Source organism: Ammoniphilus sp. YIM 78166 (assembly GCF_004522215.1).
GTDB lineage: Bacteria > Bacillota > Bacilli > Aneurinibacillales > RAOX-1 > YIM-78166.
In genome coordinates, this window is sequence record NZ_SDLR01000001.1 from 229,100 (window position 1) to 344,442 (window position 115,343).

Consider the following 115,343-nt stretch of genomic DNA (forward strand, 5'->3'; position numbering starts at 1 on the left):
TTGCCACCGTGAAAATCAATGATTTGAATCTGTATGCCTCCTCCTTAGGGATTACAAATACGATTGATTCAATATTCAACCGTAAGGTCAACCGCGGTCTGATTACTTTGATTATTGGGATTATTGGTACAGTACTTTCCGTATTAGGCATTCTGGATAAGTTCGTTGGATTTTTGGTATTTTTGGGCATTTTTGTTCCTCCTGTCGGCGGGATTATGATCGTGGATTATTTTATCCTGAAACGTGACCGCAAGATATTGGATGAGAGCCGCGCAAAGGGTGAATTGCCGAAGTCCTGCGAAGCTATCAATCCTGTCACTCTGGTAGCATGGGCCGTTGGAAGCTTTTCAGGTTATTTTATTGCAATTGGAATTCCTTCATTAAATTCCCTGTTGATCGCAGGACTAGTCTATTATCTTGGCATGAAAATCTTTGGAACGGCCATTGGCCGCAAGAATGCGGAAGTAGATCAAACAGCTTAATTCTATTTGAACACATGACATCGAAGGGAGAGAGTTGACGTGAGACTTTTAGGAAAACAAGAGATTGAAGATATTGCGGTTGGAGCGGCTTTGCTTGGAACTGGGGGCGGAGGGGACCCTTATATCGGAAAGCTGATGGCTCTTCAGGCAATCGAGGAATTCGGGCCGATCCAATTGTTATCGGTAGATGAAATTCCAGATGACGCGTTTTTCGTTTCGTCGGGGATGATGGGAGCCCCAACGGTACTATTTGAAAAGGCGCCGAGCGGGACAGAAGCGAAGCTTGCATTTGAAGCACTGGAAAAATATATGGAAAAAAAGATTTTCGCCACGTTTCCGATCGAAGCGGGAGGCGTAAATTCCTTGCTGCCGCTTGCCCTTGCTGCACAGCTGGGATTGCCGGTTGTCGATGTGGATGGAATGGGCCGAGCCTTCCCTGAATTGCAGATGGTTACCTTTTACCTGGATGGCATATCGGCTACACCGATGGTTCTTGCTGATGAAAAAGGCAATGTAACCCTGTTCAATACGATCGATAGCCTTTGGGCCGAACGGATTGGCCGCAGTGTGGTGATTCAAAAGGGCGGTTCCACCATGTTCGCCATCTATCCGATGACGGGAAGGAATCTTAAGGAAAGTGGAATTCATAATATTTTGACACTGGAAGAAGAAATCGGCCGATCGATTCGCTTGGCGAAGGAAAACAATGTAGATCCCATTCAAGAGGTGCTTAAACTGACCAAAGGGTTTGAATTATTCCGCGGAAAAATTGTCGATGTCAACCGGAAAACGGAAACCGGATTTGCCCGGGGTACGGCAAAAATGGAGGGATTGGCGGATTATTATGGAGAAACCCTCGAGCTTCGTTTCCAAAATGAACATTTGCTTGCGAGGACAGAAGAACGGCTTTTGTGCGTCACGCCCGATTTGATAGCCGTTCTGGATGCGGAAACCGGTCAGCCGATTACCACGGAGGGCATGCGTTATGGCTCACGCACCGTGGTAATCGGGATCCCTTGCCATTCTAAGTGGCGTACAGCAAAGGGCATTGAAACATGCGGACCCGGATACTTCGGCTATGATGTGGACTACATTCCTGTAGAAGAGCTTGCGAAAAAAGGAGTGGTGAGCAAATGAGTTACAGAATTGGAATTGATGTAGGTGGAACGCATACCGATGCCGTTCTTCTCGATAAAGATTACAACGTGGTATCCAAAACCAAGTCCGCGACAACAGAAGACGTAAGTTCAGGCATTTATAAGGCCATGCGCGAGGTCATCGCGAATTCCGGTGTGCCGCGTGAGCAAATCCATTATGCCATGCTGGGTACCACCCATTGCACAAATGCCATCGTAGAGCGCAAGCGTCTCAACGAGATTGCGGTCATTCGCATCGGCGCACCGGCCACGCTTGCCGTGAAGCCATTGATCGGAGTACCGCAGGACCTGCGTGAACGGCTGGGGAAACATGTTTATTTGGTGCGAGGCGGACATGAGTTTGACGGAAGAGAGATTGCAAAATTAGACGAAGAAGAATTGGTTCGAATTGCGAAGGAAATAAAAGAAAAAGTCAATTCCATTGCGGTTACCTCTGTGTTTTCTCCAGTATCCAAAGAGCACGAACTTCGCGCCGCAGAGGTACTCCAAGAGGCATTGGGAGAGGATCTGCCAATCTCTCTCTCCCATGAGATCGGCAGCGTCGGTTTGCTGGAACGCGAAAATGCGACGATCTTAAATGCTGCGGTCGTCAATGTAGCCAAAGCAACCGCAGAAGGCTTCGTCAACGCCCTGCAAGAAGAAGGAATTAACGCAAAAGTCTTCTTCGGACAAAATGACGGGACCTTGATGAATGTCGAATATGCGATGAAATACCCTATTTTAACGATAGCTTGCGGACCGACCAACAGTATCCGAGGCGCCTCATACCTAACCGGCTTATCGGATGCTCTGGTCGTGGATGTGGGGGGGACAACGACGGATATTGGAGTTCTTATCAACTCTTTCCCGCGCGAATCTTCTTTGGCCGTTGAGATTGGTGGGGCACGCACCAATTTCCGCATGCCTGATCTGGTATCGATTGGATTAGGCGGAGGTACTATCGTCCGAATTAAAGAAGACGGCAGCTTCACTGTAGGCCCGGACAGTGTAGGCTACCGGTTGCCGGAAAAGGGGCTTGTCTTTGGCGGGGACACCTTAACAACAACCGATGTAGCTGTAGCGCTTGGCAAGGCGAATATCGGGGATCCGGAGAAAGTAGCCCATCTGGATAAAGTTTTACTGGAAAAAGTGTATGGCAGAATCGTCGGCATAGTAGAGGAAGCAATTGACAAGATGAAAACCAGTGCGGATCCGGTTCCGGTGATCCTCGTGGGAGGCGGAAGCATTCTCCTGCCTGATCGACTGAAAGGGGCTTCCGAGGTGATTTGTCCCGGGGATTTTGGGGTGGCCAATGCCATCGGAGCAGCGATTGCCCAGGTCAGCGGCCAGATTGAACGGGTTTTTGCCTTAGACGAATTGGGACGTGAACAAACGTTGGAATTGGCAAAGTCGATCGCGGTCAGCGAAGCCATCGCTGCGGGTGCGGATCCAGATACCGTTGAGATTGTCGATGTCGAGGATGTTCCCTTGGCCTATCTCCCAGGTAATGCTACGCGTGTCCGCGTGAAAGCTGCCGGTGTCCTTGCGGTGAATATGGAAGAAGTCCATTAAGAGGAGAGATTGAAATGAAAATTAGAGTCATTATGCCCATTATATCAGATATTTTTAATGAGGAAATCCAACAGGAAATTTCGCACTATGCCGCTGAATCGACGACGGTCGGGGTATGCAGCCTGGATTATGGACCTGCCTCCGTGGAAAGCGAATACGATGAGGCGCTGTGCATCCCTAACTTTCTGGAAAAGGCCATTGAAGCAGAAAAGGACGGATATGACGGGGTCATCAGTTTTTGTTTCGGAGATCCAGGAGTGAAACCTGCACGCGAAGTGCTCAATATCCCAGTGGTCGGTGCAGCCGAAGCTTCGATGCTATTTGCCAGCCTGTTAGCCAAATCCTTTTCAGTCGTGACGGTGCTGCCCAATGTGGTTCCCATGATCGAAAACATTAGCAGATTGTTAGGCGTTGAGGATAACTTGGCATCCGTCCGGTATGTGAATATTCCCGTTTTGGAAGTTCATGAAAAAGAAAGACTAAAGAGCGCCTTGCTGGAAGAAATGATCAAAGCAATAGAAAACGATAAGGCTCATGCCCTCGTATTGGGATGTACTGGCATGATGGGAGTCGCCGCAGATCTTCAGCAAAATCTTAGAGAGCGCGGGTATGATGTACCGGTGATCGACCCGGGCTTTGCGGCCACGAAAATGCTGGAAAGCGTGATTTCTATGGGGATAAAGCAAAGCCGGTTAACCTATATGTCTCCGCCTTCCAAACTCCGTAAATAGCATTTAAAGGTTGCAGGCTATACAAATTTGGGACCTAGCTGACCATGATGGTGCAGCTAGGTCTCTCATTCAGAAGGGGAGGTAAGCATGACACACATAATCGATGGTCATTTTGATCTGCTGATGGACGTAACCATTCAAAGAGAACGCGGAAAGAGAAAGGTGATCGAAAGGGAGTATCTCCCTGCTTTTCAAGAGGGAGGCGTACATTCCATCGTCTCGGCCATCTTTGTAGACGACGCCTTTTTGCCGGAGATGGGTCTTCGGAAGGCTTTGCAGCAGATCAGTTCCTTGCATGCGGAAGCGGATGAATCACCGGACACGATCATGGTATGTAAAAATGCCTATGACTTGAACAAGGCGAGAGTAGAAGGGAAAATGGGTTTTGTTCTTTCCCTGGAAGGAGCTGAGCCGCTGTATAACGACATCAGCCTTCTTCGTGTTTTTTACGAGCTTGGCGTGCGTTTGATCGGGCTGGTGTGGAGCAGGCGCAATTGGGTGGGAGACGGGAGCCATTTTTCTGCGGTCAGGGAGGGAAGAAAGGGCGGAATCACGGATTTCGGCGTCCAATTAATTGAGGAGGCAGAAAAGCTGGGCATCATCATCGATGTCAGCCATTTGAATGATGAGGGTTTTTGGGATGTCATGGAGTTCGCGAAGAAGCCGGTCATCGCCTCCCATTCGAACTGCCGAACCCTCGCTCCTTCCATGCGCAATCTCACGGATGATCAGATTAAGGCCATCGCTTCCACCGGAGGGGTGATTGGCATGAATGCCGTGAATTATTTTGTTTCAGAAAAGGATGAAGAATCAAATATCGAGGGCTTGATCAACCATGTGGATCACATCGCCAAGTTGGTTGGAGTGGAGCATATCGGGTTGGGCTTTGATTTTATGGAACCCTTCATGAAATACGTTTCTCCGCATTCCAGTTTGACTACCATGCCGCGGAAGATTTTTGATGTAGTGAAAGGGCATTCCAGCGTCCCTGATTTTACCCGCTGCCTCAGGAAACGAGGGTATAAGGAAGAAGCCATTGAGCAGATTTTGGGCAAAAACTTCATGCGAGTGTACAAGGAAGTATGGAAATAACCCCTATCGATAAGGAGGAAGACAATGGCCTACTTGGATTGGAGAACAGGAGATCGAGGATTTGGCCGTTGGGGCCGCTTTACTGGGTACGGGAGGCGGAGGGGATCCTTACTTAGGAAAATTGATGGTGCAAAAATGCATCCGCAAAAATGGGCCCATTCAGCTGCTAGATCCAACGGAAAGTGCGGGATGATCAGCTGGTCATTCCCACTGCGATGATGGGAGCGCTGACGATTATGGTGGAAAAAATCCCGAATGGGGATGAAGCCTTAAAGTCCCTGTTAGTGAAATGCAAGATTTGAAATACGCGGTTTAAAACAAAAATAGCTGTCGAGGAGCTCGACAGCCTGACCGAAAAAAAAAAAAAGAGTTTTTGATTAAAAGTCTTTGATTAAATAATTAGTGATCAACATGTGACCCGGTGCATGGGTAATCATAATTTCCGGTTTACCATTCAGGCATACAACTTGTGGGGTGACCCCGCATGCCCAAAATACGGGAATCTCACTAGGTTCAATAGTAATGTTATCGCCAAAGTCAGGTCGGTATATATCCTCAATTCCGATAAGTTTCGGATGGCCAATATGGATCGGGGCCCCGTGCGTATGGGGGTATTTAGCCGTAATTTCTACAGCTAATTCAACCTGGGATTGATGTATGGGACGCATGCTGACCACAGTCTTTCCTGAAAACATTCCCGCTTGAGAACATTCGATATTAGATACATACATAGCTACATTTTTTCCTTGTTGAATGTGCTTCATCGGGATGCCTCCTGTGATCAACGCATGCTCGAATGTGAAGCTACATCCAATTAGGAAGCCAACAAAATCATTTTGCCAGTAATCTTTAATATCCAAGGGCTCGTCTGTAAATGTTCCATGCTGAAAAACACGATATCTCGGAATGTCCATTCTCAAATCGATGTCTCCACCAGAACAATAAGGGGAACCGACATCCGTTACTTCGATTAATGGACAGGATTTTTGATTTCTTACGCAAAACAATAAAAAATCATACGCATAGTCTTTCGGTAGGATAACCACATTGGCCTGTACACGATCACTACCATAACCGGATGTTGGACCTGTAAATTGATGAGACAGCGCAACTCTTCCAATTTCATTTTCTCTACTATCCTTTTATTCTTTTGGTGTGATCCTTGGTGTTAGGTGTTTAGCGAACCCAGAAAACCAATCTTTCAAACAATAGAAAGCGAGTATAAGATTACAAACAACAAACCAGATAATCAAAAAGTAAGTAATTGCAACGAACCCAGTTTCACTCAGTACCATTTAGATTCCTCCCTCACTAAATGCTTTTTGATATTGGAAGTTCTCTTCCGGTGATACAAGAGTTCCGATAATTGGTATGGATGCGGCGATGATATGGGAAATGAGATAGCCGACCCACAAAGGAACGACAGGTTCAACAAATCCTGCCCCTGGAAGCACTGCAAAATAGAGTGCTGAAATAGTACCAATGATCAACCCCCAAAAGGCAGCTGTTTTATTTAGCTTCTTTACGAACACTGATAATACAAACGGCCATGTAATCGCCAGTGTCAAGGCGCCTACTGCGTAATTAAGATAAAGAATTGAAAACTGTGCTAAACTAAATAAAGCGATGCACAATCCACTAATGATGACCACCCAACGAGCCATTTTCATTTCCTGATTCGATTCCATTGGCTCATTTTTTCTGATATAAGGAATGTATATATCTTTGACAATCAACGTAGACAAGGCATTGAGGCAAGAATCCGTTGTAGAGAAAATGCTGGCAATCATGATGATGGCAATGGCATAAACTCCCCAAGTACCGAGAAGCTGCCCTATAACTGCAGGAAATACCTCTGAAGGGTTTACAGAAATCCCTTGAGCTAAACCGATCATACCAATAAGTCCGGCCATTGCTGGAATTGGCAGCCATAAGAAGGTGGTCCCGAGAATCAGATTTGATTCCGATCCTCTCTTGCTGGCATAAACCCGTTGCCATACACTTTGGTCAATGATTGCGTAGTTAATGAAAGAAAGGATACTCACAAGTAGCCAGCCGGTAATACTTTCTTTTGTATAGAGAAGCGTTGCGGTATTAACGGAAGAGCTGGCTAACCCCTGATAGATTTCACTAGGTCCGCCCGCAACCCATAAAGTAGCAGGAATCACTATAGCTAACAGGGCCAAGAGCATAACGAAATTCACAACATCTGTTCCAATGGATGCTCTTAACCCGCCAATGGCGAGATAGATGATAACTATGATTGAGCTGATAATTACGGCCGAAGCGTGAGAGATTCCAAATAATACATTCATGACCAATCCAATAGCCGTAATCTGCAGCACGGCCCAAAAGAAGGATTGCAAGATCCCGACAATAGCAAAAATTAAGTGAGTTCGCTTTCCTAATCTGATTTTCATAAATTCGGGCATTGTACTAATCGAAGGTGCGAGCTTTCGTACTCTCTTAAAAATTGGCCATCCAAGTAATAACGATGAGATCAGAACAGAAACGCCATACATATAAAATCCGGCTACCCCAAATTTATAGGCCCCTTCAGCAGCCCCCATCAGGGAACTGCTCCAAACCCATACCACGACTAATGAACTCATTGTCATGGGTAAGCTCATACTTTCCCGTGCGGATAAAAAGTCATCCAGGTTATTCTCGCCTTTTCGCTTCATAATGATTGAAACGACGACCATGATAATCCCAAATAGAATCAAAATGGCATATCCAATGGTTCCACTTAACATTGACTTATCTCCTTTTATAAAATTTTTCCTTCAACCGTTGTCTTTACTCCTTCGGTCCAGTTATAAAGCTTGAACGGAATATATTTTCCCCATCCATTCAGATCCTTCGCTTCTCCACACGGAGGACCGAAGCAGTAAAGGATCTCCTGATTTAATGGATCTAGCAATTCTGAACTTACTGTACCTACCTCTTCACCGTGGTTACAGGTAGACCCTCCCCATTGGGCTCCTTGCTCCTTTAAATGATGATTGCAAAGGAGGAATTTCAGAAATTCAGAACCCTGTTTGGATGTTTCTTGATTGAGGACATTCATCCCAGATTGATAGCGTAGAATCGAACAAGTTATCGTAATTTCCTCGGCATTGAAAAAGGGTAGATTCATAAAGTGATTTGTTCGGATTATAGGTGTATTTGGATTCCATTCAAAGTGTTTTTTTGCGGGATGGATTTCACTTATCAATAGATTGCCAAGAGAATCTGCGAAAAGGAAATTTCCATGAACGCGCACCGGCTCATGCCGTAGATAGCTTTCAATATCCTTCAATGAATGAAAGTTACCCAAGATATGATAGCCAAAATCTTTAAACTCAATGCCTCCTTGATAAAATTTGGGACTACAGTCTACATAAGAGAATGTAAATGCTATCCCTTTTTCATTGATTCCCCTTGTTACCATATTGGACCAAGGCAAGCTTTCATCAGGACATACTAGTTCGGTCCCCATGAATCTCCAACGGTTACCTTCAACAAACCGGACCCTTGTCCTTGTATTCCATGGATTATCACTGTTTGAACCCAACATATAGCGTCCGTTTTCCCAAATCGCTGCAATCGTACACCCTGGTACTATCATTTTTTTCACCTCCTCATCTTTCTATATGAGAATATAATGCAATTATCATGCCGACATAAATAAGTGTTAGAATTATAGCAATCTTTAAATGGATATAGTATGATTTAAGTCTAAATTGATTTATTTAAGTCTAATTCGACTTGTGATTTCGACTTGAAGGAGGGACTTCTTTGATTAACTACCTGATTCCCAACTATCCATACTTTGATATGGAGAAAAAACAATATATTGGAAGCTTAAATGTTAACCACACAACTCTTCCTCATGTAAGCGAGGGAGAATATATAGGCATAGAAATCAGAAGAGAGGATGGGTCCCTGTTCATTGAAATGCCCCCTCTTGTCCTCGCTGAGGGGATGAAACCAATTCAAATTGTGGACCATGTTTACCATTACCCCGTAGTTGAAATGCGAGATAGACGTCCTTATTATCTAGGAGTGATTTCTCTTGCCACAATCTATCAATTTCTATTAAATGAATTTAATGAGTTAGATGCCATTATCGAAAATTCTTATGATGGTCTCTATATCTCCACTCCGGAGGGCATCAATCTGCGAGCCAATCCTGCAATTGAACGGTTAACCGGAATTAAACAAGAATTTTTCGTAGGAAAAAGCCTTAGTGATTTAATATCGATGGGCGTATTTAGTGATGTCGTGACTCCAAAGGTAGTGGCTACTAAAAAAATCCACAGTACCATTCAACGCGTGAACACCGGTAAGGAAACTTTGGTTACAGGAAGTCCTGTATTCGATAAAAACGGCGAGTTGTATAGAGTGATTACCAACGTAAGAGATGTTTCAGAGCTATATCAATTGAAGAAAGATCTCGAAGATGTCGAAAAGGAAAGAGTCCGTTTGGAAAATGAACTCAAACAAGTTAATGCTTCCATCCTGCATGATAACTTGATTTTTCAAAGTATTGAGATGGGGAAAATCGCCAAAGTGATAACCGAGATCAGCCATTTGGACGTTTCGGTCCTTATTACTGGGGAGTCTGGCGTAGGGAAAGAGGTTATAGCGGAACAAATTCATAGAATGAGTGGCCGTAAATCTACAGGTGGTTACCTGAAGATTAATTGTGCGGCAATACCAAGGGATCTCATCGAATCGGAGCTTTTCGGTTATGAGGAAGGTGCGTTTTCAGGAGCGAAAAAAGGAGGAAAAATCGGATTGTTTGAAGCAGCAGATAAAGGTACTCTTTTTCTTGATGAAATCGGGGAACTTCCCCTCGAAATGCAGGCTAAACTGTTACGCGTGCTTCAAGATCAAGAATTTCGCCGACTTGGAGGTACTAGGAATATCAAAACGGATTGTCGAATCATCGCAGCTACTAATCAAGATTTGACACTACTCGTTAAAGAAAGAAAATTTCGTCAAGATTTGTATTTTAGGCTAAATATCTTTCCGATATCAATTCCGCCCCTACGTGAACGAAAAGAAGACATCGAAATATTGGTAGTCTATTTTCTAGAGAAATTCAATAAAAAATACAATAAAAATATTACCATGCCCTATGACATGGTGACTCTTTTAAAACGCTTTAATTGGCCAGGAAACGTCCGTGAACTCTCTAACCTTATTGAGCGGTATGTTGTTTTATCCGGGGAAAAAGAAATTATCAGAAGTTATGTCCAATCAGTAGAATACGCAACTATTCAGACTTCGGAAATCAGAGATCTAAAAAAAACGGTGGAAGATTTTGAACAGAAAATCATACTGGATACACTAGAAGAAGAAAAAAGCTCCTATCAAGCTGCGTTGAAATTAGGAGTTTCCCAATCTTATATAGCACGAAGGCTGAAAAAATACAAACTGGATGATTAACCTAAGAAATAGCCGTTCCCCCATGGGAACGGCCTTATTCCTATAGTAGCAGAGAATTAAATAAAAAATATTACAACTGTTTAGATGACTATAGTGTAAGGTATTAATTTGTGTGCAATTGACCTTTTATATTTAGAGTTAGATTCGTTCGAATTCCTCGATGTCGGACGGGAGAGACGACCAAATTAAGATTCCTAGGAATCATGTACTCAACTCCATGTATTCGTCGGAGCAAACGACAAAGTAATTTGCGGTAACCTGAGAACGCAGGCGAATCCCTCAAGCAGTGAATGATCTCTTATCACGAGTTGGCTGGAGATAAACACATCCATTTTTTTACATGTATATTGACGAATTGATAAGTGCATAAATGGTAGGTATAAAAGGAGGGAATGCGAATGTCCTTTCTAAAACGCAATAAGAAAAAAAACAGTAGCCAAGAACTAACAACTGTGGAAAAACGACTCCTCGATCGTGATTTGCAAGTTAACTTAGACCAGCTTAAGGAGGAGTTGGGAAACAGTCAGGATATCATTATCCGTGAATTCAACATGGCGCATTCAATGGTGAGATTGGCTGTCATTTATATGGATGGATTGACTGATAAGCAGATGGTCAATGATTTCGTTATGCGTTCCTTAATGATCGATACTGCCGAGCAGACATTCATTAATTTGGCATCCAATAAAAGTGCCTTTGACTTTATTAAGGAAAATGCTTTAACCATTGGGGATGTAAAAGTGATCCAATGCTGGAATGAGTTCACTTTAGCGACTCTATCTGGAGATACTGTGATCTTGATTGATGGTTCGATGGAAGCAATCAGCGGCAGCACTAGAGGATATGAATCGAGAGGGGTTTCAGAGCCAACCAGCCAAGTGGTCATTAGAGGGCCGAAGGAGGGATTCAGCGAGTCGATTGGGACGAATGTGGCACTCGTTCGCCGGCGAATTAAAAGTCCAAGCCTGCGCCTGGAGACAATGAAAATCGGAAGCGTGACTCAAACGGATGTTGCTGTCATGTACATCAAAGGGATCGCCAATGACAAGCTTGTGCAGGAGGTTAAGCAAAGGCTGGATGACATTAAAATTGATGGGATTTTGGATTCGGCTTATATTGAAGAATTAATTCAGGATGAGACATTCAGCCCATTTCCTACCTTATTCAATACGGAAAGACCTGATACCGTATCAGCGCAATTACTGGAAGGACGGATAGCCATTTTAGTGGATGGTACGCCATTTGCGCTCATTGCACCTACCACATTTTTCATGTACTTTCAGTCCTCCGAAGATTATTATGAACGCTTTGATATTAGCACGGCCGTACGCTTACTGCGTTATTTAGCTTTTCTTCTATCTTTATTGGGGCCTTCCATTTATATCGCAGCGATTACGTTCCATCAGGAGATGATTCCGACTCCTCTTCTCATCAGTATAGCCGGGCAACGGGAAGGTATTCCTTTCCCTGCCTTCATTGAAGTCTTAATGATGGAAATTACATTTGAGATCTTGCGTGAAGCTGGCGTTCGAATGCCTCGGGCGGTCGGCCAAGCCGTCTCGATTGTTGGTGCCCTGGTACTGGGACAGGCTGCCGTGGAAGCGGGCATTGTATCCTCTTCCATGGTAATCGTAGTTGCTCTTACAGGGATAGCCAGTTTTGCCACACCCGCTTTCAATATGGCCATATCCGTACGGTTGCTGCGATTTATGATCATGATTTTCGCTGCCACCTTCGGTTTTTATGGCATCGTCATCAGCAATATGCTAATCATCGCACATTTATGCAGTTTGCGTTCTTTTGGTGTACCTTATATGGCTCCGCTTGCCCCATACATCCCTGAGGATCAGAAAGATACTTTGATTCGCTTGCCTTTATGGACACTTTTGGGGCGGCCTAGATTGGTAAGCCAAAATAAAAGGGTCCGAATGCAGCGGGATATCCAGCCTTCACCTCCCCAAGAAGAAGATGGGCGGTTGAATCGATGAATTGTAGAAAGATACTGGCGTATCTCTTGATTTTGGGAATCATGTTGTTGTTGACAGGGTGCTGGAACAGCAGGGAGGTTAACGATCTGGCCATTGTTATGGCCATGGGTGTAGATAAAGATCCAAAGAAAGGGGAGTATATCGTATCTTTTCAGGTGGTTAATCCAGGCATCATTGCGACGGGAAAAGGCGGTGGCGGAGGAGATATGAGTGTTACATTCTATAAGGGCACTGGGAAAACCTTATTCGAAGCGATCCGGAAAACATCAAAAAAAGTTCCTAGACAGCTTTTTTTTGCTCATATCTCCCTGATTGCCATTGGGGAAAGCCTTGCTAAGGAAGGAATACATGAACTGTTTGACTTTTTTGACCGATCACTTGAGACTCGCTTGACTACCCTGGTACTTGTAGCAAGAAAAGATAAGGCAGAGAACATTGTTAAGGCCATGATTCCATTGGAGTCTATCCCCGCTAATGGAATTGTAGGGAAGTTGGAGACATCATCAAATAATTGGTCCGAAAATATCAGATTGGAGATTGGGGATGTGATCAGGACATTGGTAAGTCCAGGAAAAGAACTGCTCATAAGCGGGGTAAGTCTGGTTGGAGACCCTGAAGAGGGAAAGAAAAAATCCAATGTTGATCAAACAGAAGTTATTGCCTCAGTTGAAATTGACCAGATGGCTCTGTTCAAGGAAGGAAAATTAAAGCGTTGGCTTCGTGAGGATGAATCGAAAGGAACATTGTGGATTTTAGACAAATTGAAAGGGACCATTGTAAATATTGATTGTGGCAAGAAGTTGGAGCAGATCGGTATTGAAATTCTGCGTTCAAACACGAATGTGGAGGTTAAGTCAGACAAGGGAAAGCCTACTTTCCATCTTATTATCCGTGAAGAGGCGAACATTAGCGAGGTCAAATGCCCTATAGATTTGAGTAAGCCTGAGGAATTTACTAAACTGGAAAAGAAATTACGGGAAAAGACCAAACAAATGATCATGGCGGCTGTGTCGGTCGCTCAGGACGAAAAAAGCGATATCTTCGGGTTTGGGGAAGAGTTGAAGCGTTCCGACCCAAAAGCATGGGAGAAGATGGAGGGGGAGTGGGACGAGATATTTGCCAATAGCAAGGTTGAGGTCAAGGTGGATGCATTTATCAGGCGACCAGGTATGCGCGTAAAGCCGTATTTATCTGAATTGAAGAGATAAGAATCTACAGGGAAGGATGGGTAGGATAGAAATGGATAAAGAAAGAATAAGCCCGGGACAATTTTTTTCTCTTATCTTTTTATTTGAAATTGGAACCGCAGTGGTTCTTCCTATCGGATTTGCTGCACGACAAACCGTCTGGCTATCCATCCTTCTAGCTTTGATCGGAGGAATCCTTCTATTCCTCGTTTATGATTACCTTTATCGCCAATATCCGGAACTACCTTTGAGTGAGTATGCGCAAAGAATTCTTGGCAAATATATGGGATGGACACTGAGTTTGACCTACATTCCTGTTTTTATTTACATCGCAGCAAGAGACCTGAGAGAAGCCGGGGATTTGCTAGTGACCGCTTCCTATGACCAGACACCCATCCTTGCAATCATGGCATTAATGATCCTGACAGTCGTTTATGTCCTACATAAAGGGGTAGAAGTATTAGCAAGAATGGCAGAGATTTACCTGATTATGTTGATTGGAATAGGAGTACTGGGAAATATATTTATATTACTCTCTGGCATCTTCGAAGTGAAAAATCTACTGCCTGTGCTAGGAGATGGTTGGAAACCCATTTTAGAGGCAGCCTATCCTGAAATCTACATATTCCCATTCGGTGAAATGATCTGTTTCACGATGATTCTTCCCTTTTTGAACCAACCGCATAGGGGCAGAAAAACAGGAATAAAAGCATTAATGGCTAGCGGGATCATCTTGAGCTTCACCCATGCGATGGAAATTGCTGTGCTTGGGGAGGATATGTACAACCGGTCTGCTTTTCCTTTGTTTGTTGCCATCAGCGAAGTCAATATTATGGATTTTTTGCAGCGTTTGGATGCCATTGTGATAATAACCTTGATTATCGGCGTATTTTTTAAGCTGTCCATTTATTGCTATGCGGCACTGATTGTAGCATCTTCCTTATTTAACGTGGATAAGCAGAAACTTCTTTGGCCAATAGCCATTTGCGTCCTCATTTCCTCCCTGATGATATCCAGCAATTTGGCTGAGCACTTTGCGGAAGGAAAACCCATCCTTCATATAATTCTTCCTATATTTTCTACAGGAATCCCTTTATTGCTTTTGATGGTACATCTGATTCGTAAACGGTTTGGCTTATAGGTTTTTTCATTTTTAGGTTGCTTTTCTTTTTTGGATATAGGATACAAAGGAGGGAATGAATGCTATCATAAGAATCACGACCAATATGGAATATTCCGGCATGTCCATTACCCAAAAAGGGTTATGAAGATTCCTTAAGGATAAAGAAAGAGGAATACCGGATAGCAGATCCATCATGATGATAAAAGCCACAGTTAAGCATAGGAAAAAGAAAAAGAGCATCATAATTTTCATGTTGAAAAACACCTCTTAAGTAGGTTATCCATTCCATCCGATATTTATCAGTGTATAGAAGATGGGGTTATCTACCATGAATAAAATGAAAAGGGGAAAGCGTATGGAGGAAAAAAATCTGGGAGTAGAAATTTCCGATGACCCAAATTTATATAAAAAAATTCTCGGAACCATGTCGGAAGGGGTATTTATTCTTAAAAAGCTAGGCAAAATCATTCCCCTAAATGATAATGTGGAAAAAATATTGGGCGTAAAATCAGGATTTTTTACCGAAGCTTCCTTGAAGGATTTAGAAAGAGTCTATGTAACAGAAGATGGGTCACCGTTGCTCTACTCGGAGCTGCCGGGGGTCATCACCCAAGAGCGGGGTATTTCTTTCGACAATTTCATATTGGGGGTTAAAGAAAATGATGAGATAAGCAAATGGGTTTCGGTAAATTCTACCCCGCTTCATTTGGCCGATGATGAACCGGCTGCCCTCCTCACCTTCTCTGATATCACCTTACAAAAAAAACAAGAATTGATGCTAAGAGGTTCCTATGTATTTCAAAAAGAATTGATCAATAAATTGGAAAGAGGAATTGTTGTTACCGACAAGAATAAACGGATTAAATTAATGAACCAAAGCTTTTACGACATGATGGGTTTAGAAGGAGAAATGGATTTGTATATCGGGCGATATGCCCCGGATATCGATGATCTCTTTGATAAGCAAATTAATAAGGTAGAAGAAAAGCTGAATGGGGCAAAGTATACGGAAGAATTTGAAAAGAATAATGAAAGGGTTATTAAATGTAATTTTTTCCCTTTTTATAGCGATCGAAAGTGTATTGGGTATATTTGGGAATTTGAAGATATTACAGAATGGAAAAAAATGAAACGAGCCATTGTTCAATCAAAAGAACAAGCTGAAAAAGCGAACATGGCCAAATCAGACTTTCTGTCTAAGATGAGCCATGAACTTCGCACGCCGTTGAATGGCATCCTTGGTTTTGCACAGCTATTGGAAGCGGATGACTCTTTAAATGAACTGCAGAGCGATTTTGTCCAAGAGATATTAAATGGAGGTAGGCATTTATTAAGTTTAATCAATGAAATTCTAGATCTATCAAAAATTGAGACAGGGCTTCTGCAAGTTACGATAGAGGAGTTGAATCTTCTTGCTGTTGTCCAAGAATGCATCAAAATTCTTCAGCCGCTGGCCCAGAAGAAAAAGATCAGCATGCATATACAGCAACTGGATCAATGGAAAGACGTATCGGTCCTAGCTGATCCCATTCGCTTAAGACAGATTTTTCTCAATCTCCTGGATAATGCCATTAAGTATAACCGGGAGGGGGGAGAAGTGAATATAATTTTCCATTTAACAGGAAATGAGCTGGTTACCCATATCGTGGATACCGGTGAAGGATTCTCAGCAGAAGAATCGAATAAAGTGTTTGTTCCATTTTATCGAATTGAAGGCTCGAGGGAAGAAGGGACAGGGATCGGACTGTCTCTCGTGAGACAACTGATTAACTTGATGGGTGGGAAAATCGCCGTAACGAGCCAAAAAGGAATCGGCAGCGATTTTTACTTCAGCCTGCTTCTTCCGAATGATCAAAAGGCTGTCATGCGATGGGAAGAACAAGTCGCTTCTCCAGAGACCAAGGTCGACAGCACCGATCACTATCGTATCCTGTATATTGAAGACAATGAATCCAACCTGCATCTAGTCCATAATATCCTAAAAGCACAACCTTCCTATACGCTCTTATCCGCCCGCAGCGGAAAAGAAGGGCTGGAAAAGGCGGCGCAGGAAAGGGTGGACTTGATCTTACTAGATATTAATCTCCCTGATATCCATGGATATGAAGTATTTGACATCCTGAAAACGAGGGATGAACTAAAAGATATTCCCGTTCTCGCCGTGAGCGCCAATGCGATGCCACAGGATATTCAATATGCATTAGACAAGGGATTTGCAAACTATTTGATCAAGCCGCTAAATGTGAAGGAATTTCTATCAACGCTGAATGAGACGCTTAATAGTGCGATTAATCAAAATATCCCAGATCATCAGATCTTAAGTAAAGGTCCGCATGGCGAAAAAGCGGTTTCTGCAAAAACACTTCAGTTATCCTTCGAAGACCTAAAAAGGCTGAAGGAAAAGAAATATAGAGCCGCCATAGCGATGCACTATACAGGAAATGATTGGTCGAGGGCTCAAGTGGAAGGACTGCAGTCCACGTTTAATAAAATGGGCATTGAAGTGGCAGCTGTTACAGATGCAGAATTCAAATCAGACAAACAGGCGGCTGACATAGAGACCATTTTAGATCTAAAGCCGGATATCCTCGTCAGTATTCCGGTCGATCCGGTACTTACCGCACATGCCTACCAAAAAGCGGGGAAAGCAGGTCTCAAACTGGTATTTATGGATAATACGCCAAAGGGTTTGCAGCCCGGCAAGGATTATGTAAGCATGGTTTCCGCTGATAACTATGGAAATGGCATTGAGGCAGCCCATATCATGGCCAAGAAATTAGACGGCAAGGGAAAGATTGGGGTGGTCTACCATGACGCGGATTTCTTTGCAACCCAACAGAGAACAGAAGCCTTTGAAAGAACTTTAAAGGAAGAATACCCTGACATGCATATCGTGGATCGCGTCGGGATTACCGACCCAAGGGATGGGGAAAAAGCGGCAACTGCAATGATGGAGAAGCAACGGGATCTGAATGGAATCTTTGTTGTATGGGATGTGCCGGCTATGGGAGTCCTCCATGCGGCCCGAAAGGCGGGTAGGAATGATTTGGTCATTACGACAATAGACCTTGGGAGCCAAGTGGCGTTAGAAATTGCCCAGGATGGCCTGATCAAGGGAATAGGAGCACAATTGCCATATCAGCAGGGAGTCGCTGAAGCGATTCTCGCCGGTTATGCACTGCTTGGGAAACCAGCGCCATCCTATGTTGCAGTTCCAGCTCTGAAAGTAACGAGAGAAAATATTATTGGAGCTTGGAAACTGGTTTATAACCAGGAGGCACCGGATGCGATTAAAAATGCCACAAAGCAAGGAGGGACTGACGGATGAAAGTGCTGATTGCCGAGGACGATGCGTCCTCAAGGAAATTGCTAAAGCATTTTATCAATAGCTTGCCTCATTACGTGATCGTTGGAGAGGCCGCGAATGGGGAGGAATTAATAAAGTATACGATGAAAGAAAAACCGGACATCGCTCTAGTGGATATTGGGATGCCTTTATTGAACGGGATGGAGGCGGTCAAGTCCTGCAAAGAGTTTTTTCCCTCTTTACAGGTTATCTTTATTACGGGGCATGATAACTATGCATTAGAAGCGTTTGATGTAAGAGCAGTAGATTATCTCTTAAAACCCATCGAAAGAAATCGCTTATACGCTGCGTTGGAGAGAGCTGTGCAAGCTGCCCACCCTTCAGGGGAAAAAGAAAAAAGCGCCAAAAAAGATCTGATGGTCAAACAGCAGAAAAACATCATATTCATTCCATTAGATGAGATTCTGTTTATTGAAAGAGCCGATCGGAAATCGGTTATTCATACCCGAAATCAAAAAATCGAAACCAACGAGCCGCTCACTAGTCTAGAAAACAGCCTGGATTCGAGGTTCATGCTATCGCATCGATCTTATATCATCAATCTGGATCATTTGACAAGAATTGAATCCGTGGATCAAAACTATATCGCTTCTTTCGGTGATTATCCTTCAACAGCCAAAATTTCCAAACATAAGATTGGGGAATTGCAAAGCTATAAAACGTAAGCTCAGCAAGGTTGCTGAGTTTTTTTTTTGTGTGTGTGACGGATTTGTTTCTATGGATGAATTCGGTGTCTGATTGATGAAAACGGTTAATCGAATGGTCAAAAACCTTGTCTGAAGGCTGTTAGACAAGTGATTGGCGCCTATTTATAATGCGAGTATAGAGAAGAAACAAACAAGAGGGAGACTTAAATGGCAGGCATTAAGGATGTAGCGAGAAAGGCTAATGTTTCGATAGCTACCGTATCCAGGGTGATAAGCAAGCCTGAGACGGTGGCGGCCGAAACGATCAAAAAAGTGACGGAGGTCATTGAAGAATTAAATTATCAGCCTAACGCGGCCGCCCGTCAGCTAAGGATGTCCGAAACCAAGACGATCTTAGTCGTTGTCCCCGATATTACGAATACATTCTTCTCTAGAGTGCTCAGTGGAATAGAGTCTGTAGCAATGAAAAACGAGTATCAGGTATTACTTGGAAATGCAGCTAGTCATGTTGTTGACTTTGAAAACGGATACTTAAATGCTCTTCGCCAGAGAAAAGCAGATGGAATGATTTTGTTGACAGCAGGAATTGAATCATCAGCTGTGGACGAAATCGCACGGGAATATCCCTTAGTTCTTGCCTGTGAATATATAGAAGGACTAAGCGTGCCCACGGTGTCCATAGATAATGTCAGCGGCGCTCGAAAAGCAACAGAGTATTTGATTGAACTGGGCCATGAGAGGATTGGCATGATATCGGGTCCGATGAACAGTGTGCTGGGACGGGACCGGATCAAAGGGTTTTACCAAGCCATGGCACGGAACCAACTTGAAGTAAACCCGGTATTGGTGCAAGAGGGGGACTTTTCTTACGAAAGCGGCTATAACCTGATGGAGAAGCTTTTAGCCCTTAAGCATGGGCCGACAGCCATCTTTGCAGCCAATGATGAGATGGCCTTTGGGATTATCAATGCTATTGAGTCCAAGGGATTGCGGGTGCCGGACGATATTTCCGTTATCGGATTTGATGATATTAAATTTTCATCCATTTTCAAACCGGGATTATCCACGATATCACAGCCAGCCTTTCAGATTGGGACGAAAGCGATGGAGCTCCTCATTCGGTTGTTGAAGCGGAAAGAAATAAGGAAAACGCAGTATTTATTAGAAAGTCAATTGGTTTTAAGAGACTCCTGTTGTCCGCTTTTTTTATCCGTACGATGTAAACCTTTACAGTCACAAAGTAATGTGCGAACAAAAAATCTATAGGAAATCAAGGCATTGACGAGATGATCAATGAGGTTTTTTATGGTTTTCATGTAAACCTTTACAGTCCATTCTCGGATAAACATATGGAAAAGGCGAGAAATACATTGAATATTGGATATCAAAGTAAAGGTTGGGGGCAAAAAAATGAAAAAAAACAAAGAAAAAAGTGTGGTTACTCTTCTTCTCGGTTCTGTGCTGTTTGTAGGGATACTCGTCGGCTGCAATGGCAATAGCAGCCAAACGACTGAACAAGCTTCCGGTACCGGACAGAAGCAAGAAGCGGTCGCAACGGGTTCTGATGTGGCAGACGGACCGATCACTCTAGATCCTTCGCTTCCGGACACCCCCATTTTGAGCAAAGGCCCGCATGGTGAGGATGCCGTTTCCGCCAAGACCTTGGAGTTATCCGTGGAGGACTTGAAAAAAATTCAGGAAAAGAAATATAAGGCAGCTATCGCGATGCATTACGCCGGAAATGACTGGTCAACGGCCCAAGTGGAAGGGTTGAAAGCAGCCTTTGGGAAAATGGGCATCGAAGTGGTAGCGGTTACGGATGCCCAATTCAAATCCGAGAAGCAAGTCGCCGATATTGAAACTCTCTTGGCCAAAAAGCCGGATGTCATCGTAAGTATTCCTGTTGACCCAGTATCCACGGCATCTGCTTACGAAAAGGCAGCAAAAGCAGGCGTAAAGCTAGTCTTCATGGATAATACGCCGAAAGACTTACAGCATGGCAAGGATTATGTAAGTATAGTATCCGCTGACAATTATGGAAACGGCGTAGAAGCGGCTCATATTATGGCTGATCGATTAGGCGGCAAAGGCAAAATCGGAATCATCTACCATGATGCGGACTTCTTTGTTACCAAACAAAGGACGGATGCATTCGAAAAAACGATCAAAGATGAATACCCAGGGATTGAAATCGTGGATCGCGGTGGCATCCTCGGGCCGAATGATGGAGAGAAGGTGGCCGCGGCCATGCTGACCAAAAACTCAAATTTAAACGGCATTTTTGTCGTATGGGATGTACCGGCTGAGGGGGCGATGGCTGCCGCAAGATCCGCCGGAAGAACGGATTTGGTCATTACCACGGTAGACCTGGGTACCAATGTCGCGCTCGAGATTGCACAAGATGGCCTCATTAAGGGCTTGGGAGCCCAGCTTCCATACCAGCAGGGAGTAGCCGAAGCGATTTTGGCAGCGTACGGACTGCTTGGTAAAGAAGCACCGGCTTACGTCGCCGTACCGGCCTTGAGGGTAACGCCTGATAATGTCTTGGAAGCTTGGAAATCGGTCTATAACCAGGAAGCTCCGGAGATCATCCGCAACGCAATCAAGTAAATCATATTGATAATAATAGAGGAGGAACGAACATGAAAAAAATGAATATTGGAATGATTGGTGCAGGATTTATGGGGAAAGCTCACGCTCTATCTTATGCAGCGATGCCGATGTTTTTTTGGCCGGCTCCTGCCATTCCCGTTCGCAAAATGGTCGCAGACGTAAATGAAAAGGCTGCCAAGGACGCTGCAGAACGATTAGGATTCGAATCCTATACTTCCGATTGGAGAAAGATGATTGAAAATCCGGATATCGATCTCATAGATATTGTCACGCCGAACGACTCGCATGCGGAAATCGCAATTGCAGCAGCTAGAGCAGGAAAGCATATCATTTGCGAAAAACCGCTGGCCCGTGACGCAGCCGAAGCCAAAACGATGCTGGATGCCGTGAAGGCCTCGGGCGTGAAGCATATGGTGGCATTCAATTACCGCCGTACCCCGGCAGTTGCCCTAGCCAAGAAATATATCGAAGAAGGCTCACTCGGAAAGATCCTGAATTTCCGTGGAACCTATCTGCAGGATTGGTCAGCGGATCCCAACTCTCCTTTATCCTGGCGCTTCCAAAAGAAGATTGCCGGTTCAGGCGCCCTTGGAGATATCGGAACGCATGTCATTGATTTTGCCCGCTACCTTGTGGGGGAGATCTCCGAAGTCATGGCTTCAACCAAAACATGGATCCCCGAGCGCCCGACTCAATCCGGCGGAGTAGACAAGCTGGGAACAGTGAAGGCGGCTGAGAACGTGGAAAAGAAAGCGGTCGATGTGGACGATGAATTCATTTCCCTGATCAAGTTTGAGAATGGGGCGATCGGAAGCATTGAAGCCACCCGAAACGGTTGGGGCCGCAACAATTTCTTGACATTCGAGATCCACGGTGAAAAAGGTTCCCTCTATTTTAACTATGAACGAAGAGATGAATTGCAGGTATGCTTCGCGGATGACCCGGAAGACCGCCGCGGTTTCCGGACGATCTATACCGGACCGGCACATCCGTATGGGGAAGGGCTATGGCCGATCCCGGCTTTAGGGATTGGCTATGGCGAGACCAAAATCATTGAAATTTATGATTTCGTCAAGTCCATTGTGAATGATACGGAAGTATCCCCAGATTTCAATGACGGTTATCAGATTGCCCTGATTTCCGACGCGATTTTGGCTTCGGCAGAACAGAAGCAATGGGTAAAGGTGGAAGAGAAAAGCTTGATCAAGACGGTTTAAGCTCCTAAACCATCAAGATGGGACCACGATGTTCCTTCGTGGCCCCATCGATTACAAAGGAGGGGAAATATGGAGAAGCCAATGTTAAAGATGACGGGAATTTCAAAATCATTTAACGGGATCAAAGTGCTAGATCGAGTCGACTTTGAGCTAAGAAAAGGTGAAGTGCATGCTTTGATGGGCGGCAACGGGGCAGGGAAATCGACCTTGATGAAAATTCTGACGGGCGTTTACCAATGCGATGTCGGAAACATCGAGCTGGAAGAAAAGCTACTTTCCATTTCCGAACCGAATGATGCCAAAAAAAATGGGATATCCATGATTTTTCAGGAATTCAGCTTGGTTCCCACGCTGACCGTCGCACAGAATATCTTCTTAAACCGGGAGCCAAGGACGAAACGCGGCTTCATCGATGATCAGGAATGCGTGAGAAGGACGAAAAAGCTGTTAGAAGAATTAAACGTCCCGATTGATCCGAACAGCCCAGTTGAACAGTTGGGCGTAGGATATTGGCAGATGACGGAGATTGCCAAGGCGCTTTCCCAGGATACCAAGATCTTGATTATGGATGAACCTACTTCATCCTTGACCAAAAACGAAACGGAAATTCTGTTTGAATTTATTCAGAAGCTGAAGGATAAAGGAATTTCCATCATATATATCTCCCACCGGATGGATGAGATCTTTCGGATCTGTGACCGGATGACGATCATGCGCGATGGGAAGCGTGTCCTGACGGAAGAGTGCACTCAGCTCACCATGGATGTTGTCATCCAGCATATCATCGGCGGAAGCCTGGGCAAGTCTTTCGATTGGAAAGAGAGGGTGTATGATCGGAATCGAGAACCGCTCCTTCGGGTGAAAAACCTAACCTCCGGTTCGCGCGTGAATGGGGTGAGCTTCGAGGTTCACCGCGGGGAAATTCTGGGGATTGCGGGACTGATGGGAAGCGGACGATCCGAAGCGGTGCGTGCCCTATTCGGGATTGACCCGATCGATGAAGGCGAGATATGGGTAGATGGCAAGAAAACCAAAATTTCCAATTCGCAGGATGCGATCAAGGCAGGATTGGCCTTGGTTCCGGAAGATCGCCGGGTGCAAGGGCTCGTATTGGATCATAGTGTGAAAAATAATACCCTCCTCCCTATTTTGTCCAAGGTGAAGAAGGGATGGTTCATCGATGATAAGAAAGGCGATGAAATTGTAGAAGGTTTCGTTAGGAAACTAAACATCAAAACCGACGATATTTTCAAGCAATCGGGCCTTTTGTCAGGCGGAAACCAGCAAAAAATTGTGTTGGCCAAATGGTTGGCCAATTCTCCCGATATCTTAATTCTAGACGAACCGACCATTGGGGTCGATATTGGGGCAAAGACGGAGATCATGGAAATTATTCGCGAGTTTGCCGACCAAGGAAAAGCGGTCATCCTGATTTCCTCCGAGCTTCCTGAGCTTCTTGCCTTGAGCGATCGGATTATCGTTTTCCATGGGGGCAAGGTCACAAGTGAAATGAACCGAAAAGAGATCAGATCAGAGGAGGCGTTACAGCATGCAATCCAAGGCTAATGAAACCCCTATGCTCATGAATCATGCCGTGAAAAGCTTTGAGTGGAGAAAATATATTGTCTATATCGCGTTTGCCTGCGTCTTTATCTATTTTTCTATTACGCTTTACGATGAGGGATTTTTAACGGCGAATAACTTATTGAACATTGCTCGCCAGACCGCAATGATTTCCATCATGGCTGTAGCCATGACCTTTGTTATCGGTGCGGCGCAAATTGACTTATCCGTCGGTTCGGTTGCGGCTCTTTCTGCCTTATTGTCCGCGTTAGCCATGCAGTCCGGATTCGGTTTAGTGGGAGGCATTGCGGCAGGACTGGGTACAGGCGTACTAATCGGGCTTATCAATGGATTGCTTGTGACCAGAGCGGCGATCCCGTCCTTTCTAGTTACGTTAGGGATGATGATTATCGTCAAAGGATTGGCCATGTGGGTGACCAATACGGCACCTGTCCCGATCATCAATCAGACGTTTACCTTTATTTTCGGTTCAGGGGATATTGGACCGATTCCGATCCTGCTGGTTTGGATGATCATCATTGCCGTGATCGGACACATCGTTCTGCGCAAGACTGCATTTGGGCGACAAACCCTTGCCACAGGAGGAAATGAAAATGCTGCCAAATTCTCCGGAGTAAATATTCAGAAAACCAAGCTTTACGTCATGATGGGTTCCGGTCTGTTAGCGGGTCTTGCCGGAATGCTGTATGCGGGGCGAATGAATTCCGCTCGCTTCACTTTTGGAGAGGGAGATGAGCTGTCGGTTATAGCTGCGGTTATTTTAGGCGGGACCAGCTTATTTGGGGGAACAGCCACGGTCATCGGAACGGTATTCGGGGCCTTGATGATCGGGATGATCAATAATGGCTTGATCATCATGGGGTTGGATGTAAGCCAGCAGATGGTTATCAAAGGATTAATTATCATTTTGGCCGTTGCGTTCGGAAAGAAAGCGCTCAAAAAATAAGATTGAGATAAGGAGGAAGATGAACAATGGAAAAAATCAAGGTGGGAATCATCGGTACAGGCTTTATAGGGCCTACTCATATTGAAGCGATTCGAAGGCTGGGATTTGTTGAAGTGGTAGGGTTAGCGGAAAATGGTCTGGAAACGGCGCAGAAGAAAGCAGCTGAACTGGGGATACCTAAAGCTTACGGCGATTATCGGGACATGCTGCAGGATCGCGACATTCAGGTGGTGCATAATTGTACGCCGAATCATTTGCACTTCCAAATCAACAAAGAGATTATCCTGTCAGGCAAGCACGTTCTTTCCGAGAAGCCCTTGGCGATGTCAAGCGAGGAGTCCGCTCAGCTATTGGAACTGGCGAAAAAACACAAAGTCGTGCATGGCGTGAACTTTAACTATAGGCAGTTCCCGACAGTCACACAGTTGGCATCCATGGTCAAGAAGGAAGAATTGGGCAGGGTCAACTTGGTGCACGGAAGCTACCTTCAGGATTGGCTGTTGTTCGAAACCGATTATAATTGGCGATTGGCCCCTGAAGTCGGCGGGAATTCGCGTGCGGTTGCGGACATCGGCTCCCATTGGTGCGATACGGTCCAATACGTTACCGGCAAAAAAATTGTGGAAGTTTTCGCCGATTTAGCGACCGTCATTCCAGTAAGAAAGAAAGCGAAATCAAACCTATCCACGTTCGGAACCGCAAAGGTCGACGAAGAGTCTTACGAAGAGGTTCCGATCAAAACCGAGGATTATGCCTCCGTTCTTGTGCGCTTCGAAGATGGAACCCGTGGAGTCTTTACGGTTTCCCAAGTGAGTGCGGGTCGCAAAAACAGGCTGAGCTTTGAAATCAATGGCAGCCAGAAATCGGCCTTCTGGAATCAGGAAGAACCCGAAAAACTATGGATTGGGCATCGAAACAGACCGAACGAAGTGCTTTTGGCAGATCCTGCCCTGTTTTCGCAGGAAGCTGCCTCGTTCATCCATCATCCAGGTGGACATAATGAGGGTTGGCCGGATGCTTTAAAAAATATGATGCTCAAGTTTTACACCTTCATCCGGGAAGGAAAAGATCCGCTCCAGGATCCGGTGAATTTTGCGACATTTGAGGATGGGCACTTATCGATGTGCATTACCGATGCCATTTTAGAAAGCCATGCAGAGCAGAAATGGGTGAAGGTTCAAGTGGATCAGGAGGTGCACGTATGAAACTAGGCGTATTTACCGTCCTTTACCAGAATCTTCCGTTTGAAGCCATGCTGGATAAGCTTTGCGAAATGGGGGTAGAAGCCGTTGAATTGGGGACGGGAAATTACCCGGGGAACAGCCATTGCCATCCGGATGAATTATTGGACAGCCCAGAAAAGATCCAATCGTTTCTGCGAGCTATAGCGCAAAGAGGGCTAACCATCAGCGGCTTAAGCTTCCACGGGAACCCGCTGCATCCGAACAAAGCCTTTGCGGCGCAATCGCATGAAGTGTGGAGAAAAACCGTGCAGTTGGCGGAACGTTTGGAAGTGCCAGTTGTTAATGGGTTCTCCGGCTGCCCGGGAGACCATCCCGGGGCCAAGTTCCCCAATTGGGTCACCTGCTCCTGGCCTCCGGAATACTTGGAGGTTTTGGATTGGCAATGGAAGGAAATTGTCATTCCCTATTGGAAAGAGGAATCCCGTTTTGCCCAGTCGCATGGCATTCATAAAATTGCTTTTGAAATGCACCCCGGTTTTGTGGTTTACAACCCGGAAACCTTATTGAAATTGAGAGAACAGGTGGGTCCTGTGATTGGGGCGAACTTTGATCCAAGCCACTTGATCTGGCAAGGGATCAATCCTGTTGAAGCCATTAAGAAATTAGGTAAGGAAGAGGCCCTCTATCATTTCCATGCTAAGGACACGTATCTGGATCAAGCCAATATTCAGGTGAATGGCGTACTGGATACGAAGCACTACAGCGACATATTGAATCGCTCCTGGACCTTCCGATCCGTAGGATATGGACAGGATGAAAAGGCATGGAAGGATATGATCAGCGCTCTTCGCGCGGTTGGCTATGATTATGTTCTTTCCATTGAGCATGAAGATATGCTTGCTTCGATGGATGAAGGATTAGGAAAGGCCATTGCTCTATTGAAAGGGTGCCTGTTCAAGGAGCCATTGACGGAAATGTGGTGGGCTTAGATTATACTTTTACTTTTTAAGGAGGTTTTATTATGACCATGCAAGCTGTTATTTTTCCAGGAGATAAAAAGGTAGAGATACGAGAGTTTGAGATTCCCACTCCTGGCCGGGGGGAAGTGTTGATTAAGCTGAAGGCGTCAGCGATCTGTCGCAGCGACATGAGTTTGTACTACGGCAACTCCGTTTTTGGGGACGGGAAAACAAAATCCGGGTGCAATGTTCCGGGACATGAACCGGCCGGAGAAATTACAGAAGTGGGAGAGGGCGTAGCCCATTATAAACCGGGGGACCGGGTGGCTGTGTATTTAGCCGTAGGCTGCGGGGAATGTCCTCATTGCAAGAGCGGTTACAAAATGTTTTGCAAGGAGTTTAAATGTATAGGCTTTGACTCCCACGGCGGCGATGCGGATTTTATGGTGGTTCCAGCAGAGAATTGCATGCGGATCCCGGATGACATGAGCTTCGTCACGGCAGCCGTCTCTACGGACGCAGTCGGTACCCTCTACCATGCCCAAAAGAGATTGGCGATTTCCGGACGAGACACGCTGGTTATTTTTGGATTGGGGCCTATGGGCGGGGCAGGCGTGATGATTGCCAAAGCATTAGGTGCAACGGTGATTGCTGTTGATATGCTTGATGACCGCTTAGAGGTGGCGAAGGAGCTCGGTGCTGATTACACCATCAATGGAAAGAATGTCAATGCTCTAGAAGAAATTTCACGCATTACCAATGGACTTGGAGCCGATGCTGCTATCGATTGTTCAGGGAGCCCCCACGCCGAAAACAATGCCTTGGATTGCGTAAAGCCACATGGGCGAGTGGCCTTTATCGGCGAGAGCAGAGAAACAACGATCAGGCCGAGCGAGCAATTAATACGAAAGCAAATAATGGTGATAGGCTCCTGGTATTTCCCGATCTTCGAGTATGAGGAAATTGCCGACTTCATCGTGAAAAAAGGGTTGCCTGTGGAAGGATTGGTGACGCATAAATTTAAGCTGCAAGAAGCAGAGACCGCATTCCGGTTATTCGATGAAAGAAAGACGGAGAAAGCTGTTTTTGTTTGGGATTAATAAAATACTGACATATGAAATGGAAAGGGGATAGCAAAGATGAAAGGTATTTCTTTTAATACGTGGGTTTATGGGAGTTTTCCAGTTTGGCTTCCTTCTTATTCGTTAGACGAGGTGATTACTAGACTTTCCTCCTTCGGCTATGATGCCATTGAGATTGGATGCGCAAGTCCACACGCCTGGCCGGACTATTTATCCAAGGAAAGAAGACAAGAAATATACAAGCTGCTTCAGCAAAAGAATCTAAAGGTATCGGCTATGCTGCCTGCTCCTGGGGGCGGGCCTGGGATGAACCCCAGCTCCCCATTGGCGGAGGAAAGAGAATTTACCATCCGTCACTACAAGGATGTTGTGAGATTGGCCCATGAATGGGAATGCCCGACCGTCATTTGGGTGGCAGGTTGGGTGGTTCATGGACTTTCTCAAAGGGATGCCTGGAATTATAGCGCAGAGGGGCTAGCGGATGTCGCAAGATATGCCAAAGAGCTTGGGGTGACCATGGTCGTGGAACCGACCCCGGCGGACAGCAATTTGATTGAAACGGCGGATGATGCCTTGCTGTTGAGCGAGCAGACGGGGGAATCCAATGTGAAAGTGATGTTTGATACGTTCCATGCTTTGTACCGAAATGAAGTTGCTAGCGACTATGTTTATCGAATGGCGGATAAGCTTCACCATGTCCATATTTCTGACAATGACCGCCTTCCTCCAGGACAAGGGAGATGCGATTTTACGGCGGTGCTCAAAGCCTTAAAAGAGATAAACTATGATGGCTATTTGTCCATGGAAGTCGGTTTCCATACGAGACAAGCGGAGCCGGATTGGTACGCCAAAACCTCTATCGATTATCTGAGAGCCAAATTAGCCGAAATTGAAAAGGGATAGTTGAATGGCTGATCAGTGGCTTGTGGGCGTTGACGTTGGAGGCACTACGATTAAGATCGCGTTTATCAGCGATAGCGGGGAAATCCATCATAAGTGGGAAATCCCAACGGACAAGAGAGACCAAGGAAACCATATCCCCTCTCAAATCGCCCTAGCGATTAATGAAAAGCTGAGAGAGATAGGGGAGACAAAAAATAAGCTGTCAGCGATTGGTATTGGCGCCCCTGGACCGGTTAATGATGCGGATGGATCGGTGGAGATTGCTGTTAACTTAGGGTGGAGCAATTTCCCTTTGAAAGAGCGGCTTGTGCTTGAAACGTCATTGCCGGTCACGGTAGACAATGATGCCAATGTGGCAGCGATTGGCGAGATGTGGAAGGGTGCCGGCGAGGGAGCGAAGGACTTGTTGTTGGTGACGCTTGGCACCGGCGTTGGCGGGGGAGTGATTGCCAACGGAGAGATCGTTCATGGAGTCAATGGTGCCGGAGGAGAACTCGGTCACATTACAACTGTACCGGAAGGTGGATTCCCCTGCAATTGCGGGAAGACAGGATGTCTTGAGACCATGGCCTCGGCAACAGGTGTCGTTCGCCTGGCGATGAAAGCTCTTGAATCTAGGGATGAACCGAGTCTGCTCAGAGATATTTATGGGGAAGAGAAAAAGCTTACGTCCAAACAAATTTTCGAGGCCGCGCAAGAGAATGATCGTCTTGCCCTTGAAGTTGTCCAAGAATTAGCCTTTCATTTGGGGTTAGCGCTGGCCAACTCGGCTAATGTATTAAATCCCCAAAAAATTGTCATTGGCGGGGGAGTTTCGAAGGCTGGAGATACTTTGTTAAATCCCGTGAGAGACGAGTTTCAGAGGTTTGCCTTTCCACGCGTTTCGGCGGGAGCGGAAGTGATGATGGCGAGGATGGGCAATGACGCTGGTATCTTGGGCGCTGCCTGGTTGGCCAAAACACAAATGAAAACGATAATCCAATACATCTAGAAAAATGAGGGGGATCAGCATGAAGAAAAAGAAATCATTGTACCTAACTTTGCTTTTAAGCGGTTGTCTAGCCCTTGCCGGCTGTGCCAATCAAAGTCCTGCGACTTCAGCCGATCAGAGCGGAACACAAACTCCTGCGGAGGAGAAAGTGCAGGCCCCTGCTTCCGGCCCAATCACCATCAATATGGACATTCCGGACAAAGAGGTTTTGGATAAAGGACCCAATGGCGAGCAGGCGATTTCGGCCAAAACATTGCAATTGACCGAAGCAGAAGTCCAGAACATCAAAGAGGGGAACTTTACTGCAGCCCTTGTTATGCATTACACCGGTACGGATTATATGACAGCTCAAATCGATGCGATGAAGGCCACTTTTGAAAGAATGGGAATTAAAGTCATTGCGGTGACGGACGCCCAATTTAAATCGGAGAAGCAAATATCTGACATTGAAACCGTATTGGCGAAATCTCCTGATATTATCGTTGCTGTGCCGGTGGATCCCGTTTCGTCAGCAGCTGGTTTCCAAAAAGCGGCCAAAGCTGGAGTGAAGATCGTCTTTATGGATGGAGTAGCACATGGACTGGAGGCTGGAAAAGATTATGTCAGCATTGTATCGGGCGACAATGCCGGTAACGGTGCGACGGCTGCAGAAATTATGGCTGAAAAGCTTGGCGGAAAAGGAAAAGTGGGCGTCATCTTTTATGATGCGGATTTCTTTGTGACGAGCAACCGTTCGAATGCTTTTGAGCAGACGATGAAGGACAAGTATCCCGATATTGAAATTGTTGCCCGCGGTGGGATTACCGGTCCCAATGATGGGGAAAAAGTCGCTTCCGCGATGCTGACTAGATACCCTGATTTAGATGGCTTATTCGTCATTTGGGATGTGCCTGCTGAAGGCGCAATCGCAGCGGCTCGCACAGCAGGAAAGAATGATCTCGTCATTACAACGACGGATTTAGGGACAAATGTTGGAATCGAAGTGATTTCAGGAGGCATAGCGAAGGGAATTGGAGCCCAATTGCCGTACGACCAAGGAGTGGCACAAGCCATTCTAGCCGGCTATGGGATTCTTGGAAAAGAAGCCCCTGCTTATGTTTCGACCCCTTCCTTGCCTGTTACTCAAGAAAATCTTTTAGATGCATGGAAGTTAGTTTATGGCGTGGATGCGCCGGATATTATCAAGAATGCGGCGAAGTAGAGAGGTTAGAAGGCTATAGTAAGATGAATCATTTGGGGCTCACAGGTTTTCTGTGGGCCTTGATTTGCATTGCCCCAGCATATACAGGCACCTAACAATAGTACATGCGGCAAGATCACTTTTTTCATTCGGGTCTGTCCTCCTTTTACTTGTAGCTGAAGCAATACTAATGCCAACTGAAAGAGAACATAGAGTAGAGAAGGGGTGTTAAGAATGGGAATCGTACACTTAGTAGAAACCTCGGTCCCAACGATCCAGAGCCAATCCCTGGTGAGGCATGCGATTGAAATCATCAAAAATTACGATGTGGATGGGCTTCCTGTTTTAGAGGGCGAGAAATACATGGGGATGGTGTATGCAAGGAAGCTCTTGGGGGCAGGGCTTGACGAGCCGGTTATCGCGCACATCATCGCAGACCGTGTGACGGTAACAGGAGAAATAACACTGCAAGGCTTCCCTGCTTTATCCGAACGGTATGTACCTATTGTGGAGGACGGGATGTACAAGGGGTGCATGGATGGCAAGCATCTTTTTGCCCTGTTCCGCGACCAGTTCCAGCAGCAGTCCGTCATCGATCAGTCTTACGACGGAATCCTCATTGCTGATGCGCAAGGGCACATCTTATACATTAACAAGGCCTTCGAGCAAATGACCCTGCTTAAGAAATCGGAGCTAGAAGGCATCCATATGACGGATCTGGTTAACAAGGGACTGTTTCGCAATGAGTCCGTGGTAATGAAAACCTTGCAAACGGGAAAGCCCTATACCAATGTGCAATCCTATAAAAACAGCGGGCTGCACACCCTCGTCACTGCGGCCCCCGTCCATGATGAGCGCGGTGAACTAAAGTTTATCTTGGCTAATGTCCGGGATATTTCGGATCTTACCCGCTTGCAGAAGCAGCTGGAAACGTCTCAGGAGAAGCTCAAGCAGCTGCAGTTCGAAAACATGAAATCCACGGGCAAGCTGATCGCCTATAGTGAAGAGATGGAGGCTGTTCTTGATTTGGTGTATCACGTGGCTTCGTCCGATTCAACCGTGCTTCTGCTAGGAGAATCCGGGGTAGGAAAAGAAGTCATGGCCAAGATTCTACATGAAAACAGTTCCCGGGTGGAGACGGGGACCTTCATGAAGGTCAACTGCGGAGCCATTCCTCCGAATCTGTTGGAGTCGGAGCTTTTTGGCTATGATCAGGGAGCGTTTACGGGAGCGAAAAAGGGAGGAAAGCCCGGCATTTTTGAGCTGGCGCACAATGGGACCCTATTTCTCGACGAAATCGGAGAGCTTCCGCTGGACATGCAGGTGAAATTACTTAGAGTCCTTCAGGAGCAAGAAATCATGCGCGTAGGGGGCGTAACGCCCGTTAAGATCCATGTTCGCATCATCGCTGCGACCAATCGCAATTTGGAAGACATGACAAAGCAGGGAACGTTCCGGCAGGATTTATATTACCGCCTAAATGTCGTACCCATTAATATCCCGCCGCTTCGAGAAAGGAAGGCGGATATTGTTCCTCTACTCGGGCATTTCCTCAAGTTTTTTAATGAAAAATATCATTATTCGAAGAAATTATCCAGTGAAGCCGTAGATCAGCTCATAATGTACAGCTTTCCGGGGAATGTCAGAGAGTTGTCCAACCTCGTGGAGCGGCTGGTTTTGACTTGCCGGGAGGATATTATGGATGTCCGCCATTTGCCAAGCAATGTCGTTCAGGATATCAGCCAAACGGCAACCCGCTTAAAAGCTCCTGAGCATCGAGAGGAGGAAGAGGATATCTTGATGCTGGGATGGGATGATCCACTGCAGGAGGAAAACCGATTTGAACAGCTGGAAAAGGAAACGCTGGTCAAGGCGTTAAAAAGATACGGATCGGTTCGCAAAACCGGGAAAGCGATGGGGGTATCCCATACCACGGTACTCAAAAAAATGAAGAAATTTGGCCTAACGGCAGATCAGATTCGATAGGCTGAAGTGAGTGAGCGTGGATTCGTATAGAACCACGCTTTTCTTTTTGTTCATGGGGTTGTTAAAAGATATTCCAAATCGGAGATGTAAACACGGCCTTTTGTATTTCCCTTAAATGGAAGGTTCATCGCCTTTAACAATCGCCTGTTCTTGATTTGGTGTATCACGTTGCTTCGTCCGATTCTACCGTGCTTCTGCTAGGAGAATCCGGGGTAGGAAAAGAAGTCATGGCCAAGATTCTACATGAAAACAGTTACCGGGTGGAGACGGGGACCTTCATGAAGTCAATCTTCTCTCTCCATAGAGTCAATGGGATGAGGATCAGGAGTGTCGTTAGCCATCGAAGAGTGGATACGGCCACGGGATGCAAGGATTCATTCAGTACCTTTCCAACGACGGGTTCAAATGGTTACCCCTATAATCTTAGACATTGAAAAGGCTACACGAGCATGTGTGGTAGTTTTGTATTGACAATTCTGAATAGGTATGAGATTATAATGATAACGTTATCAAGTATTTACTTCCAAATCAGGAGATTAAATCACAAAGTGAGAACGTTATCAGCGTTGGACGTCGTTATAGAAATACATAAATAAAGATCTTATTTCTTTCAGATGGAGAACACGTTATCATTTAATTTTTGCTAGGAATCCTAGTAATTGTGCCAGCATCCAGATAAACGCGGAAAAAATAGTAGGTGAAAATGAATTCAATAGTTGTTACCTGAAAAAGAGAACGTTATCATTATACGGGTATACGAGGTGCTTAAATACGAGAACGATATTTAGAAGGTTGTTTTCTCAATCGAAATCACAGATAATTGAAGGGTAATAGGTGTGCAAGTAAAGTTATGATTTTGACTGAGAACGTTCTCTAAAATAGCTTCTTGGAGGATTAACATGAAGAAAAAGCATGACTCTGAAAAAATAGAAAAGAAGGAATACACCATACGAGATGTAGCTCTTTTGGCCGGTGTATCACCCGCCACGGTCGGGAGGGTTATTGGTGGATATGGAAGCGCATCCAAAAAAGCAACTCAAGCGGTGCTGGAGGCGACAGAAAAATTAAATTATTTCCCGAATGCCATCGCGCAAAGCATGAAGAAAAAGAATACCTACACGATCGGATTAATTATAGCGAACATTTGCAATCCCTATTTCAGTTCCATCGCAAGGGCTATGGAGGAATCATTAGTCAAACACGGTTATCACGTTATTATTTGCAATACGGATGAGGATTTGGAAAGAGAAATTTCATACATGAAAACTTTATATGAAAAAAGAATTGACGGCATTATGATTGCAAGTGCACTAAAAGACAGTGAAAAGTCCAAAGCCGAAATTGACCGGATATACAAAGGGCCGATCCCCACGATTATTATCGATCGTGAAATACCAGGTTTGGATCTGCCAACGGTTACTTCAGATAACTTCGGAGGGGCTTATGAGGCAACCAGTCATTTCATTCGTCTGGGACATCAAAGAATTGGTGTAATTGGGACAACGATCAGCACTTTATCCCATCGGGTAGAGGGGTATAAAAAAGCGCTACAAGATAACCATATCCCTTTCGATGAGTTCCTGATTGCCAATAAAGGGGTAGAAAATATCAAAGCAGGTGATGTGAGGGAGGGATATGATACTACAAAAAAAATGCTAGAGGATCCCCAGTTAAGACCTACCGCTATCCTTACCTTAAATAGCTTGCTGACCAATGGAGCTTTATTGGCCATCGATGAACTAGGGTTAAAAATTCCCGACGATATTGCTGTCATCGGCTGGGATGACTTCGATCTAGCGCCTGTACTTAAACCACCTTTGACCGTAGTCAAACAATCTACCTATAATATCGCTTCCATAGCAACGAATAGGCTGCTGAGTTTAATCAATGGATTGGAGAATGGAAGTTCTGAAGAAAAGAAGGTGGTGTTGGCAACCCAATTAGTCATCCGGGAGTCATGTGGGATTAAGAAGGTATGAAGCTAAAAGAAAACAGGAAAGGGGGTGATGCCCATGTGAGGAAGCGAAATACAACGATGGATTAAGCCATTTCTCTGCAAATTAAAAGTTATTATCTTTTTTTATTCCAAAATGAGAACGTTCTCAAAAATACAGGAGATCTCGAAAGGAGTGCATTAGCATGAGAGTAATTCAAATTGGTGGCGGATTTTGGGGAGGAGGATGGACGAGTGTCATCAAAAATTCTCCCTATACGGAACTAGTCGCGCTTGTTGATTTAAACGAAGAAACCTTGCACAGAGTTGGCGAGGAGGTGGGGCTCCCTAAGGAACGAAGATTCACCTCATTGGCAGAGGCGCTGAAACATGTAGAGGCCGATGCAGCCTTAGTCGTTACGCCTCCTCCCGCTCACGAACCTGTAGCGCTTGAGGCACTTGATGCCGGCCTTCACTGCATGGTCGAGAAGCCAATTGCAGAGACGCTGGATGCTGCGAATCGAATCGTTGAGAAAGCGAAGGAAGTTAACCGTTATGTCATGATTACCCAGAGCCATCGGTTCAAGCGAGGGCCCCGTACCGTCAAGCGTTTAATCGAAGAAGGGGCAGTCGGGAAAATCGAAACCCTGTATGGCCGTTACAGAAAGGCCCCTCTTTTCACAGGATTCCGCGCAGAAATGGATGAGCCGCTGATTGTTGACCAATCTATTCATCATTTTGATTATATTCGCGGCATTTTCGGGATCGAACCGGACTATGTGAGAGCGCGAAGCTTTAATCCAAGCTGGTCCTATTTTAAGGGGAATGCTTCTGCCTTCGTCGAGTTTGAAACGAATGACGGCGCGATGATTTCGTATACGGGTTCTTGGGTTGCCCGCCGCCCGCATACAGGTTGGGATGGGTCATGGGAGGTACATGGTACATATGCCTCACTCTACTGGGATGACAATCGCGTGTTAATTTACCCGCATGAAAATGTGATCGGAGATACGGTGTTCTATAAAGGGGCAATCGAAAGAGCGAACGATATTCTGGAGGTTCCGCTCGACAATGTGGAAGCCGAAGAAAGATATGGGACACTAAAGGAATTCGTGACCTCCGTGAAGGAAAATAGACAGCCTGAAACCTATGGAGAGGATAACCTTCGCAGCTTGGCGTTAGTATTGGCAGCTGTTGAGTCTACCAAGCGGGGCGGGGAACGAATCAATTTAAATGAGTTTTTGATCACCAATATTAAAAAAGGTTCATTAACGGGCCTCTAATCGAGCAGAAAGAGGAGGAAAAAGCATGAAAATTTCCTTTAATACATGGGTTTATAGCAGTTTTCCCGTTTGGTTGCCTTCCTATCCTTTGGAAGTCGTGATCCAGCGCTTGGCGTCCATGGGTTACGATGGCATCGAGATCGGGTGTGCCAGCCCGCATGCCTGGCCAGATTACCTCTCCCAAGAAAGGCGAAAAGAAGTACTAGGGCACTTGAAGCAGCACAACCTGGAGGTTTCCGCCATGCTTCCTGCACCGGGCGGAGGACCTGGCGTGAACCCGAGCTCTGCTCTTAAGGAAGAGCGGGCATTCACGGTAAAGCACTATAAGGATGTTATCCGCTTAGCGCATGAGTGGGAATGTCCAACGGTGATTTGGGTGGCTGGTTGGGCAGCATTCGGAACCTCTCAAAAGGAGGCATGGAATTATAGTTTAGAAGGCTTGCAGGATTGCGCCCGATATGCCAAAGATTTGGGGATCACCCTGGTTGTCGAGCCGACCCCAGCAGACAGCAACTTGATTGAAACGGCGGATGATGCGTTGATGCTTGCCGAGGAAACGAGAGAATCCAACGTCAAAGTGATGTTCGATACGTTCCATGCTTTATACCGTAACGAAGTCCCTAGCGATTATGTCTATAGAATGAAAGATAAATTACACCATGTCCATATCTCGGATAATGACCGATTGCCTCCAGGGCAAGGAGTCGGAAATTTTGATGCGGTATTGAAAGCATTGAAGGAAATCGACTACAAAGGCTATCTATCCATGGAAGTCGGTTTCCATACGAGACAGGCTGACCCGGATTGGTATGCGCAAACGTCCATAGACTTTTTGAGGTCCAAGCTGTAATCGATTACAAAAGAAACCATATTATTATTGGGGGGAAAGTTATGATTAAGAAAATGATGGCATTGTGCAGTACGGTTGTATTGGCTTCCGCGTTAGCGGCTTGCGGCTCTTCTTCTCAGGAAAAGCCTGCCGCATCTTCTGCTCCTCCACAGGCAACGGATAGTGCCCCCACTGCATCTGTAAGCGCACCGGTGGAGAAAATTGACCTGAATCCGACAACGGTTGAGGGGGTAGGGCCACATGGGGAACCGGCAGCCCTTCCTTCCGCTCTTACCTTGACCGATGAAGAAGTAAAGAAACTCAAAGAAGGAAATTTTACAGCGGCTTTCGTCTATCACATGCAAAGCAATGATCATAACCAAATCAAATTGGCAACGGCCAAAGCGAAGCTCGAGGAACTTGGCGTCAAAGTGGTGGCTGTCACGGATGCGAATTTCAATGCCCAAACGATGATTGGAAATATCGAAAGCACCATGGCGCTCAAGCCCACTGTCATGATTGCCATGCCAGTTGACCCGGATGCGACGGCTAGCGCCTTCCGAGAGGTTCAAAAAAGCGGAACCAAACTGGTATTCATGGAAAATATCCCGACAGGATTTAAGCCTGGGACAGATTATGCCTCTCTCGTGAATTCAGACAGCTATGGCCATGGAAAAGCCGCCGCTGAAATGCTGGCGCAGCAAATCGGCTATCAAGGTGAGGTCGCTTCCGTTTTCTATAATGCCGTATTCTTTGTGACCAATGAAAGGGACAGAGGATTTAAGGAGACGATCCAGAAATATCCGAACATCAAGCTGGTTGCTGAATCAGGATTCGCTGATCCCAACCGCGTCGGCGAGGTCGCTGATGGTCTGTTAGCCAATTATCCAAACCTAAAAGGGGTCTATACGAGCTGGGATGGACCCGCTGAAAGCGTCATTGCCTCAGCGAAGTCCGTAGGCAAAAACGACGTCATCATTACGACGGTAGACCTAGGCATCAATACCGCCAGGATGATTGCAGAAGACGGCATGATTAGAGGAACAGCCACGGCCCGTTCGGTTGACCAGGGCATTGCGGAAGCGATGGCCGCTGCCTATGCGCTTCTTGGAAAAGATGTTCCTGGATATATTTGCCCTCCGACGCTGCCTGTAATGAAAGAGAATGTACTGGAATCGTTCCAGCTTGCTTACCACAAGGACGCCCCGGTTGAAGTCGTGGATTCTCTGAAAAAATCCCAGAGCAAGTAAGGCTCTGCCTAGCTGTTCCCTATGTGGGGGACAGCCGGGTACCCGTAAAACAATCAAATGAGATGAGGTGTTTGCAACATGCTGCCTACCAACAGAACTCTTCTTGGGATCCCGCTGGGAAGTAAGGTGCGGATCAACTTCAGCAATTATATGGTATATATTATTTTCATTATCGTGCTTCTGATCTTCGGCCTTTGGCATGGGGAGAAATTTTTCTCGGCGAGCAACATCATGAACATCACCAGGCAGACTGCAATGATTTCCATTATGGCCGTTGCGTGCACCTTTGTCATTGCAGCCGGACAGATTGATCTTTCCATCGGTTCGATTGTGGCACTATCCTCGATTGTCTCCGCTCTGGTGCTGCAGAGCACAGATAATTTGTTTCTTGCCGTAGGAGCCGGCCTATTGGTGGGTGCAGGCATCGGCTTGTTTAATGGTTTTTTTGTTGCTAAAGTGCGAATTCCTGCTTTTCTCGTCACACTAGGTACCCTCAGCCTCGTGAAAGGTGCGGCGATGTGGACGACGAACACCTCAGCCGTACCCATTACGAATGATGCTTTTACCTACCTCTTTGGTCTTGGCACGATCGGTCCCATCCCCATTCTATTTATTTGGACCATCCTGATTATGGGAATCGGCCATTTTGCCTTGAGAAATTTGCCTTTCGGGAAAAGGGTTCTGGCTACCGGAGGCAATATCACCTCGGCAAAATATACCGGAATCAATGTGGACAGGACCACCATATCCGTATTCGTGCTCTCTGGCATGGCTGCCAGTTTTGCAGGGATGCTGTATGCCGGTCGTGTCCAGACTGCGAGATATACCTTCGGGGAGGGAGATGAGCTTTCCGTCATTGCTGCCGTCATTCTCGGCGGAACGAGCATGGCTGGAGGCGTGGGCACAGTCATCGGAACCGTTATCGGATCGCTGCTTATGGGCGTGATCAACAATGGCTTAATCATCGGCGGATTGAGCGTCAGCCAGCAAATGATGGTACGGGGAGCCATTATCATCTTGTTTGTTACTTTGAATATGCTAGCTCACCGAGGAAAGTCATAATATGCGAAAGGTGTCTGAAGGAGGTGTGCCCTAAATGAGTGAGTATATCCTTGAAATGAAAGATATCAACAAGTCCTTTAATGGAAATAAAGTGCTGGACCATGTGAACCTAAAAATTAGAAAAGGCGAGGTTCATGCCCTGGTAGGCGGCAATGGGGCAGGCAAATCCACCATGATGAAAATCCTGACAGGTGTCTACCGCTGCGATTCCGGTGCCATCCGGATTAACGGCCAGCCGGTCAAGATCGAAGCCGCGCAGGACGCCAATGCGCAGGGGATCCGAATGATCTTTCAGGAATTGAGCCTGATCCCTACCATGACCGTCGCCGAAAACATCTATCTCAACCACAAGGTTAAAGAAAAGGGACTGCAGATCATCAATAATAAGCAATTGGAGAGAAAAGCGGCAGACTTGCTAAGCGAATTCAATATTGATTTGGATCCTGGCCAAGTGGTCAATGAGCTGGGGGTCGGCTATTGCCAGCTGATTGAAATTGCCAAAGCCTTGTCGCTGGAAGCGAAGATCTTGATTATGGATGAACCGACGGCATCCCTCACGGAAGCGGAAACCCAAATCCTTTTTGGGATCGTACAGAAGCTCAAGGATAAAGGGGTAACCATCATCTATATTTCCCATCGAATGCATGAAATCTTCCAGATCACCGATTCCATTTCCATAATGAGAGATGGAAGGCATGTCATCACCGCCGAAACCAAAAGCTTGGATATAGAATCTATCATTCAGCATATGCTGGGCAGCACATCGGCTGAAAACACATTTAAGAGGATAAAACGGGAGACCAAGCCGGATGGAAGCATCATTCTCGAGGTCAAGCATCTGCAGATCAATAACAAACTAAGGGATGTCAGCTTTCAGCTGAAAAAAGGGGAAGTGCTCGGCTTTGCCGGATTGATGGGATCCGGAAGGACGGAAATCGCAGAGGCCATTTTTGGGATCCATCCTGCAAAGGGCGGAGAAATCCGGCTGGATAACCACCCGATTCAAGTCCGTTGCGTACAGGATGCGGTCGATGCGGGAATTGCGCTCATTCCGGAGGATCGGAGAAGGCAAGGGCTCGTTCTCATCCACTCGGTGAAAGATAACATGGTTTTGCCTGTTCTGGATAAGTTGAAAAGACATTTGCATCTGGATCGAAAACGCATGGAGCAAACAGTGGCCTCGAGGATCGATGAGCTGGCGATAAAGACGGATGGCATCGATAAAATCATATCGCTGCTTTCTGGAGGTAACCAGCAAAAGGTGGTTATCGCCAAATGGCTGGAAACCAACCCCAAGGTACTGATCATGGATGAACCGACAGCAGGCGTCGATATCGGGGCCAAGGGCGAAATCATTGATATGATTAGGCGTTTGGCCGACAGCGGCAGCAGCGTGATCTTAATCTCCTCTGAGCTGGCGGAGCTGATGGCGATCTGCGACCGAGTCATTGTTCTTAAGGATGGCCGTATTACCGGCGAGTTGGACGGGGATGAAATCTATTCTGAGGAGGTGCTGCAGCATGCCATCCAACATTAATAAGCAGATTGTGTTTACCGTCAAATTGCAAGCCAAGCAGGGGAAAGAACAAGAGCTGGAAGATGCGCTGGCGGATATGGTTGCAAAGGTGCAAGATGAAGAAGGCGCACTCGTATATACCCTTCATCGCATCCAAGGGTCTGCTGGAGGCTTTATGTTTTATGAAAAATATAAAGACCAGGCTGCGTTGGATTTCCACGATTCAACGCCTTATGTAAAAGAATTGCTCATAAGGCTTGAGGACCTGGTAGATGAAGAGCTTCAATTCAGCCAATTGGAAGAGATCGCAGCGATATCCCGATAAATTAGATTCGAGCAGGGGAGGAAAGGATAGATGAAGAAGCTTCGATGGGGCATTCTAGGATGCGCCCAAATTGCCATAAATGATGTGATTCCAGCCATCCAGCAATCCGAATGGGGAGAGGTTGCCGCCATAGCCAGCCGCGATGAAGCCAAAGCGAAGAAGGCCGCTGAAGCCTTAAGCATCCCTAAAGCCTATAGCAGCTACGAAGCCCTGCTAGGCGATAGCAGCATTGATGCCGTCTATATTCCGTTGCCCAACCATTTGCACAGGGAGTGGACCATTCGGGCGGCACAAGCGAACAAGCATATCCTGTGCGAAAAGCCGATGAGTTTAAATGAGCGCGAAGCAGCACAAATGGTGGAAGCTTCGGAATTGAACGGGGTAAAGCTAGCTGAGGCTTTCATGTATCGCTATCATCCGCGTTATGAAAGAATCAAGGAGATCATCCGCTCTGGCGAAATCGGAGACCTTCGCGGGTTGCAAGGGCGGTTTACGTTCAACGGCGCCTCTTCTGCCGGCAATATTCGTTTTCATGCCGACATGGGAGGGGGCTCATTGTATGATGTCGGATGCTATTTAGTCAGTGCAGCACGGCTTTTGCTAGAAAGGGAGCCTGAAGCGGCTACCGTTCAGGCCTTATTCTCCCCAGATCACGGCAACGTCGATATGATGGCGTCCGGCCTGCTGGAGTTCGGGCAAGGGCTCAATCTGACCTTCCAATGCGGGATGTGGGCTGATTTCCGCAATTCACTTGAAATTTTCGGAACGGATGGATACATTGAGATTCCTAATGCCTTTTTGCCTTGGTCTGGATTGGACCCTAGCTTCATCGTCAGCGTGAAGGGAGAGCGCAGAGAAGAAATCGCAGCTTCATTGAATACTTACCAGTTACAGGCCGATCAATTTGCCCGAAGCATTCTCCTAGATGAACCTCTTCCCTTTAGCCCATGGGATGCGGTTGCTAATATGAAAGTATTGGACGGATTACTTCAATCAGCTAGGGAGAAAATTCGAGTGGAATTAAAGTAGCTTCAATCGAAAAACGCCGGACTGGAACCATCACTAGCCGTATAGCTAAACCCTCTCAAGAAGAGTTACTTCTTGAGAGGGTTTTTGTTTCTTCGCCGCATGGCGCGGGAAGACTTGTCTTGCGCACCAACATGAAGCAGGTCTTGATCGTACAGGGTTGATACCAAGAAAGTCATGTTTGTTACAGAAGGAAAAGGAGCAGAAGTTCTTCTTGCTTTCCAACGATTTCTAGAGGGAAGAGGGATTAATTCAACCCAGATCCAAGAAGTCTGTTGTGACATGTCTCCGTCTTTTATTGCCGGGATTGAGAAATACTTTCCTAAAGCCCATATTACCTTTGACAAAATTCCATGTCAAGAAAATGGTCAATGAAGCGGTAGATCAAGTTCGGAAAGACGAACAAAAAGAAGTTAAAGGACTACCAAAAAGAAAATCTTGTTAAATTAAAGGTGGCTACAGATCATTTAGATACCTTCATCAGCATGGTATACCCCACGGCGAATAAGCTCGATATAGTTGTAAAGACACATTAGGCTATAGATGTTCTTTACAGCCTATAGACTCCAACTCTAACCTGAGGGAAGCTGTCAAGTGCTCTCCTTGAGGGCTTCCCTCAGGTTAGAGAATCTATGAAAGGTTGTAAGGAACCATCTATCTATGAAGCTAGTTCTTTTTCTATAAACCCACATAAATTAGCGAAGAGCTGAGATTACTTGTTCGTTTATTCCGCTCCGCTGGTTCAGATAGTAGATTATGAGTTTGTCTAGAAGAAATAAGCATAGTCAAGCAGGACTACGCTTATTTCATTTTGAATGCTATAGAGTTTTAGTAAATCGGATGGATGGTCATCTATTCGCTAACTGCTTCAAAAGGTTTGGGTCTGCTTCTGACGAGGATTGCTCATCCAGAAAAACGGTTAGATCAGGATGTGTTTTTAGAATGGTTGCAGGTATCAGGTTAGTTGCATCATTTTCAATAAATGCTTTTATTGCCTTTGCCTTTGCTTGATAAGGAACGCAGGATACGATGGCTTTACTCTGCATAATTTGATGAACAGTCATCGTTATAGCCTGAGTGGGAACATCATTGATTGCAGCAAACCATCCCTCATTAACTTGTTGCTTTTTACAGTCTTCATCCAGTTTTACAATAATGAATGATTCTTGAGTGTCAAAATCTGCAGGTGGATCGTTAAAAGCAATATGTGCATTTTCGCCAATGCCGATCAAAGCAAGATCAATAGGTTCTTTTCTGATTTCCTCCGTTAATTCTGCTATATTCTTTTCAATATCACCTTCTCCACTGACAAGATGGGCCTTATGTAAAGAAGGAATTAAATCTATAAATCTCTCTTTTAGGTATTTTCTAAAGCTAGCAGGATGGTGTTCAGGAAGGTTGACATATTCGTCCAAATGAAACATTTCAACCTTGCCCCAATCAACCTTCTGCTGTACTAACGCTTCCAGCGTATCGAATTGGGAAGCACCTGTTGATAGAACAATCCTTGCCTTGCCTTTTAAAGCAATGCTTTCATTCATAATTTTCGCTGACAATTCAGCAGCTTCCCTACCAATTTCCTTCGAGTTCCTCAGTAAGTTAATTTTCATCTTTTTACCCACCATTCTGTTAATATTTAATAGCATCATTTATGTTTTTACATGATTGCTGTAAAAATAATTTTGCTTGAATCGACAAGTGCTGGGCTTTGAATTTGTAATTATTGGGATCCTCTTTTTTTTGTTTGATACTTGATAGTAAAAGTGAAATGATAGCCTCTACAAATTCGGAGGTTGAAGGAGAAGCGTAAGTCATAGGCACAGAATAATAATATTCTTCCGGTAATAGATCATAGCCGATTAAGGATATATCATCAGGAATTCTCAAACCAGCACCATCAATGGCTTTATTGACGCCTATAGTAAGATTTTGGGACATGGCAAGCACAGCTGTGGGCGGATTATTTATCTGAAGCAGTTTTTTACAGGATTGATAACCGCCTTTCATATCCATGGAACAATTAACAATAAGCTCAGGATCATATTCAAGTCCATATTTTAAAATACCGTCCAGATATCCCTGGTATTTTTCCTTTTGCGTTTTTTCTTCCGTATCTCCAACGAAGGCGACCCTCCGATGCCCTAATTGGTGAAGATATTCGACCGCATTAGTGATTACTGTTCTGCGGTCAATATTTAAAGAGTTAATATAAGGTGAAATCTCGCCTCCGAAACTAACAATAGGGATATCGATTATATTTAATTGCTTATAAAATTCTTCTTCATACTCCGTATCATCACCACCCCATATCAGAATACCGTCCACCCGGTTTTGTGAGAAAATTTTCAAGCCTTTATGCGGTTCCACCAATGACAACAAGCTGTTATACCCCTGATTTGCCAATTCATCACTTAAAAGCACCGATAAATTAGCAAAAACCGAAAACTCTTTTATATTTCTCGTGATTAACCCAATCGTACGGGTTTCATTGGAAACCAAGCTTCTGGCATTATTATTGGGAGTATAATTCAATTCTTCAGCCAATTTTTTGATTCTCAGTTTTGTTTGTTCGTTCAAATCTGGACTATCGTTTAAGGCCTTTGAAACAGTGGAATGGTTTACTCCAGCTAGTCGTGCTATGTCTTTAATCGTGATTCTTTTCATAATATAACCATCCTTATTTGTTTTCCATGATTTCAATATATCACATCACGAATTAGTTTAGAATACGTTTTCGAAATTTATTTTTAAAATCTGAAAATTTGAAATTACCGTTTGAGAAATCTTAGATAATTGCGTGGGATTAGGGTTTTGAATGAAATTTATTTAATTTTCTAAAATATATTGACAACTTTTTACATGAGATGCTATCATGAATTCAGCAACTTCGAATACGTTTTCGATCATAGATTGCCTACAAATCATGATAGTGAGAGAAGAAAGTCAGTCTTGATTGGAATCGTATTCTTTTTATGAAACCGCTTAATTTTGAGAAATCTACTTTTAAATTATTGGAGGAGAAAAAAATGGTAGAAGTTCTTTCATCCGAATTCCATGAACGAGTAAAACGTACAAGAGCAAAAATGAAACAAGCAGGTCTGGATGCCCTTTTCATTTATTGCGATGAATACCATCCTGGTTATGCGATGTACTATACGAATTTTAGAACCATCAATTGCATCGAGGAATCGGCCCATGCTCTGTTTTTGCCGCTGGAAGGCGAAATTCAAGCTTTCACCGGCAATCTGAACCGTTTCGCTGCCCGCCGTTTCTCCTGGGTGAAAAACGTACATAACATCTATGAAATGAGAACGGTTTTACCTGAACTTGTGAATAATGCAGGGTATTCCATCAATAAGATCGGTGTCGTGGGCGAGGAGTTATTCCCCATCTCTTTATATCGCGAGTTTGAAAGAGGCGTTGAGGGCATCACGCTTGTAGAGGCATCGGAAATAGTGCTGAACCAAAGATTGATCAAGAGTAAAAATGAACTCGACCTTCTTCGGGCTGCGGGCAAATTGAACGATGACAGTATTCTGGCTTCTGTTGAGCAACTGGGACTCGGAAAAAGTGAAGTCGAACTGAGCGCCATGGGGGAATATACGACCCGAAAATTAGGCGGAGAGCTTTCTTGCGCTTATCTGGTGGTGGCAGGTGAGCATACGGATCTTCCGACATGGCGGCCTGGTGATTATAAAGTTAAACCCGGCGATTATGTTTGGTTCGATTATGGAGCTTCCTATCTTGGCTATGCTTCCGATACCGCGATAACGGTAGCGATGAATGGCGCAAGTGAAGAACAAATAAAAATTATGAATTTTGCCTACGATACCAACCAACGGATGGTCGAATTCATGCGCCCCGGCATTAAGGGCAGCGACCTGTTTAGAGAGACGGTCCGCCTAACCGATGAAGCGAATTTATCCAAGCATTTGCTACCTTATACCACAGGGATGAGAGCAATAGGACACGGCGTCGGTTTGGAATGTGTTGAGTATCCTGACCTTGGTCCGAAGAGCGAATACCCCTTAGAACCCGGTATGGTTTTTGGCATTAAGTTCGATCTGCACGGATTTCCTTTTGGCGGAGTGCGTGTTGAACAAACAGTGATCATCACGGAAACCGGTTCCGAATCTGTAAACGATTTGAGCCGCCTTCGCAATAAAGCGGCTGAATTCGGTAAGCGCGGCGGCTTTGTAGTCGGTTGATGACAGCTATATAAATCCTGGAGTTGATGAAGCAATGCATCCTTTCATGGGTATTGAGGATTGGGATAGAGTGGGAATTTCGGTTGAACAATCTGCGAAAAGGCTGCAAAGGATCGCTTTTATCGATCGTGAGGTCATGCGCATTGAAGCCGCGCATATGATCGCTAGACCTGAGTACGAGCTGAAAGGGGCACTCGGTAGAATGAACTGGCAGGATGCTTTGCATCATGACCAACTTCGTTTAAGGTGCAAGCAGCTTCGTATGAGTACCTTCAGTTTTGATAAATGTCCGGATGATGCCCTTCTTGAATTGACCAATCGCACTCTTGAGTCGGCTACGTCGCTTGCGTTGCTGGCTTCCCTATTTGAGATCATCAAACCGGCGCAAATCGAAGCGATTAACCAATATCTGCAGGTTGCCCAGCCGATCGTCGATGAACCAACAATGACCATATTGCGGCATCAATTGATTGAAAGGGAAGAACAGATTCGTTGGGGATTATCGGCTCTAAAAGAACTGCAGGCAACTGAAAGCCCGGAAGTCCGTGAGAAAACAAAACAATGGAAAAGGTATATACGTTCGCTTCTGGATGCTGCAGGGGGTGTGCATGGAACAGCCGAACGGAAACAAGTCGATCCCGCCCTTGTTGTCGCTTCTGAACCGTTTGTTCTGCCCAAGTTTAGCGTGAGGGAAGATCGGGTTAAGACCGAAATGATCAAATTAAAGGGAATCACGTTTGGGGATACCGATGACGACCGATTTAAAATGATGATGTTTACCCGCTTTTTTGAAATGTCTCCTGCGGAAGCCGTTGCTCATATTCAATTTTCTACCAAGGGAAAACCCTGGAATTTCTATCTGGACACAGCCAGACATTTATGGGACGAGGTCCGTCATTCCTGGTTCGGCCAAGCGGCTCTGCGCACTCACGGATATGAGATCTATTCATATCCCCATTGGACTGGTTGGTATGATATGACAAGCAACGCCTTTGAGCAAGATGAAGCTTACACACACTTGACCATTACGATTGAAAAAGGGGCGATGAAATATCCTCCTGGTAAACGGGAAGAGTGGGAGTTTTGTCGAGATGTTGCGAAAGATCCCCTGATGACTACCTTTCAAGATTTTGATTGGGCGGATGAAGTGGTTCACGCAGGGTTCGGACAACGTTGGGTTGTTGATGAACTATACGGTGGCGATAACCGCAAGGCTCAGGAGGCAGCTGATGCTACACTGATCAAAAGAAAACGCTTCTTTTCACGATACGATGAAAAAAATGGGGATCACACCGATTGGCATCAATTCTTCAGGGGCGAGTACTGATGTTGGACACGATTTTGCTAGCCGTACAAAAATAATATGGGGGGATAAGAGATGAAAAAAACACGGTTAACCCTTGGCTTAGTTATAGTTCTCATATTAAGTATGATGGTGTCAGGATGCGGCAGCAACAATGCGGCAACAAGCAACAACAAACCAGACGCACCTGCCGACACCGCTAAACCAGCAGAAACAGCCGTCCCGGATAAAGTGGTAGAGATGGATATTGGCTTTTCTGAAGCCCCGGGTAGAGGCCATCACCAGATGGCTATGAAGTTTGCGGAACTTGTCGCCCAAAAGTCGAACGGATCGATCAAAATTAACATATTCCCAGGATCCCAACTAGGTGGGGACGTGAAGATGATTCAGTCAGTCCGTAGCGGCACCCAGTCATTCACAATAACGAATACGGGCAATATCGCCAGCTTCCTTAAGGAATTTCAAATCTTCGATGCGCCTTACCTATTTGATGATCTCGATCAAGCCAATAAGATCCTCAGCGGTCCGGTAGGCCGGAAGTTTTTGGATATGCTGGAAAATAACGGAATTGTCGGTTTGGGGTGGTTGAGTGCAACGGAACGAAACGTTTTCTCCAATAAACCCATTAATACAGCAGACGATTTGAAGGGGTTAAAATTAAGGGTTTTACAGGCACCAGGTCATATAAAATCATACGAGGCGCTTAGCACACAACCGACTCCAATGGCTTATGCAGAGATCTATCTTTCTTTGCAGCAAGGTGTTATTGATGGAGCAGATACGGCACCAGACCAATTTTTATCGGAAAAGTTTTACGAAGTGACGAAGTACTATAACATGACCAAAGTTCATTATTTACCGATTTTCCTGACCGTTTCCAAGATTCAGTTTGATAAACTAAACCCAAATCAGCAAACAGCCATAAAAGATGCTGCTAAGGAAGCGTTAGCGTCTAATGTAGTGGAATACAAAAACTTTTACAATGCAGCTCTTGAAGAAATAAAGAAAAAAGGCGTCACCATCGTTAACACGGATATGGAAAGTATGAAGAAAAAGAGCGCCGCGGCTGTTGATGCCATTGTGAAAGGTACGCCAAACGGACAACAACTTCTAGACGATATTATGGCTGCTAAGAAGTAGTACCTGACAATGCCGGATCACGCCACACACAAGCACGTGTCACGGTGATTGTGTGTGGTAATTCTTTTTTTGACAAATCGAAAGCTCCATAGCCATGGGTAGAATCGGGGGCGAGCCATGTTATTTATTAAGATAGCAGACAAATTGAATAAAGTATTAGAAGCTTTGGTTGGTATTGCTTTGATGGCTATGACATTATCGGTCGCTATACAAATACTCGTACGTTTTGTTTTCACCAAATTCGATATTAATTTATCTGTGCCATGGACGGAGGAGTTGGCGCGATATCTAATGGTTTGGGCACTGTTTATCGGTGCAGCCATTATTGCCCGCAGAGCAGATTCGCTGGCTGTGGAAGCATTGGTTAATCTCGTCCCGTCCCGGATTGGCAGAATAATAAAAGCAGCTGCTCTTCTTATCACGCTTGTTTTCTATGGCTACATTATTGTCGTGGGCTTGGAAGTGGCAGAGTTCGGACTTACTGAAACGTCTATGGCCATGGGAGTTCCGATGGTTTTCGTGTACTCATCCATGTCTATTGGAGCGGTCTTAACGATAATAAATTTGATTGCATTTATGCTTGATATCTATATCAACAAAAAAGATATTCTTCATGTCATAGATGAAGAAATAACAGATGATCAACTGAATTAAATGAAAATGGGGTGGTCTTATAATTACATTATTATTAGTCACCGTAACAATCCTTTTATTTTTTAGCGTTCCGATAGCCGTCAGTTTGGGATTCGCCTCCTTGATCGTTTTGCAAATCGAAGGTATACCTCTGATTACTTTGGCTCAATCTGTGTTTGAAAGTTTAGATTCCTTTGTTCTGATGGCTGTCCCCTTCTTTATCTTGGCAGGTAACTTGATGCAAACCGGTGGTATCTCCAAACGTCTGATTAATCTATCCAACGCACTGGTGGGGTGGTTCAGGGGTGGTCTGGGTTCCGCTTCTGTGTTAGCAGCGATGTTTTTTTCCACGATGTCAGGATCATCCTCTGCAACAACAGCGGCGATTGGCACAACCTTGATACCGGCGATGGAAAAAAAGGGGTATCCAAAGCCCTTCGCGACAGCTACAGTTGCCGCAGCCGGTGAAATAGGTGTTATTATTCCACCGTCCATTGGAATGGTAGTTTATGGTTTAATTGCGAATGTTTCCATTGGAAGTTTGTTCATGGCCGGCTTTATCCCTGGTTTGTTGATCGGGCTTTCACTCATCATCACGATTATCATTGTGGCAAGAGTAAAAGGTTTTGATATTGTTCAGAACCAAAGCAAACGAGAGTGGTTAAAAGAGTTATGGCGATCATTTTCAGACGCCTTTCTAGCCTTGCTCATGCCATTAATTATCCTTGGGGGGATCTATAGAGGCTGGTTTACACCAACAGAAGCTTCTGTTGTCGCAGTTCTGTATGGATTGGTCATCGGTTTGTTTGTTTATCGTGAGATCACATGGACAGATTTATTGCCCATTTTCTCCAAATCCATGGTGACAACTTCTGTCATTATGATGATTGTAGCGTATACTTCGATTTTTAGTTTTATCGTAACGAAAGAACAAGTACCGCAAAAACTGGGAGAAGCCATTGCGGGATTTTCAGATAACCCCATCGTTTTCTTGCTGTTAGTCAATATCTTTCTATTTATTACGGGAACGTTATTGGAAGGCTTGGTTACGATCATACTTGTTACCCCCATATTAGCTCCTGTTGCCGCGCATTTTGGGATAGATCTTGTACATTTTGGGATCATCATGATCGTAAACGCAGCGATCGGAATGTTAACTCCACCTGTAGCCGTAAATCTCGTAGTAGCCAGTAAAATTGCTAATATACCGGCGAGTAAATTGACCCGTCCTGTATTGTTGTACTTATTTATTCTTACTGTTGATGTATTAATTATCACATATGTCCCAGTACTATCCACATGGCTTCCATCATTAATGAAGTAGGAATGGGAAAAAACAAACTATAAAAAATCACAAGGCCTACCAGGAGGTTATTTAAATGGATGTACATTCATACGAACGATGGGAACGAGTATGGTTATGGTGGAGAGAGACGGCCCAGTTCAAGCTGGAACCTAATTGGTTCACTAGCTTAGACGATGCGCCTAATCATGCATCGGATGGTACGCTGATTAGCGTAATGGGCGAAGTGCGAATAGACTATGTGAGGTGTAATGGGAAGTGGAATAAGCTGCAGGAGATCACGGAAGAAGATTGCAAGATGATATATAGATAGAAATAGGACTACTATTGAGAGAACACTTCAAAAGCTTAATATCTAGCGATGAAAATGAAGGGTGCAGGATCTAATTCGATTACCACAAAGTGAAGCTACTAGTCTATTAGGAGGAGACCCTATGAGTAACGCTATAGAGACTGCTGTTGATAAAGTGAAAGCTTTGGCTGAAACATTGGAAGAGGAAGTCGTTGAACTGACACGTTCCTTAATCCAGCATCCCAGCGAAATAACGCAAAATTCCGGAGATGAGGGACCAGCCCAGCGTTTTTTAGCCGCCTATTTAGAAAAAGGCGGTTATGATTATGTTGATGTTTTTCTTCCAACGGAGGTTCCAGATATTGAAAAACACCCCGGATGGAAGTGTGATCAAAATTATGAGAATCGTCCGAATGTTGTCGCTGTTCGTCGGGGGACTGGAAACGGCAGATCCATTATTTTGAACGGTCATATGGATGTTGTTCCAAGAGGAGACGAAACCAAATGGCAATACCCTCCATTTTCCGGGACGGTTAAAGACGGGTATTTATATGGACGCGGCGCTTGTGACATGAAAGGGGGAATTGCCGTGATGGTGATGGCTGTCGAAGTCATTCATCGTGCGGGTATTAAACTTGCCGGAGACGTCATCGTGGAAAGTGTAGTAGCCGAGGAAAATGGGATTCATAACGGCACACTTGCTTGTTGTTTGCGGGGTTATAAAGCGGATGGAGCCGTTGTCCTTGAACCTACTAAATTGGACGTATGTGCTGGCCATAAAGGAAATCAAATTTATCAAGTACAGATTCCAGGAAAAGCGACTCATAGTTGTTTGTGGTGGAGTGGCGCAAGTGCCATTGATCATGCCATCTATTTTAAAGAGGGATTAAAAAAATTTGAAGAAATACGAACAAAAGAAACCCGTTCCCACCCTCTATATTCGGATAGTGAAATTTTCCCTACACCGGCATTGGTTGATAATATATGGTTTGTTGAAGCAGGTAAGCCTCACTTTTTAGCTGTGCCTGACCAAGCCCGAATAATGTTTATGGTTGAAGTCCTTCCCGGAGAAGAACGGAACGTGATTAAAGAACGATTTGAGAACTTTATGGCTGAATGGTGTTCTCATCATCCATTTTTGAAAGATGATATGCCAAGCGTTGTGTCTTCACCTTTCAGTGATACTTTTCCTGTTTCTGTTCCATTAGAGGATCCCCTCGTAACAACTTTGGTTGAATCTATCGAAAAAATGCGAGGTAAACACCCCGTCATTCGCGGGTTTGAAAGTGCTTGTGATGCCATGACTCTCATGATGTGGGGAAACACTCCATCCATTATGTATGGACCCGGAAATCTCAAAAATGCACATGAAATTGACGAAAAGGTTAGCATTGCAGAATTGAAGCAGGCGGTTATAGAGTTGGCGGCATTTATCGTTACATATTGCGGTGTGAACGAGTAAAGAGTTTTGATATAGGTAACTATGAAATTCATGTCAAAATAGTATTGGAATTTCATAGATTTTTTTTACGGATTTACGAAAACGTGTTCGAAAAAATGTGAAAGTTGTTTTGAAAGGAGGTGAAGGAACATGAGACTTTCAGGTTAAGTCGCTTTAGTCATCTAAAAGGGATAGGTTGCGGGATCGCCGACCATCTTGCCGATGATTATGGGTGCGCTTATAAGAGGTGCATAAAAGGAGGAATTCTCATGAAGTTAGGAAGGAAGTTGAATGTTTTACTTAGTTCCGCACTCTCAATACTGGTGCTTCTGGCAGGTTGCGGTGGGAACCCGGCTTCAACATCAAAGAATGCTTCTGCGCCAGCCAATACTCCTGCATCGGTAAATACAACGAGTCAACCTTCGGGAAGCGGAGAAAAAGTTGTAATGAAACTAGGGCATGTAAATGCTCCAGATCACCATTATCAATTAACGGCTCTTGAGTTTGCGAAATTGGTAAAGGAGAAATCCAAAGGAAAGATCGAGGTTGAACTCTTTCCGCAATCACAGCTTGGCGGCGAAGTCAAAATGATACAGGCCCTAAAAACGGGTACGCAAGACTTATTGATTACATCACAAGCACCAATGACAAACTCTGTTCCGGAATGGGGCATTTTTGATTTGCCTTATCTTTTTGATAGTGATGATCAAGCAAATAAAATATTGCAAGGTCCTACAGGAGAGAAGTTTCTTGACATGCTGCAAAATCAAAATATCGTCGGTTTAGCCTGGTTCGCTTCACTGGAACGCAACGTTTTTACATCCAAAAAGCCGGTTAAAACATTAGAGGATATAAAAACGCTTAAATTGCGTGTCATTCAAAGTTCCGGATATGTTGATGCATTTAAGGCAGTTGGAGCAAATCCGACACCGCTGGCATATAGCGAACTTTATTTGGCTTTGCAGCAAGGTGTTGTCGATGGTGCGGATACGTCACCCGATCAATTTATTTTGGATAAATTTTACGAAACGTCAAAATATTTCTCATTAACGCGCATGCACTATATGCCTATTGCTTTCATGGCAAGCAAAGTGACTTGGGATAAACTTTCTCCAGACTTGCAGCAAGTGATGCAGGAAGCGGCTAAAGAAGCAGCCCAATTCAATATTAAGACCTTTAAGAAGTCGTATACTGAATCGCTTGAGGAAATGAAGAAAAAGGGAACTGAAGTGATAGAAGTCGATACAAAGCCTTGGATTCAAGCAACTGAAGCCGCACGGTCAGACTTGTTAAAAAAGATTCCAAACGGCGACGCTCTGTACAAAGAAATTATGGATGCGAAAAAGTAGAACAACAAGTCATTTTTTTATCTCCCCCTGACACGATAGATCAGGGGGAGATATGCGCATGATGGAGTGACGGTTCCGATTATGCGGAGTTGAAAACGTAACAGATAGGAGTTGAAAAATATCTTGTTGTTCGTAAAATTCGTAGACAAATTGAACAGAGTGTTGGAATTTCTTATTGGATTAGGTTTGGCTGCCATGACTGTAGTAGTTTTTTTGCAAGTATTCGTACGTTTTGTTCTCGGCGCATTGCACATTGATGCATCTATGCCATGGACGGAGGAATTGGCGCGGTATCTCATGATTTGGTCCGTTTTTATCGGTGGAGCCGTTGTTTCGCGTAAAGGTGATTCGCTTGCTGTTGAAGCATTGGTTAAGGCCGTTCCGCTTTGGGTTGGCAAAAAAATAAAAACAGCTTCTTATATTGTTGTTATTATTTTCTACGCTTACATTTTCGTTATTGGTTTAGAAATGGCGCAATTAGGACTTCTGGAAACGGCTCCGGTCTTGAAACTACCGATGGTTTATGTATACTCCGCCATGTCCATTGGGGCAGCCTTGACAATTTTGAATGTGATTACATTGCTGATCGATATTTACATAAACAAAAAAGAAATTCTTGATATGATAGATTTTGAAGTAGAAGATGCTATAACCAATTATAAGAAGGATGGCGAGGGGGCGTCCGTATGATTTCTATATTATTCATCGCTTTTACAGTCTTTTTATTTATAAACGTTCCCATTGCGGTTTGTCTGGGATTCGCATCCCTGGTGGCATTACAAGTGAAAGGTGTTCCTCTCATTACTTTGGCTCAAAACATCTTTGAAGGGTTGGACTCCTTTGTTCTGATGGCCGTTCCCTTTTTCATCTTGGCTGGCCAGTTGATGCAGACTGGCGGTATGTCCAGGCGTCTCATTAATCTGGCGAATGCTTTGGTGGGATGGTTCAGGGGTGGTCTTGGTTCGGTGGCTGTATTAACATCCATGTTCTTTGCAACGATATCAGGTTCGAATTCCGCCACAATCGCCGCGATTGGTACAACGCTGATACCGGCGATGGAGAAAAAGGGGTATCCGAAGAATTTTGCCACCGCTACATGTGCCGCGGCCGGTGAATTAGGGGTTATCATTCCCCCGTCTATTCCTATGGTGATTTATGGTTTGGTTGCGAATGTTTCCATTGGAGGCCTATTCTTGGCCGGTTTTATTCCAGGTATTTTAATTGGTCTTTCCCTCATATTGACGATTATCATTGTTGCGAGAGTGAAAGGTTTTGAAATTGTCAGCCGTCAAAGCAAACGTGAGTGGTTGAGAGAGCTGTGGAAAGCATTTGCAGACGCGTTTCTTGCGCTGTTCATGCCATTCATTATCCTCGGCGGCATCTATAAAGGTTGGTTTACGCCAACTGAGGCGTCTGTCATTGCGGTAGTTTACGCGTTTATCATTGGCAAGTTTGTTTATCGCGAGATCAAATGGAGAGATGTAATGCCCATTTTTTCAAAATCCATACTTTCCACTTCTATTCTCATGTTGATTGTAGCCTATGCTTCGATTTTTGCTTACATCTTAACTATAGAACAAGTTCCACAAAAACTCGGAAAAGCCATTGCAGAATTCTCAGACAGTCCCATTGTATTCTTACTGTTAGTCAATATCTTTTTATTTATTGTGGGAACAATAATGGAAGCGTATGTTACCATCATTCTTGTTGCCCCCATATTAGCGCCTGTTGCTCTTCAATTTGGGATTGACCCCATTCATTTCGGGATCATCATGGTGGTTAACGTAGCGATTGGAATGTTAACTCCACCGGTAGCAACGAATCTGGTTGTGGCTTGTCATATTGCCAATATAAAAATGAGTCAATTGACTCGTCCTGTATTGTTCTACTTAGGTATTTTAACTCTAGATGTTTTAATTATCAGCTATATACCTGCCTTATCCACATGGCTTCCATCATTTATGAAGTAATATGAACGGAATATGAGAGGCGTGAAGGTAAATGGGATAAGGTGAAGGGAATCACTGAGGAAGATGGTAGGAGGATATATGGAAAGGACTGGGACTGCTCGTTGAGTGGTCTTTTTTTATGCAAATCCAATTTTATTCCCAAAGTAATTCGTTTAAGGGGCATCGATCAGATTTACCGATTTTCGATACTCACGAGGCGACATACCCTGATAATCTTTAAAATGTTTATTGAAATAATGGATGGATGAATATCCACATTCATAGCCGATCTCAGTAATCGACTTATTTGTATTGCCGAGCAAATATAGGGCTACTTGCATGCGAAGGCGGTGAATGAACAAATTTGGCGTTATTCCAGTGACAGCTTTAAATTTTCGATAAAAGAACGTTCGCTGACGCCCGGTCATTCGAACAAGTTGTTCCACATCGATTTCTTCTGTGAAATGGCTCAAAATATATTCGATCGTTTGGATAATACCTTGGTCGATTGCATGATCACCGAGATTACGTGATCCCCCGTTATCTAGAGGCTTACACTCTATCGTATGGCGGAGCGTATGAAGCAAAATGTCGATGAAGAGGATAAACTGCTTCGCTTCCCAGCCGATAGGTTTCATTTTTTGTTCTTCGACAGCCTGACTGGCCAACTGATGAATCGCCTTTGCGCACGGTGAAGATGCGGGAATCAAAGGGGATACAGCCTCCACTGCGTAAAACGGAGTAAGCAGTCGGTATCCATTGGGAATAAACCGTACGATCGAAGGAGAGAACAGAAGGCTGATCCACCGAATGGGTCTGTTGGGATGCTTAACAAAATTCCAATGCGGTTCGAACGGGCGAAATAAGAAAACGTCGCCAGGCTTGCCATCATATTGTTTATGGGCCAGTTGAAACTTCGCTTCATTCTCCAGTAAAATGTGAAATTCCAACACATCATGAATATGAAGTTCATGTTTCTCCAAATCTCCCCGTTTTTCTTGAAAAATCACTTCCTTTTCCAGTTTAACATCCTCGAAAAACATCCCATCTCTCCTTTCCGGGTTAGTTTGTTTACTCTATTATAACTGAAAACGCTCGCGTACAAAATTGCAACTTTTTTGCCGCAGCAGGATAAGACGTGGTTCTCGGCTGGTGTTATGATGAATGTGAAAATACACCTTTAAGAAATTGCCTTTTCCACTTGAGAAAGGGATTGTTCAACTTATGACAAATGGAGGGAATTCTAATGAGAGATGAAAAAGATTTTGAAGGATTGCAACAAAAAACGGCAGCTGATAAAAGCGTGCTGAAGAAGCGTTACTTAAGGCCAGTAGATACGAGCAATGAACTGAAGCATTTGCTTTGGCAGGAGTTAGCTCTGTCGAAATTGATTGCCGGCTGGATACCGGCGATTCCCGTATATGATCAGAAAGTGAGGCTTGGCAGCTTAAGCTACTTGCACAATCGCAATGTAAAATGTCTGTACGAACGCATTAAGGAACTGCCCGGCGGGATTCATGACAGCGATTGGATGTCCGACATGACCCGCGAGACGTTTGAACGAGTTTTCGGCGCGGCAAATGAATATGGTTTTTTTGTCAGCTATCTTTTTATATTGAAGCAATTGTACGCTCAGTATGATGAGTTGATGATGAGATTGGATCCCATTTTAAATGCTCCTACTATTGATCAGCTCAACATTGTTCTTATGGAGAGGCATTCGACATTTAATTGGGTCTTGGAACAAACGCGGTTCGGGCAAGGCAACAGTGAAGAAGGAACACGGCAGTTGCTCGAATGGGAAGAGTATATTGCTTCCGTATGGGCGATTTTCCAGGCAAACTCGGGTTCGGATGCACAGGCAGCGGCCGCTGTATGGCCAACACATCTGGTGAAGGATCCTGCTGGCCCGCTTCCGGAGAAGGCGAAGCTAGAACCGAAGTTTCCTAAATATTCAGAAGAAAGGCCACAAAAATCATATACGGATACTAGCATGTCGGTGCTGCACGACAGTGTGAAACAAATGATTTACATCTATGCCACAGAGCTTTTTGCGGGTGAGACGTTATCTTCCATTTATTATTATATCGACCGGATGCCTCTGCCGTTTTACTTTGATCTCGCACGCCACATGTGGGATGAGTTCCGGCACAGCCAGATGGGGATGCGCCGCTTGCAGCAATGGGGATACTCGGTCGACCAATTCAAGTGGGTAGGGGGACCGGGTAAACAGGATGTCAAGGAACATTTCACAGAGCTGTATTCCAACCTGACGATGCTGGGAGAAGCTTGCGGATTTAAGAAAAAGCGCAAATCGGCTGAAGCCTTTTGGAAATTCGGCGATGTTCTCTCTGCTATCACCTGTGAATTCGATTTGATTGATGAAAGAAGGCATATTGATTTTGCAACGACTTGGGGCCCTGAATTGTACAAAAAAGCGGATATGATCATCACGTTTCAAGAGATGGCTGAAATGGCAAGGATGCGGCGCTTGACTGAACTGCAAACCGTCCCTCCCGAAGAAATGGCTAAGCTGGCCAAAAACTTTCCTGTATTTTGCGGCTTCCATACGTCTGAGCTAGCTTATGACAAATATTGAAATTAGGGAGGAAAGTGATGAGTTACAGTGAATTTGTGAAATCGGGTCGGCAAGTATTTCGGATTGGCTTCGGTGCGATGGGGTTAGGGGGCGTGTTCGGCTATTATGACGACGATTATTTCATTCGATCCGTGCACAGTTGTTTGGAGCAGGGTGTGAATTTTATCGATACGGCCAGAGCGTACGGGAAATCGGAGGAACTGATCGGGAAAGCGTTGCAAACCTGGCCGGGGGAGAAACCTTTTATCGCCACAAAAGCGCTGGCAACTCCTTCACCCGTCGATGCACCGTGGCTTGGCTGGCAGGAGCCTGTTTCCGCTAAATACGCCTATCCGAAAGGCTCGATCCGCGCCAGCGCGGAGCAGTCGCTCAAGCTGCTCGGTGTTGAAGAGATCGACCTGCTTCAGCTGCATCAATACTGGGCCTGGGAGTCGAATGATGACTGGATGGAAGAAATGCTGCGCCTTAAAGAAGAGGGGAAAGTACGCCATATCGGCATTTCGCTGCCGGACCATCGACACGATCTGGCGCTGCAGCTCGTCCGTTCTGGACTCATCGACTCCGTTCAGACGATCATTAACATTTTTGATCCGCTGGCTTTGGACTGTCTTGTGCCGATTTGTCAGGAGAATGGTGTTGCCGTTATTGCCCGAGCGATTCTGGACGAGGCCGGGTTGACGGGTGCTATCGGCATGGAAACAGAAATTGAGAAAACGGACTACAGGTATCAGTACTTTGATTGTGTACCGAGAGAGGTATATATCGAGCGTGTGAATCGGTTAAAGCCGTTTATTCCTGAACATGCTGATAGTTTGGCTGAGCTTGCGATCAAGTTTGTCCTGCACCACCCCGGGATTAGCGTTGCCCTTACCTCCATGCACGTTCACGAATATGCGGTGCAAAACATCGCGGCGGCAGGCTCTACTCCGCTCCCGGCAGAGGTATTTGAGCAACTGAGGCACAAGCATCGTTTTATTAAGAACTTTTACCAAGCGAGACGACATGTATGAATAAAATGAAAGTATTATGGGCGGAATTGTTCCCGTTCGAATTCAAGGCCAGGTTAAGGGCAAACCCAACAGTGTACATGCCGCTTGGGCTGTGTGAGCCACACGGACAAATCAGCGCGTTTGGTCTGGATATTTTCAAAGCGGAGCATATTTGCGTGGAAACTGCAAAACGGATGGGGGGCATCGTGGCCCCTGTCAGCGGTTATCACATCCATGAAACGGGGCCGTCGGCGCGATGGCTGGAAGAACAGGTCGGAGAGACAAATCCGCATATGACCTCCGTTGCTCCGTCCGTTTTTTTTCGGATGCTGTTGTACCAACTGCGCGCTTTTTACAATGCCGGGTTCCGTTCGGCGATGCTTGTATCTGGTCACGGAGGGGCACATACGGATGATCTGCGCAAAGTTGCCGGAATCTTTTCAAGGCATACTGGCATGTATGTATGGTACGGTACGGATTTCGACTTGGTTTCCGGGCGCTATGCAGGGGATCATGCGGGAAAATATGAAATTTCCACTCTCATGTATCTTCGTCCGGATTTGATCGATTTTACATTAAGGGATTTGGAGAAATTCGCCGGGACTGGCTGCAGACTTGCACTTGCAGCAACTGCCTCTGAAGCTTCGCAGGACTACGGTGCGGAAATTATGGTTGCCTGCGTTGATGCTCTGTCCGCTCTTGTAGGGAGTATTTCTGTCGAGCCGATGCTGGAAGAAGAAGCTTTCGTTCCGCTTAGGTATGAGCAAATTGAAAATATATGGCAGGACATTGTCAACTCGCCGGAAGATTGGACTTGTTTGCACCCGCGTAGAAATCAGCCGCCCGTAACGGCTAGTTCACGTTGGAAAGTGCACGAATACGGCAAGTTGGAATAAAAATTCAATTTTATCCACAATAGGACTTCCCTGAGATTAGGGGATGTCTTATGACTTTGCGGTGACAGGAGCTTCTCCAGATCAAGTCGTAGAAATCAAGGTGAAAGGGAAAGTCCTAAAAGTACGGGTTCTTCGATTCCTATTAGATTCCGGCAATGAGGAAGTTCTTGTCACGAATTTATTTGATGAGAGTCTAGGTATTCAAGAATTCAAAAGGATTTATCTTAGACGGTGGGGAATCGGCGTGTCCAGGTAAGGACACATTATCTAGTTGGTGAAAGTCCGACCGGGAGAAAAGACTAGACTCCCGTAGCCTGAGAGGCACCGTTGAGCGAAAGTGAGGCGGTGAAGCCCTCTGACATCATGTTCAAAGTAACCGAACTTAACAGAAAAAAGAAAAAATCAAAGGGAAGACAAAAGGTTCCTCTTCCATTAGAGAAGGAAATACCATGGTTTGGAACTGTTGCTTTGGTAAAAGAAAAGACCTACAAAACAAAAAGAAGAAATGAGAATAAACTAGGGAATTACTAAAAAACATTAAAAAATGTAAAAAAAAGGGAACAAGGTCATTCAATACCTTACTCTCCTTTTTTCAATATAGCACAAAGTGCAAATGTAAAATTTTTTAACTAATACCACTTTGTGACATCGATGTAAGACCACTGGGGCTGACCCCATATCCATCAAGTTTAAGGAATAAGTAATCTCAAAGTCTAAAAAATGGGCTATTCTTTTTATAGGGAAACTATTTTTCTATGAAAGGAATGGTCTACTATGAAACCTATTCCAATTTCTATTAATGAAGAATTGAGACTGTTGGCTACAGAGTTGTATCGTCAATTTTCCCCTGCTCAATTAGAGCATTTGGCAAGGAATCTTGGAGTAATCAAACGAAAGCGAAAGATAAAAGCACAAGATCTCATTTCATTATGTGTTTACCTAGGTGATGAGGCGTCTTCTAAATCATTGACAAATTTATGTAGTGTACTCGATGCTCACTTCGATGTCTCCCTAAGTACAGAAGGACTTAATCAACGATTTACCAATGCATTGGTCAACTTTATTCGAACCCTGTTTGCAACATTATGCAACAATAAACTTTCGTCAGCTATTTCTCTGAGTAAGCCCTACCATTATTTTTCTCGCATTCGAATCTTAGACGCCACTGCTTTTGGGCTTCCAGCTTATTATGCTTCCTCTTATCCTGCAACAAATTGTACCCCGGACAAAGCAGGAATGAAGATTCAGTTGGAGTATGATCTGATCAGTGGTGAGTATTTACTCGTTGATGTTGAAAGTGGAAAAACTTCGGACTGTGAGTTAGGTACCTTACAAGCAAAAACAGTTGAGAAGAATGACCTTTGTTTACGTGATCTTGGTTATTTTAAAATTGACGATTTCATCCAAATGGATCAACTTGGAGCTTACTTTATTAGCCGAATCAAGCCTAAGACTTACGTCTTCACCCGAAACTCGGGAGAAGTTCAATATTTATTAGATGGCCGTGTCAAAAAATCTTCCTTGTATAATCCCATTAATTTGAAACAAATGATGGATTCCATGAAATCGGGAGAAGTAAAAGAAATTCCGGAAGTCTTAATTGGCCGTGAAAAGAAGTTGAAGACCAGGCTCATTCTCTATAAATTAACGGATGAACAGCTAAAGAAGCGCCAGCTCATACGATCCAAAAAAGAGCGTACGAAAACAAAATCTTATTCCGATGAGACCAAACAGTTAGACGCTCTGCATGCTTTTATCACGAATATTCCTCAAGATGTAGTACCTAAGGAAGATATCTATGATCTATACTCCTTACGTTGGCAAATTGAGATCGTGTTTAATACATGGAAATCCATCTTTCATATTCATAAAGCAAAACCGATGAAAGAGGAACGATTTCTATGTCACCTCTATGGAACCCTTCTAGCGATTCTACTCAGTTCTTCTCTCATATTTAAAATGAGGGAAATCCTCCTTCGCAGAAAGAAACTAGAGATCAGTGAATTAAAGTCGATGGACATCATGAAGCAGTACTTTAGCTTAATAGATAGTACTCTAAGAAGTGAGGGAACCGAAAAAATAAAGGAAGTATTACTTAAGGTCTCCTCCATGATTGAAAAGAATGCTCGAAAATCCCATCGTTATACGAAGAAAACGGTTTTTGACATATTGGGTGTAGTATATGAGCATAGACATAAAGAGTCCAAAATCGCTGCGTAGTAACAGAAAAAAACAAGCCTACCTAAGGCTTGTTTGGGTATGCTCAAAATTATACACCGAACCTAAAAATATGAGAAGAAGATGATATCCTGAAAGAAATGAAAAATTGTTTAATGCTAACTTGATGGATATGGGGACTGTCCCTAAGTTGAGTAAAGCACATTAGTGCTTTACTCAACTTAGGGACAGTAGCTCTTGAGCTTCGGAAAGAGTAAATACTTTTTCGTCAAGAAAAATACACCTCCGTTCAAAACAGGAATAGATATAAAGGTATTTAATGGTATGAAAGCCGAAAAGATTTATTAGGACAGTCGCAATAAGGAGCATACCAAAAACTCCATTATATTACAGTATAGAAAATCTTTAATCCACTTTGCAGTTAACATTTGACATCACTTGAGATTCTCTTTGTAATATTTTTCCCTAGATTAAAGGAAAAAGATACTATAAAATGTATAAGAGTAGGAATTTTTAAAAATGTGTAGAGTAGTTCGCTATGCGCTCGATCCTATAGTGAACTTTCAAAGGGAGCTTGGAGGGATCAAATTGAAACTTCAATCCAGTTGGGAACGATTTGTTCTTTATGGGGAAAAAGATAATAGCGTAAGGAAAGAAGTTTTTGAGTCGTGGAATAGATGTAAACAGTTAGGAGTACCGTATGAATTAGAGAGTGTTTCCTTTCCTATCGATCAACATGAATTCAGTAAAAGAAAACAAAGTAATAGAATATTACTCAATGCAGCCTTACCGGTAATTAAAGATTTATCTAATAAGTTATCTGGTAGTCGTTATGGTTATATTCTAGTACTTGCAGATTCCGAGGGATATTTACTAGAAACGATGGCAAATAAAAAAGCACAAAAATTTGCCGATCGTCAAGGTATTTACCCAGGAGTTAAGTGGACGGAGGATCATGTGGGCACGACTGCACTGTCCATGGCCTTGAGAAATCACTCCGCCATAGCAGTCTCTACCTATGAGAATTATTGTAAAGGCTTTCAAATTTGGGGTGGGGCTGCTTGTCCTATCATTGTAGACCGTGAAATTTTTGGTGTTTTCGATATTTGTCGAACAGAATCGAAAAGTGATATGCGAGAAATTAATTCGATTTCAGTTGCAAGTGCTCAGGCCATCACGGAAAGGATACGTTATTATAAATCCAAAATCAGACAAGAGATTATTGATCAAACCTTTGAGTATTCCAGCAATACTAATCTAGAATCAACGGGAGTGATCCTTTTTGATACAAACAGTCAAGTTATTCATAAAAATAAAGTGGCTTTAAATTTTGTCAATCTTCTTAAGGAAGATAACGAAAGAGATAATCCTAATCTAAAATCCTTTTCTATATTGAATCATGTTCAAAAATGCCATGGGGAAACAGGGGAAATCATACTTCAAGATAAGCCATATTTCATAGAATCAAAAGAACTAACCCTTAGTGGTAGTAATATAGGCACCCTAGTATTTATAAAAGAACAACAAGAAAGTGAAAAAAAATATTTCCATCTAAATGAGTCACCGATAGAGAACCAATCACAGATAGATATTAAATTTCAGACTCAGAATACACACTTTCTAAAGACTATAAATATAGCAAAAAGGGTAGCAAAGAGTAGTGCTTGTATTCTGTTACAAGGGGAAACTGGCAGTGGTAAGGATTTTCTTGCTAGAGCTATTCATGAAGAGAGTGCGAGGAGAAACAAACCCTTTTTTGCAATCAATTGTGCTGCATTTCCTCGTGAGCTCATTTCTGCAGAACTTTTTGGATATGATGCAGGAGCATTCACTGGAGCTAAGCAGCAGGGGAACCGTGGAATCATCGAGTCCGCCAATGGAGGAACCGTATTTTTAGATGAAATTGCTGATATGCCTCTCGATTTACAGGTTGTTCTGCTTCGAACTCTTGAGGAAAAACAGATTATTAGAGTGGGAAGTTCAAAACCGATTCCCGTCGATGTGCGTTTTATAGCGGCAACGCATAAAGATTTAAAGTCATTAGTTAAAGAAAAGGCATTTCGGGATGATTTATATTACCGTCTTAGTACCTTTACCATCAATATTCCATCTTTGAGAGAACGACTGGAAGATTTACACGGTCTAATTAAAATGATGGTTACGTCATCGTGTAAACCTATTGAACGAAAACCTATTACTTTCACTCCTGCAGCCATCGAAGGATTCAAAAAATATTTGTGGCCAGGTAATTTAAGAGAGCTTAGAAGTATTATAGAGCGCATTACCTATCTACATGATGAAGATATTTTTGATGCCGAACATGTCGAACAGTTCTTGGAAATGGATAGAGCTAGACTAGGTATACAAGGAGAAGAAACCGAAGAAAAACAAATTCGCTTGGTGCTGAATCAAGTGAAGGGGAATCGCGCAGAAGCTGCTAGAAAGCTAAATATTTCACGAAGTGCACTTTATCGAAAACTAGAAAAGTACAAAATAGATTCATAATATTTGGTAAATGTAGGATACTTTCTTGGAGTCTCACCATTCAGAAAGTAGCCTATTTTTTTTTGCCTTCAAGAGCCTTTGATATCAAGTGTCCGGTCACCGAACATTCAGTGACATACTTTTAAGTATTTATATATTTTTAATAATACCGAAAAACCCTACTATTGTTAATCTTTATTGCATACGACTATCTCCGATAATAATTGGCACGATTTTTGCTTATTAGAAATGCAAAATGACATATTTAACTAATCGGTTCATTCACGAGAAGGCAGGTGGATCATCGGTGAAGTGGAGCATAATAAGACCAAAATTGAATAGGTTAAAGCCATACTATTTGGAGGTTAGCAGAATGAGATGGATTTCTAGTCTTTCATCCATGTGTATTGTACTCGCTATATTATTATGTACTTCTGGTTGCAGTGCGTGGAAGACCCAAAATTCCGCTAGCCAATACGATCATTCCGTTGAATTATTTGTTTTAGCAGCCGCAAGTCTAGCTGACGCTATGAAAGAATTAACGCCAATGTATGAATCTGCTCATCCCGGACAGAAGCTAGTGGTCAGTTATGGTTCATCAGGGACACTGCAAAAACAAATTGAACAAGGTGCACCTGCCGATTTGTTTATGTCTGCTGCTGCAAAACAGATGGACGATTTAGTCTGGAAAGGAGTAATCGATTCGAACCATACAGCTGATTTCTTACGCAATAAACTGGTTTTAGTCATTCCAAAAAATACGAGAGATGAAATAAAAAGTTTCGAGGATCTGCAAAATCCTACTGTTGAAAAAATTGCCATAGGACATCCCGAATCCGTACCAGCAGGCATCTATGCGAAACAATCTTTCATGCATTTCGGAATTTGGGAGATATTGCAACCGAAATTTGTTTTTGCCAAAGATGTTCGGCAGGTGCTTTCTTACGTAGATACGGCAAATGTTGACGCAGGAATCGCATATATGACGGATATAGCCGCATTTCAAAACGTTAAGATTGCAGCGATAGCTGATGAGAAGAGCCATTCGCCTATTGTTTATCAGTTTGGAGTGACCAAGAATTCTCCACGCTCAGAAGAAGCTCAAAACCTGTTGGATTGGTTTCGGGGAGAGGAGGCTGCAGCTGTTTTTGCTAAGCGTGGGTTTGATTTGGTGGTGAAAAAGTAATGGAATTTTGGTCACCTATTCGAATTTCTGTGCAAGTTACTCTCGTTGCTAGTGTTGCGGCTTTTATCATGGCTTTAATCTTCGCGTGGTGGATGGCGCGTTTTCGGTTTAAAGGAAAAGCGGTCATGGAAACGCTGCTTATGCTTCCTCTTGTTCTTCCGCCTACTGTGGTTGGGTTTGGACTTTTGATATTGATGGGTAAACAAAGCTGGATTGGAAAAACGGTTGAATGGCTTTTTCATCAATCCATCGTTTTTACTTGGTGGGCAGCAGTTATTGCGGCATGTGTTGTAGCCTTTCCGCTTATGTATCAGACACTAAAAACGGGGTTTCAATCCATCGATAAAGAATTGGAAGATTCGGCAAGAGTAATGGGCGCCAACGAATGGCAGGTTTTCCGATATATCACCTTCCCCATTGGGTGGAGATTTACTCTGTCTGCGTACATATTGGGCTTTGCACGGGGGATCGGTGAGTTTGGCGCAACCTTAATGTTTGCAGGGGCAATTCCAGGAAAAACCGAGACTATTCCAACGGCAATCTTTATGGCTGCGGAATCGGGGAATATGACTCTTGCGACTTATTGGGTTTTATGCATCGTTGCTTTATCTTTTGCATTGTTGAGTCTTACTCAAAGATTTCAGTAAATGGGCAATGGACCATAGGAAAGCTCTAAAAAGGAGGGATCTTCCTACGTGGATTTATTCTGTTTATTTATTTAATTCTTTATTTTTCATATTATGAAAATAATTTCATTGAATTAGATTTTAATAATTAATATAATTCAATTAACTCGATTGATATAAGCTCCGCACGCTAAATTGAAAGGGGGGATATTAAGACTATTTATTAATAAAAGGAAGGGGGAAACAGGGGAATCGATGAAATGAGAGTTGCATGAGCTAGAGAATTGTGAGGACAACTTTTTAATAAAGAGGTGGAAAATTAATGTATCCTGCACCTATATCAGAATATTTTGCTCCAACCAGCTTAGATGAATGCTTAGATTTATTAAAAGAATACGGGAGCCAGGCGAAAATCATCGCTGGCGGACAAAGCATGCTGCCCTTATTGAAAATTAGAATGGTGGAAACGCCGGTCGTGATTGATATCAATCGAGTTCTGGAATTGCAAGAGTTCGGTGAAAAATACCGGGACCCTGAAAAGCGCATTCTACGAATCGGAGCACTGACCAGGCATAAAACGCTGGCCTCCCATCCATTAGTGGTCTCGAAATACCCTATAATATCAGATGCTGCTAAATATATTGGGGATGTTCAAATCAGGAATAGAGGAACCATCGGCGGAAGTTTAGTTCATGCCGATCCGGCAGCGGATCTTCCAGTGCCTATTTTAGTTTTAGATGGAATTTTGCGAGTTTCATCCAAGGCCGGGGAAGAGACTTATTCCGCAGAGGATTTTTTCCTTGGATTAATGATGACCGTTGTTGAAGAAGATCAACTTCTCACTCATATCGATATTCCCGCCCCTAAAAAAGGTACAGGGACTGCATATAGCAAGCATTCGGTGGTCTTTGGCGATTTTGCCGTCATTAGTGTAGGAGCAAAAGTAACGCTTAAAGAAGATAAGTGTCTATCCCCCCGAATCTATGTAGGCGGAGTGAATCCTCGCCCTCAGCGAGCCGTTAATACGGAAGTGTTTCTAGAAGGGAAAATCATAACCCCTGAAGTCTTGAAACAAGCTGCAGACGTCCTGGCGGAGGAAATAGAAGTGGAATCTGACATGCGTGCTACTGCTGAATACCGAAAAATTCTTCTAAAAGAATATGGATTCAATGTATTAACGAAAGCCATCCAGCGAGCTAAGGAGGATCTTATATAATGAATCAGCTAAACGATGTGCAACGAATCAGTATGGGTGGTAAAAAAACGATCCATGTTCGCGTCAACGGAAAAATAATAGAAAAAGAAGTTCCGATCAGAATGCTACTAGTGGACTTTTTGCGGGAAGAGTTAGGCTTAACCGGAACGCATGTGGGTTGTTCTGTAGAAGGTAGATGTGGAGCTTGTACCATCGCGCTAAACGGCGAAAACGTCAAATCGTGTTTGCAATTGGCTGTTCAAGCGGATGGAACAAACATTATGACAGTAGAAGGATTGGGAACAGTGGAAAGCCTCCACCCCATTCAAGAAGGATTCTGGGAGAAACATGGCTTGCAATGCGGATTTTGCACTCCTGGGATGATGATTTCAGCTTACAATCTATTAAAGGTCAATCCGCACCCTTCTACTGACGAAATTAGAGAAGCATTAGTCGGAAACTTGTGCAGGTGCACTGGCTATGAACATATTATTGAAGCAGTCAAGTATGCAGCTGATACCTTGGCATCCATGTCAAAAGAGGAACGCGATAAGCTATTAACTTATTAGGCTCAAAAGGAGAGGATGGGTTGTATGACGACTGTAACTGAGACAAAATGGGTTGGACGGTCGATCCGTCGCCGTGAAGACCCTAGATTATTAGTAGGGCAAGGAACTTATATTGCAGATTTAACTCTTCCTGGAACAACATATGTTCAACTGGTACGAAGTCCTCATGCCCATGCGCGAATTCGCCATATTGACATATCAAAGGCACAAAATCACCCAGGAGTGGTAGCTGTTCTAACTGGTCAAGAGATTGCCGCAGCAATGCAGCCGATTCTCGTTCCTGCTATGAGACCTAATTTAGGAGGAGACCTCCAGGTTCCAACCGTTTATCCGTTAGCGATTGATAAGGTGAATTGGGTGGGAGAACCCATAGTGGCCATTGTAGCAGAAAGTAAATACGTAGCAGAGGATGCTTCACAATTAGTAGAAATCGAATATGAAGCATTGACTGCCCTTGTCAATCCAGAAGAAGCTATGAAACCGGATGCTCCGAAAATCTATGAAGATTGGAAAAGCAATGTGCTATGGCATGGGCAACTTGCTAACGGAGATGTTGAAAAGGCTTTCCGCGAAGCGGATTATATACTATCTGAAAGATTCTATGGGCATCGTACAGGAGCGGCTCCGATGGAGACGCGCGGGATGGTCGCATCCTATGATAATTTTACGGGTTTAACCCTTCATATTAACTCGCAACGGCCACATATTTTAAGAATGGCTATCTCAAAGATTATGAGAATATCTCACGATAAGGTTCGTGTCATCGCTCCCAAGGATGTGGGAGGAGCCTTTGGAACCAAAGCGCCTGTGTATCGGGAAGAGTTTATCGTCAGCTATTTGGCAATGAAGCTAAAAAGGCCCGTGAAATGGATTGAAAATAGAATGGAAAGCCTGATGACCATTGGACAGGAACGGGATCAAATTCATAATCTGGAAATTGCTGTCCGCAAGGATGGCAAAATTCTAGGTGTCAAAGACCGCATGATTGCCGACTCGGGGGATGGAAGCAACGGTGTTTATATGGGATTTGTCATGCCTTGGCTGGGAGCTGCCTATCTGACCAATGCATACGATATTCCGAATGTTCACATCGACCTCTCGTGTGTAGTAACGAATAAACCTTGTTTATCCCCAGGTCGGGCGTTTGGAGAATTCCCTGCTCGATTCGCTATGGACTATGCTATGCATTTGGTAGCGAGAGAATTGAATTTGGATCCTCGTGACGTGTTCCAAAAGAATATCATTAAGAAATTCCCATATGTTACAGCTACTGGTGTCACTCATGACAGTGGTGATTATGAAGGCGCTTTCCGGGCTTTAATAGAAGCCATAGATTATGACCGAGTGAAAGAGGAACAAAAAGAAGCACGAAAGAACGGAAGATTGATTGGGATCGGCTTCGCTATGGGGGCTGAAATGTCCGGTATAGGCTCCCAATTCTTTGTTCCGATGGAAAATCAACCGGGATATGGGTCTGCGACGGTTAAGGTGGATACGTATGGCATGATTCAGGTGTTCGAAGGGGATTCTCCCCAAGGACAGGGACATGAGACGACGATTGGCCAAGCGGTGGCGGACGAACTAGGAGTTAGCATTGAAGATATATATATTAGTTACGGCGACACCTTCACTACTCCATTCGCATCTGGAACACTGGGCAATCGGGGAGCCTCCTATACGGTTAGCGCAGCAGTGCTTGCTTGTCGCAAGCTTAGAAGGAAAATGCAAAAGATCGCTGCACATATTCTGGGTCTTCCTTTAGAAACAGAAGACTTTGTCTTTACCAATAGAGAAGTGATTTGGGAACAAGATGAAACGAAGAGAGTAAGCCTGCTAGAAATTGCGGATGTCGCCATCTTAGCTCCAACAAAACTTCCGCCAGGAATGGAGGCGGGTTTGGAAGCTACCTCTTATTTTGAGGCTGATATTGCGAGCATGTTAAGTATTGGTGCACATGCTGCCGTTGTCGAAGTGAATCCGGAAACGGGAGCTTTTAAGATTTTGCGTTATGTGATTGTGGATGATTGCGGAGTTCCGATCAATCCGATGTTGGTTCGCGGACAAGTTCACGGTGGCGCCGTCATGGGGTTAGGGAATGCGCTTTTTGAAAAGTATGCCTTTGACGAAGCGGGTCAGCCTCTGTCGACCACCCTAATGGAATACCATATGCCGTCAGCAGCGGATGTGCCGCCAATCGAAATGATAGAGTTCAATGTCCCTACACCTTATACACCGCTTGGAACAAAAGGAAAGGGTGAGGGAATACCAGCACCAGTACCTGCTACGTTAGCCAGTGCGATAACAGATGCTCTAGATTGTCCAGGATTTAAGATCTTAAACCTGCCCATCACACCAGAATCGATTTGGCGAATTCTTAAAGAACTTAAGCAATGATTACTGGGAGGAAACTCCCTGTAATCATTTTTATACCCATTCAATCGCAAAGAACTTCGAAGTGATTCTAAACAAGGGAGAGTTGTAAAATGAAAATTTCTGCTATCCATGAGATTCCCGCAAATCCAGTGAAGACGTTTGAAATGCTTACGGATCCCGATGTTTTGGTGCGAACCGTACCAGGATTAAATTCATTGCAATCCGTAGGAGAAAATGTTTACAGTGCAGAACTAGAGGTTGGAATCAAGGCGGTCAAAGGACGATATAAAGGAACCGTAAAACTCGTGGATGCCATTAGCGGTGAACAATTCAGATTGGTAATGGACGGGGAAGGTCCATTAGGATTTGTACACCAAGATGTGATAATCAAACTAGAGCCCATCTCTGAAAATGAAACTAAAGTCAACTGCGAAGGAGAGGCTACTGTCGGTGGCGTCGTGGCAGGTATCGGACAGCGCATGCTGTCTGGTGTGGCAAGTTTGCTTATGGGTCAATTTTTTAAAGCCCTTAAGAAAGAAGCCATTAAGGTGTCAATGTAAGTGGGTAATATTTTATTTAATAACTCTATTTTTAAAGCTTTTAATATTCTAGAAAATGCTAAGTTCTGAGTTCCTCAGGTTCCTCGCGTGGGCACGGAAACGCCCACGCGGAAATACCTGAGTTTGAGATGAAGACTAGAGGGGGGGAAAGGAAAGCTATGCAAAACACATTATGTCATGACTTACTAGATCCTGCAAAAGACCTCTCGAAAGTGATGCAAGACCACGTAGATCAGGAGTCAGATAAAGAACGAATTTTCTTGAAAATCTGGCCGCATTTCGTCAAAGGCGGATTCCACCGTTTGTTGATTGATTCCCGTTTGGGAGGGTGGGGACTGGAACTTAAGCAATACCTAAACGTATTGCGAATTTTGGCTAATGGAGATGGAGCGCTGGCCTTGGGTGTGCATGTTCATAACATTGCGGTCAAAATGATAAGTGAATTAGGGGATGAAACTTTCCGAGATCGTTTGGCAACATGGATTGAAGAGGGAAAAATTTTTGCGCTTGCCCGGTCCGAGCATGGAAGAGACTACCGATATGATTTTTCCACTAGAGTATCCCAAGAAAAAGTTTCAATGATATTAAGCGGCCAAAAAGATTTTTGCACCCTTGCAGGTTTGGCAGATTATTATGTCGTTTTCGCACAAACGGAAGCGATCCATCCATCTATGAATTCTTTGCAAGTTTGCATTGCCAGCAGCAAGGCTCCTGCGGTTGAGGTAATCAAATCAAACAGCTTTGATGCGATGGTTGCCTCCTCTACTCATAGTTTGCGCTTTAATCACTATGTATTAACTCCAACCGAGTTGGTCGGCAAACCTGGAGCCATTACTGCTTTATTAAATCCTGACATCCTTTCACTCGGGATATGTGCCATCAACCTTGGCATGGCAGATTCGGGAATGAAACTGTTTTTGGAAAAACAAAAAAACCTTGATCACAATGTCGAGGTCATAAGATGGTTAGGTCTAATTGACGTACTGCGGCGCAGTACAGAATTATTGCTTAATGAATCCATTCACTCACGTCCTCACTCGGTTGCCGATTCCGGTGTTTGTCTAAGACGCGCAAAAGCATCTTCCGATATGTTGATTCGGGAGGTAACAGAAGGCACGATAAACCATTTAGGAATGGAAGGGATAATCTCCAAAAATAAGTTCATTTATCTGAGAAATAATTCTTATGCTACCCAGCTATTGCCTCCTAATACTCAAAAATGCCTGTTGATGCTAGGGACTGAACGACGTAAGCATGGTAAGGAGGATCGCAATTAAACGACGCAGATCTATGAAAAAATTAGTCAAAACAGAGGAGCAGTGGCCATGAATGATTTTTATAGACATATGAAGAAAATGAAAGAAAAGAATCGTGATAGATTTGCAATGGCAACCGTCATCGCTGTGGATGGTTCCGCTTACAGACACCCGGGAGCCAAAATGCTGATATGCGAAGACGGAAGTCAATATGGGACGATCAGTGCAGGGTGTTTAGAGGAAGATTTAGCTTATCGCGCTCAAGAAGTCATTATCAATAACCAGCCGCAAACGTTGACTTACGACCTCAGATCAGAGGATGATTTATCCTGGGGCCAGGGTGCAGGATGCAATGGAAGCATCAAGGTCTATGTTGAACCCTACGAATGGGAGTATAAGCCGCCTTTTCACAGCAAGCCGATATGGCCTGAAGTGGAAACGGTATTAGAATCTGGCAATAAGGTTGCGGTGGCCAAAAGAATTTCTGACGATTCTCGGGAAAGATCTCATCTGTTTTATTCCGAAAAGGGGGATATTCTGTGCGATGTACAAGAAAACATAAAGCAAATGCTTCTTCCTGAGTTAATGAAATTTATGAATAGCGGGCAAAAGATTGACGTCATGAAGGCAGCCGATCTCGGTGGGGAGTTTTTGTTCGAATTATATGAACCGAGAGAGCTGTTATACATTTTTGGGGCGGGTCCGGATGTTGAACCTTTGGCCCGATTGGCTTCTGAACTCGACTTCCATGTAACCATCATCGATCCTAGAAGTGATCGTTGCAATGAAAGGTTTTTTCCGACGGTCGATCAATTAATACCAGAGCATCCAGAATCCTATTTGGAAAGAAATAATATATCCAGCAAAAGCTTTGTATTGATTATGACGCATAGCTTTCAGAGAGACAGTCATATATTGCGCAAACTTATTCCGATTTCCCCCCGCTATTTAGGAGTATTAGGTCCTAGGCGAAGAACAGAACGTTTAATCGTTCCTGAACCTTTACCTGATTCTATCAAATCCCCAATCGGGTTGGGTATCGGCGCTGAGGGTCCCGAAGAAGTTAGCATAAGTATTCTGGCAGAGTTACTGGCAGTGAGGAATAACAAGCAAAAATGAAAGGGAGAGTGAAAAATGGATTCCATTCCACAAACAACAGACACCCTGCAGCGCCCTCTCCGTGACCTGCGCATTTCAGTCACAGATCGTTGTAATTTTCGCTGCCGCTATTGTATGCCGGAAGAAGTGTTCGGTCCCGATTTTCAGTTTCTCCCGAAGGATCAGTTGCTCACTTTTGAAGAAATTGCGAGGCTAGCTCGGATTTTTGCATCACTTGGCGTCGGGAAGATTCGCCTATCCGGGGGCGAGCCGTTGTTACGCAAAGATCTGCCGAAGCTAATCCGGATGTTAGGAAAGATCGAGGGCATCTCTGACATTGCCTTAACGACGAACGGTTCGCTCCTTGCCAAACATGTCAACGAACTCAAGTATGCCGGACTTTGCCGGATCAACGTAAGTCTGGATAGTATAAACGATGAAGTTTTTCGCCGAATGAATGGCGGGCGCTGCGATGTCAAAACCGTTCTGGAAGGAATTGAAGCTGCGGTGAACATCGGAATAAAAGTGAAAGTGAATATGGTTGTGCAAAAAGGGGTGAACGACAAGGAGATTTTGCCCATGGCCCGATACTTCCGGGGAACCGGACATATTTTGCGATTTATTGAGTTCATGGATGTTGGAAATAGCAACGGATGGAATCTAAAGCAGGTGTTGTCCAAACGAGAAATTGTGGAGCGCATTAATGCGGAGATGCCTTTAGAACCTATCCCCTCCAATTACTTAGGTGAAGTGGCCAGCCGTTATCGCTATCGCGGCACGAAGGAAGAGATCGGGTTCATTTCCTCGGTCACAGAGTCCTTTTGTTCAACCTGTACGCGGGCTCGTCTCTCAGCGAATGGAAGTCTCTATACTTGCTTGTTTGCTAATCAAGGAACTGACCTTCGTTCCCTCATTCATGCTGGAGCTTGTGATGAAGAAATCCGTTTGCAAATCCAGGGGGTTTGGAACGGCAGAATCGATCGTTATTCTGACGAGAGACTTGACCATACAAACATTCCAAACCATAAGAAGATAGAAATGCACTACATTGGAGGATAGAACAGATGAGGATGACAGAAGCGATCAAATCGATGAACAATAATTTCGAAATAATAACAAGTCCCATAAGTGTGCAAGATCTTGTCTCCAAAGTGGAACATGAGGGAGCGGGAGCGATCCTTCTTTTCGCAGGAACCGTCAGGGAATGGACATATGGAAAGAGAACGGCGGCTCTTTCCTACGAAGGTTATGAACCTATGGCTCTCAAAGAGCTTCAGCGTATAGGTGACGGAGTTTCTGCACAATGGCCAGATGCTCGCCTAGCCATCACTCACCGATTGGGAGATATGGGTATCGGGGATATTAGTGTAGCCATTGCGGTTTCCTCGCCCCATCGTCCCCAAGCCTATGCAGCTTCGCGTTATGCGATTGAAGAATTGAAGCGAACCGTGCCGATTTGGAAGAAGGAAATTTTCGAGGATGGCGTGGAGTGGGTGGAGGGCTGCCACATCCACGAAACGGCTTGGATGGAAACGGAATGCCGAGAAGGGCACCCGCACACCCATTGGTCCGATCGCGATCGGTATGCCCGCCAGATGCGCTTCCCTCCTATTGGTGAACCAGGGCAAGATTTACTAGCGCAATCTCGGGTTGCCATTGTGGGTGTGGGTGCTCTTGGGGGAGCTATGGCTAACCATTTAGCACGTGCTGGTGTCGGGTTTTTGCGGATCATTGATCGCGATGTTGTCGATGTTTCCAACTTGCAGCGCCAAACATTGTTCCATGAAAGAGATGCGGCACTTAGTTTGCCGAAGGCTGTTGCTGCGAAAACGAATCTCCAACAGATTAATTCCTCCATTGAGATTGAGGCAATCGCTCAAGATCTGAATGCGCAGAATGCGGAAGCATTGCTGAGCGACGTGCATTTGATTTTAGACGGAAATGATAATTTTGCAACACGCTACTTGATTAATGAAGTAAGCCTCAAGCATCGCATACCTTGGATTTACGGTGGCATCGTCGGGGATGTCGGGGAAACGTGCACGTTCTTGCCTGGCCAGGGACCGTGTTTTGCCTGCCTTCATCCTACGTCACCGCAGATCGGACTATTGCCTAACTGTGAAACGGCAGGGGTAATCGGGCCCATTGTTCAAGTGATTGCGTCTTATCAAGTGGCGGAAGCCTTGAAGATTCTCGTCAAGGATCAAGAAAAAGTGAGGAAAAGCTTGTTGCATGTTGAGATGTGGAATTTCGCCCAGCGTGAAATGAAACTTCCGGCAGACACTTCTTGCCGGGTCTGTAAAGAGAAGCATTTTCCCTATTTGCAGGGAGAAGAGGGAGAATCGGTAAGTTTGCTATGTGGCCGGGATACCATACAAGTACGCCCCAAGGAAACAAAACATTTGGATTTAGTCCTTTTGGCGAAGGAACTTTCGCCCTTGGGAGCGGTTCGATTAAGTCCTTATTTTCTTCGTTTTGATACAGGCGCATACCATCTCTCTGTTTTTCCGGATGGCCGTGTCCTCGTTCACGGAACTTCTGAACATTCAATCGCTCGCGGCTTATATGCACAATATCTCGGCGGCTAAGACAATGTTCAATTAGATAGTAGAATTAGTAGATTTTTTATATTACCTATGGGAAGAGGAGTGTTGGCTTTGCAAGTAAATGTATTGTTCTTTGCTTCATTGGTCGATAAAACCGGAACGAGCAGCTGGGCACCTTTTTTACATTCACGTTCAACAGTAGAAGATATGAAAAGAATATTAATAAAACAATTTCCCGCGTGCGCAGACCTGCTGCCTGTCTGTCATGTGGCGCTGAATCAAGAATACGTAAAGGGCAATCCTGTATTGCAAGAATCGGACGAGATTGCAATTTTTCCGCCCGTAAGTGGAGGTTGAAGTAAATGAACGTAGTGAATAAACATGTCCCCAATTTGTCCCCTATCCCATTGGAGGAAGCACAACAGCTTGTTTTTTCAACAATACGGGCTCTTCCGATTATTCATATTCCCTTGTCTCAAGCCTATGGGTATTGCCTCGCAGAAACCGTTAAGGCAGACCACGACGTCCCGATGTTTGAGCGATCGATGGTGGATGGGTATGCGCTTAGGGCAGAAGATGTGGGATCGGCAAGTGGGTCCGACCCAGTTAAGCTGCAGGTGATCGAAGAGATTCCAGCCGGACATATGCCTAGGCAAAAAATAACCCAAGGCACTTCAAGCCGTATCATGACGGGAGCACCCATTCCGACAGGAGCGGATGCCGTGATCAAAGTAGAGGAAACGGAGGCTGAGGATGGCGGGACAACGGTTTTGATTTACGAGTCCATTCCGGTTGGCGGGGCCATTTCCCCAAAGGGGCAAGACATGGAAGAGGGAAATGTAGTATTGAAACCAGGTACTCTTCTAGGGCCTATTGAAGTGGCACTTCTAGCTACTTTTGGAGTCGCGATAGTGCCGGTATATGCTAAGCCTACGGTCGGCATTCTTTCGACTGGAAGTGAATTGCTGAATGTAGATGAGCCCATGCTTCCTGGTAAACTCCGTGACAGTAACGGCGTGATGCTTGCCGGTCTGATCAGCCAGGCTGGCGGGACCCCGGTCCATTTCGGTCTTGTGCCGGACGTGCCGGAAGTGCTGGAAAAAAGGATGATTGAGATCCTGCAACAGGTGGATATTCTGGTTACAAGCGGTGGAGTTTCCATGGGTGAATATGACTATTTGGGAAGGGCTTTTGAGAAAATCGGGGCAAACGTGGTATTCTGGAAGACTTTGACACGTCCGGGAATGCCTGTGTTGTATGGAACATGGAAAGAAAAGCCGATTTTTTCCCTCGCTGGAAATCCAGCATCATCTTACGTCAATGCATGGTTATATTTGTTGCCTGCCATACGCTTCATGTCAGGATCGGAAGATCCTTTCCCGCCGCGGATAAAGGCTTTATGCGATGAAAAGATTGAAAAGATGGATATGCCTCATACTAGGTATTTGCGAGGGTTATCCTACGTGTCTTCTTCCGGTGAACTGAGACTCAAGATTTCGAAGAAACAGTCATCTAATGTCCTGTCCAGCTTCCTGGAAAGCAACTGTCTTGTCAGGGTTCCCGGGAATGAAGGCTTTAATGAAGGCGAGCTCATTGAAGTGGAATTATTAGGGGCTATCAAACAAGAAGAATAGCAAGGAGCAATCATATGGGGAATATAGGTGCACTCATTTTAGCAGCTGGAATGGCAACTCGTATGGGACAGCCTAAACAGCTGATTCCGTTGGATGAGAAACCACTGTTTCGCTATTCGGTTGATGCAGCTGTTTCCGCTGGCCTAAAGCCCATCATTTTAGTTGGCGGAAAACACGTAAAGGAGTTGCGTCAACATGTCACTGATATAGAAGATATAGAGGTCATCGAGAATGAGAAATTTCAAACGGGGATGGCTTCATCATTAAAAGTCGGAATCAAAGCTTTAACAGGACAGGCTGATGCAGTTGTTGTTTTTTTAGCCGATCAGCCTTTTGTACATCCTGTAGTCGTTCAAAAAATTCTGGAAATTTATGAGTTTGATCAGAAAGAAGGTGTTCGTATCATACGACCTGTTTATGCTGGCGTCGCGGGTCACCCTGTTTTATTTGATGCGGATTTATTTGGGGAATTTGAAAACATTCAGGGGGATGAAGGCGGAAAATCAATCATAAAAAAACATCAGTCCCATTTAAAGGCCATTCCATTTGAGTCCTTTGAATGGGGGATGGATGCCGACACCCCTGAGGATTTAGCGAAGATTAAGGAGATAGCTCCAAGATATGCAAAAATGATGAATTCTCTCCCAGATATGGGAGAGAGGTGACCTAGGAATCAGACAGACTAAATTACATCTTACCATGTGACGTTTTTCTGTGAGTGAATGACTGTTGGAAAGTACTTTTCTAAAATACGATAGATCAATCAAAGAGAGACAGTTTAGTCTCTCTTTTTCACTAACAACATAGCTACTGTTGAGATATCTTATGTCCAACTACTAAATTTGAAAAGGACTATGGATTGGCTGTTTCAGAGTAAATAAAGATTAAGGGATGGGAAAGTTTCGAAAAAAGTAGGTCCTCTCCTCATTTATTATAAATATAACCACCCGAACTACAGAGCTATGGATTTCTTGCACTTGAATTAAAAGCTTGCAATTCCTTGTATTTATGTAAGCGTTTTAACGTTAAAAACAAATAAGAAAAGGAGAGGAAGATGTTAGGTTTATTGCTAGGCCAATTGATCTGTCCCCCCTGAATATTTTTGCTAATAGATGCTGCGAGATATAAAAGCTAGCCCGATTACCATCATGATGAAACCAAAAATCCGTCTCCAGTCCATTGGTATTTTAGGTACATCAAGAAAACCGAAATGATCAATAATCATGCTTATAAAAATTTGCCCGCTGATGATCGACAAGAAAACCAGAGTGACGCCAAGATGAGGTATGGTCAACACGATGGTTGAAATGACAATTACACCTAAAAATCCCCCGAGTAGCTGCCATTTTGGGGCATCAACTATGTGCAACATGTTTCCTTTTCCGAAAAATATTGAAATGAAAAAAATAAAAAGAGTTCCTATGAAAAAATTTACAAATATTGCTTCCAATGAGCCAACTCTTTTCCCTAAAGCGCTATTAATGGACCCTTGAATACTTAAGCACGCACCACCAAAAAAGACTTAGAATAAATATAACAATTTAATCATGACTATTCTCCATAGCTTTCCAGCTTTGAATTGAGTATCCGGAACTAGAAAGAAGTAGACTCTCCTTGAACTTAAGCAGTCCAGGAGAGTCTATTATTATACGTAATACTTTAAATAAACGGATTCATAATTCGTATTTGCAGGGTCAGGGGTGACAATTTCAATCATATAGCCATCGGGATCCTTAAAGAAAAGTTGGCGAAGACCGCTAGGGGCATTTTCTAGCTCGTACCAGACGATATTTTCTTTCTCTAATTCTTCAATAATACCATCCAGTTCTTGGGGAGAATCGACAAAGAAAGCTAGATGGGCCTCCTGAACGGATAATTTGCTACAGTCCGCGCGTTTAGAATCTTCTTTATGAATGACATGAATCATAACTTCTCCGAGTTTATACCACACCCCATCAAATTTAAAATTGGGACGGGGAATTTCCTCCAAGCCAAGTATGCGACCATAAAAATCCTTTGATTTCTCAACGTCTTGCACGGAAACGCTGATATGATCAATTCTTTTCAGCTTCATAATATACCTCCTCGTATTCTTGTTTATTACGTAGGGTCTTATAGATAGCAGTATCTAGTTTCTTTGATAAATCAACGGAATAGGTTTTTTCATACTGGGGCTCGGATACAAGTCGGCCGCCGTAAAACATAATATCTTCGGACCCATTGATAATGACTTCAATGCAAGTCATGGGAAAAGAAACCTCAGGAATCGTTTCTAATAGAACTCTTGCTTTTCCTTTAATGGCTCGAACATTGTCCGGAAGGGTCACTAATAATTGAATGTTAGGATCCTGTTTAATATTTTCAATTACCGGTGATTTAGGAGAAATGGCAAAGCGTATATGATTCCGATCTACAGCGGCTAACCAGGATATGGCTGTGCAATAGATTTCTCTTGATGGGCATACGGTTACAATGTATACTAATTTTTCGCCTTGAAGCTTCTTAACCAATTCAGGAGTAAGTTCTTTTATTTGACTTGACATGATTAATCTTCCTTTGTTTTTGATTTTTCAAGCCACCCGCCGGAAACCTCGAATCCTAAACTAGCCTTACCGATAATCTCAAGGCACTTATCGTTATTAGGCGGCATCACCATGCCAGCCCGTGCGTCACGAAGCATTCTTTCCAATGGATATTTCCTCATATAGGCCCTTCCTCCGCAAACACGGATAGCCATGTCTGTCACTTTGATCGATACTTCCGTGCCTGCATATTTAGCGAGAGTGACAGGCAAAACCCGCTCCTCCGGTGTTCCTGTTTCACGTGACAGAGCAGCTTGTTTCAATAGCTGCTTAGCAGATTCAATTTCTACGGTCATTTCCGCAATTCTTTGCTGAATGGTAGGATAATGACTGATCGGATGAGGATCGGGCTTGAAAGTAGTATTCTTAGCATACTGCACGGTAAAATCCAATGCCCCTTCGGCAAGCCCAATCCCTATGGCTCCAAAACCAAAGGCATACCCATCGCTGACATGCTTGCGTATAGCATCTCCGGGCTCGCCAATTAGGTTCTTATCTTCTACGAAGCAACCTTCGAAGTGGATGGTATTACTAGCTGTCCCTCGCATACCCATGGCATCCCATGTTTCCTCAATCCTTACACCCGGTATTTCGCGTGGAATAACCAGCAAAATCAAGCCATTTTCCAAAGACTCTTCGCCCTCTAATAGACATAAAGTGTTGAAATAATCAGCGGCTGAGCTTAAAGAGGCAAAATGTTTGGTTCCTGTAACGATATATCCGCCTTCCACTTTTTTTGCTATTGTGCTTGGACGGAAATTTCCACGTAAGCTGCTGGTAGGTTCGCTCGTAACAGAGGCAAAAAGCTTCCCATCTTTAACCACTTCTGTAAATAATCGTTGCTTTTGCTCAACATTGGCCATTTCTTTTAATATATTGATCACTGTGCAGTGCATATTAAAAGTATTCGCCGTTGATCCATCTACCTTCGCAATCTCTCTTAGGACATCTCCCATTAAAAAGGAATCAGCACCTAATCCACCATATTCTTCCGGAACTACGAGTCCGATAATACCCTGCTCATGTAAATCCCGATAATTTTCATATGGAAATTTCCCTTCTTTATCGTACATGCTTGCTCTTGGAGCAAAATTTTCCGTGGCGAGATATTTAACTGCAGACAATACTTTTTCCGCAATGGCATGTTTTGATTGTGTTTTCACCATGATCCCTCCTTTAGTCATCAGTCTGATAACTCCTTTCTCTAAGACAAAATGTAATTGTTCTTGATTATGGGTATATGCATTTTTCGTGCCAAAAGAATAAATAGAAATGGTAAGCACGATAACGATTGGAGAGGAGAGGGGGAGAATTGAGTTGGTGCGATAATCAACCATTTTACGGTTGGTTCCATGAAATAAGGGGATAAACGGTTTGGTATTGCACCGTTATTGGTCGTCAATTGAACCAAACAGAAAAAGAACCCTCAATTTGAGGGTTCCTTTCATTTTAGAGTTCCTTTTCCCAAGAAGGACAGATAATCGATTTTAAAAGATTGAAGCTTTCTTATTAAGGTAGAATGGCTAATCTGCAAAGATCCGGCAGCTTGGCGAATGGATTTGGATTGGCGAAGAATATCTAAAATGATCTTTTTTTCAAAGTCCATCACCAAATCGTTCAGTCCTCCTTCTTGTTGTTCTGAAAACGAAGATAAAGAAGAAGAGGAAGGAGGATTTGTGGTTTGATCTATATATTCCGATAGAATGTCTATGTTTACCAGATTATCTTTGGACATCACAACCATTCTTTCAATCATATTTTTTAGTTCACGAACATTTCCGGGCCAATGGTACTGCATCAAGCGTTTCATAATGACCGGCCCGAATTCAGCTTTACGTTGATACATCTGGTTAAATTGGCTAAGGAAATGGGTAGCCAGAATGGGTATTTCTTCTCTTCTCTCGCGCAAGGGGGGGAGTATAAACGGAACGACATTGAGGCGATAATACAAGTCCTCGCGAAATGTTCCTTCTGCAATCATTTTTTCTAAAGATCGGTTAGTGGCTGCAACCACCCGAATGTTAATGGGAATAGGCTTGCCGCCGCCTATTCTCTGCACCTCTTTCTCCTGCAAGACACGAAGTAACTTGGCTTGCATGTTTAAGGGAAGCTCTCCGATCTCGTCTAAAAAGATTGTACCCTCATTTGAAAGCTCAAATACTCCCAGCTTTCGTTTGGTCGCGCCTGTAAAGGCACCTGCCTCATAGCCAAACAGTTCTGACTCAATCAGATTCTCCGGAATAGCTGAACAGTTCACTTTCATAAAGGGCTTCTTGCTTCGAGGGCTGTGATTGTGGATCCAATTGGCCAATACCTCTTTGCCTACTCCCGATTCTCCCAAAATTATAATTGTTGATTGTGTGGAAGATACATGATGAGCCACTTCGAACAGCTTCACCATTTTTTCATTTCGGATGACAGGACCTTCTTCCATCTTACCTAATGTCCCTTTGAACTTACTAATTTCCATTTCATAATGGTTAATGAGTTCGTTTTTTTGCTCAATTTCTTTCTGCAAATCTGTTAATTGGGTAATATCTCGAACATTGCAGACAACTCGATGTAATTTACCGTCGAAAAAAACAGGCACACCTGTAACTAGCAATTGCTTATTATTAAGTTTATTAATAATGGTGACTGGTTTTAGAGTGCTGATAACGCCAGGGATAGCAGATTGAGAAAGAACGCCAGCCTTGACTAGGTTATGAGCATATTTCCCCAGAACATCCTCTTTCTTAATATTCGTTAATTTTTCGTAAGATTCATTGACCATAATGGTTCGTCCCTCGCCATCAGCTACCCATACACCGTCATAAAAAGAGTTGAAGATATCCTCCCAGTCCTGTCCATTCTGTTGGTTATCACAATTATTCTCTGTTTGAGTCATAATTCACCCTACCTTATTGAAAAATCAATATATTTTTAAAGTTGATAATAGTTTAAATGGTTTATAATTAAACCACAAGAAACTTTTCAAAAGAAGTAAGCACTAAATAAAGCGCTCTCATAACTGCTATTTAGAACTGATTGGTCTATTTTTAGACAACGGTTCATTTATAGACCAAAAAGTGGATGATTTCCCTCTGGAGTTTAGCATCTTATTGCTATTTTTACGCTCTATCATAACAAAAAGGATTTGCATTAAAATTGCTTAGTTTTAATGCAAATCTAATTTTTAGAAAGCCTAGGAAGGAATGATAGAAAAAAGTGGAAGGTGATTTTCAGGCCAGCATCAACATGTTGAGTACAACAGCATTTCAGGGTATTCGGGAATACATTTTTGGGGTCATTCCTTTATTTGTACTGATGGGTTTATTATCTAATGTAGCCGGTGCCAGTACCGAACTCTACCAATCTTTTCATGTTCTACTTCGAAGAATCCGTGGCGGATTAGGGATGGCAACGGTTGGTGCCAATGCTGTTTTTGCTACCATTACTGGCGTGAGCGTTGCATCAGCAGCTGTATTCAGTAAAGTATCTCTTGGTCCCATGACGAATCTTAAATACGATAAGAAATTTGCTTTAGGAACCATTGCTGGCAGTTCCGTATTGGGGATGCTCATCCCTCCAAGTTTATTGTTTATTATATACGGGATGTTAGCTGAGGTTTCTGTTGGGAAGCTTTTTATCGCAGGTATTATTCCTGGAATATTATTATCTTTTATTTTCTGTCTGGGTATTTTTGTACTGTCCAAATTAAAGCCTGAACTAGTCGGTGGAGAGAGTTCTGAGGGGAATGGCAAATGGACTAGGGAGGATCTAAAAACCATATTCCGCCCTTGGGCCATCGGAATTTTGGTTGTTCTTATGTTAGGCGGGCTATATGGCGGATATTTTACTCCAACGGAAGCTGGGGGGGGGAGGTGCCTTCGGCGCGTTTTTGATTGTTATATTGAAGAAAAAGCTGAATAAGAGTATTTTGTGGAAAACCTTGATTGAAACAGGATACACTTCGGCCAGTGTATTGTTACTATTAATTACTGCACAAATGTATTCACGCATGCTCTCTATAGGAGGTATTTTGAACACCCTTGATTCGTTTATTCAAGGTCTTACTGTTTCATCCACTTTGCTCATTCTCATTTTTATGCTAATCCTATTAATCATGGGCATGGTTTTGGATTCGACGTCCATTCTACTCATCGCTATGCCTCTAATGCTGCCATTTGTTAAAGCTATAGGGTTTGATTTGATCGCTTTTGGTGTGATTGCGGTCATCATCATTGAAATGGGACTTTTGATACCACCATTTGGATTGGTTGTGTACTCGATGAAATCTGCCTTGGGTGAGAAAGCGACAATCGGAGAGATATTCCGTGGCGCATTTCCCTTTATCGTGATGATGGGTATTACTGCACTAATTCTGTTCATCTTTCCGGAGCTTTCCACATGGCTGCCGAATATGATGATAGAATTACAATAGTAGACAATTGAGGAACAGCTAGCCTATCCGTACAATCCTATTTCTCGGTTCTTGATCGGGGTTTGTATGGAGTTAAAGTTCTTTTTGGGTGAAGCGGTGTTATGGAGTGATGAACGTTAGCTGTAGACCGACATTTGATGATTTCACATTAGCCATGAGCTTTCTCTTTAAATGAGAAGGCTTTTTTTATTTTGTCATGTTTTAATAAAGATTACTATTATAATTTTATTAATTATTTGATTATTTCATAATATGAAATTATTTTCATTGATTTGAAATGTTTGAGTTGATATACTTGTCTCAGGTGATAATAATGGATAATCAAAAGACGAGAATAAAATCTGTTTCGAAAGCGTTGCAAGTTTTAGACCTGCTTGGAAAAAATCCTAATGGGTTACTAGTTAAGGAAATCAGTATAACTCTGAAATTAAATTTAAGCACTACCTATCATTTAATCAATACTTTGTTAGATGCTGGATATGTTAATAAGTTGAAAGATGATGTTTTTATGCTTGGGTATCAAATCCCATTTCTACACAATGCCTTTATCCATTCGATGGCCTCGCATACGCTACTGAATACTTACTTGCAAGAACTGTCAGATACGACACAAGAGACAGCATATCTTGGAAGAGAGGTTGATGATGAAGTTGTTCTTATGGGAATCATTGATTGCCCACAAGCTATCAAAGTCAAAACATTATATATCGGTTATAGAGAATACCCTCATGCGCGGGCTTTACCTAAATCAATTATTGCCTATTGGCCTGATAAAAAGGTAAAAGAATATTTTAAAGACAAAACGTTCGACAAGTTAACTGAATTCACTCCATCAAGTTTGGAAGAATTATTATTAGAATTAAAGGTCATTAGGGAAAACGGCTATTGTGTGGAAGAAGAAGGTTTTACCAAAGGAATTTGCTGCATTGCCGTCCCAGTTTTTGATGCTAGCAAAAAACCAATTGCTGCTTACAGTGTTACAATGCCAAGTGAAAGATATAAACAACATAAGGAAGAATATATTGAAAAGGTTTGCAAGATTGCTCTAAATGCTTCACGATGTTTTGGTTATTATGAAAATGATGCTGTGGGTTTCAAATAATTTGAAATTAAGTAGGTGATGAAATGGTCTTGAAAAAAGATGAAATCATGAAACCGAAATATTTATTTTATGAAGTTAGAGGAAATGGTCCGCCCATACTATTTTTGCATGGGTTAGGAATGAAGAAACAGGTCTGGGAACCTATTATTGAACAACTTAAAGATAGATTTCTATGTATATCTATCGATTTACTTGGGTTTGGGGAGAATAGAGCATCAGAGGAATGTGAACGCATTCTATTTGATCAGTGGATTGATCAAGTTCAAGAACTTCTTCAAAAAATAAGTCTTACTAAAATTCATTTGGTAGGCCATTCACTAGGAAGTTTTATTGCCCTAGCTTTTGCCTCTAAATATCCATCTGCTTGTTCATCCGTTACAGCAATATCTACCTTGCCTGAATTCAATCAAGCGATGACGGATGCATTTGAACAGAGAGCCTTACAAGTTGAGATATTTGGCTTGAATGGCATTATTGATGATTTAATTAAGGTTGGATTCTCAAAAGAAACTTTGGAGAATCGACCGGACATCGTTAAAAAATATAAAGAGATCATTTGTAGCAATACTGCTGCTCAATACGCTTTATGTTGCAGAAGTGTGGCGAATCTTAATAACTACTCGTTATTAAATAGAATCACAACACCTGTACAACTTATTGTCGGTTTGGATGATAAAATAACGCCGCCGGCTCTCTCTGAGATTGTCCGCGAGTGGATACCCCGTTGCAAAATGTATGCTTTAGAAGGCAGCGGTCATCAAGTCCATATGGAAAAACCAGAAGAGATCGCAAAGATCGTTTCTGATTTTTTATAAGTTAAATTTAATTAAAGGGGAGGAATTATTAATATGAATCTACAAGATGTTCACAAGCGCGTTATTCGAAGACAGGATGTAAAGGCAAATTGGGAAGCATTTCCGGATTTTAAGAAAGCAACATACAGGTATATCGGAACACTAGCTTCTACAGATACTAGTATTCTACCTAAACTTACGGAAAGCAATATTTCTTTAGGAATTATTGAAGCCGCCCCAGGGCCGCAAGCAAGATTGCACGATCATGAAGTTGAAGAGATCTTCATGCCGCTTGATGGATTATGGGAGTTCTTCTGGGGACCAAATGGAGAGGAAAGAACAACTCTAGGCCCGCTAGATGTTATTTCCGTTCCGCCCGGCGTATTGAGAGGCTTCAATAATGTTGGCGGTACTACAGGGCGTCTTCTAGTATTAAATACAAATGCTGATGCAGAAGGGGCTGCGTTTGATGAAAAAGAGGAACTAAGCAACATTACGGAATCGAACAATACAAGACAAATCCGGAAATAGATCATATATGGAGTGCCTGTTGGTTACAGGCACTCATGATTCAGCTATAACATAATCACCCTAAGGGGGATCTTATGAGAATAGGTTTTTCTGGGTTAGGAAGAATGGGCTTTGCCATAGCGGAAAGATTGATGGTATCCGGTTTTGAGCTTGCGGTATGGAACAGAACAAAGCATAAAGCACAACACTTGGTAGCCCGAGGTGTGTCATGGGTGGATTCCCCTAAAGACCTGACCGAAAGATGCGACATTATACTTTCTATTGTTACTGATGATCATGCCGTTCATGAAATTTACACTAATGCGAATGGTTTGCTACAAAGTGATTGCCATGGAAAGCTATTTTTGGAAATGAGTACCATTAAGCCTCAAACGATTCACGGATTAGCGGAAATGGTTCAACAAAAAGGCGGGAGATTATTAGATTGTCCGGTATCAGGGACGGTGGTTCATGCCCGTGAAGGCCAGCTCATTGCCATGATAGGCGGAGACTCGGATAGCGTGGAAAAAGTAAAGCCAGTACTTTCAACCTTTTGCAAAAGTGTAAATCATATTGGTCCTATTGGGACAGGAAGCGTGATGAAACTAGTTCTGAATATGCCCATGGTCATTTATACCCAAGCTTTATCTGAAGCGTTATCCATTGGCGTTAAAGCAGGTATTGATCTGAAATATATGCTCGAATTAATTATGAAAAGCCCCGCAGGCATCAATGTCCTCCCTGTAAAAATTCCTGTGATGTTGGGAGAAACAGAAGAGGTTTCCTTCGATATCAAAGGATTTAAAAAAGATCTTCTCAACATGATTTCAACTAGCCAATTATACGAGGTTCCAGCTCCTACCGCCAGCGTTGCACTGCAATCTTATTCAAACGCAGTGGCGGATGGCTTCGGGGATCTTGATTGGGGAGCAATCATACCTTACTACATAAAAAAAATGCAAAACAGCTCAAAGTAATCGATTGTAGTATTTAGCAAGTTGTAAAAGGAGGGGTAGAATGGAAAACCCGTTACAGCTAAATAAAAGGAAAATAGTCAGTTTTAGTATAGGACCTAACCTTGTGCTTCCTATCATTATCCTTGTGGTAGCTGTCATCACGACTTTAATTCAGCCAAGATTTCTTTCTATATTTAACTTCCAGAATCTTCTGACTCAAGCTTCTTTTTTAGCCATACTGGCGTTTGGTCAAACATTTGTTATGCTAACCCGCAATTTTGATATTTCGATTAGCGCAAATGCAGCTATAGTTGGCGTCATGACAGCCATGACCATTCATCAATACGGCATTGTCGTTGGAATTGTTTGCGGTTTAATCATTGGGGTATTGATCGGGATTTTAAACGGATTGCTTGTTGCTTACTCTAAAGTCCCATCCCTGATTGTTACATTAGGAATGATGATCGTTCTTAGGGGATTAAGTCTATTAATAACGAAAGGCGAACCTATAGGCGGACTGCCAGCTGAATTTCGGAATATCGCAGTCTCATATATAGGGCCCATTCCGCAGGTTGTGCTTTTTACCTTCATATTGCTTGGGATTTCTTATTTTGTATTAAACCATACCGTATACGGCAGACACATTTATGCAAAAGGAGGAAATGAAGAAGCTGCAAAACTAACAGGAATCAATGTACGAAAAATTGATATTTCCGTTTTTATCATTAGCGGCTTAGCTGCTGCGATTGCAGGCATATTGCTTGCTTCAAGGGTGAATTCGGGTCAGCCGACAATTGGCGAAGGAATGGAAATGGAAGCCATTGCCGCTGTTGCCATCGGTGCGGTCTCTCTCTCCGGCGGTGCAGGCAGTATCATCAACGTTGCTTTTGGTGTCCTCTTGCTATCAATATTAAATAATGTGATGAACTTGATTGGTATTTCTTCCTATGTACAAGATGTTGTGTTAGGAAGCGTTCTCATTATTGCTGTAAGTCTTGATCAGATTCGAAGAAGCAAGAATCGCCACAAAAAATAATGATATAGGGGGTCATTCAAGTGTTAAAAAGAAGGAAGTTCTTATGGTCGTTGGTCTCTGTTTTAACAACCGCAACGATCTTAGCCGGCTGCGGACAAGGTAATCAAAGCACTTCAGGAACTGATACGTCGAGCCAAACAGGCCAGGAACAAGCAAATAATGCAAGTTCAGAAGGATCAAATGATTCCAGCGTAGCCAATTTGGATCCGGAAGAGGCTTTGAAATGGTATATGCAGCAACCTGATCCTGTTCCTAAAGAGAAATACCAGTTAGGGCTATCCACGGTATATTTATCCGATCCATTGTGGGTTGCCATCGAATACGGGGTGGAACAGCAACTGGAAAAATTGGGGTTGCCTAAGCCCTATGTTACCGCAGCTGGCGGTTATAATAAGGCCCCTGAGCAAATTGCCCAAGTGGAAGACTTATTGGTGAGAGGCATAGATGGACTGATGCTGGGACCGGCCAATCCAGATGCGTTAGTGCCGGCTGTAGAGCAAGCGGTTCAGAATAATGTTCCCGTCCTCAACTATGCCGTCGGGATCAACACGGATCAAATCATAACGGATATCGAAGCTACGCAAGAAATGCTGGGCCGAACCACAGCAGAGTATTTGGGAAAAGCATTGAACGGGCAAGGCAAAGTGTATATGATGCCCGGAGTTGCCGGCTCATCTTGGGCTCTGGGAAGAGAAAAGGGATTTCTTGACTATATGAAAGAGCATCACCCGGGCATAGAGATCGTGGGAAAACACTATGGCAAAAACGATCGGGCCGAAGGCTTGAATACGGCACAGGATGCCTTGCAGGCACATCCGGATATTGATGCCTTTTATGCCGGATCCGACCATATTGCAGCCGGAGCTGCAGATGCCATTAAAGCAGCAGGAAAAACAGGTCAAATTAAAGTGGTAACGATGGCAGGGATAAGTAAGGATACGCAGCAACTGATCAAAAATGGCGAGATTACGATGGCTCTGCCTTATCAAGCGGTGGAACAAGGAAAAATGATGGTTAATATGATGGTGCATTATCTGAACGGGGAGAAAAACCTTCCAAAAAGGATCGGAATTCCTGTTGAAACCATTACCAAAGAAAATATTGATACATTTGATGTATCCAAGTATCTAGCGCCTGAAGGCTATACACCGTCAATTTCTCAATAATGGAATATTATATATTTCTATATTCCAAAAGTGGGGTGAAAAAGAATGCCTGAAGTCTTGAGAGTAGAAAACATTACAAAAGAATATCCGGGAGTTTTAGCCTTAAACCATGTATCCTTTGAGGTTCAAGCCGGAGAAGTGCACACGCTTCTCGGCGAAAACGGGGCGGGAAAATCGACATTGATTAAAGTAATTTCGGGTGTCATTGCTCCGAACCAAGGGAAAATTGTGTTTCAAGATCAAGAAGTCACGTTTAGGAATCCAATGGATGCTTCACGTTTGGGAGTCAGTACAGCTTTTCAGGAAGAAGCGCTGTTTCATGAACTCTCGATCTACGAAAATATTTATATGGGCCAGATCCCGAGCCATATGGGAAAGATAAAAAAATCAAAAATGATTGAAACATCTTCTGATTTACTAGAGCAGGTCGGGATAAAAGGCGTGAATCCCAAAACCTTGGTGAAGGATCTCAACATTGCTACCAGGCAATTGGTACAATTGGCCCGTGCGATCCTGAACGAAGCCAAAGTTCTTATTTTAGATGAACCTGCCACAGCATTGACCCCGTTAGAACGAGAAAATTTATTTCGTGTGGTAGAAAAGTTCAAAAAGCAAGGAACGGGTATCATCTTTGTTTCTCACCATTTAAAGGAAGCTTTAGATATCAGTGATCGAATTACTGTATTGAAAGACGGAAAACGGATGATTACGACTGAAGCAAAGGGCGTGACCGAAAAGCAAGTCGTACATTGGATGGTGGGAAAAGAAATTGGGGATATTTACCCAGAGAAAAAAGTAAACAGAGCCGAAGTCATTTATGAAGTGAATCATCTATCCTTATCCCCCCATTTCAAAGATGTCCGTTTTCAGCTTCATAAGGGGGAAATACTAGGGATCGCTGGTCTTATGGGTTGCGGAAAAGCGGAGTTGGCCAAGGTGCTATTTGGACATCTCGTCGCGGATAAAGGAAGCGTGAAGATTAATCATGAGGAAGCCATCATCCAAAACCAAAGAAATGCGATAGATAACGGTATCTTTCTCATTCCGGATAATCGAAACGAAGCCCTATATCTATCGAAACCGATTTGTGAGAATGTGAGTTTGCCTGCGATTCAAAACTATTCGAAAAGATGGAAGATCAATAAAAAGAAAGAGCATCAGGATGTAGAGGAATTAGCCAAGAGATTAAAAGTGAAAGCCGTAAGCGTAGATTATCATGTCGACACATTAAGCGGAGGGAATCGTCAAAAAGTCCTCATTGCTAGAGGGATCTTTGCCGGAGCTGAAATTATTATCTTTGTAGAGCCTACACTGGGAGTTGATGTAGGGGCCCGGTCTGAAATCTATGATTTGATTGCCGAATTATCCCAAAATGGCCGTTCTGTCATCGTGATTTCTTCCGATGTTCCGGAAATCGTTGGTTTATCCCACCGTGTACTAGTCATGCATCAAGGAGAAATAAAGGCTAATTTGGATGAGAATGAAATTTCAGAGCAGAACATTTTGAACTATATGGTTACCCAGAGCAAGAATTCCACCAATGAAATGGCGGTATAAAGGATTCAGCAAGTGGTTGCTTAAGAGAGGAGCGGATGACTTGGTACAATATCCGTATTTTAAAGATAAGGCCGTTGCGATCGTAGGCGGAGCAGAGGGAATCGGGCGATCATGTGCCAAACTGTACGCAGGGCAGCAGGCTAAAGTATTCCTGGCCGATATTAACGAAGAAAAAAGCGAGGAACTTTGCAATGAAATAAAAGGCCAAGGCGGTTGGATCGAGTACGTAAAAACGGATGCTACGAACCCGGAAGAAATGAGGCGATTCGCCGAAAGTGTTGGAAGCGATAATCGTGAACTATACGCCGTGATTAATTGTACAGGCGGTTTTACCGGATATACCCCAACGATAGATTTGTCTGATAAAGAGTGGGACCGAATTCTAAGATTGAATCTGTACAGTACGTTTTATAGCTGCAAAGAGTTAGCGGCTAAAATGATCCCATCCAAAAAGGGATCCATTGTCAACGTAACGTCCATATCAGCGAGGACGGCGCTTGAAAATACCCCGATTCATTACTCCTGCTCCAAAGCGGCGGTTGAATCGATGACCCGGGTATTAGCGGCAGAATTAGGTCCTTTTGGGATTCGAGTGAATGCCGTTGCCCCGGGAACAACGAAAACGGAACGAGCAATTGGGGTTCGCGGTGAAGCCACCATGGATTTATGGGGAAAAAACATTCCTCGCGGTGTTTTAGCCACACCGGAAGAGATAGCCAAAGTGATATTATTTTTAACCAGCGACGAAGCTGAACATATCACGGGAGTCAGCCTTGATGTGAATGGCGGCCAATTAATAGTTTGAATATTTTTAAAAAAACAATAGATAGCTGGAGGTTCTTATGGATATTGAATTGCTAACGGAAGCTTATACGGTAATGAAAAAGATTAGAAGATTTGAGGAGACGCTGGCTGTATTATATACGGAAAATTTAATTCGAGGTTCCATGCACTTGTGCATTGGCCAAGAAGCGGTGGCAGCTGGCGTAGGTTTGGCGATGGAAGCCCAAGATAAAATGACCACCACTTATCGCGGCCACGGACATGTCATTGCCAGAAAGACTCCGATCAAATATTTAATGGCTGAAATGTTGGGGAGGGAGACAGGAATCAACAAAGGACGAGGGGGATCCATGCACTTTACGGATGTAAGCAGGGGGGTGCTTGGTGCAAATGCCATCGTCGCTGCCGGACTGCCGCATGCTGTGGGTGCTGCTTATTCAGCCAAATATCTGAAGGAAAAATTTGTTACGGTGACGATCTTTGGAGATGGATCAACGAACCAGGGAGCGTTCCATGAAGCCCTAAACTTGGCCGCGGTGTATAAACTGCCCGTGTTGTTCGTCTGCGAGAATAATCTTTACTCAGAAATGACGCCAATCGAAGAAATCGTGCCGGTAGAGCATATGGCAGAACGTGCCGAAGCCTATAAAATTCCTTCCTATATCGTGGATGCATATAACGTCGAGGAAGTTTATGAGGTTACGAAAAGAGTGATCGAAGAAATTCGTGCTGGAAAAGGGCCTGCGTTTATCGAAATGAAAACATATAGACTTGCCGGCCATATGGTGGGGGATGCGGAAATCTACCGCAGTAAAGAAGAGGTTGCAGAGTGGGCTCAGAGAGATCCAGTTAAGATCGTTGCAGAACGTTTAGCTAAAAAAGGAATCAATGTGAATGCAATAGACAATTTGATCGAAAAAGAGATTGAAGAAGCAGTAGATTTTGCCAGAGAAAGTCCTTGGCCTGATCCAAGCCAATTGTTTGAAGGAATTTATTACGGAGAATAGGAGAGATATGATGCAAAAGATGACTTATACGCAGGCGCTAAATTTGGCCATACGGGAAGAAATGGAACGAAATGATCGGGTGGTGTTATTCGGGGAAGACATTGGCAAACCTGGCGGTGCATTTAAGGTTACGCAGGGACTTTGGGAACGTTTTGGTTCGGAACGTGTCCTGGATACGCCGATTTCAGAAACGGGATTTTTCGGAATGGCAGTCGGGGCTGCCCTGACTGGCTTAAGGCCGGTAGTGGAAATACTGTATATGGATTTTTGCGCCGTAGCGATGGATCAGCTGATCAATCAGGCGAACAAATTGACCTATATGTCTGGAGGGCAATTCCCTGTTCCTGTCGTTTTTCGCGGACAACAGGGGGCAGGCAGAGGAAATGGAGCGCAGCACTCTCAAAGCTTTGAATCTTTATTTTGCAATATGCCGGGAATTGAAGTGGTGCTCCCTTCGAGCCCGAATGATGCTTACGGCTTATTTAAAACGGCGGTTCGCAATAATAAGCCGGTGATTTTTCTGGAACATAAATTGCTTTATGGAATCAGAGGAGAAGTGGAAGTTGGCCAGGATCCGATTCCTTTCGGAAAAGCAAATATCGTTCGCCGCGGGGAAGATGTGACGATTGTAGCCGTATCCCGAATGGTAGAATTGGCGAAGGAAGCTGCCGCTAATTTGGAACAAATAGGCATTTCGTGCGAAATTATTGATCCGCGGACACTTGTCCCTTTCGATCTGGAGACGGTTAAAAAATCAGTGCAAAAGACCGGAAGGCTAGTTGTGGTTGAAGAATCCCACAAATGGGGTTCGATCGGTACATCGATTATCCACGAAGTAGTGGAACAGGCATTTGATTATCTCGATGCCCCTCCCAAATTGGTGGGAACCGAGAATGTTCCCATCCCTTACAGCAAGCCATTGGAAGATGCAGCCATTCCATCCGTTCCAAAAATTGAGAGCGCGGTGCAATCGCTAGTTTAATAGAGGTCTAACAAAAAGGGAGGTACCCATGGTCATCACATTACCGAAATTAGGCGCAAACATGGACAGTGCCGTCATCACCAAGTGGCTGAAATCTGAGGGAGATCCGGTAGACAAAAATGAAGCGATTGCTGAAGTGTCCACCGATAAAGTGAACGTAGAGCTTGAAGCTCCCGAAGCGGGCTTTCTGGTCAAACAATACTTTCAAGAAGATGATGACGTGCCCGTTGGGGCGATCGTGGCCGAGATCGGTCCCCCTGCAGAGAAGTCAAATGAAGGAATAGCGAAAGAATCCGTGAAAGGACAAAAGGGAGATGCCAGACGGATTCTTGCCTCACCTTCGGCACGCAAACTAGCCATGAAACTAGGCTTGGATCTAGCCGAAGTCAAGGGCAGCGGTCCTAACGGACGGATTGTTCGGAAGGATATCTTGGATTCTACCAACGCTGAAACCTCCGAAAAGGAGGAGAAAAAACACGATCCTGTACGGTTGGATGAAAACAATCATAAACCCATTCCCCATGAACGGGACGATCATCCAAAAGAAGCAGTCGAAATTTGTTCATTGAATAGAATTGAGAGGATCAGTGGGGAACGTATGCTGCAAAGCCTTCAATCCACGGCACAGCTTACTTTGACTCGAGACGTTGATGTGACTGATGCATTAGCTATGCTGGAATCGGTAAAAAAGGCGAAAGGGTTACGTATCACTTTTACCTCTATGATCCTACTGGCCGTTGCTAAAGCGCTAAAAGTGCATAGAAGGTTTAATGGGAAATTGGAGAACGGAGAAATCAGAATTCCGTCCGGCATACACCTGAATGTGGCAGTAGCGACGGATAATGGACTCCTGGTACCTTTGATTAAAGATTTGCAGTATAAATCCCTGATTGAGGTCTCCCGGGATCTTAACCATATCGTGGATAAGGCAAGAGACGGGAAACTGGATTCCGATGACCTCGGGATCGGCAATTTTACCCTAACCAATCTCGGAGCGAGTGGTGTAGATACGTTCACACCGATATTGAATCCGGGTCAAATCGGTATTCTCGGTGCAGGAAGAATTCTGCAGCGCCCTTGGGTTTATGATGGAAAGCTAGACGTTCGGTCGATCCTTTCACTATCGCTGACGTGGGATCATCAAGCTGTGGATGGCTATCCGGCTGCGCAATTCATGAAGAGCATTGCTGAAAATCTGGAGACACCAAGCCTCATGCTATAAAAAAGAAGCGGGTGATTTTATGAAGGGTGACTCTCAAGTGCCTTGCACTTTCTTTTGAGTCACCTTCTATCATGAAGCAAAGGAGTATTTATGCCATCCATTCGTAAGGATCTGCATTGGTCAAAACATCTCAATGCTTTTACCGTTTTTACCATGTTGCAATGGTTCGTCATGATGCTGTTAAATGCGATGGTGATTCCGTTATCCATTGCCCATTTATTTCATTTGACGGCTCAGGAAACGTCACTTTTCCTAAGCAATACGTTTTTCTTCGTTGGGCTGTTTTCGCTGATTCAAGTTCTTTTCGGGCATAAATTACCCATTATCGATGGTCCTGCAGGCATTTGGTGGGGAGTCATTTTTATTACGTTTCAAATCAACAGTCAACTAGGCATGGACAAGCTGCTGATCGGCCAAGGATTGGAGCTTGGTTTTATTGCAGTGGGTGTGTACTTATACGCCATGGGCATTTGCCGCCTAACAGGCAAAATTTCTGCCTTATTTTCGCCATTGGTTAATGGTGTTTTTATGCTGATTATGCCTTTTTCCATGTCCGGTACGTTGCTGAAAGGCATGCTTGGTTTAGATTCGGCTACATCATTCAATGGGAAAATCGCAGTTTCTTCGATTCTCCTTTTTGTTTTTATTCTATTTATTTCTCGATTAAAACGAATCAAGTGGATTAGTTCCTTTTCCCTGTTAATCGGAATCGTCATGGGATGGTTATTGTTTTTGCTATTGGGCTTTCGCGAAAATATTGTCCTGGAGCCTTTGTTTTCCTATCCCACCCTATTCTTTTGGGGGATGCCCCAATTAGATTGGGGGATTCTTTCCGTTACCTTCATTACAGGTTTTATCATGCTGGCTCATGTAACAGTTAGTATCCAATCGATGGCACTGGTAAGCAAGAAGGAAATATCCTCACAAGTATATGACAGCACGAGTAAAATTTCTGGAATATCCTATGTTCTGACCGGTTTGAGCGGCGTGATTGGCTTATTGCCTTTAGCCAGCTCATCGAGTGTCGTTAGCTTGTCCGGTGTCTTTTCACGGGTACCGTTTATCTTGGCCTCCATATTGATGATAAGTTTAGGATTTTTTCGAGGCATGAGCAATATCTTGAGTTCCATTCCTGAACCGGTTATCTATACCGTTCTATTCATTCTGTTTATTCAGCTTGTGGAGATTGGATTTAAATTTTTTGAATTGATCGAGATGAACAGCAAACAATTATTTATCATTAGCTTCAGTTTATTGCTGGGGATGGGAGTCATGTTTCTTCCTCCCAGTTTTATCCAACTCTTTCATCCCGTTGTTGGAAACATTGTAGGGAACGGGTTGGTTGTGGCAATCTTATGTTCTGTTTTATTGGAACAAAGTTTTAATCTCTCAAAAAGGTGGGGTGAACCAAAATGGCAGATGGAAAATTTCAAAAAGAGGTGGATGTAGTGGTTATTGGCTCAGGGCCGGGCGGTTATACAGCAGCCATCCGCGCGGCTCAAATGGGCAAGAAAGTGACCATAGTGGAGAGAGATTTCCTGGGCGGAGTATGTTTAAATGTGGGGTGTATCCCATCGAAAGCGCTGATTTCCGCTGCTGAAAAGTTTGAACAAATGTCACATCTAAAAGAAATGGGAATTGAACTGGATGGTGCCCGATTAAACTTTGCCAAGGTTCAAGAGTGGAAGCAAAGCATTATTAAAAAGCTTACAGGTGGCGTCGGCAGTTTACTGAAAGGTAATAAGATTGAAGTCATCAAAGGAGACGCTCAATTTGAAAGTCAAAACCAAATTCTCGTTGTGGATCAACAAGAGTCACGCAGTCTCCAGTTTAAGGATTGTATCATCGCAACGGGGTCCCGCCCGATCGAGTTACCCAATATCCCATTCGGAGAAAGGGTGCTATCATCAACGGGTGTATTAAATTTAGAAGAAGTGCCCAAAAAAATGGTGGTTATCGGCGGTGGATATATCGGTATAGAATTAGGTCAAGCTTTTGCTAAATTCGGGACAAAAGTGACGATTCTAGAGGGAGAAGGTTCCATTCTGACCGGTTTTGACAAACGTTTAGTAAACATAGTGAATCGAAATCTAAAAAAGGCAAACGTAGACGTTTTTACGAAGGCTATCGCAAAGAGTTGTGCAGAAAAGAACAATCAAATGACCATCACATATGAAGTACTAGGAGAAGAAAAGCAGGTAACCGCCGACTATGTATTAGTTACAGTCGGAAGAAAGCCAAATACAGATCAGCTCGTCTTAGATATGGCTAGTGTGAAAACCAACGCTAAAGGATATATTGAAGTGGATCGCCAATGCAGGACGGAAGTACCCAATATATTTGCAATTGGGGATATTGTTCTCGGCCCCGCTTTAGCACACAAAGCTGCCTATGAAGCAAAGGTAGCTGCCGAAGCCATTGCTGGTGAACCTAGTGCGGTTAATTACCGCTGTATACCTTCCGTTGTATTTTCTGACCCTGAGATCGCTGTGGTCGGTTTAACTGAAAAAGAAGCAAACGATGAAGGATACGAAACCATGGTAGGAAGATTTTCTTACATGGCAAACGGTAGAGCCTTAGCCTTAAATGAAACGGAAGGTTCGGTTACACTGGTAGGTGACAAGAAAACCGGTATCGTGTTAGGAGCACAAATTATCGGTGCAGAAGCATCCAATTTAGTGGCCGAAGTGGCCTTAGCGATTGAGATGGGCGCCACATTTGAAGACATCGCATTGACCATCCATGCTCATCCGACACTCGGAGAGATGATGATGGAAGCTGCAGAGATTGGAATGGGTTTGGGTATTCATTCAGTGTAAAAAGTTATATGCCGTTCAATATGTTGCACCCTAATTTGAAGAAAATATATTTAACATTCAAAAAATAACTTTAGATTATGAAGGCTTTGTGAATATTTTTATTTTTGACTAATCACCTGTTTAAAATTTCATAAAGTCATGATAAGTAACTAAATAAATAATGCCCCAAAGAGGAGAGCTATCAGGGATGCGCTGAAACAGAGTCGTCACTTCTACCGATCCTCTCACTTTGTTGGTACTTTTTTGTACTAAGCAAGACCTTTGCCATTAGCAGAGGTCTATTTATTTTTGTAAAAAAAAATAATTTAAGGGTAGAATGCACATGAACTTTTTTATATGCGTATGCGGATCTAATTTGAAAACTCATTGTACTCTAGTCCAGAAGATCGGAACACAGCTAAATACCGATTAGTGAAGGGTGAAGTCAAGTTTATTTTCGTGGTTGATTTGTATAATGAAGGAGTCGACATTCCTGAAGTCAACACCATCCCCCATACCTCGAAGCGAGTGGACTTTCTGATTTCTGGGAAAGACGAAAACAAAAATAACGTGGTCATTGTGGAACGAAAGCAGTGGGGAGCGTTGGAAGCAGTTGGGGAAAAGAAGCCATTGTTAAGACGGCCATGAATCGCGGGATGATTGAAACGACGATTAATTTAATAATGGAACAGAAAAAGAAGAAGAGCGACATTCCGCTCTTCTTGTCCATGCTATTTTTCATTAGGCGTTACAACCTGGCCGAAACTGCTGAACATGCCGACGTAAGGCTTTTTCTCCGGATATTGGTAGGTTTTCAGCTTGCTGGTCGTCTTGCCTAAGTCTACGATTGCTTCTGCAAATTTCACAGCAGCGACTACTCCATCGATAACGGGGACACCAAGATCATTCTCCAGTTTTTGCGCGAATTCGGCCATTCCCGCACAACCGAGGAGGATGGCTTCCGCATGGTCTTCTTCGACGGCACGGCGTCCTTCTTCGGCTAGCATCTCCATTCCTCTTACCGGATCCCGCTCAAAATCCAGGACACATAGGGGGGTTGTACGGATGTTGGCCAAACGGTGGGTCATGCCGTAGCCGGCAACCAGTTCCTCGAGCATGACTTTGATGCGGGGGAGAACGGTGACCACGGAGAACCGAGCGGCCAGCATGGAAGCCATATACATAGACGCTTCAGCAATTCCGATGACTGGAGCCTTCGTAACTTCGCGGGCAGCCTGAAGGCCAGGATCGCCGTAGCAGGCAATGACGAAAGCGTCGACTTTTTCCTGATCCCCTTTTTGGACTTCTTGGATTACGCCGGGAATGGCCAAATATTCATCATAGTAGGACTCAATCGATACCGGACCGAATTCAGGACTTACTGCGATGATTTCGGTTCCCGGACGGGCAGCCCCTTTTGCCGCGTGTTCAATGCCCCGGGTCATCTCCCAGGTGGTGTTAGGGTTGATTACTTTAATTTTCATATCAAATCACTTCCTCTTTCTTTTTAGTGGTGGAGCCAGGAGAAACATGAATTTCAGACTGAGGATATATTTTCGCTATCCAATGCTTCATCAGCGGATAATAAAGGATGGCTGAAATCCCAAAAGCCGTAATAAAGCCATAATCTGGTGCCGCCAACACCGATAGGGATGCCGGAATATAGGCGACAACCGCGGCAGGGTTGATATTATTCCAATACTTGTATTGCCCGCCGACTTTGAACAGTTCATCTACATTCAGTTGTCGCTTGCGGAGCAGATAATAGTCAGAAAACATAATTCCTGCAATCGGGCCAAGGAGGGCCGTAATGACCAGCAGAATTTGGGGAATGTATGCAGCATAATTCCATGGCTGAATCGCCAAGCCGATGATTCCGGCTATGACCGCGGCAGTAGCAAAATTAATCTTCCGCGGAAAGAAATTGACAATGATATATCCCGGTGGCAGCAGGTTGGCACTAATATTTGTGGACCATTGCGCTAGGATGACGAACGCAAGACAGATAATCAATAGCAGGGGACTATCTTTGCCAAGCGTTTGGACCATGACCTCGATGGGATTCCAGTTACCTGTCGCCACCCCGCTGGTAATCCCGATGATCGTAAAAATCAGCATAGAGGAAATGAGACCGATGGTATGGCCCCAGAAGCTTCCCCTGTTGGCTTGCCACCAGGTTCCGTTTTGGTCTTGTTTGCTTACTTTCAGGAAACGCGTAAAGTCGGGTGCGTTCAAGGCCATCGTGATGTACGCGCCCATCTGGGCCACAATCGCAAAGCCAAGGCTGACGCCTCCTTCTCCTTTCATGGAGAAGAGCTTGCCGAAGGTCAAATCATGCTGGTTCATGACCATGACTTGGAGAATGAGGCCGATGACCAGGATGCTTGGGGCAGCAACCCATTCAAACTTGGTAATGGCGTTAATTCCCATGGCGGTATTAATGATTTGCACGGCTCCGAATAAAACGATCCAGAGTGTCAAATTGGAATACCCGGTCAGCATCTCCACGATGATATTCAGGGCAGTCGCTCCCATCCAGGTTTGGAAACCAAACCAGAAAATGGCCGGGACGGCCCGGAAAAACGCAGGGATGTGGGTTCCCAGGTAGCCAAAGCAGGCGCGTATGTAGACCGCGTATGGAACTCCATGACGAATTCCAATGTCCCCGATTAGAGTCAGTAGTGCTGCTACGAACAAGTTTCCGATTAAGCAGGTAATCAGAATCTCCGCGGGAGATAGGGCGGGATAAAGCTGTGCCCCTAAAATGAACGTAACAAGCTGGACAGCGATTCCAATCCAAAGCAACAAAAAGCCGAAGTTGCTGATATGGCGCTGCTTTTCTGTAGTGGGCATGATGTCTTTCCCTGTGAGACTGATGCCTTTGTCTTGAGAATGCTGCATGACTGAAAACCTCCTTTTCTATAGAAATGATTTCAATGCACTAAACTAGCAAATCCTATGCCAATGGCCGTCCCACGGGAAAATATAGGATGATTAGGGAGAGTGATTGCCGATTTGCAAACCGGTATAGGGGTCTAGGTGACTAAACGCTGTTCCTATCTATCCAATCCATGTGTTGCATTGTTACAAAAATATTTGCAAAATTGCAAAAGTGTAGTAATCTATATACAGGAAAACATGGGGAGTGAAGAATCATGGAGAGCTCAAGGATGGCGGTTGATCAGGATATGCTGCGTTCGTTGCCGTTTGGTGTCATGAAGGTAGATATAAAAGGACGCATAAAATGTGGAAATCCAATTGTTTCCTCGTTTTTTCGGATACCTTTAAACGAGGTTCTAACCCAACCGATTCAGAGGTTCCTTCCTTCCACCCATATCATTAAAGTGATGAAGACCAATCAGATGAATGTCATGTTGACGGAAACGGAATGGGGAGACAAAGCTCTTCTGCTGGAGCTGCCTCTACAGCTGGAGGACGGAGTCATGGAGGGTTTGATTCTTCTGATTGGACAGGAAATGTTTGAACGGATGATCTCCCATTCTGATCATGTAGCTGACCTCAAGCAGGAGCTAGAAGCGATTATGAACCTGATTGGGGAACTAGTCACGATCACGGATGGCAAAGGACAGGTTCTGCGGGTCAATGCAGCTTGCGAAAAAGTAATGGGGGTAAAGGAATGGGATTTTGTCGGGCAGCCGGCATCGGTATTAGAAGACCGGATGATCGTTGACCAATCCTCTACGAAGAAAGTGTTGAAGGAACAACGGCCGGTCACGGTCGTGCAGACGACCAAATCTGGCCGGAGATTGATTGTAAACGGGTATCCGATTTACAACGAAACGGGAAATCTCGTCAAAGTCATCAATATTTCGAAAGATATCACAGAAGAGGACAAGCTTTCCAAGCAGCTGGAAGAATCGAAGCGGCTGGTGAGGCAGTATGAAGAAGAACTTTCGAGGGTCCGGCAGGAGGGAAAAGAGCAGATTGTCGTCAAATCCAAGGCCATGGAAGAGATTTATGATTTAGCCTATCGGATTGCCGATGTGGATTCCACTGTCTTGATTCTCGGGGAGTCTGGGGTGGGCAAGGAGGTTTTGGCCCGGAATATTCATCAACACAGTTCACGGCACAAGGAACCTTTCATGAAAATCAACTGCGGAGCCATTCCGGAGAATTTGATGGAATCCGAGCTGTTTGGCTATGTCAAAGGTACCTTTACGGGAGGGAACAAGGACGGGAAAACAGGGATGATCGTCAGTGCCCACAAGGGAACTTTCTTTTTGGATGAGATTGGGGAACTCCCTCTTCACCTTCAGGTGAAGCTTCTGCAGGTGCTGCAGGAGAAGCGGGTGACTCCTCTTGGAAGCACGGCTTCGATTGAAGTGGATGTCCGCTTCATTGCGGCTACCAACCGAAATTTGGAGAATATGGTGAAAAACGGACAGTTTCGCGAAGACCTTTTTTATCGCTTGAATGTAATCCCCATGACGATCCCGAGTCTGCGTGAGAGAAAAGAGGATATCCCTTTTCTTATTGATCATTTTCTGCTTCTATATAACAGCAAGTATGGTAAATCGGTGGTCATGGACCAGGGAGCCATGGAGATATGCGTGCATTATCCGTGGAACGGGAATGTGCGGGAACTCCAGAATGTCGTAGAAAGACTGGTCGTGACCAGTCCCCAGGAATTTATTACCGACAGGGATATGCCGAATAATATGAAGCAATTGCAGCCATGGAGCCGGGAAAAAGCAAGTGTTTCGCTAAAGGAGGCAGTAGAAGACTACGAAAAGGGTCTGCTACTTGATATGTTGAAGCAGTGCCGGACGATGAGGGAGGCGGGACAGAAGCTGGGGGTTGATATCTCCACTATTAGTCGGAAAATTAAAAAATACAAAATTGAATTTGCGGATATGCAGTAATGTGTTGCAAGACTGCAAACATCAGAAAGTGCATAGTTTACTGAACTTTTCGCTATTAGATTTGCAATTTTGCAAATCCTTAATTTTTTTAACTGAGGAAAACTCAAGTGGAACGCTCATCTCCATATTGGCATGGTTATTGCAAATGTAATAACGTGAAACTTCAATTCTGAAAGGAGATCCATCATGAAATTAATCGGAGTCGATGTAGGAGGAACGTTTACAGACATTGTCTTCACTGATACGGATCAGGGGATTACATACATTCATAAGGTCCCTACCACATTGGAAGATCCCTCCATCGGTGTCGTAAGGGGAATGGAGGAACTGTGCGAGCGTCAGGGAATCGCCAAGAACGAAATCGATCATGTTTTTCATGGAACAACCATTGCCACTAATGCCATCCTGGAGTATGACGGCAGTACAACCGGCATGATCACAACCAAAGGATTCCGGGATGTCGTCCACATTGGCCGCCATCAGCGCCCGGAGAACTACTCGATTATGCAGGATATTCCGTGGCAGGACCGCCCGCTCGTCCAGCGGAGGCATCGCAAGACTGTTGAAGAGCGGCTGGCGCCTCCTAAAGGGGATGTGCTCGTGCCATTAAATGAAACGGAGGTTCGCGAGGCTGTGCGGGAATTGAAAGCAGCCGGAGTCGAATCGATCATTGTTGCCTTCCTATTTTCCTATATCAATCCGGTCCATGAAAACCGGGTAAAGGAAATTATTCACGAGGAGTACCCGGAGGCCTTCGTCACCACGTCTTCCAGTGTTTCTCCTCAATTCCGTGAGTTTGAGCGGTTTACGACGGCTGGCATCAACGGTTTTGTAGGGCCGAAAGTAAAGCGTTATATCAAAAATCTTGAAGCGAAAGTCCACGAAACGTTTGAAAAAGCGGATCTTCATATCATGTGTTCCAATGGAGGAGTGGGGACTCCTGATTCTGTCGCAGAGAAGCCGGTCAATACCCTTCTATCCGGTCCAGCTGCCGGGGTCCTTGGCGGGGCCTGGTCAGGACAGTTGTCGAACCGAAGCAAGCTGATTACGTTTGACGTTGGCGGAACGAGTGCGGATATTGCGATCATCACAGAACAGGGCTATCAGGAATCATCCGCCCGGGATACCTGGATTGCCGGCTATCCGGTGATGGTGCCTATGATTGATATCCATACGATCGGAGCAGGCGGAGGAAGCCTTGCCTACGTTGATGAAGGCGGCGCCTTCAGAGTGGGTCCGCGCAGCGCAGGTTCCCGTCCGGGACCGGCGAGTTATGGCCACGGCGGAACAAGGCCGACGGTAACGGATGCGAATGTTGTATTGGGCCGCTTGGATGAAGACAACTTCCTTGGGGGAGAGATGAGGATTTTCCCGAACTTGGCCTATAAGGTAATTGGTGAGTTGTCGGAACAACTGGAGTTGTCGATCAACGAAACCGCAGAAGGAGTCCTGACGATTCTCAATAACAATATGGCGAATGCCATCCGGGCTAAAACGATCCAAAAAGGACACGATCCGCGGGAATTCTCCCTGATCGCATTCGGGGGAGCCGGCCCGTTGCATGCGGTCGAAGTGGCGAAAATCCTGAATATACCGGAAGTCATTATCCCGCCGCATCCGGGTATCACCTCGGCCACAGGATTGCTGACCAGCGATTTGAAATATGATGTGATCAAAACGGAATTCATGCTCAGCACGCAGCTGCGCCCTGATCAATTAAACCAGGATATCGCGGCGCTTTCCGAGCAGATCACACTCCAGCTTGCTGAAGATGGAATGGATGCAGGGCAGATCAAGATTCAGCGGTTTGCGGACTGCCGCTATGTGGGGCAAGGATATGAGCTGCGGATTGAGCTTCCAGAGGGTGACTTGGATGAGAGAAAGATTCAGTCAGCATTTGATAACTTCCACAAGCTGCATGAAGCGGAATATGGTCACTGCTTTGAGACCAGTCCCATTGAAATCGTCAACCTTCGATTGACTGGCCTCGGCATCATGCCGAAAATCGGGGATCCGTCCGTTGGGGGAGAAGGTAGCGCAGATCAGGGTCTAATCAAAAAAGGCGAAACCGTATTCCGGGTAGACGGTGAATTGAAAACATTTGAAACCTCGTTCTATCAGCGTGAACAGCTGCCGGCAGGCGCAATCTTCTATGGGCCAGCTATCGTATTCCAAAAGGATACGACAACGGTTGTTCCTCCTGGTTGTCAGGTGCTGGTGGAGAAGAGCGGAAATATGATCATTAAAGTAGAGGTGAACAAATAATGAGAGCAATTGATCCTATCACTGCGCAAGTGATTCGCGGGGCGTTGGAGAATGTGGCCATTGAGATGGGCCATAAATTAGCCAGGATGTCTTATTCGAGTATTATCCGCGAATCTGAGGATTTCGGATGCGCCATCGTCGATGCACAGGGACAGCAGCTGTGTGAATCCACTCACAGCACGCCGCTGCAATCCGGTCCGATTCCCGGCTATGTGCGGGGGATCCGGAAAATCTTTGACGAGCGGAGGGATACCTTCGAACCTGGCGATGTCATCATGCACAATTCCGCCTATCATGGAGCTTCCCATGGTCCGGATATCGGCTTTTGCGTTCCTGTTTTCTATAAAGAAGAATTGATTGGTTTTTCTGTTACGACAGCCCACCATTTGGATATCGGGGCCCTCACCCCGGGAAGCTGCGGGATTGTCGACGCGGTGGACGCCTATGCGGAAGGTCTGCAGTTTAAGGCGATCAAAGTCTATGAAAAGGGAATCAAGAACAAATATGTCTGGAACATTATGCGCGACAACATCCGCGCCTCCGATATGGTAGTGGGAGATATGGAAGCGCAAATTGCAGCCGCTCGGATCGGGGCTGAACGTTATCTGGAGATCGTGGAAAAATACGGCTTGGATACGGTTTTAGCCGCCAGCGAGGACTTAATGAATTACTCGGAAAAAATGATGCGCAGTGCCATCGAAAAGCTACCGGACGGAACCTATTCCGCGGAAGGATTTATCGATGGCTATCTGGATAGTCCGGATCCGGCCAAGAAGGACCTGAGAATTGCCGTAACGGTGAAAATCGAGGGAAGCGACCTGACGATTGACCTCACCGGTACATCCCCGCAAGTGGATGACCGACCGATCAATATGCCCTTAGAGGGAACGGTCGATTGTGCGATTTACCTAACGCTTCGTTCCATTCTGCTTGATTCCAGCATTTACGGAAATATTCCGCAGAATTCGGGCCTCACTCGTCCAGTGCAAATTGTGGCTCCGAAAGGAACGCTGTGCAATCCGATTTTCCCTGCACCGACCATTGCCCGCTTTTGTCCTGGAAACATCGTGGCTGACACGCTGATGAAGGCGTTGAGCCAAGTGGTGCCACAGCAGGTAAGCGCTGGGGTTGGAAACCTGAAGGTGGTCGCCTTTAGCGGTCTAGACGGGGAAAATTACTGGGTCTATATGGACATTATGGAGGGAAGCTATGGCGGCCGTTACGGAAAAGACGGAATGGACGCCGTGGATACCCTTTATGCCAATACGCGCAATAACCCGATCGAGGATATTGAGTCCCATTACCCGCTTCGCGTGAATCGCTACGAGCTTCGCGAGGATGTGTGCGGAGCTGGAAAATGGCGTGGAGGATTGGGCTCGATCCGTGAAGTATCGTTCCTGACGGACGGAAGCTTCTCGCTGGAAGGCGATGGCCACAAGTTTTCTCCTTGGGGATTTGCGGGCGGAACACAAGGATACGTCGGTGGACTGGTTCGTCAAGAGACATCCGGATCGTCTGAAGATCTGCCGTCGAAAATTCCAAACCGTCGCGCCAAACAGGGGGATACGCTGGTCATGACCGGCCCTTGCGGCGGCGGCTACGGCAATCCGCTAGAGCGGGATCCGCAAAAGGTGTTGGCCGATGTATTGGATGGCTATATTTCCAGAGAAACCGCAAAGAGAGACTACGGCGTGGTGATTACCGATTCCGCTGAACTCGATGAGCAGCAGACGGAGCAACTCAGAAAAAGCGCCGCGAAGGCATAATCTGCTGAACCGGAGGCTGTCCCATTGGGTCTAATCCCTTCCTGGGGACAGCCCCCTTATTATCTTAGAATGAGGTGGATTTCATGTCCAAAAAGGGAGCTGTCACTGAATCTATCTATCCGATTCCGGATGGGGAAGGTCGAATTTTAAATATTACCAGTTACATCTTGCTTTGGCTGGCCACGGCCGTTTTCCTTGGCTATTTCTTCATTGGCGCTAGCCTGGTCCCGCCGGTTGGACAGCTCAATCTGACTCAGGCGATTCTCGTCATCGTGATTGCCAAAGTGATTGTCATGTTCTTTTTCGCTCTAAACGGAGCACCGGGATGGAAGTATGGGATTCCGATGGTGGTTCAGATGCGGGCTTCCTTCGGTACCAAGGGCCAGGCTGTCCCGTCCTTAATTCGCGCCATCCCGGCGCTGCTTTGGTTCGGGGTGCAGACGTGGGTGGGAGCCATGGCGCTCAACAGTATATCCAAGGTGGTTATCGGCTTTGACAACACGTTTGTTTGGTTTGTCCTCTTCCAGCTGCTTCAAACCTGGATTGCCGCGCGCGGATTCAGTTCGATCAAATGGTTTGACGTCGTCGCTTCGATTTTCATTGCCATCTGTATGGTCTACATCATGATAAAGCTGGTCTCCAATTACGGTGCGGAGCTAACCAAAGTGATCGAAGCTCCAGGGACCTACGGGTGGCCGTTCTGGGGTGGAGTCACGATGATGTTGGGGATTTATTCTACTCTCATGCTGAATATTAGCGATTTGGTCCGTTATATCCCTCGCGATGGGGTATCCAAGGCAAAGTACACTGCTGCCCAATTAGCAGGATTACTCCCTGGAGCCTTGTTCATGTGCCTGATTGGCATCATTTCCTCTGCCACTACGGGACAATTTGATCCGATTGCGATCTTCGTTGAACAGATGCCGTCTGTCGGACTTTTAATTGTTATGATGCTGTTCATCGCTTCTGCTCAATTCACTACCAATCTGGTCGGGAATGTTGTTCCTCCGACGATGGTGATTTGCGACCTGTTCAAGGTAAGCTGGAAAACCGGGGCATGGATCACCGGAATTCTTGGTTTGTTCACTTTTCCGTGGCTGCTACTGACCGCCCAATCGTTTAATTTGTTTGTGCAGATTTATTCTGCCTTCTTGGGACCAATTCTGGGGGTCATGCTGGCTGACTACTATTGGGTGCGCAAGCAGAGATACCATTTGGCTGAACTATATAATACAAGTGGTTCTTACACTTATTACAAAGGCTTTAATCCTGCAGCTTTTATCGCCATCGCGGTAGGCGCGCTATTCGCTACCTTGAAGGTGGAGATATCCTGGTTTCTCGGTTTGGTGCCGGCTGCCGTCACCTACCAGGTGTTAATGAAATATTGGATCAGCAAAAGATATGAGCAATCTGCACCGCAGATCAGTGAAGAAGCCGAGATCCATCAAGTGCTTCAATCTCATGATGTAAAGCTCAGCTCCTAAGCAATAAAAATCGAAGAGGTAAGAAAGGGGATATCATGATTCAGAGTTTTACTATTGACGGAAAGCGAATGGAAGAGCGGCTGAAAAAGTTATCCGAGATGGGCCAAACGAAGGATGGCGGTGTTCATCGCATGGCTCTATCCGAGGATGATTTCCAGGCCCAGGAACTGGTGGCCGAATGGATGAGGCAAGCCGGAATGACCGTACGGAGAGATCATTTCTGCAATCTGATCGGGCGCAGGGAAGGAAAGGGTTCCGGGAAGCCGGTGATCATGATGGGATCGCATATCGATTCCGTTCCAAACGGAGGCCGGTTTGATGGAACTATCGGGGTCATCGGGGCGATTGAAGCGGTTCAGGCGATTCATGATGCAGGCCTACAGACGGAATATCCGATTGAGGTGGTCGCATTCTGCGACGAGGAGGGCCCTCGCTTTTCCGGCGGATTATTCGGAAGTCAGGGAATGGTCGGCAGGATTCAGCCGGGTGATCTGCAGAAAAAGGATGCCCAGGGAATTACACGTTATGAAGCGCTGAAAAGGTTTGACCTTAATCCGGACCGCATGGCGGATTCGATCAGGATCCCCGGCGAGATAAAGGTGTACTTGGAAATGCATATCGAACAAGGACCCTATCTGGAGTCGATCAACGAACCAGTTGGCATCGTAACGGGAATTGCCGGCCCTGCCTGGATTGGGGTCAAGGTAAAGGGAGAAGCGGGTCATGCCGGAACAGTTCCTATGCATCTACGGAAAGATCCAATGGTCGGAGCAGCGGAAATCATCCTTGCCATCCACCGCATCTGCGGAAAGGATCCTTCCGCCCCAACGGTCGGAACTGTCGGCAAAATCCAGTCCTTCCCGGGCGGAAGCAATGTAATCCCGGAGGGGGTGGAGTTTACCGTCGATATTCGAGACATTGATCTATCCCGGAGGGATCGGGTCATGGCAGAAATCAGATCGGCGATAGACGAGATCTGTGGGCGCTATCAACTGCAGGTCGAAATTGAAGAAAATATGAATGTCTTGCCGGTGGAATGCTCTGATCATGTGGTAAAGGCGATGCAAGAGGCGAGTGAGAGCCTAGGTTTGCAGGCCCCGAAGATGGTGAGCGGCGCCGGCCACGATGCCATGCTTTTGGCTGATATTGCCGATATGGGGATGATCTTTGTCCGATGCCGTAATGGAATCAGCCATAGCCCAAAAGAATGGGCGGAGACCGAAGACATTGTCAAGGGAACGAAACTTCTGCTAGGTACTGTTTTAAACTATGTATAGAGGATTGGGGGCTGTCTGGAGGTGAGGACGGCCCTTAATTCATATAGACAATGAAAATAGAAAACTTAACGATAAAGGAGGGTGTTAGTATTGGAAAAAGTAAATATAAATGAAAAGTTCATGCTAGTAAATGACTATTGGAGTCCTAAAATAGCAGGGGAAATCAACGATATTCATGTTAAATTTGCTAAATTAAAAGGTGAGTTTGTCTGGCATTGTCATGACCATGAAGATGAGATGTTTCTAGTTGTAAAGGAAAGTTATTACTTAGATTCAGAGATAAAGATATTTGCATCAATGAAGGAGAGTTTCTTATAGTTCCAAAAGGTGTAGAGCACATGCCTGCTGCCGAAGAAGAAGTCCATGTACTTTTACTTGAACCAAAATCTACACTTAATACCGGTAATCAAATAAACGATAGAACGGTTTCTAATCTTCAATCAATTTGACCTCGATCCATGACATACGTTGCGTCCGCTTCTTCGATGAGGGAACTCAACTAATCTTGTGTGCATTTTTACCGCATGATGGTCTTTTGAAATGTAAGCCCAGTCGCAGAGTTGTTTTGGTAGTCTGATTTCAGTAGAGTCCACAATATTCAGGCGACCGATTCGACCTGGAAGTCCTTTGAATAGGTTTCATAGTAGATCATTCCTTTCATAGAAAAATAGTTTCCCTATAAAAAGAATAGCCCATTTTTTAGACTTTGAGATTATTTATTCCTTAACTTGATGGATATGGACTGTCCCTCAGTTGAGTAAAGCACGATAGTGTTTTACGATAACGTCCTAGAGAGGAGCTGGACGAGCATAGATTGAAGCTGATTCAGGAAAGACAGCTATTGATCGCTACAAGCAATTTACTGGTCGGACACACCGATGCCGCACATGGAGTCGTTCCTCTTGCGGTTTCCCAAGCGGCAAATGTGGACTATAGGGAATATGCTCGATTTGTTATTTGATTGAAGAAGAAAAAGGGCTCCAAGTTTACACGAAAGGGACTCCCAGAAGAGTCTCTTTTTGGTCTATTAAAAAATTGCGAATGCATTTTCAAGTGATATCAAGATCGGGAAAAAGGAAAAATGAATCAATGGAAAAAGCATTATCGGTATCATGTCGCTAGCGGTTGCCCATGGTGAAGTAGTGACATTGGAAGCCGATGGAGCAGATGAAGGGGAGGAATAATTCGTGAAGAAGCCACATTCGAACGGATTTGGGAATGTCCACAGGATCTACACCCGGCTGTACCGTTGTCTATATATAAAGGAAGAAATCGATTTTCAATATGTGCAAATATTTAATTTGGAATGAGTATTATCCGATTTCTCCTAACGACCCTCAAATTTTCTATTCCTACAAGAAGGAACATGTCTCTAAACCCTTAAATATATCTCAAGTTAGGAAAATAAAGAACCCCCGAAAACCAGTTGAGTTTGAGGGTTCTTTATTAGTACCTAGAGTGGACAATTAGCTGAAGTCCTTGAACTCATACTTGTTTCTTAGTCCTCGAAGATTATTAACCGGTTCTGCCCCATATTCCGTAATAATGCATGTAGGCTCCACGCGAACACCACCAAATGGGAAACCGTGCAAGTCAAATTTAATACCAAATACCATGTTCGGCTCAAAGACAAAATCACTGTTAGGCCCTAAATCAGGAGCTTCCACGACCTCTAAACCAACGCCGTGACCGATCGCTCTCATCCCCTTGGTATAGGGAAGGAAGTATTCCGCTAGCCCAGCCTCTTCACAAAGGCGAAGGGTTTCTTGGAATAACTCTCTTCCTTTCATGCCCGGTTTAATGAATTCCACCATACGAGCATTGGTATCATAAGCGAAGTCCATGATTTTGATCTGCTCTTCCGTAGCTCCTTCCATCGCAATTGTAATTCCGGTATCCGAGCAGTAGCCAAGGACAGAAGGATTAAAATCAAACCAGACGTAATCTCCACGTTCAATCTTGCGTTCCATTGGACGCCATGTAGGGAGGTTGGTATGATCAGGACCTGTTACGACGAGATAGGCAGAGCCGATTTCGCCTCCACGGGAACGAGTAACGTATTCTCCAATGGCAGAAAGCTCGATTTCGGTCTTTCCGATTTGGACTTCTTTTAAGGCCGCAAGTATACTATCGTCGGCAAGTTTTCCGGCAGCGCGAATTAGATCCAATTCATTTTTGCTCTTATATAAGCGTTCCTGTACGACTAAATCTCCAGCTTCGACAATGTTAATGCCAGCGCTTAGCAATCCCTTTTCCATTTCACGGTATAAGGAGATGGGGAATAATTCCTCTCCCACAACTCCAACTGTTTTTACTGAATAAGAGAGATCCTGGATGAGCTGCGGCAATACGGATCTCATTTCATAAATATTGTGAACGTTTTTGACCCAGGAAAAACGTTTGGCAGCAAAACGATTCAAATTCCCCAAAAATGCTTGGATTTCACCTTCTAGAGGAATCAATAAAGCATGCGCCGATTCTTCGATACAATTGATGGTGCGGAAGTTTGTATAATACATGGAATAGCCAGGATGATATTCATCGCTGTATACAAAGAGAGCATCTACTCCTTTTCTTTTCATAGATTCTCTGATCTTTAATACACGTTTTTCAAATTCGGTTGAAAGTACTTGTAATTCCATGATAGTTCCTCCTATTTACGCCAGTTAATTTTGAGAATTAAAATGATCAAGCAGTGTAACCGTTTCCCGTGAACGTTCACATAAAAAATATACATCAGAGTTTCCTGTCCGTCAACCTATTTTAAATTTTTTGTTAATAAGCATTAGGGCAATTAAGGAAGGAGTTTTTTGAAACCAAGAAATGAATTCATATCTGTTAATTGTTTTGATGTAAACGATGCAAACCAAAACGTTTATGAAATTGTGAAGGTTCACGAAAAAAGCAATATCTCTGGTAATGAAATCATAAAACGAATAATTAGTTTTGGTAATATAACAAGAATTAATTTTAGTATTTTTAAAAACAGGAGCAATAAAACTAAAATTTTATACAAAAAACTGATAATAAAGAATATATCCACAGGAGTGTTGACAGGTTGGAAATGAAGGTGTTATGATTTTCGTGAACCTTACCGTGAACGTTCAAGAGGGAGTGATGGAGGTGAAACGTCGTTTAACTATTAACGACATCGCAGCAAGGGCTGGCGTTTCGAGGCAAACAATTTCTAGGGTAATGAACAATAAGGGAGATGTCAGCGAAGCGACACGCAACCAGGTTTTGCGAATAATTCAAGAGCTTGGCTATCAGCCTAGTCTCCAGGCGCGCAGTATGATCACGCGGCAAACGAATACGATAGCATTATTATTGCCAGACATAACCAATCCTTTTTTCCCTGAGATCGTTCAGGGTGTTGAGGAAACACTGAGAGATCATGGGCAGAATGTCTTCTTGTTCATGACGAACGAAGATGTAGAGCGAGAGATCACTTGCATACAGATGGCACAGCAATACAATGTGGATGGAGTGATCCTTTGCAGTCCGCGGGTGGATGATGCCAACTTAAGGAGCCTCATTCCCAATATGCCGCCGACCGTCTTCTTAAATCGCCGTCTTGATATTGAAGGCGTATATTCCGTAGTCATCGATGCGTTCCAGGGGAGCTATGACGCGACGAAATATTTAATCCAAAACGGACATAGGAACATTGGGATTGTCGTCGGACCCCCTCGTTCGCTTAGCGGAGTACAAAGGCTGGCCGGTTATAAGAAGGCCATGGCAGACCATGGTATACCATTGAAAGAAAATTTGATTAATGAGGTCCAACAGTTCGATGAGTTGGATGTATACAAGATTACCAAAAATTTTATTAAAAACCAAGCTTCGGCTATACTCACGTATAATGATCCTGTTGCAGCGAATATGGTTCAGGCCTGCCTGGATTTGAAGCTCAATGTCCCGGATGATATTTCCATTATGGGATTTGATGGGGTGAGTCTATCCAAGCAAGTGACGCCTCGATTAACTACAATGGCTGTGCCTTTGTTTGAAATAGGGGTAATGCTAGCCGATATGCTCATTAAGGTGGTAAAAGGCGAAGAACTGATCCAAAGACATGTGGACATTTACCCCGTACTTAGAGTTGCGCAGTCTACAAAAGCCATTAATAAATTAAGAACATAAATTTGTAAACGTTTAAGTTCAATTTATCGGAACTATTTGGAGAGGGGAATTTTCGATGAAAAAATGGGGTCAATTGTTTATCTCAACTACTTTGTTGCTTGCCGTTACCTTGCAGGGCTGCAGCAGCAGTTCATCCTCGCAAAAGGATGTGGGGGAAGCGGGTGAGGTCC

104 protein-coding genes and 3 pseudogenes (2 of these 107 running past the window's edge) are annotated in these 115,343 nt (G+C 44.4%); 92 read left to right on the forward strand and 15 right to left on the reverse strand.

What is annotated here, in order from left to right:
* The 7 genes from EIZ58_RS01075 to EIZ58_RS35095 form a co-directional block, all read left to right on the forward strand.
* Nucleotides 1-482, forward strand: partial view of a purine-cytosine permease family protein gene (locus EIZ58_RS01075; protein WP_134698675.1) — the end only. It extends 838 nt beyond the left edge of the window; 482 of the gene's 1,320 nt are visible here — the last part of the coding sequence; its start codon lies beyond the left edge, outside the window; its stop codon occupies nucleotides 480-482.
* A 39-nt stretch (nucleotides 483-521) separates the two neighbouring features.
* Nucleotides 522-1,619: an S-methyl thiohydantoin desulfurase family protein gene (locus EIZ58_RS01080; RefSeq protein ID WP_134698676.1), complete on the forward strand. Its 1,098-nt coding sequence runs from the start codon at nucleotides 522-524 to the stop codon at nucleotides 1,617-1,619.
* A complete protein-coding gene (locus EIZ58_RS01085; protein WP_134698677.1) occupies nucleotides 1,616-3,190 on the forward strand; it encodes a hydantoinase/oxoprolinase N-terminal domain-containing protein in 1,575 nt (524 codons plus the stop codon). Before EIZ58_RS01080 ends, EIZ58_RS01085 begins: the two co-directional genes overlap by 4 nt.
* A 14-nt stretch (nucleotides 3,191-3,204) precedes the next feature.
* Entirely contained in the window at nucleotides 3,205-3,921 is a 717-nt protein-coding gene (locus EIZ58_RS01090; RefSeq protein WP_134698678.1) for an aspartate/glutamate racemase family protein, read from the forward strand.
* Between the two features lie 87 nt (nucleotides 3,922-4,008).
* Nucleotides 4,009-5,013: a dipeptidase gene (locus EIZ58_RS01095; protein ID WP_134698679.1), complete on the forward strand. Its 1,005-nt coding sequence runs from the start codon at nucleotides 4,009-4,011 to the stop codon at nucleotides 5,011-5,013.
* Nucleotides 5,014-5,074: 61 nt separating this feature from the next.
* On the forward strand, nucleotides 5,075-5,206 hold the full coding sequence (locus tag EIZ58_RS35090; protein WP_370297589.1) for an S-methyl thiohydantoin desulfurase domain-containing protein: 132 nt from the start codon (nucleotides 5,075-5,077) through the stop codon (nucleotides 5,204-5,206).
* Between the two features lie 25 nt (nucleotides 5,207-5,231).
* Entirely contained in the window at nucleotides 5,232-5,315 is an 84-nt protein-coding gene (locus tag EIZ58_RS35095; RefSeq protein WP_370297617.1) for a hypothetical protein, read from the forward strand.
* 75 nt (nucleotides 5,316-5,390) lie between these two features.
* On the opposite strand, the gene EIZ58_RS01105 is transcribed toward EIZ58_RS35095, so the two are convergent.
* The 3 genes from EIZ58_RS01105 to EIZ58_RS01115 form a co-directional block, all read right to left on the reverse strand.
* A complete protein-coding gene (locus EIZ58_RS01105) occupies nucleotides 5,391-6,134 on the reverse strand; it encodes a putative hydro-lyase (RefSeq protein ID WP_134698680.1) in 744 nt (247 codons plus the stop codon).
* A gap of 174 nt (nucleotides 6,135-6,308) precedes the next feature.
* On the reverse strand, nucleotides 6,309-7,769 hold the full coding sequence (locus tag EIZ58_RS01110) for a sodium:solute symporter family transporter (protein ID WP_134698681.1): 1,461 nt from the start codon (nucleotides 7,767-7,769) through the stop codon (nucleotides 6,309-6,311).
* A gap of 14 nt (nucleotides 7,770-7,783) precedes the next feature.
* Complete coding sequence (locus EIZ58_RS01115) at nucleotides 7,784-8,623, reverse strand: carcinine hydrolase/isopenicillin-N N-acyltransferase family protein (RefSeq protein ID WP_134698682.1); 840 nt, start codon at nucleotides 8,621-8,623, stop codon at nucleotides 7,784-7,786.
* Between the two features lie 356 nt (nucleotides 8,624-8,979).
* Between EIZ58_RS01115 and EIZ58_RS01120 the strand changes: the two genes are divergently transcribed.
* The 4 genes from EIZ58_RS01120 to EIZ58_RS01135 all read left to right on the forward strand — a co-directional run bounded on the left by EIZ58_RS01120 (nucleotide 8,980) and on the right by EIZ58_RS01135 (nucleotide 14,765).
* Complete coding sequence (locus EIZ58_RS01120) at nucleotides 8,980-10,449, forward strand: sigma-54 interaction domain-containing protein (RefSeq protein WP_167577420.1); 1,470 nt, start codon at nucleotides 8,980-8,982, stop codon at nucleotides 10,447-10,449.
* 398 nt (nucleotides 10,450-10,847) lie between these two features.
* Complete coding sequence (locus tag EIZ58_RS01125) at nucleotides 10,848-12,437, forward strand: spore germination protein (protein WP_240688908.1); 1,590 nt, start codon at nucleotides 10,848-10,850, stop codon at nucleotides 12,435-12,437.
* Entirely contained in the window at nucleotides 12,434-13,645 is a 1,212-nt protein-coding gene (locus EIZ58_RS01130) for a Ger(x)C family spore germination protein (RefSeq protein ID WP_134698685.1), read from the forward strand. Before EIZ58_RS01125 ends, EIZ58_RS01130 begins: the two co-directional genes overlap by 4 nt.
* 31 nt (nucleotides 13,646-13,676) lie before the next feature.
* Entirely contained in the window at nucleotides 13,677-14,765 is a 1,089-nt protein-coding gene (locus EIZ58_RS01135) for a GerAB/ArcD/ProY family transporter (protein WP_134698686.1), read from the forward strand.
* A 12-nt stretch (nucleotides 14,766-14,777) separates the two neighbouring features.
* Here EIZ58_RS01135 and EIZ58_RS01140 read toward each other — a convergent pair whose 3' ends face one another.
* Nucleotides 14,778-14,999, reverse strand: coding sequence for a YczF family membrane protein (locus EIZ58_RS01140; protein WP_134698687.1), 222 nt, complete (start codon nucleotides 14,997-14,999; stop codon nucleotides 14,778-14,780).
* Between the two features lie 103 nt (nucleotides 15,000-15,102).
* Here EIZ58_RS01140 and EIZ58_RS01145 point away from each other — a divergent pair, with 103 nt between their 5' ends.
* From EIZ58_RS01145 to EIZ58_RS34725, 25 genes and pseudogenes are all read left to right on the forward strand, one after another.
* Complete coding sequence (locus EIZ58_RS01145; protein WP_240688909.1) at nucleotides 15,103-18,075, forward strand: substrate-binding domain-containing protein; 2,973 nt, start codon at nucleotides 15,103-15,105, stop codon at nucleotides 18,073-18,075.
* On the forward strand, nucleotides 18,072-18,779 hold the full coding sequence (locus EIZ58_RS01150; protein ID WP_134698689.1) for a LytR/AlgR family response regulator transcription factor: 708 nt from the start codon (nucleotides 18,072-18,074) through the stop codon (nucleotides 18,777-18,779). The genes EIZ58_RS01145 and EIZ58_RS01150 overlap by 4 nt, the downstream gene beginning before the upstream one ends.
* A 189-nt stretch (nucleotides 18,780-18,968) precedes the next feature.
* Nucleotides 18,969-20,027 carry a LacI family DNA-binding transcriptional regulator gene (locus EIZ58_RS01155; protein WP_134698690.1) on the forward strand — a complete coding sequence of 353 codons (1,059 nt, stop codon included), beginning with the start codon at nucleotides 18,969-18,971 and terminating at the stop codon, nucleotides 20,025-20,027.
* 144 nt (nucleotides 20,028-20,171) lie between these two features.
* Entirely contained in the window at nucleotides 20,172-21,371 is a 1,200-nt protein-coding gene (locus EIZ58_RS01160; protein WP_134698691.1) for a substrate-binding domain-containing protein, read from the forward strand.
* Between the two features lie 32 nt (nucleotides 21,372-21,403).
* A complete protein-coding gene (locus tag EIZ58_RS01165) occupies nucleotides 21,404-22,591 on the forward strand; it encodes a levoglucosan dehydrogenase (RefSeq protein ID WP_134698692.1) in 1,188 nt (395 codons plus the stop codon).
* A gap of 69 nt (nucleotides 22,592-22,660) precedes the next feature.
* Nucleotides 22,661-24,157 (forward strand): sugar ABC transporter ATP-binding protein, encoded by a 1,497-nt coding sequence (locus tag EIZ58_RS01170; RefSeq protein WP_134698693.1) that lies wholly within the window; start codon nucleotides 22,661-22,663, stop codon nucleotides 24,155-24,157.
* Nucleotides 24,141-25,121, forward strand: a complete 981-nt coding sequence (locus EIZ58_RS01175) for an ABC transporter permease (protein ID WP_134698694.1) — start codon at nucleotides 24,141-24,143, stop codon at nucleotides 25,119-25,121. Before EIZ58_RS01170 ends, EIZ58_RS01175 begins: the two co-directional genes overlap by 17 nt.
* 26 nt (nucleotides 25,122-25,147) lie before the next feature.
* Entirely contained in the window at nucleotides 25,148-26,326 is a 1,179-nt protein-coding gene (locus tag EIZ58_RS01180) for a Gfo/Idh/MocA family protein (RefSeq protein ID WP_134698695.1), read from the forward strand.
* The gene (locus EIZ58_RS01185) at nucleotides 26,323-27,294 is read left to right on the forward strand and encodes a sugar phosphate isomerase/epimerase family protein (protein ID WP_134698696.1); all 972 of its coding nucleotides are present in this window, start codon (nucleotides 26,323-26,325) and stop codon (nucleotides 27,292-27,294) included. Before EIZ58_RS01180 ends, EIZ58_RS01185 begins: the two co-directional genes overlap by 4 nt.
* A gap of 32 nt (nucleotides 27,295-27,326) precedes the next feature.
* Nucleotides 27,327-28,364, forward strand: coding sequence for a zinc-dependent alcohol dehydrogenase family protein (locus tag EIZ58_RS01190; RefSeq protein WP_134698697.1), 1,038 nt, complete (start codon nucleotides 27,327-27,329; stop codon nucleotides 28,362-28,364).
* 39 nt (nucleotides 28,365-28,403) lie between these two features.
* Nucleotides 28,404-29,249, forward strand: a complete 846-nt coding sequence (locus EIZ58_RS01195; protein ID WP_134698698.1) for a sugar phosphate isomerase/epimerase family protein — start codon at nucleotides 28,404-28,406, stop codon at nucleotides 29,247-29,249.
* Nucleotides 29,250-29,253: 4 nt separating this feature from the next.
* Nucleotides 29,254-30,240, forward strand: a complete 987-nt coding sequence (locus tag EIZ58_RS01200) for an ROK family glucokinase (RefSeq protein ID WP_134698699.1) — start codon at nucleotides 29,254-29,256, stop codon at nucleotides 30,238-30,240.
* A 19-nt stretch (nucleotides 30,241-30,259) separates the two neighbouring features.
* On the forward strand, nucleotides 30,260-31,441 hold the full coding sequence (locus EIZ58_RS01205) for a substrate-binding domain-containing protein (RefSeq protein WP_134698700.1): 1,182 nt from the start codon (nucleotides 30,260-30,262) through the stop codon (nucleotides 31,439-31,441).
* Nucleotides 31,442-31,654: 213 nt separating this feature from the next.
* On the forward strand, nucleotides 31,655-33,406 hold the full coding sequence (locus EIZ58_RS01210; protein WP_134698701.1) for a sigma 54-interacting transcriptional regulator: 1,752 nt from the start codon (nucleotides 31,655-31,657) through the stop codon (nucleotides 33,404-33,406).
* Between the two features lie 158 nt (nucleotides 33,407-33,564).
* Nucleotides 33,565-33,840: a sigma 54-interacting transcriptional regulator gene (locus tag EIZ58_RS35035; RefSeq protein WP_305033880.1), complete on the forward strand. Its 276-nt coding sequence runs from the start codon at nucleotides 33,565-33,567 to the stop codon at nucleotides 33,838-33,840.
* 465 nt (nucleotides 33,841-34,305) lie between these two features.
* Nucleotides 34,306-35,385, forward strand: a complete 1,080-nt coding sequence (locus tag EIZ58_RS01220) for a LacI family DNA-binding transcriptional regulator (RefSeq protein ID WP_134698703.1) — start codon at nucleotides 34,306-34,308, stop codon at nucleotides 35,383-35,385.
* Between the two features lie 160 nt (nucleotides 35,386-35,545).
* Nucleotides 35,546-36,622: a Gfo/Idh/MocA family protein gene (locus tag EIZ58_RS01225; protein WP_134698704.1), complete on the forward strand. Its 1,077-nt coding sequence runs from the start codon at nucleotides 35,546-35,548 to the stop codon at nucleotides 36,620-36,622.
* A gap of 25 nt (nucleotides 36,623-36,647) precedes the next feature.
* A complete protein-coding gene (locus EIZ58_RS01230; protein ID WP_134698705.1) occupies nucleotides 36,648-37,472 on the forward strand; it encodes a sugar phosphate isomerase/epimerase family protein in 825 nt (274 codons plus the stop codon).
* Nucleotides 37,473-37,513: 41 nt separating this feature from the next.
* Nucleotides 37,514-38,701, forward strand: a complete 1,188-nt coding sequence (locus EIZ58_RS01235) for a substrate-binding domain-containing protein (protein WP_134698706.1) — start codon at nucleotides 37,514-37,516, stop codon at nucleotides 38,699-38,701.
* A 78-nt stretch (nucleotides 38,702-38,779) separates the two neighbouring features.
* Nucleotides 38,780-39,763: an ABC transporter permease gene (locus tag EIZ58_RS01240; RefSeq protein ID WP_134698707.1), complete on the forward strand. Its 984-nt coding sequence runs from the start codon at nucleotides 38,780-38,782 to the stop codon at nucleotides 39,761-39,763.
* A gap of 34 nt (nucleotides 39,764-39,797) precedes the next feature.
* Nucleotides 39,798-41,300, forward strand: coding sequence for a sugar ABC transporter ATP-binding protein (locus EIZ58_RS01245; RefSeq protein WP_134698708.1), 1,503 nt, complete (start codon nucleotides 39,798-39,800; stop codon nucleotides 41,298-41,300).
* Nucleotides 41,284-41,604, forward strand: coding sequence for a putative quinol monooxygenase (locus tag EIZ58_RS01250; protein ID WP_134698709.1), 321 nt, complete (start codon nucleotides 41,284-41,286; stop codon nucleotides 41,602-41,604). The genes EIZ58_RS01245 and EIZ58_RS01250 overlap by 17 nt, the downstream gene beginning before the upstream one ends.
* A 30-nt stretch (nucleotides 41,605-41,634) precedes the next feature.
* Nucleotides 41,635-42,633, forward strand: a complete 999-nt coding sequence (locus tag EIZ58_RS01255; protein WP_134698710.1) for a Gfo/Idh/MocA family protein — start codon at nucleotides 41,635-41,637, stop codon at nucleotides 42,631-42,633.
* A gap of 168 nt (nucleotides 42,634-42,801) precedes the next feature.
* Nucleotides 42,802-43,005, forward strand: a pseudogene (locus tag EIZ58_RS01260) (transposase); the annotation flags it as partial.
* Complete coding sequence (locus EIZ58_RS34725; protein ID WP_255438223.1) at nucleotides 42,995-43,075, forward strand: transposase; 81 nt, start codon at nucleotides 42,995-42,997, stop codon at nucleotides 43,073-43,075. The pseudogene EIZ58_RS01260 and the gene EIZ58_RS34725, both read left to right, overlap by 11 nt.
* A gap of 403 nt (nucleotides 43,076-43,478) precedes the next feature.
* Here the strand turns inward: EIZ58_RS34725 and EIZ58_RS01270 are convergent, their stop codons facing one another.
* The gene (locus tag EIZ58_RS01270) at nucleotides 43,479-44,240 is read right to left on the reverse strand and encodes a glucosamine-6-phosphate deaminase (RefSeq protein ID WP_134698713.1); all 762 of its coding nucleotides are present in this window, start codon (nucleotides 44,238-44,240) and stop codon (nucleotides 43,479-43,481) included.
* Nucleotides 44,241-44,259: 19 nt separating this feature from the next.
* Entirely contained in the window at nucleotides 44,260-45,294 is a 1,035-nt protein-coding gene (locus EIZ58_RS01275) for a LacI family DNA-binding transcriptional regulator (RefSeq protein ID WP_134698714.1), read from the reverse strand.
* 308 nt (nucleotides 45,295-45,602) lie between these two features.
* Here EIZ58_RS01275 and EIZ58_RS01280 point away from each other — a divergent pair, with 308 nt between their 5' ends.
* The 10 genes from EIZ58_RS01280 to EIZ58_RS01325 all read left to right on the forward strand — a co-directional run bounded on the left by EIZ58_RS01280 (nucleotide 45,603) and on the right by EIZ58_RS01325 (nucleotide 56,269).
* Nucleotides 45,603-46,838: a M24 family metallopeptidase gene (locus EIZ58_RS01280; RefSeq protein ID WP_134698715.1), complete on the forward strand. Its 1,236-nt coding sequence runs from the start codon at nucleotides 45,603-45,605 to the stop codon at nucleotides 46,836-46,838.
* A gap of 34 nt (nucleotides 46,839-46,872) precedes the next feature.
* Entirely contained in the window at nucleotides 46,873-48,165 is a 1,293-nt protein-coding gene (locus EIZ58_RS01285; protein WP_134698716.1) for a hypothetical protein, read from the forward strand.
* A 51-nt stretch (nucleotides 48,166-48,216) separates the two neighbouring features.
* Nucleotides 48,217-49,281, forward strand: coding sequence for a TRAP transporter substrate-binding protein (locus tag EIZ58_RS01290; protein ID WP_134698717.1), 1,065 nt, complete (start codon nucleotides 48,217-48,219; stop codon nucleotides 49,279-49,281).
* A 144-nt stretch (nucleotides 49,282-49,425) separates the two neighbouring features.
* A complete protein-coding gene (locus tag EIZ58_RS01295; protein WP_167577421.1) occupies nucleotides 49,426-49,935 on the forward strand; it encodes a TRAP transporter small permease in 510 nt (169 codons plus the stop codon).
* Nucleotides 49,936-49,957: 22 nt separating this feature from the next.
* Nucleotides 49,958-51,238, forward strand: coding sequence for a TRAP transporter large permease (locus EIZ58_RS01300; protein ID WP_370297618.1), 1,281 nt, complete (start codon nucleotides 49,958-49,960; stop codon nucleotides 51,236-51,238).
* A gap of 55 nt (nucleotides 51,239-51,293) precedes the next feature.
* Nucleotides 51,294-51,530, forward strand: coding sequence for a hypothetical protein (locus tag EIZ58_RS01305; protein ID WP_134698720.1), 237 nt, complete (start codon nucleotides 51,294-51,296; stop codon nucleotides 51,528-51,530).
* A gap of 121 nt (nucleotides 51,531-51,651) precedes the next feature.
* Nucleotides 51,652-52,971, forward strand: coding sequence for an ArgE/DapE family deacylase (locus EIZ58_RS01310; RefSeq protein ID WP_134698721.1), 1,320 nt, complete (start codon nucleotides 51,652-51,654; stop codon nucleotides 52,969-52,971).
* Between the two features lie 248 nt (nucleotides 52,972-53,219).
* On the forward strand, nucleotides 53,220-54,299 hold the full coding sequence (locus EIZ58_RS01315; RefSeq protein WP_134698722.1) for a TRAP transporter substrate-binding protein: 1,080 nt from the start codon (nucleotides 53,220-53,222) through the stop codon (nucleotides 54,297-54,299).
* Nucleotides 54,300-54,422: 123 nt separating this feature from the next.
* On the forward strand, nucleotides 54,423-54,989 hold the full coding sequence (locus EIZ58_RS01320) for a TRAP transporter small permease (protein ID WP_134698723.1): 567 nt from the start codon (nucleotides 54,423-54,425) through the stop codon (nucleotides 54,987-54,989).
* Entirely contained in the window at nucleotides 54,986-56,269 is a 1,284-nt protein-coding gene (locus EIZ58_RS01325) for a TRAP transporter large permease (protein ID WP_134698724.1), read from the forward strand. Before EIZ58_RS01320 ends, EIZ58_RS01325 begins: the two co-directional genes overlap by 4 nt.
* A 152-nt stretch (nucleotides 56,270-56,421) precedes the next feature.
* Here EIZ58_RS01325 and EIZ58_RS01330 read toward each other — a convergent pair whose 3' ends face one another.
* A complete protein-coding gene (locus EIZ58_RS01330) occupies nucleotides 56,422-57,291 on the reverse strand; it encodes an AraC family transcriptional regulator (protein ID WP_134698725.1) in 870 nt (289 codons plus the stop codon).
* A 203-nt stretch (nucleotides 57,292-57,494) separates the two neighbouring features.
* On the opposite strand from EIZ58_RS01330, the gene EIZ58_RS01335 reads away from it, so the two are divergent.
* The 20 genes from EIZ58_RS01335 (at nucleotide 57,495) to EIZ58_RS01435 (ending at nucleotide 79,102) form a co-directional block, all read left to right on the forward strand.
* On the forward strand, nucleotides 57,495-58,847 hold the full coding sequence (locus EIZ58_RS01335; RefSeq protein WP_134698726.1) for a hypothetical protein: 1,353 nt from the start codon (nucleotides 57,495-57,497) through the stop codon (nucleotides 58,845-58,847).
* Between the two features lie 17 nt (nucleotides 58,848-58,864).
* The gene (locus EIZ58_RS01340) at nucleotides 58,865-59,857 is read left to right on the forward strand and encodes an aldo/keto reductase (RefSeq protein WP_134698727.1); all 993 of its coding nucleotides are present in this window, start codon (nucleotides 58,865-58,867) and stop codon (nucleotides 59,855-59,857) included.
* The gene (locus EIZ58_RS01345; protein ID WP_134698728.1) at nucleotides 59,854-60,732 is read left to right on the forward strand and encodes a creatininase family protein; all 879 of its coding nucleotides are present in this window, start codon (nucleotides 59,854-59,856) and stop codon (nucleotides 60,730-60,732) included. Before EIZ58_RS01340 ends, EIZ58_RS01345 begins: the two co-directional genes overlap by 4 nt.
* Before the next feature lie 43 nt (nucleotides 60,733-60,775).
* Entirely contained in the window at nucleotides 60,776-60,988 is a 213-nt protein-coding gene (locus EIZ58_RS01350; RefSeq protein WP_134698729.1) for a hypothetical protein, read from the forward strand.
* Nucleotides 60,989-61,095: 107 nt separating this feature from the next.
* Nucleotides 61,096-61,263 carry a hypothetical protein gene (locus EIZ58_RS33000; RefSeq protein ID WP_167577403.1) on the forward strand — a complete coding sequence of 56 codons (168 nt, stop codon included), beginning with the start codon at nucleotides 61,096-61,098 and terminating at the stop codon, nucleotides 61,261-61,263.
* A 243-nt stretch (nucleotides 61,264-61,506) separates the two neighbouring features.
* The gene (locus tag EIZ58_RS01360) at nucleotides 61,507-62,952 is read left to right on the forward strand and encodes an IS4 family transposase (RefSeq protein ID WP_134698730.1); all 1,446 of its coding nucleotides are present in this window, start codon (nucleotides 61,507-61,509) and stop codon (nucleotides 62,950-62,952) included.
* A gap of 546 nt (nucleotides 62,953-63,498) precedes the next feature.
* The gene (locus EIZ58_RS01365; RefSeq protein ID WP_167577422.1) at nucleotides 63,499-65,415 is read left to right on the forward strand and encodes a sigma-54-dependent Fis family transcriptional regulator; all 1,917 of its coding nucleotides are present in this window, start codon (nucleotides 63,499-63,501) and stop codon (nucleotides 65,413-65,415) included.
* A gap of 352 nt (nucleotides 65,416-65,767) precedes the next feature.
* Nucleotides 65,768-66,580, forward strand: a complete 813-nt coding sequence (gene modA, locus EIZ58_RS01370) for a molybdate ABC transporter substrate-binding protein (RefSeq protein WP_167577423.1) — start codon at nucleotides 65,768-65,770, stop codon at nucleotides 66,578-66,580.
* A complete protein-coding gene (gene modB, locus EIZ58_RS01375; RefSeq protein ID WP_134698733.1) occupies nucleotides 66,580-67,227 on the forward strand; it encodes a molybdate ABC transporter permease subunit in 648 nt (215 codons plus the stop codon). Before modA ends, modB begins: the two co-directional genes overlap by 1 nt.
* 301 nt (nucleotides 67,228-67,528) lie before the next feature.
* Entirely contained in the window at nucleotides 67,529-68,422 is an 894-nt protein-coding gene (locus tag EIZ58_RS01380) for an FAD binding domain-containing protein (RefSeq protein WP_134698734.1), read from the forward strand.
* Complete coding sequence (locus EIZ58_RS01385) at nucleotides 68,422-68,970, forward strand: (2Fe-2S)-binding protein (protein WP_305033822.1); 549 nt, start codon at nucleotides 68,422-68,424, stop codon at nucleotides 68,968-68,970. The genes EIZ58_RS01380 and EIZ58_RS01385 overlap by 1 nt, the downstream gene beginning before the upstream one ends.
* A gap of 24 nt (nucleotides 68,971-68,994) precedes the next feature.
* Nucleotides 68,995-71,364 (forward strand): xanthine dehydrogenase family protein molybdopterin-binding subunit, encoded by a 2,370-nt coding sequence (locus tag EIZ58_RS01390; protein ID WP_167577424.1) that lies wholly within the window; start codon nucleotides 68,995-68,997, stop codon nucleotides 71,362-71,364.
* An 89-nt stretch (nucleotides 71,365-71,453) separates the two neighbouring features.
* Nucleotides 71,454-71,903, forward strand: coding sequence for an SRPBCC family protein (locus EIZ58_RS01395; RefSeq protein ID WP_134698736.1), 450 nt, complete (start codon nucleotides 71,454-71,456; stop codon nucleotides 71,901-71,903).
* A gap of 158 nt (nucleotides 71,904-72,061) precedes the next feature.
* A complete protein-coding gene (locus EIZ58_RS01400) occupies nucleotides 72,062-73,180 on the forward strand; it encodes an acyl-CoA dehydrogenase family protein (protein ID WP_167577425.1) in 1,119 nt (372 codons plus the stop codon).
* Between the two features lie 48 nt (nucleotides 73,181-73,228).
* Nucleotides 73,229-74,278 (forward strand): XdhC family protein, encoded by a 1,050-nt coding sequence (locus tag EIZ58_RS01405; RefSeq protein ID WP_134698738.1) that lies wholly within the window; start codon nucleotides 73,229-73,231, stop codon nucleotides 74,276-74,278.
* 15 nt (nucleotides 74,279-74,293) lie between these two features.
* The gene (gene moaA, locus EIZ58_RS01410) at nucleotides 74,294-75,316 is read left to right on the forward strand and encodes a GTP 3',8-cyclase MoaA (RefSeq protein WP_134698739.1); all 1,023 of its coding nucleotides are present in this window, start codon (nucleotides 74,294-74,296) and stop codon (nucleotides 75,314-75,316) included.
* 5 nt (nucleotides 75,317-75,321) lie between these two features.
* On the forward strand, nucleotides 75,322-76,845 hold the full coding sequence (locus EIZ58_RS01420; RefSeq protein ID WP_305033823.1) for a ThiF family adenylyltransferase: 1,524 nt from the start codon (nucleotides 75,322-75,324) through the stop codon (nucleotides 76,843-76,845).
* A gap of 69 nt (nucleotides 76,846-76,914) precedes the next feature.
* Nucleotides 76,915-77,160 (forward strand): molybdopterin converting factor subunit 1, encoded by a 246-nt coding sequence (gene moaD, locus EIZ58_RS01425; protein WP_167577426.1) that lies wholly within the window; start codon nucleotides 76,915-76,917, stop codon nucleotides 77,158-77,160.
* A 5-nt stretch (nucleotides 77,161-77,165) separates the two neighbouring features.
* The gene (locus tag EIZ58_RS01430; protein ID WP_134698741.1) at nucleotides 77,166-78,437 is read left to right on the forward strand and encodes a molybdopterin molybdotransferase MoeA; all 1,272 of its coding nucleotides are present in this window, start codon (nucleotides 77,166-77,168) and stop codon (nucleotides 78,435-78,437) included.
* Between the two features lie 14 nt (nucleotides 78,438-78,451).
* The gene (locus tag EIZ58_RS01435) at nucleotides 78,452-79,102 is read left to right on the forward strand and encodes a nucleotidyltransferase family protein (RefSeq protein WP_134698742.1); all 651 of its coding nucleotides are present in this window, start codon (nucleotides 78,452-78,454) and stop codon (nucleotides 79,100-79,102) included.
* A gap of 440 nt (nucleotides 79,103-79,542) precedes the next feature.
* Here the strand turns inward: EIZ58_RS01435 and EIZ58_RS01440 are convergent.
* The 5 genes and pseudogenes from EIZ58_RS01440 to EIZ58_RS01460 all read right to left on the reverse strand — a co-directional run.
* Nucleotides 79,543-79,944: pseudogene (locus EIZ58_RS01440) on the reverse strand (DMT family transporter); the annotation flags it as partial.
* A gap of 138 nt (nucleotides 79,945-80,082) precedes the next feature.
* Nucleotides 80,083-80,511, reverse strand: a complete 429-nt coding sequence (locus tag EIZ58_RS01445) for a VOC family protein (protein ID WP_134698744.1) — start codon at nucleotides 80,509-80,511, stop codon at nucleotides 80,083-80,085.
* Nucleotides 80,492-80,980, reverse strand: coding sequence for a PNPOx family protein (locus EIZ58_RS01450; protein WP_134698745.1), 489 nt, complete (start codon nucleotides 80,978-80,980; stop codon nucleotides 80,492-80,494). Before EIZ58_RS01450 ends, EIZ58_RS01445 begins: the two co-directional genes overlap by 20 nt.
* Nucleotides 80,981-80,982: 2 nt before the next feature.
* Nucleotides 80,983-82,182, reverse strand: coding sequence for an acyl-CoA dehydrogenase family protein (locus EIZ58_RS01455; RefSeq protein ID WP_167577427.1), 1,200 nt, complete (start codon nucleotides 82,180-82,182; stop codon nucleotides 80,983-80,985).
* Nucleotides 82,183-82,463: 281 nt separating this feature from the next.
* Nucleotides 82,464-83,906 (reverse strand): sigma-54 interaction domain-containing protein, encoded by a 1,443-nt coding sequence (locus EIZ58_RS01460; protein WP_134698747.1) that lies wholly within the window; start codon nucleotides 83,904-83,906, stop codon nucleotides 82,464-82,466.
* A gap of 353 nt (nucleotides 83,907-84,259) precedes the next feature.
* On the opposite strand from EIZ58_RS01460, the gene EIZ58_RS34730 reads away from it, so the two are divergent.
* The 16 genes from EIZ58_RS34730 to EIZ58_RS33005 all read left to right on the forward strand — a co-directional run bounded on the left by EIZ58_RS34730 (nucleotide 84,260) and on the right by EIZ58_RS33005 (nucleotide 100,003).
* Nucleotides 84,260-84,931, forward strand: coding sequence for a TRAP transporter large permease subunit (locus EIZ58_RS34730; RefSeq protein WP_167577428.1), 672 nt, complete (start codon nucleotides 84,260-84,262; stop codon nucleotides 84,929-84,931).
* The gene (locus EIZ58_RS34735; RefSeq protein WP_134698749.1) at nucleotides 84,843-85,442 is read left to right on the forward strand and encodes a TRAP transporter large permease subunit; all 600 of its coding nucleotides are present in this window, start codon (nucleotides 84,843-84,845) and stop codon (nucleotides 85,440-85,442) included. The genes EIZ58_RS34730 and EIZ58_RS34735 overlap by 89 nt, the downstream gene beginning before the upstream one ends.
* A 313-nt stretch (nucleotides 85,443-85,755) precedes the next feature.
* Complete coding sequence (locus EIZ58_RS01475; protein WP_167577430.1) at nucleotides 85,756-86,544, forward strand: IclR family transcriptional regulator; 789 nt, start codon at nucleotides 85,756-85,758, stop codon at nucleotides 86,542-86,544.
* A gap of 29 nt (nucleotides 86,545-86,573) precedes the next feature.
* Nucleotides 86,574-87,359 (forward strand): alpha/beta fold hydrolase, encoded by a 786-nt coding sequence (locus EIZ58_RS01480; protein WP_167577431.1) that lies wholly within the window; start codon nucleotides 86,574-86,576, stop codon nucleotides 87,357-87,359.
* Nucleotides 87,360-87,392: 33 nt separating this feature from the next.
* Complete coding sequence (locus EIZ58_RS01485) at nucleotides 87,393-87,869, forward strand: cupin domain-containing protein (protein WP_134698752.1); 477 nt, start codon at nucleotides 87,393-87,395, stop codon at nucleotides 87,867-87,869.
* 74 nt (nucleotides 87,870-87,943) lie between these two features.
* Nucleotides 87,944-88,825 (forward strand): NAD(P)-dependent oxidoreductase, encoded by an 882-nt coding sequence (locus tag EIZ58_RS01490; protein ID WP_134698753.1) that lies wholly within the window; start codon nucleotides 87,944-87,946, stop codon nucleotides 88,823-88,825.
* 40 nt (nucleotides 88,826-88,865) lie between these two features.
* Nucleotides 88,866-89,840: an ABC transporter permease gene (locus tag EIZ58_RS01495; RefSeq protein ID WP_134698754.1), complete on the forward strand. Its 975-nt coding sequence runs from the start codon at nucleotides 88,866-88,868 to the stop codon at nucleotides 89,838-89,840.
* Between the two features lie 20 nt (nucleotides 89,841-89,860).
* Entirely contained in the window at nucleotides 89,861-91,006 is a 1,146-nt protein-coding gene (locus EIZ58_RS01500) for a TMAO reductase system protein TorT (protein ID WP_134698755.1), read from the forward strand.
* 45 nt (nucleotides 91,007-91,051) lie between these two features.
* Nucleotides 91,052-92,563 (forward strand): sugar ABC transporter ATP-binding protein, encoded by a 1,512-nt coding sequence (locus tag EIZ58_RS01505; RefSeq protein WP_134698756.1) that lies wholly within the window; start codon nucleotides 91,052-91,054, stop codon nucleotides 92,561-92,563.
* Nucleotides 92,547-93,368 carry an SDR family NAD(P)-dependent oxidoreductase gene (locus EIZ58_RS01510; protein ID WP_134698757.1) on the forward strand — a complete coding sequence of 274 codons (822 nt, stop codon included), beginning with the start codon at nucleotides 92,547-92,549 and terminating at the stop codon, nucleotides 93,366-93,368. The genes EIZ58_RS01505 and EIZ58_RS01510 overlap by 17 nt, the downstream gene beginning before the upstream one ends.
* 37 nt (nucleotides 93,369-93,405) lie before the next feature.
* The gene (locus EIZ58_RS01515) at nucleotides 93,406-94,353 is read left to right on the forward strand and encodes a thiamine pyrophosphate-dependent dehydrogenase E1 component subunit alpha (protein ID WP_134698758.1); all 948 of its coding nucleotides are present in this window, start codon (nucleotides 93,406-93,408) and stop codon (nucleotides 94,351-94,353) included.
* A 10-nt stretch (nucleotides 94,354-94,363) separates the two neighbouring features.
* Nucleotides 94,364-95,335 carry an alpha-ketoacid dehydrogenase subunit beta gene (locus tag EIZ58_RS01520; protein WP_134698759.1) on the forward strand — a complete coding sequence of 324 codons (972 nt, stop codon included), beginning with the start codon at nucleotides 94,364-94,366 and terminating at the stop codon, nucleotides 95,333-95,335.
* A gap of 28 nt (nucleotides 95,336-95,363) precedes the next feature.
* Nucleotides 95,364-96,557, forward strand: coding sequence for a dihydrolipoamide acetyltransferase family protein (locus EIZ58_RS01525; RefSeq protein ID WP_134698760.1), 1,194 nt, complete (start codon nucleotides 95,364-95,366; stop codon nucleotides 96,555-96,557).
* A 90-nt stretch (nucleotides 96,558-96,647) separates the two neighbouring features.
* A complete protein-coding gene (locus EIZ58_RS01530; RefSeq protein ID WP_134698761.1) occupies nucleotides 96,648-98,006 on the forward strand; it encodes a purine/pyrimidine permease in 1,359 nt (452 codons plus the stop codon).
* A complete protein-coding gene (gene lpdA / locus EIZ58_RS01535; RefSeq protein WP_134698762.1) occupies nucleotides 97,970-99,376 on the forward strand; it encodes a dihydrolipoyl dehydrogenase in 1,407 nt (468 codons plus the stop codon). The genes EIZ58_RS01530 and lpdA overlap by 37 nt, the downstream gene beginning before the upstream one ends.
* Before the next feature lie 366 nt (nucleotides 99,377-99,742).
* On the forward strand, nucleotides 99,743-100,003 hold the full coding sequence (locus EIZ58_RS33005) for a hypothetical protein (protein WP_167577404.1): 261 nt from the start codon (nucleotides 99,743-99,745) through the stop codon (nucleotides 100,001-100,003).
* 83 nt (nucleotides 100,004-100,086) lie between these two features.
* On the opposite strand, the gene EIZ58_RS01540 is transcribed toward EIZ58_RS33005, so the two are convergent.
* On the reverse strand, nucleotides 100,087-100,839 hold the full coding sequence (locus EIZ58_RS01540; protein WP_134698763.1) for an aspartate/glutamate racemase family protein: 753 nt from the start codon (nucleotides 100,837-100,839) through the stop codon (nucleotides 100,087-100,089).
* 1 nt (nucleotide 100,840) lies between these two features.
* The gene (locus tag EIZ58_RS01545) at nucleotides 100,841-102,256 is read right to left on the reverse strand and encodes a cytosine permease (RefSeq protein ID WP_134698764.1); all 1,416 of its coding nucleotides are present in this window, start codon (nucleotides 102,254-102,256) and stop codon (nucleotides 100,841-100,843) included.
* A gap of 254 nt (nucleotides 102,257-102,510) precedes the next feature.
* Between EIZ58_RS01545 and EIZ58_RS01550 the strand changes: the two genes are divergently transcribed.
* The 8 genes and pseudogenes from EIZ58_RS01550 (at nucleotide 102,511) to EIZ58_RS35100 (ending at nucleotide 112,214) form a co-directional block, all read left to right on the forward strand.
* Nucleotides 102,511-104,238 (forward strand): sigma-54 interaction domain-containing protein, encoded by a 1,728-nt coding sequence (locus tag EIZ58_RS01550; RefSeq protein ID WP_134698765.1) that lies wholly within the window; start codon nucleotides 102,511-102,513, stop codon nucleotides 104,236-104,238.
* Between the two features lie 186 nt (nucleotides 104,239-104,424).
* A complete protein-coding gene (locus tag EIZ58_RS01555) occupies nucleotides 104,425-106,503 on the forward strand; it encodes a hydantoinase/oxoprolinase family protein (RefSeq protein WP_134698766.1) in 2,079 nt (692 codons plus the stop codon).
* Nucleotides 106,503-108,269, forward strand: coding sequence for a hydantoinase B/oxoprolinase family protein (locus EIZ58_RS01560; RefSeq protein ID WP_134698767.1), 1,767 nt, complete (start codon nucleotides 106,503-106,505; stop codon nucleotides 108,267-108,269). The genes EIZ58_RS01555 and EIZ58_RS01560 overlap by 1 nt, the downstream gene beginning before the upstream one ends.
* 83 nt (nucleotides 108,270-108,352) lie before the next feature.
* On the forward strand, nucleotides 108,353-109,753 hold the full coding sequence (locus EIZ58_RS01565) for an NCS1 family transporter (protein ID WP_134698768.1): 1,401 nt from the start codon (nucleotides 108,353-108,355) through the stop codon (nucleotides 109,751-109,753).
* A 35-nt stretch (nucleotides 109,754-109,788) separates the two neighbouring features.
* Nucleotides 109,789-111,030, forward strand: coding sequence for a M20 family metallo-hydrolase (locus EIZ58_RS01570; protein ID WP_134698769.1), 1,242 nt, complete (start codon nucleotides 109,789-109,791; stop codon nucleotides 111,028-111,030).
* A gap of 120 nt (nucleotides 111,031-111,150) precedes the next feature.
* Nucleotides 111,151-111,479 (forward strand): annotated as a pseudogene (locus tag EIZ58_RS01575) (cupin domain-containing protein).
* Nucleotides 111,480-111,844: 365 nt separating this feature from the next.
* Nucleotides 111,845-111,991 (forward strand): hypothetical protein, encoded by a 147-nt coding sequence (locus tag EIZ58_RS33010; RefSeq protein ID WP_167577432.1) that lies wholly within the window; start codon nucleotides 111,845-111,847, stop codon nucleotides 111,989-111,991.
* A gap of 124 nt (nucleotides 111,992-112,115) precedes the next feature.
* Nucleotides 112,116-112,214 carry an HPr family phosphocarrier protein gene (locus EIZ58_RS35100; RefSeq protein WP_370297619.1) on the forward strand — a complete coding sequence of 33 codons (99 nt, stop codon included), beginning with the start codon at nucleotides 112,116-112,118 and terminating at the stop codon, nucleotides 112,212-112,214.
* 282 nt (nucleotides 112,215-112,496) lie between these two features.
* Here EIZ58_RS35100 and EIZ58_RS01585 read toward each other — a convergent pair whose 3' ends face one another.
* Nucleotides 112,497-113,672, reverse strand: coding sequence for a M24 family metallopeptidase (locus EIZ58_RS01585; RefSeq protein ID WP_134698770.1), 1,176 nt, complete (start codon nucleotides 113,670-113,672; stop codon nucleotides 112,497-112,499).
* 442 nt (nucleotides 113,673-114,114) lie between these two features.
* On the opposite strand from EIZ58_RS01585, the gene EIZ58_RS01590 reads away from it, so the two are divergent.
* Complete coding sequence (locus EIZ58_RS01590; protein WP_167577433.1) at nucleotides 114,115-115,173, forward strand: LacI family DNA-binding transcriptional regulator; 1,059 nt, start codon at nucleotides 114,115-114,117, stop codon at nucleotides 115,171-115,173.
* Nucleotides 115,174-115,228: 55 nt separating this feature from the next.
* Nucleotides 115,229-115,343: the 5' end (the start) of a TRAP transporter substrate-binding protein gene (locus tag EIZ58_RS01595; protein ID WP_134698772.1), read on the forward strand. Its footprint extends 908 nt past the window's final position; only the first 115 of its 1,023 coding nucleotides appear in the window; it begins with the start codon at nucleotides 115,229-115,231; its stop codon lies beyond the right edge, outside the window.

What these genes read in the sequence shown, in the direction of transcription:
- EIZ58_RS01085 (WP_134698677.1), top strand. Translation starts at nt 1,616, where the DNA reads ATGAGTTACAGAATTGGAATTGATGTAGGTGGAACGCATACCGATGCC.
- EIZ58_RS01090 (WP_134698678.1), top strand. Translation starts at nt 3,205, where the DNA reads ATGAAAATTAGAGTCATTATGCCCATTATATCAGATATTTTTAATGAG.
- EIZ58_RS01095 (WP_134698679.1), top strand. Translation starts at nt 4,009, where the DNA reads ATGACACACATAATCGATGGTCATTTTGATCTGCTGATGGACGTAACC.
- EIZ58_RS35095 (WP_370297617.1), top strand. Translation starts at nt 5,232, where the DNA reads ATGGGAGCGCTGACGATTATGGTGGAAAAAATCCCGAATGGGGATGAA.
- EIZ58_RS01110 (WP_134698681.1), bottom strand. Translation starts at nt 7,769, where the DNA reads ATGTTAAGTGGAACCATTGGATATGCCATTTTGATTCTATTTGGGATT.
- EIZ58_RS01115 (WP_134698682.1), bottom strand. Translation starts at nt 8,623, where the DNA reads ATGATAGTACCAGGGTGTACGATTGCAGCGATTTGGGAAAACGGACGC.
- EIZ58_RS01120 (WP_167577420.1), top strand. Translation starts at nt 8,980, where the DNA reads ATGAAACCAATTCAAATTGTGGACCATGTTTACCATTACCCCGTAGTT.
- EIZ58_RS01125 (WP_240688908.1), top strand. Translation starts at nt 10,848, where the DNA reads ATGTCCTTTCTAAAACGCAATAAGAAAAAAAACAGTAGCCAAGAACTA.
- EIZ58_RS01130 (WP_134698685.1), top strand. Translation starts at nt 12,434, where the DNA reads ATGAATTGTAGAAAGATACTGGCGTATCTCTTGATTTTGGGAATCATG.
- EIZ58_RS01135 (WP_134698686.1), top strand. Translation starts at nt 13,677, where the DNA reads ATGGATAAAGAAAGAATAAGCCCGGGACAATTTTTTTCTCTTATCTTT.
- EIZ58_RS01140 (WP_134698687.1), bottom strand. Translation starts at nt 14,999, where the DNA reads ATGAAAATTATGATGCTCTTTTTCTTTTTCCTATGCTTAACTGTGGCT.
- EIZ58_RS01145 (WP_240688909.1), top strand. Translation starts at nt 15,103, where the DNA reads ATGGAGGAAAAAAATCTGGGAGTAGAAATTTCCGATGACCCAAATTTA.
- EIZ58_RS01150 (WP_134698689.1), top strand. Translation starts at nt 18,072, where the DNA reads ATGAAAGTGCTGATTGCCGAGGACGATGCGTCCTCAAGGAAATTGCTA.
- EIZ58_RS01155 (WP_134698690.1), top strand. Translation starts at nt 18,969, where the DNA reads ATGGCAGGCATTAAGGATGTAGCGAGAAAGGCTAATGTTTCGATAGCT.
- EIZ58_RS01160 (WP_134698691.1), top strand. Translation starts at nt 20,172, where the DNA reads ATGAAAAAAAACAAAGAAAAAAGTGTGGTTACTCTTCTTCTCGGTTCT.
- EIZ58_RS01165 (WP_134698692.1), top strand. Translation starts at nt 21,404, where the DNA reads ATGAAAAAAATGAATATTGGAATGATTGGTGCAGGATTTATGGGGAAA.
- EIZ58_RS01170 (WP_134698693.1), top strand. Translation starts at nt 22,661, where the DNA reads ATGGAGAAGCCAATGTTAAAGATGACGGGAATTTCAAAATCATTTAAC.
- EIZ58_RS01175 (WP_134698694.1), top strand. Translation starts at nt 24,141, where the DNA reads ATGCAATCCAAGGCTAATGAAACCCCTATGCTCATGAATCATGCCGTG.
- EIZ58_RS01180 (WP_134698695.1), top strand. Translation starts at nt 25,148, where the DNA reads ATGGAAAAAATCAAGGTGGGAATCATCGGTACAGGCTTTATAGGGCCT.
- EIZ58_RS01185 (WP_134698696.1), top strand. Translation starts at nt 26,323, where the DNA reads ATGAAACTAGGCGTATTTACCGTCCTTTACCAGAATCTTCCGTTTGAA.
- EIZ58_RS01190 (WP_134698697.1), top strand. Translation starts at nt 27,327, where the DNA reads ATGACCATGCAAGCTGTTATTTTTCCAGGAGATAAAAAGGTAGAGATA.
- EIZ58_RS01195 (WP_134698698.1), top strand. Translation starts at nt 28,404, where the DNA reads ATGAAAGGTATTTCTTTTAATACGTGGGTTTATGGGAGTTTTCCAGTT.
- EIZ58_RS01200 (WP_134698699.1), top strand. Translation starts at nt 29,254, where the DNA reads ATGGCTGATCAGTGGCTTGTGGGCGTTGACGTTGGAGGCACTACGATT.
- EIZ58_RS01205 (WP_134698700.1), top strand. Translation starts at nt 30,260, where the DNA reads ATGAAGAAAAAGAAATCATTGTACCTAACTTTGCTTTTAAGCGGTTGT.
- EIZ58_RS01210 (WP_134698701.1), top strand. Translation starts at nt 31,655, where the DNA reads ATGGGAATCGTACACTTAGTAGAAACCTCGGTCCCAACGATCCAGAGC.
- EIZ58_RS01220 (WP_134698703.1), top strand. Translation starts at nt 34,306, where the DNA reads ATGAAGAAAAAGCATGACTCTGAAAAAATAGAAAAGAAGGAATACACC.
- EIZ58_RS01225 (WP_134698704.1), top strand. Translation starts at nt 35,546, where the DNA reads ATGAGAGTAATTCAAATTGGTGGCGGATTTTGGGGAGGAGGATGGACG.
- EIZ58_RS01230 (WP_134698705.1), top strand. Translation starts at nt 36,648, where the DNA reads ATGAAAATTTCCTTTAATACATGGGTTTATAGCAGTTTTCCCGTTTGG.
- EIZ58_RS01235 (WP_134698706.1), top strand. Translation starts at nt 37,514, where the DNA reads ATGATTAAGAAAATGATGGCATTGTGCAGTACGGTTGTATTGGCTTCC.
- EIZ58_RS01240 (WP_134698707.1), top strand. Translation starts at nt 38,780, where the DNA reads ATGCTGCCTACCAACAGAACTCTTCTTGGGATCCCGCTGGGAAGTAAG.
- EIZ58_RS01245 (WP_134698708.1), top strand. Translation starts at nt 39,798, where the DNA reads ATGAGTGAGTATATCCTTGAAATGAAAGATATCAACAAGTCCTTTAAT.
- EIZ58_RS01250 (WP_134698709.1), top strand. Translation starts at nt 41,284, where the DNA reads ATGCCATCCAACATTAATAAGCAGATTGTGTTTACCGTCAAATTGCAA.
- EIZ58_RS01255 (WP_134698710.1), top strand. Translation starts at nt 41,635, where the DNA reads ATGAAGAAGCTTCGATGGGGCATTCTAGGATGCGCCCAAATTGCCATA.
- EIZ58_RS34725 (WP_255438223.1), top strand. Translation starts at nt 42,995, where the DNA reads ATGGTCAATGAAGCGGTAGATCAAGTTCGGAAAGACGAACAAAAAGAA.
- EIZ58_RS01270 (WP_134698713.1), bottom strand. Translation starts at nt 44,240, where the DNA reads ATGAAAATTAACTTACTGAGGAACTCGAAGGAAATTGGTAGGGAAGCT.
- EIZ58_RS01275 (WP_134698714.1), bottom strand. Translation starts at nt 45,294, where the DNA reads ATGAAAAGAATCACGATTAAAGACATAGCACGACTAGCTGGAGTAAAC.
- EIZ58_RS01280 (WP_134698715.1), top strand. Translation starts at nt 45,603, where the DNA reads ATGAAACCGCTTAATTTTGAGAAATCTACTTTTAAATTATTGGAGGAG.
- EIZ58_RS01285 (WP_134698716.1), top strand. Translation starts at nt 46,873, where the DNA reads ATGCATCCTTTCATGGGTATTGAGGATTGGGATAGAGTGGGAATTTCG.
- EIZ58_RS01290 (WP_134698717.1), top strand. Translation starts at nt 48,217, where the DNA reads ATGAAAAAAACACGGTTAACCCTTGGCTTAGTTATAGTTCTCATATTA.
- EIZ58_RS01305 (WP_134698720.1), top strand. Translation starts at nt 51,294, where the DNA reads ATGGATGTACATTCATACGAACGATGGGAACGAGTATGGTTATGGTGG.
- EIZ58_RS01310 (WP_134698721.1), top strand. Translation starts at nt 51,652, where the DNA reads ATGAGTAACGCTATAGAGACTGCTGTTGATAAAGTGAAAGCTTTGGCT.
- EIZ58_RS01315 (WP_134698722.1), top strand. Translation starts at nt 53,220, where the DNA reads ATGAAGTTAGGAAGGAAGTTGAATGTTTTACTTAGTTCCGCACTCTCA.
- EIZ58_RS01325 (WP_134698724.1), top strand. Translation starts at nt 54,986, where the DNA reads ATGATTTCTATATTATTCATCGCTTTTACAGTCTTTTTATTTATAAAC.
- EIZ58_RS01330 (WP_134698725.1), bottom strand. Translation starts at nt 57,291, where the DNA reads ATGTTTTTCGAGGATGTTAAACTGGAAAAGGAAGTGATTTTTCAAGAA.
- EIZ58_RS01335 (WP_134698726.1), top strand. Translation starts at nt 57,495, where the DNA reads ATGAGAGATGAAAAAGATTTTGAAGGATTGCAACAAAAAACGGCAGCT.
- EIZ58_RS01340 (WP_134698727.1), top strand. Translation starts at nt 58,865, where the DNA reads ATGAGTTACAGTGAATTTGTGAAATCGGGTCGGCAAGTATTTCGGATT.
- EIZ58_RS01345 (WP_134698728.1), top strand. Translation starts at nt 59,854, where the DNA reads ATGAATAAAATGAAAGTATTATGGGCGGAATTGTTCCCGTTCGAATTC.
- EIZ58_RS01350 (WP_134698729.1), top strand. Translation starts at nt 60,776, where the DNA reads ATGTCTTATGACTTTGCGGTGACAGGAGCTTCTCCAGATCAAGTCGTA.
- EIZ58_RS33000 (WP_167577403.1), top strand. Translation starts at nt 61,096, where the DNA reads ATGTTCAAAGTAACCGAACTTAACAGAAAAAAGAAAAAATCAAAGGGA.
- EIZ58_RS01360 (WP_134698730.1), top strand. Translation starts at nt 61,507, where the DNA reads ATGAAACCTATTCCAATTTCTATTAATGAAGAATTGAGACTGTTGGCT.
- modA (WP_167577423.1), top strand. Translation starts at nt 65,768, where the DNA reads ATGAGATGGATTTCTAGTCTTTCATCCATGTGTATTGTACTCGCTATA.
- modB (WP_134698733.1), top strand. Translation starts at nt 66,580, where the DNA reads ATGGAATTTTGGTCACCTATTCGAATTTCTGTGCAAGTTACTCTCGTT.
- EIZ58_RS01380 (WP_134698734.1), top strand. Translation starts at nt 67,529, where the DNA reads ATGTATCCTGCACCTATATCAGAATATTTTGCTCCAACCAGCTTAGAT.
- EIZ58_RS01385 (WP_305033822.1), top strand. Translation starts at nt 68,422, where the DNA reads ATGAATCAGCTAAACGATGTGCAACGAATCAGTATGGGTGGTAAAAAA.
- EIZ58_RS01390 (WP_167577424.1), top strand. Translation starts at nt 68,995, where the DNA reads ATGACGACTGTAACTGAGACAAAATGGGTTGGACGGTCGATCCGTCGC.
- EIZ58_RS01395 (WP_134698736.1), top strand. Translation starts at nt 71,454, where the DNA reads ATGAAAATTTCTGCTATCCATGAGATTCCCGCAAATCCAGTGAAGACG.
- EIZ58_RS01400 (WP_167577425.1), top strand. Translation starts at nt 72,062, where the DNA reads ATGCAAAACACATTATGTCATGACTTACTAGATCCTGCAAAAGACCTC.
- EIZ58_RS01405 (WP_134698738.1), top strand. Translation starts at nt 73,229, where the DNA reads ATGAATGATTTTTATAGACATATGAAGAAAATGAAAGAAAAGAATCGT.
- moaA (WP_134698739.1), top strand. Translation starts at nt 74,294, where the DNA reads ATGGATTCCATTCCACAAACAACAGACACCCTGCAGCGCCCTCTCCGT.
- EIZ58_RS01420 (WP_305033823.1), top strand. Translation starts at nt 75,322, where the DNA reads ATGAGGATGACAGAAGCGATCAAATCGATGAACAATAATTTCGAAATA.
- EIZ58_RS01430 (WP_134698741.1), top strand. Translation starts at nt 77,166, where the DNA reads ATGAACGTAGTGAATAAACATGTCCCCAATTTGTCCCCTATCCCATTG.
- EIZ58_RS01435 (WP_134698742.1), top strand. Translation starts at nt 78,452, where the DNA reads ATGGGGAATATAGGTGCACTCATTTTAGCAGCTGGAATGGCAACTCGT.
- EIZ58_RS01445 (WP_134698744.1), bottom strand. Translation starts at nt 80,511, where the DNA reads ATGAAGCTGAAAAGAATTGATCATATCAGCGTTTCCGTGCAAGACGTT.
- EIZ58_RS01450 (WP_134698745.1), bottom strand. Translation starts at nt 80,980, where the DNA reads ATGTCAAGTCAAATAAAAGAACTTACTCCTGAATTGGTTAAGAAGCTT.
- EIZ58_RS01460 (WP_134698747.1), bottom strand. Translation starts at nt 83,906, where the DNA reads ATGACTCAAACAGAGAATAATTGTGATAACCAACAGAATGGACAGGAC.
- EIZ58_RS34735 (WP_134698749.1), top strand. Translation starts at nt 84,843, where the DNA reads ATGGCGGATATTTTACTCCAACGGAAGCTGGGGGGGGGAGGTGCCTTC.
- EIZ58_RS01475 (WP_167577430.1), top strand. Translation starts at nt 85,756, where the DNA reads ATGGATAATCAAAAGACGAGAATAAAATCTGTTTCGAAAGCGTTGCAA.
- EIZ58_RS01485 (WP_134698752.1), top strand. Translation starts at nt 87,393, where the DNA reads ATGAATCTACAAGATGTTCACAAGCGCGTTATTCGAAGACAGGATGTA.
- EIZ58_RS01490 (WP_134698753.1), top strand. Translation starts at nt 87,944, where the DNA reads ATGAGAATAGGTTTTTCTGGGTTAGGAAGAATGGGCTTTGCCATAGCG.
- EIZ58_RS01495 (WP_134698754.1), top strand. Translation starts at nt 88,866, where the DNA reads ATGGAAAACCCGTTACAGCTAAATAAAAGGAAAATAGTCAGTTTTAGT.
- EIZ58_RS01505 (WP_134698756.1), top strand. Translation starts at nt 91,052, where the DNA reads ATGCCTGAAGTCTTGAGAGTAGAAAACATTACAAAAGAATATCCGGGA.
- EIZ58_RS01510 (WP_134698757.1), top strand. Translation starts at nt 92,547, where the DNA reads ATGAAATGGCGGTATAAAGGATTCAGCAAGTGGTTGCTTAAGAGAGGA.
- EIZ58_RS01515 (WP_134698758.1), top strand. Translation starts at nt 93,406, where the DNA reads ATGGATATTGAATTGCTAACGGAAGCTTATACGGTAATGAAAAAGATT.
- EIZ58_RS01520 (WP_134698759.1), top strand. Translation starts at nt 94,364, where the DNA reads ATGCAAAAGATGACTTATACGCAGGCGCTAAATTTGGCCATACGGGAA.
- EIZ58_RS01525 (WP_134698760.1), top strand. Translation starts at nt 95,364, where the DNA reads ATGGTCATCACATTACCGAAATTAGGCGCAAACATGGACAGTGCCGTC.
- EIZ58_RS01530 (WP_134698761.1), top strand. Translation starts at nt 96,648, where the DNA reads ATGCCATCCATTCGTAAGGATCTGCATTGGTCAAAACATCTCAATGCT.
- lpdA (WP_134698762.1), top strand. Translation starts at nt 97,970, where the DNA reads ATGGCAGATGGAAAATTTCAAAAAGAGGTGGATGTAGTGGTTATTGGC.
- EIZ58_RS01540 (WP_134698763.1), bottom strand. Translation starts at nt 100,839, where the DNA reads ATGAAAATTAAAGTAATCAACCCTAACACCACCTGGGAGATGACCCGG.
- EIZ58_RS01545 (WP_134698764.1), bottom strand. Translation starts at nt 102,256, where the DNA reads ATGCAGCATTCTCAAGACAAAGGCATCAGTCTCACAGGGAAAGACATC.
- EIZ58_RS01550 (WP_134698765.1), top strand. Translation starts at nt 102,511, where the DNA reads ATGGAGAGCTCAAGGATGGCGGTTGATCAGGATATGCTGCGTTCGTTG.
- EIZ58_RS01555 (WP_134698766.1), top strand. Translation starts at nt 104,425, where the DNA reads ATGAAATTAATCGGAGTCGATGTAGGAGGAACGTTTACAGACATTGTC.
- EIZ58_RS01560 (WP_134698767.1), top strand. Translation starts at nt 106,503, where the DNA reads ATGAGAGCAATTGATCCTATCACTGCGCAAGTGATTCGCGGGGCGTTG.
- EIZ58_RS01565 (WP_134698768.1), top strand. Translation starts at nt 108,353, where the DNA reads ATGTCCAAAAAGGGAGCTGTCACTGAATCTATCTATCCGATTCCGGAT.
- EIZ58_RS01570 (WP_134698769.1), top strand. Translation starts at nt 109,789, where the DNA reads ATGATTCAGAGTTTTACTATTGACGGAAAGCGAATGGAAGAGCGGCTG.
- EIZ58_RS01585 (WP_134698770.1), bottom strand. Translation starts at nt 113,672, where the DNA reads ATGGAATTACAAGTACTTTCAACCGAATTTGAAAAACGTGTATTAAAG.